Origin of the sequence: Paenibacillus athensensis, assembly GCF_004514475.2 — a bacterium.
Classification (GTDB): Bacteria; Bacillota; Bacilli; order Paenibacillales; family NBRC-103111; genus Paenibacillus_AL; species Paenibacillus_AL athensensis.
The window spans coordinates 1-115,343 of sequence record NZ_MYFO02000010.1; the positions used below are offsets into that span (position 1 = coordinate 1).

At 57.4% G+C, this 115,343-nt stretch carries 86 protein-coding genes, 2 tRNA genes and 1 pseudogene (1 of these 89 running past the window's edge); 61 read left to right on the forward strand and 28 right to left on the reverse strand.

The genetic code is table 11. The annotated features are described in order from the left end of the window. The 11 genes from B5M42_RS17330 to B5M42_RS17380 form a co-directional block, all read left to right on the forward strand. Positions 1-2,494 (forward strand): chitobiase/beta-hexosaminidase C-terminal domain-containing protein (locus tag B5M42_RS17330; RefSeq protein WP_230632978.1); only part of this gene is annotated, 2,494 nt, incomplete at its 5' end. A gap of 187 nt (positions 2,495-2,681) precedes the next feature. Beyond that, positions 2,682-3,089, forward strand: a complete 408-nt coding sequence (locus B5M42_RS17335; protein WP_134755199.1) for a GntR family transcriptional regulator — start codon at positions 2,682-2,684, stop codon at positions 3,087-3,089. Next, positions 3,086-3,799, forward strand: a complete 714-nt coding sequence (locus B5M42_RS17340) for an ABC transporter ATP-binding protein (protein ID WP_134755197.1) — start codon at positions 3,086-3,088, stop codon at positions 3,797-3,799. The genes B5M42_RS17335 and B5M42_RS17340 overlap by 4 nt, the downstream gene beginning before the upstream one ends. After that, the gene (locus tag B5M42_RS17345; RefSeq protein WP_134755195.1) at positions 3,796-4,566 is read left to right on the forward strand and encodes an ABC transporter permease subunit; all 771 of its coding nucleotides are present in this window, start codon (positions 3,796-3,798) and stop codon (positions 4,564-4,566) included. The genes B5M42_RS17340 and B5M42_RS17345 overlap by 4 nt, the downstream gene beginning before the upstream one ends. Before the next feature lie 37 nt (positions 4,567-4,603). Next, positions 4,604-5,569: an ABC transporter ATP-binding protein gene (locus B5M42_RS17350; RefSeq protein WP_230632980.1), complete on the forward strand. Its 966-nt coding sequence runs from the start codon at positions 4,604-4,606 to the stop codon at positions 5,567-5,569. A 29-nt stretch (positions 5,570-5,598) separates the two neighbouring features. Next, entirely contained in the window at positions 5,599-6,741 is a 1,143-nt protein-coding gene (locus tag B5M42_RS17355; RefSeq protein WP_134755193.1) for an ABC transporter permease, read from the forward strand. Positions 6,742-7,061: 320 nt separating this feature from the next. Beyond that, complete coding sequence (locus B5M42_RS17360) at positions 7,062-7,385, forward strand: PadR family transcriptional regulator (protein WP_134755191.1); 324 nt, start codon at positions 7,062-7,064, stop codon at positions 7,383-7,385. Positions 7,386-7,387: 2 nt separating this feature from the next. Further along, positions 7,388-7,759, forward strand: a complete 372-nt coding sequence (locus B5M42_RS17365; protein WP_134755190.1) for a DUF1048 domain-containing protein — start codon at positions 7,388-7,390, stop codon at positions 7,757-7,759. A gap of 2 nt (positions 7,760-7,761) precedes the next feature. Further along, the gene (locus B5M42_RS17370; RefSeq protein WP_134755188.1) at positions 7,762-8,115 is read left to right on the forward strand and encodes a DUF1048 domain-containing protein; all 354 of its coding nucleotides are present in this window, start codon (positions 7,762-7,764) and stop codon (positions 8,113-8,115) included. Next, the gene (locus B5M42_RS17375; RefSeq protein WP_134755186.1) at positions 8,112-8,879 is read left to right on the forward strand and encodes an ABC transporter ATP-binding protein; all 768 of its coding nucleotides are present in this window, start codon (positions 8,112-8,114) and stop codon (positions 8,877-8,879) included. Before B5M42_RS17370 ends, B5M42_RS17375 begins: the two co-directional genes overlap by 4 nt. Then, on the forward strand, positions 8,876-9,637 hold the full coding sequence (locus tag B5M42_RS17380) for an ABC transporter permease (RefSeq protein WP_134755184.1): 762 nt from the start codon (positions 8,876-8,878) through the stop codon (positions 9,635-9,637). The genes B5M42_RS17375 and B5M42_RS17380 overlap by 4 nt, the downstream gene beginning before the upstream one ends. 166 nt (positions 9,638-9,803) lie before the next feature. Here the strand turns inward: B5M42_RS17380 and B5M42_RS17385 are convergent, their stop codons facing one another. Next, the gene (locus B5M42_RS17385) at positions 9,804-11,381 is read right to left on the reverse strand and encodes a BtrH N-terminal domain-containing protein (RefSeq protein WP_134755182.1); all 1,578 of its coding nucleotides are present in this window, start codon (positions 11,379-11,381) and stop codon (positions 9,804-9,806) included. Positions 11,382-12,430: 1,049 nt separating this feature from the next. Here B5M42_RS17385 and B5M42_RS17390 point away from each other — a divergent pair. The 13 genes from B5M42_RS17390 (at position 12,431) to B5M42_RS17455 (ending at position 41,298) form a co-directional block, all read left to right on the forward strand. Continuing rightward, the gene (locus B5M42_RS17390; RefSeq protein ID WP_167690122.1) at positions 12,431-16,978 is read left to right on the forward strand and encodes a non-ribosomal peptide synthetase; all 4,548 of its coding nucleotides are present in this window, start codon (positions 12,431-12,433) and stop codon (positions 16,976-16,978) included. A 244-nt stretch (positions 16,979-17,222) separates the two neighbouring features. Continuing rightward, entirely contained in the window at positions 17,223-18,836 is a 1,614-nt protein-coding gene (locus B5M42_RS17395) for a SagB family peptide dehydrogenase (protein ID WP_134755179.1), read from the forward strand. 25 nt (positions 18,837-18,861) lie between these two features. Beyond that, positions 18,862-20,136, forward strand: a complete 1,275-nt coding sequence (locus B5M42_RS17400) for a macrolide family glycosyltransferase (protein WP_167690120.1) — start codon at positions 18,862-18,864, stop codon at positions 20,134-20,136. Between the two features lie 3 nt (positions 20,137-20,139). Further along, entirely contained in the window at positions 20,140-23,229 is a 3,090-nt protein-coding gene (locus B5M42_RS17405; protein WP_134755175.1) for a cyclic peptide export ABC transporter, read from the forward strand. A 51-nt stretch (positions 23,230-23,280) separates the two neighbouring features. Beyond that, positions 23,281-27,039, forward strand: a complete 3,759-nt coding sequence (locus B5M42_RS17410; protein ID WP_167690117.1) for a non-ribosomal peptide synthetase — start codon at positions 23,281-23,283, stop codon at positions 27,037-27,039. A gap of 169 nt (positions 27,040-27,208) precedes the next feature. Beyond that, positions 27,209-28,258 carry a MupA/Atu3671 family FMN-dependent luciferase-like monooxygenase gene (locus tag B5M42_RS17415; RefSeq protein WP_167690115.1) on the forward strand — a complete coding sequence of 350 codons (1,050 nt, stop codon included), beginning with the start codon at positions 27,209-27,211 and terminating at the stop codon, positions 28,256-28,258. A gap of 92 nt (positions 28,259-28,350) precedes the next feature. After that, complete coding sequence (fabD, locus tag B5M42_RS17420; RefSeq protein WP_134755169.1) at positions 28,351-29,787, forward strand: ACP S-malonyltransferase; 1,437 nt, start codon at positions 28,351-28,353, stop codon at positions 29,785-29,787. Beyond that, positions 29,768-34,045, forward strand: coding sequence for a type I polyketide synthase (locus B5M42_RS17425; RefSeq protein ID WP_167690113.1), 4,278 nt, complete (start codon positions 29,768-29,770; stop codon positions 34,043-34,045). The genes fabD and B5M42_RS17425 overlap by 20 nt, the downstream gene beginning before the upstream one ends. After that, positions 34,038-37,859 carry a beta-ketoacyl synthase N-terminal-like domain-containing protein gene (locus tag B5M42_RS17430; protein ID WP_134755165.1) on the forward strand — a complete coding sequence of 1,274 codons (3,822 nt, stop codon included), beginning with the start codon at positions 34,038-34,040 and terminating at the stop codon, positions 37,857-37,859. The genes B5M42_RS17425 and B5M42_RS17430 overlap by 8 nt, the downstream gene beginning before the upstream one ends. Before the next feature lie 26 nt (positions 37,860-37,885). Continuing rightward, positions 37,886-38,146, forward strand: a complete 261-nt coding sequence (locus tag B5M42_RS17435; protein WP_134755163.1) for an acyl carrier protein — start codon at positions 37,886-37,888, stop codon at positions 38,144-38,146. A gap of 45 nt (positions 38,147-38,191) precedes the next feature. After that, entirely contained in the window at positions 38,192-39,334 is a 1,143-nt protein-coding gene (locus B5M42_RS17440) for a radical SAM/SPASM domain-containing protein (RefSeq protein WP_134755161.1), read from the forward strand. Positions 39,335-39,497: 163 nt separating this feature from the next. Next, entirely contained in the window at positions 39,498-40,712 is a 1,215-nt protein-coding gene (locus B5M42_RS25605) for a hypothetical protein (protein WP_134755159.1), read from the forward strand. 40 nt (positions 40,713-40,752) lie between these two features. Next, complete coding sequence (locus tag B5M42_RS17455) at positions 40,753-41,298, forward strand: CBO0543 family protein (protein WP_134755157.1); 546 nt, start codon at positions 40,753-40,755, stop codon at positions 41,296-41,298. A 246-nt stretch (positions 41,299-41,544) separates the two neighbouring features. Here the strand turns inward: B5M42_RS17455 and B5M42_RS17460 are convergent, their stop codons facing one another. Then, a complete protein-coding gene (locus B5M42_RS17460) occupies positions 41,545-42,792 on the reverse strand; it encodes a sialidase family protein (RefSeq protein ID WP_134755155.1) in 1,248 nt (415 codons plus the stop codon). 124 nt (positions 42,793-42,916) lie between these two features. Here B5M42_RS17460 and B5M42_RS17465 point away from each other — a divergent pair, with 124 nt between their 5' ends. Then, entirely contained in the window at positions 42,917-43,294 is a 378-nt protein-coding gene (locus B5M42_RS17465) for a hypothetical protein (RefSeq protein WP_134755153.1), read from the forward strand. Positions 43,295-43,375: 81 nt separating this feature from the next. On the opposite strand, the gene B5M42_RS17470 is transcribed toward B5M42_RS17465, so the two are convergent. Next, complete coding sequence (locus tag B5M42_RS17470; RefSeq protein ID WP_134755151.1) at positions 43,376-44,446, reverse strand: glycosyltransferase; 1,071 nt, start codon at positions 44,444-44,446, stop codon at positions 43,376-43,378. Next, positions 44,443-45,660, reverse strand: a complete 1,218-nt coding sequence (locus B5M42_RS17475; protein ID WP_134755149.1) for a glycosyltransferase family 2 protein — start codon at positions 45,658-45,660, stop codon at positions 44,443-44,445. The genes B5M42_RS17470 and B5M42_RS17475 overlap by 4 nt, the downstream gene beginning before the upstream one ends. A gap of 295 nt (positions 45,661-45,955) precedes the next feature. Between B5M42_RS17475 and B5M42_RS17480 the strand changes: the two genes are divergently transcribed. From B5M42_RS17480 to B5M42_RS17490, 3 genes are all read left to right on the forward strand, one after another. Then, complete coding sequence (locus B5M42_RS17480) at positions 45,956-46,789, forward strand: helix-turn-helix transcriptional regulator (RefSeq protein ID WP_134755148.1); 834 nt, start codon at positions 45,956-45,958, stop codon at positions 46,787-46,789. A 188-nt stretch (positions 46,790-46,977) separates the two neighbouring features. Continuing rightward, entirely contained in the window at positions 46,978-48,786 is a 1,809-nt protein-coding gene (locus tag B5M42_RS17485; protein WP_134755146.1) for a permease, read from the forward strand. A gap of 410 nt (positions 48,787-49,196) precedes the next feature. After that, positions 49,197-50,165, forward strand: coding sequence for a 2-hydroxyacid dehydrogenase (locus B5M42_RS17490; RefSeq protein ID WP_134755144.1), 969 nt, complete (start codon positions 49,197-49,199; stop codon positions 50,163-50,165). Positions 50,166-50,565: 400 nt separating this feature from the next. Here the strand turns inward: B5M42_RS17490 and B5M42_RS17495 are convergent, their stop codons facing one another. The 3 genes from B5M42_RS17495 to panD form a co-directional block, all read right to left on the reverse strand. Continuing rightward, positions 50,566-51,798 carry a threonine synthase gene (locus B5M42_RS17495; RefSeq protein WP_134755142.1) on the reverse strand — a complete coding sequence of 411 codons (1,233 nt, stop codon included), beginning with the start codon at positions 51,796-51,798 and terminating at the stop codon, positions 50,566-50,568. 103 nt (positions 51,799-51,901) lie between these two features. Further along, the gene (locus tag B5M42_RS17500; RefSeq protein WP_134755140.1) at positions 51,902-52,627 is read right to left on the reverse strand and encodes a YheC/YheD family protein; all 726 of its coding nucleotides are present in this window, start codon (positions 52,625-52,627) and stop codon (positions 51,902-51,904) included. After that, positions 52,614-53,021: an aspartate 1-decarboxylase gene (panD, locus tag B5M42_RS17505; RefSeq protein ID WP_134755138.1), complete on the reverse strand. Its 408-nt coding sequence runs from the start codon at positions 53,019-53,021 to the stop codon at positions 52,614-52,616. Before panD ends, B5M42_RS17500 begins: the two co-directional genes overlap by 14 nt. A gap of 348 nt (positions 53,022-53,369) precedes the next feature. On the opposite strand from panD, the gene B5M42_RS17510 reads away from it, so the two are divergent. From B5M42_RS17510 to B5M42_RS17530, 5 genes are all read left to right on the forward strand, one after another. After that, complete coding sequence (locus B5M42_RS17510) at positions 53,370-54,347, forward strand: helix-turn-helix transcriptional regulator (protein WP_134755136.1); 978 nt, start codon at positions 53,370-53,372, stop codon at positions 54,345-54,347. A gap of 162 nt (positions 54,348-54,509) precedes the next feature. Continuing rightward, entirely contained in the window at positions 54,510-55,127 is a 618-nt protein-coding gene (locus B5M42_RS17515; RefSeq protein ID WP_134755134.1) for a hypothetical protein, read from the forward strand. Positions 55,128-55,443: 316 nt separating this feature from the next. Further along, positions 55,444-55,908: a MarR family winged helix-turn-helix transcriptional regulator gene (locus tag B5M42_RS17520; protein ID WP_134755132.1), complete on the forward strand. Its 465-nt coding sequence runs from the start codon at positions 55,444-55,446 to the stop codon at positions 55,906-55,908. Further along, the gene (locus B5M42_RS17525) at positions 55,908-59,087 is read left to right on the forward strand and encodes an MMPL family transporter (RefSeq protein WP_134755130.1); all 3,180 of its coding nucleotides are present in this window, start codon (positions 55,908-55,910) and stop codon (positions 59,085-59,087) included. Before B5M42_RS17520 ends, B5M42_RS17525 begins: the two co-directional genes overlap by 1 nt. A 258-nt stretch (positions 59,088-59,345) precedes the next feature. Beyond that, a complete protein-coding gene (locus B5M42_RS17530; protein ID WP_167690110.1) occupies positions 59,346-60,599 on the forward strand; it encodes a M48 family metallopeptidase in 1,254 nt (417 codons plus the stop codon). A gap of 129 nt (positions 60,600-60,728) precedes the next feature. Here the strand turns inward: B5M42_RS17530 and B5M42_RS17535 are convergent, their stop codons facing one another. Next, positions 60,729-61,493, reverse strand: a complete 765-nt coding sequence (locus B5M42_RS17535) for a sulfite exporter TauE/SafE family protein (RefSeq protein ID WP_134755126.1) — start codon at positions 61,491-61,493, stop codon at positions 60,729-60,731. A gap of 1,273 nt (positions 61,494-62,766) precedes the next feature. On the opposite strand from B5M42_RS17535, the gene B5M42_RS17540 reads away from it, so the two are divergent. From B5M42_RS17540 to B5M42_RS17575, 8 genes are all read left to right on the forward strand, one after another. Next, positions 62,767-62,838, forward strand: a tRNA-Glu gene (locus tag B5M42_RS17540). A 93-nt stretch (positions 62,839-62,931) separates the two neighbouring features. After that, positions 62,932-63,005: transfer RNA gene (locus tag B5M42_RS17545), tRNA-Gln, on the forward strand. Between the two features lie 67 nt (positions 63,006-63,072). Beyond that, positions 63,073-63,654: a ribonuclease H-like YkuK family protein gene (locus B5M42_RS17550; RefSeq protein WP_134755124.1), complete on the forward strand. Its 582-nt coding sequence runs from the start codon at positions 63,073-63,075 to the stop codon at positions 63,652-63,654. Between the two features lie 374 nt (positions 63,655-64,028). Continuing rightward, complete coding sequence (locus B5M42_RS17555; RefSeq protein WP_134755122.1) at positions 64,029-65,993, forward strand: non-ribosomal peptide synthetase; 1,965 nt, start codon at positions 64,029-64,031, stop codon at positions 65,991-65,993. A gap of 12 nt (positions 65,994-66,005) precedes the next feature. Further along, complete coding sequence (locus B5M42_RS17560; RefSeq protein WP_134755120.1) at positions 66,006-67,385, forward strand: glycosyltransferase; 1,380 nt, start codon at positions 66,006-66,008, stop codon at positions 67,383-67,385. Beyond that, positions 67,382-73,219: a non-ribosomal peptide synthetase/MFS transporter gene (locus tag B5M42_RS17565; protein WP_230632982.1), complete on the forward strand. Its 5,838-nt coding sequence runs from the start codon at positions 67,382-67,384 to the stop codon at positions 73,217-73,219. The genes B5M42_RS17560 and B5M42_RS17565 overlap by 4 nt, the downstream gene beginning before the upstream one ends. Positions 73,220-73,266: 47 nt before the next feature. Next, positions 73,267-74,553 (forward strand): diaminobutyrate--2-oxoglutarate transaminase, encoded by a 1,287-nt coding sequence (gene ectB / locus B5M42_RS17570; RefSeq protein WP_134752945.1) that lies wholly within the window; start codon positions 73,267-73,269, stop codon positions 74,551-74,553. Positions 74,554-74,661: 108 nt separating this feature from the next. Next, positions 74,662-75,114, forward strand: coding sequence for a hypothetical protein (locus B5M42_RS17575; protein WP_134752947.1), 453 nt, complete (start codon positions 74,662-74,664; stop codon positions 75,112-75,114). Positions 75,115-75,120: 6 nt separating this feature from the next. Here the strand turns inward: B5M42_RS17575 and B5M42_RS17580 are convergent, their stop codons facing one another. The 4 genes from B5M42_RS17580 to B5M42_RS17595 all read right to left on the reverse strand — a co-directional run bounded on the left by B5M42_RS17580 (position 75,121) and on the right by B5M42_RS17595 (position 77,930). Then, positions 75,121-75,870: a spermidine synthase gene (locus B5M42_RS17580; RefSeq protein WP_134752949.1), complete on the reverse strand. Its 750-nt coding sequence runs from the start codon at positions 75,868-75,870 to the stop codon at positions 75,121-75,123. Between the two features lie 79 nt (positions 75,871-75,949). Further along, a complete protein-coding gene (locus B5M42_RS17585; RefSeq protein WP_134752951.1) occupies positions 75,950-76,804 on the reverse strand; it encodes a hypothetical protein in 855 nt (284 codons plus the stop codon). A 32-nt stretch (positions 76,805-76,836) separates the two neighbouring features. Then, on the reverse strand, positions 76,837-77,262 hold the full coding sequence (locus B5M42_RS17590) for a BlaI/MecI/CopY family transcriptional regulator (protein WP_134752953.1): 426 nt from the start codon (positions 77,260-77,262) through the stop codon (positions 76,837-76,839). Positions 77,263-77,522: 260 nt separating this feature from the next. After that, positions 77,523-77,930 carry a VOC family protein gene (locus B5M42_RS17595; RefSeq protein ID WP_134752955.1) on the reverse strand — a complete coding sequence of 136 codons (408 nt, stop codon included), beginning with the start codon at positions 77,928-77,930 and terminating at the stop codon, positions 77,523-77,525. Positions 77,931-78,294: 364 nt separating this feature from the next. On the opposite strand from B5M42_RS17595, the gene B5M42_RS17600 reads away from it, so the two are divergent. From B5M42_RS17600 to B5M42_RS17615, 4 genes are all read left to right on the forward strand, one after another. Continuing rightward, positions 78,295-79,131 carry an electron transfer flavoprotein subunit beta/FixA family protein gene (locus B5M42_RS17600; protein WP_134752957.1) on the forward strand — a complete coding sequence of 279 codons (837 nt, stop codon included), beginning with the start codon at positions 78,295-78,297 and terminating at the stop codon, positions 79,129-79,131. A 152-nt stretch (positions 79,132-79,283) separates the two neighbouring features. Beyond that, a complete protein-coding gene (locus tag B5M42_RS17605; protein WP_134752959.1) occupies positions 79,284-80,492 on the forward strand; it encodes an electron transfer flavoprotein subunit alpha/FixB family protein in 1,209 nt (402 codons plus the stop codon). After that, positions 80,485-81,795, forward strand: coding sequence for an FAD-dependent oxidoreductase (locus B5M42_RS17610; RefSeq protein WP_134752961.1), 1,311 nt, complete (start codon positions 80,485-80,487; stop codon positions 81,793-81,795). The genes B5M42_RS17605 and B5M42_RS17610 overlap by 8 nt, the downstream gene beginning before the upstream one ends. Next, positions 81,792-82,079, forward strand: coding sequence for a ferredoxin family protein (locus tag B5M42_RS17615; RefSeq protein WP_167689919.1), 288 nt, complete (start codon positions 81,792-81,794; stop codon positions 82,077-82,079). The genes B5M42_RS17610 and B5M42_RS17615 overlap by 4 nt, the downstream gene beginning before the upstream one ends. 214 nt (positions 82,080-82,293) lie before the next feature. Here the strand turns inward: B5M42_RS17615 and B5M42_RS17620 are convergent, their stop codons facing one another. From B5M42_RS17620 to B5M42_RS17630, 3 genes are read right to left on the reverse strand one after another with little or no spacing between them, the layout of a single operon-like run. Continuing rightward, positions 82,294-82,488: a hypothetical protein gene (locus B5M42_RS17620; protein ID WP_134752965.1), complete on the reverse strand. Its 195-nt coding sequence runs from the start codon at positions 82,486-82,488 to the stop codon at positions 82,294-82,296. 13 nt (positions 82,489-82,501) lie between these two features. Next, complete coding sequence (locus B5M42_RS17625) at positions 82,502-82,876, reverse strand: hypothetical protein (protein ID WP_230632984.1); 375 nt, start codon at positions 82,874-82,876, stop codon at positions 82,502-82,504. Continuing rightward, positions 82,873-83,169 (reverse strand): antibiotic biosynthesis monooxygenase family protein, encoded by a 297-nt coding sequence (locus tag B5M42_RS17630; RefSeq protein WP_134752967.1) that lies wholly within the window; start codon positions 83,167-83,169, stop codon positions 82,873-82,875. Before B5M42_RS17630 ends, B5M42_RS17625 begins: the two co-directional genes overlap by 4 nt. Before the next feature lie 163 nt (positions 83,170-83,332). Between B5M42_RS17630 and B5M42_RS17635 the strand changes: the two genes are divergently transcribed. Beyond that, positions 83,333-85,339, forward strand: coding sequence for an Ig-like domain-containing protein (locus B5M42_RS17635; RefSeq protein ID WP_167689920.1), 2,007 nt, complete (start codon positions 83,333-83,335; stop codon positions 85,337-85,339). Positions 85,340-85,508: 169 nt separating this feature from the next. Here B5M42_RS17635 and B5M42_RS17640 read toward each other — a convergent pair whose 3' ends face one another. Continuing rightward, entirely contained in the window at positions 85,509-86,747 is a 1,239-nt protein-coding gene (locus B5M42_RS17640) for a glycerate kinase (protein ID WP_134752971.1), read from the reverse strand. Between the two features lie 110 nt (positions 86,748-86,857). Between B5M42_RS17640 and B5M42_RS17645 the strand changes: the two genes are divergently transcribed. Then, a complete protein-coding gene (locus tag B5M42_RS17645; RefSeq protein ID WP_134752973.1) occupies positions 86,858-87,379 on the forward strand; it encodes a DinB family protein in 522 nt (173 codons plus the stop codon). 298 nt (positions 87,380-87,677) lie between these two features. Beyond that, positions 87,678-89,129, forward strand: coding sequence for a SulP family inorganic anion transporter (locus tag B5M42_RS17650; RefSeq protein WP_407946131.1), 1,452 nt, complete (start codon positions 87,678-87,680; stop codon positions 89,127-89,129). 127 nt (positions 89,130-89,256) lie between these two features. On the opposite strand, the gene B5M42_RS17655 is transcribed toward B5M42_RS17650, so the two are convergent. Then, positions 89,257-89,484, reverse strand: coding sequence for a 3-dehydroquinate dehydratase (locus B5M42_RS17655; protein WP_134752975.1), 228 nt, complete (start codon positions 89,482-89,484; stop codon positions 89,257-89,259). A 158-nt stretch (positions 89,485-89,642) separates the two neighbouring features. After that, entirely contained in the window at positions 89,643-89,870 is a 228-nt protein-coding gene (locus B5M42_RS17660) for a Ger(x)C family spore germination protein (RefSeq protein WP_134752977.1), read from the reverse strand. Between the two features lie 468 nt (positions 89,871-90,338). Here B5M42_RS17660 and B5M42_RS17665 point away from each other — a divergent pair, with 468 nt between their 5' ends. Then, on the forward strand, positions 90,339-91,139 hold the full coding sequence (locus tag B5M42_RS17665) for a lipid II flippase Amj family protein (protein ID WP_329959327.1): 801 nt from the start codon (positions 90,339-90,341) through the stop codon (positions 91,137-91,139). 65 nt (positions 91,140-91,204) lie between these two features. Further along, positions 91,205-91,399: pseudogene (locus B5M42_RS17670) on the forward strand (YwbE family protein); the annotation flags it as partial. A 126-nt stretch (positions 91,400-91,525) separates the two neighbouring features. Here B5M42_RS17670 and B5M42_RS17675 read toward each other — a convergent pair. Continuing rightward, positions 91,526-92,326 (reverse strand): AraC family transcriptional regulator, encoded by an 801-nt coding sequence (locus tag B5M42_RS17675; protein ID WP_134752979.1) that lies wholly within the window; start codon positions 92,324-92,326, stop codon positions 91,526-91,528. A gap of 140 nt (positions 92,327-92,466) precedes the next feature. On the opposite strand from B5M42_RS17675, the gene B5M42_RS17680 reads away from it, so the two are divergent. Together B5M42_RS17680 and B5M42_RS17685 are read left to right on the forward strand one after the other, a co-directional pair. Continuing rightward, positions 92,467-93,243, forward strand: coding sequence for a sugar phosphate isomerase/epimerase family protein (locus B5M42_RS17680; protein ID WP_134752981.1), 777 nt, complete (start codon positions 92,467-92,469; stop codon positions 93,241-93,243). A gap of 19 nt (positions 93,244-93,262) precedes the next feature. Next, positions 93,263-94,279 (forward strand): Gfo/Idh/MocA family protein, encoded by a 1,017-nt coding sequence (locus tag B5M42_RS17685; RefSeq protein ID WP_134752984.1) that lies wholly within the window; start codon positions 93,263-93,265, stop codon positions 94,277-94,279. Positions 94,280-94,455: 176 nt separating this feature from the next. Here the strand turns inward: B5M42_RS17685 and B5M42_RS17690 are convergent, their stop codons facing one another. The 4 genes from B5M42_RS17690 to B5M42_RS17705 form a co-directional block, all read right to left on the reverse strand. Further along, entirely contained in the window at positions 94,456-96,576 is a 2,121-nt protein-coding gene (locus tag B5M42_RS17690) for an LTA synthase family protein (RefSeq protein WP_134752986.1), read from the reverse strand. 66 nt (positions 96,577-96,642) lie between these two features. Then, positions 96,643-97,749, reverse strand: coding sequence for a Ger(x)C family spore germination protein (locus tag B5M42_RS17695; protein WP_167689922.1), 1,107 nt, complete (start codon positions 97,747-97,749; stop codon positions 96,643-96,645). Next, a complete protein-coding gene (locus B5M42_RS17700; protein ID WP_167689925.1) occupies positions 97,746-98,822 on the reverse strand; it encodes a GerAB/ArcD/ProY family transporter in 1,077 nt (358 codons plus the stop codon). The genes B5M42_RS17695 and B5M42_RS17700 overlap by 4 nt, the downstream gene beginning before the upstream one ends. Then, a complete protein-coding gene (locus B5M42_RS17705; RefSeq protein WP_134752990.1) occupies positions 98,822-100,309 on the reverse strand; it encodes a spore germination protein in 1,488 nt (495 codons plus the stop codon). Before B5M42_RS17705 ends, B5M42_RS17700 begins: the two co-directional genes overlap by 1 nt. Positions 100,310-100,484: 175 nt before the next feature. On the opposite strand from B5M42_RS17705, the gene B5M42_RS17710 reads away from it, so the two are divergent. Then, positions 100,485-101,363: a YitT family protein gene (locus B5M42_RS17710; protein WP_134753193.1), complete on the forward strand. Its 879-nt coding sequence runs from the start codon at positions 100,485-100,487 to the stop codon at positions 101,361-101,363. On the opposite strand, the gene B5M42_RS17715 is transcribed toward B5M42_RS17710, so the two are convergent. Both B5M42_RS17715 and B5M42_RS17720 read right to left on the reverse strand, forming a co-directional pair. Then, positions 101,360-102,046, reverse strand: a complete 687-nt coding sequence (locus tag B5M42_RS17715; RefSeq protein ID WP_134752992.1) for a response regulator transcription factor — start codon at positions 102,044-102,046, stop codon at positions 101,360-101,362. The two genes, B5M42_RS17710 and B5M42_RS17715, sit on opposite strands and share 4 nt — an antisense overlap. 3 nt (positions 102,047-102,049) lie before the next feature. Beyond that, the gene (locus B5M42_RS17720) at positions 102,050-103,429 is read right to left on the reverse strand and encodes a sensor histidine kinase (RefSeq protein ID WP_134752994.1); all 1,380 of its coding nucleotides are present in this window, start codon (positions 103,427-103,429) and stop codon (positions 102,050-102,052) included. Positions 103,430-103,575: 146 nt separating this feature from the next. On the opposite strand from B5M42_RS17720, the gene B5M42_RS17725 reads away from it, so the two are divergent. After that, the gene (locus tag B5M42_RS17725) at positions 103,576-104,505 is read left to right on the forward strand and encodes a CPBP family intramembrane glutamic endopeptidase (protein WP_167689927.1); all 930 of its coding nucleotides are present in this window, start codon (positions 103,576-103,578) and stop codon (positions 104,503-104,505) included. Positions 104,506-104,531: 26 nt separating this feature from the next. Beyond that, positions 104,532-105,515: an aldose 1-epimerase gene (locus B5M42_RS17730; protein WP_134752998.1), complete on the forward strand. Its 984-nt coding sequence runs from the start codon at positions 104,532-104,534 to the stop codon at positions 105,513-105,515. 251 nt (positions 105,516-105,766) lie between these two features. Here B5M42_RS17730 and B5M42_RS17735 read toward each other — a convergent pair whose 3' ends face one another. After that, positions 105,767-106,168: a YmaF family protein gene (locus B5M42_RS17735; RefSeq protein ID WP_134753000.1), complete on the reverse strand. Its 402-nt coding sequence runs from the start codon at positions 106,166-106,168 to the stop codon at positions 105,767-105,769. An 82-nt stretch (positions 106,169-106,250) separates the two neighbouring features. Further along, positions 106,251-108,326 carry an LTA synthase family protein gene (locus tag B5M42_RS17740; protein ID WP_134753002.1) on the reverse strand — a complete coding sequence of 692 codons (2,076 nt, stop codon included), beginning with the start codon at positions 108,324-108,326 and terminating at the stop codon, positions 106,251-106,253. 127 nt (positions 108,327-108,453) lie between these two features. Between B5M42_RS17740 and B5M42_RS17745 the strand changes: the two genes are divergently transcribed. Continuing rightward, positions 108,454-109,845: an MFS transporter gene (locus B5M42_RS17745; protein WP_134753004.1), complete on the forward strand. Its 1,392-nt coding sequence runs from the start codon at positions 108,454-108,456 to the stop codon at positions 109,843-109,845. 162 nt (positions 109,846-110,007) lie between these two features. Here B5M42_RS17745 and B5M42_RS17750 read toward each other — a convergent pair whose 3' ends face one another. Further along, positions 110,008-110,640, reverse strand: coding sequence for a DsbA family oxidoreductase (locus tag B5M42_RS17750; RefSeq protein WP_134753006.1), 633 nt, complete (start codon positions 110,638-110,640; stop codon positions 110,008-110,010). A gap of 162 nt (positions 110,641-110,802) precedes the next feature. On the opposite strand from B5M42_RS17750, the gene B5M42_RS17755 reads away from it, so the two are divergent. The 5 genes from B5M42_RS17755 to B5M42_RS17775 form a co-directional block, all read left to right on the forward strand. Further along, entirely contained in the window at positions 110,803-111,615 is an 813-nt protein-coding gene (locus B5M42_RS17755) for a pyruvate, water dikinase regulatory protein (protein ID WP_134753008.1), read from the forward strand. 84 nt (positions 111,616-111,699) lie between these two features. Next, on the forward strand, positions 111,700-111,984 hold the full coding sequence (gene yidD, locus B5M42_RS17760; RefSeq protein ID WP_134753010.1) for a membrane protein insertion efficiency factor YidD: 285 nt from the start codon (positions 111,700-111,702) through the stop codon (positions 111,982-111,984). A gap of 425 nt (positions 111,985-112,409) precedes the next feature. Then, complete coding sequence (metG, locus tag B5M42_RS17765; RefSeq protein ID WP_134753012.1) at positions 112,410-114,401, forward strand: methionine--tRNA ligase; 1,992 nt, start codon at positions 112,410-112,412, stop codon at positions 114,399-114,401. A gap of 102 nt (positions 114,402-114,503) precedes the next feature. After that, positions 114,504-114,935 carry a hypothetical protein gene (locus B5M42_RS17770; RefSeq protein ID WP_134753014.1) on the forward strand — a complete coding sequence of 144 codons (432 nt, stop codon included), beginning with the start codon at positions 114,504-114,506 and terminating at the stop codon, positions 114,933-114,935. 182 nt (positions 114,936-115,117) lie between these two features. Next, positions 115,118-115,343, forward strand: partial view of a metal ABC transporter substrate-binding protein gene (locus B5M42_RS17775; protein ID WP_209280714.1) — the start only. The gene runs 806 nt beyond the window's last position; 226 of the gene's 1,032 nt are visible here — the first part of the coding sequence; the start codon lies at positions 115,118-115,120; its stop codon lies off the right edge, out of view.

Here is a 115,343-nt window from a genome sequence, read left to right on the forward strand (position 1 = left end):
GGGCAATGTGATTAACTACAGCTTTACGTATTTCAACGGAGCGGCAGCCGACACGGCCTGGTACAGCTACACAGTAGGCAGTCAAGCCAGCGTAGCGACGCCAACGTTCTCGCCGGACCCTAGCGCGACGTATACGAGCGCCGTCACAGTGACGATTTCCACAGCGACAAGCGGCGCGGACATTTACTACACGACCGACGGCAGCGCGCCGACAACATCCTCGACGAAGTACACAAGCGGTTTCGCGCTTTCGCAGTCCGCTACGGTCAAAGCGATTGCCGTCAAAGCCGGCATGAACCCGTCGGCGGTAGCCAGCGCTGCCTATACGATCCAAGCGACGGTCAATAAAGTCGCGACTCCAGTCTTCTCGCCGGGTGCAAGCGGGGCTTACAGCAGTCCGTTGGCTGTGACGATTTCCACGTCCACGAGCGGCGCGGATATTTATTACACCACGGACGGCAGTGCGCCAACGGTGGCTTCGACGAAGTATACGGGGCCGGTTTCTCTCACCTGTGCCGCATCGACGATCAAAGCGATTGCCGTCAAAGCGGGTATGACCAATTCCGACAGTGCCAGCGCCGCCTATACGCTGAATAACTGCGGCGACTACGCTCAAGGCGTTGATGAGAACGGGACGACAGCCACGATTTGGTTCCAGTCCAATGTGAGCTCGACATGGGTGGACAGCCACTATAAGCTCAATAACGGCCCGATGCTGAACGGCAGCATGACCTACAACAGCGGCAAAGGACGTTTCGAGCAAGAGGTTGCTTCCTTGGCGACCGGGGATGTGCTTGCCTATTCCTTTACTTACAATAAAGCGGTTGGCGGTCTGGACACAGCCGTTTTCAACTATACGGTGAAAGGCAATGCCAAAAACCCGATGATCAATCCACCGGGCGGCTCGTTTTCTGCTCCTCAGCAGGTGACCCTCACTTCAGCAACGAGCGGTGCTGTGATTTACTATACGGAGGACGGCAGCACCCCGACGGAAAACTCGAAAAAATATACCGGACCGTTTGTCCTGACATCGTCAAAAACGATTAAAGCGATTGCGACCAAGTCGGGAATGTACAATTCGGGCGTCAGCAGCGAAAGCTACAATTTTATTGACAATCAAGTAGAGATGCCGGTTTTCAGCTCGCCGGGCGGTACGTTTGCCGCGGCGCAGACGGTTACGATTTCGACAGCTACGAGCGGCGCGACGATTTATTACACCACGAACGGCAGCACGCCGACGACGCAGTCGCAAGTATATGCAGGCCCGCTTACGATTTCGGCGACGACGAATATTAAGGCGATAGCTGTAAAAGCGGGAATGACCGCTTCCAATGTAGCGAACGCATCGTTCATCATCGGCTCGAATTGGGATGGCATGATCTTCCAATTGCAGAACGGCTCCAATGGCGCGTATTCCGACGCTCAGGTGTACTGGCTGATCATCGGCTATAATCCGGACACGCACAAGCTTTGCTATGTCGATACCAACGGCGCCTGCCAGAATGCTTCCCTGGGCGATAACACGATTGATATCAAAGGGCGCAAAGCCGCGAACATTTTCCATACCCTAGCGGAAAAAAGCTGGGTGAAGATGCCGAACATTGAATCCGGACGCATGTACATCAGCTACGGCTCCCCTGTGTATATCACCATTAATATGAACGATCTGGGAGATATGGGCTTTGCCGGACCGGACTTGAACAATTCCACCGATCCGAATCGCGATGTATACTTTGAATTCTCTGAATTTACGATTTTGAACGGCGAATATTGGGGCAACACAACAAGGGTAGACGGCTTTGGCTTCCCGATCACCATGAGATTAACGGGCCAAGGCGGATTTGACAAAGCTCCGGGCGACTTTGACGTTTATGACAAAACCGTAGGCGATGTGGGAACTCGCGCCGAGATTTTTGCCGCTTTCGAGCAAGAGGTGCCGGCCGAATTCAAAACGCTGATCCAGGCTCCATACCGCATTGTTGCACCGGGCAAGGGAGGCTTTGACACCATGTACGGCCTCAATGGTCCTTACGAGGGTCCGTACATCCATTACTTCGATCAATACATTGATGAAGTTTGGGATTATTACAGAACCCATGATCTGAACTTCTTCCATCCGTGGTTTGGCCAAATCACCGGCCGCGTTCAGGGCGATACGTTCGTCTTCAATAACGGTACGGCCAAGGTGTTCAAACCGACTACGCCGGAAGTGCTCGAAGGCAAGGGGAATTTTGACAAAGGCACGATTCTTGAAAAAGCGATTGAAGCCCAGCTCTGCGCAGCGATCAACCGTCATGTGGCGCTGGATACAAATCAATGGGGTAATGTGCAGGCGTATTATCAAACAGGTCCTGCCAACTACTATGCGAAGTTCTGGCACGATCATGGCATTGGCGGCTACGCATACGGCTTCTGTTATGATGACGTATTTGAATGGAGTAGCCTGCTGCACTATACGAAGCCGCAAACCTTAACGATCACGGTGGGCTGGTAAGCTTAGAATGGCCTGAAGATCCCGTCATAAGCGCGTCAAAATGTGGGGGCCGTCTTCCGAAGCAAATTCGGCAAGGCGGCCTTTTCTCATGTTGGAACCCTTAGGGGTTCTTTTTTTATTGACTTATGTGTATTAAGTGATATAATACACTTAATACGAAAATAACAGATGATCAGGAGGAACGCCAATGGACGATCAACGGGTTGGCGCCTTGCGATTCCAGATCGATTTCAGTCAACCTTTATATGAACAAATACTCGATCAGGTACGAAGCGCGATAGCGAAAGGAGAGATTGGCTTGGGAGACAAGATGCCTTCCGTCAGAGAATTGGCCCAGGAGCTCAGAATGAATCCGAATACGGTGATGCGCGCCTATCAGGAGCTCGAACGCGATGGATTGACGGAGAAGCGCCGCGGACAAGGCACTTACGTTACCTCGTCGCCGGAACGCGTGCAGGCGTTCCGTACCGATCTGGCTGCCCAATATATTGAAGCTTTTCTGGCGCAAATGGACAGTCTTGGCGTGAGCTGGAACGATATCCAAGCGTATATAGACGGCCGGTCGGCCGACATGAAAGGGGGACGAGAGGCATGACGACACCGTTGCTAAGCTGCAAGCAAGTGACGAAGCGTTACGGTAAAAAAAGCGCGCTGGACGATTTCACGGTAGACATCCCGGCTGGACGTATCGTCGGCATCCTCGGCCCCAACGGCTGCGGCAAATCGACCTTGTTCCGGGCCATGACCGGCCTGGTCCAGCCCGATTCCGGTGAACTGCTCATATCCGGTCAAGCGCCCGGCTGGCGCACCAACGCCAACATCGCCTATTTGCCGGACCGGGCCCGCTGGTACCCGAGCCGCACGGTGCAGCAGGCGTTCGAATGGGGCGCGTCGTTGCTACCCGGCTTCGATGTAAGCGCCGCGGAACGGCTGGCCGACTTCATGGACATCGATCCCGAGATGAAGGTCGGCGGCATGAGCCGCGGACAGGAAGCGCGCGTGCTGCTCATTATGTGTCTGGCGCGAACGGTGCCGCTGATTGTGCTTGACGAACCGTTTGCCGGCATTGATGTGATCTCGCGCGAAGCGATCGTATCGGGCATGATTGATTTTTTGGAGGAACGCGAGCAATCGATACTGATCAGCACTCATGATATCCAGGAGGTGGAGGGATTGTTCGACTTCGCCGTGATGATGAATAAGGGACGCGTTCTCTGGTCCGGTGAAATGGATGACCTGCGGGCGCAACACGGCTCGCTGCACGATGTATTTCGCAAGCTGTACCGGAAGGAGTGGTCGCGATGAAGCCGTCTTCGGTGTTTTGGTCGCTGGTGCGCCACGAAATGGCGATGAAGGGCAATCGGCGCAAGGGCTCTCAGGTTGCGCGCAAATGGTGGATGGTGTATTTTGTCGTGCTGGCAACGGCCGGACTGGTTGCAGCTTTATACTTTGCTTTGCATAACGAGCTGAATTTGCCCTATATATGGTATGCCACGCTGGGAATACCCTATATAGCGATGATGTTTGGAGTCAACAGCATCAAACGCGAGTGGGATAACGAAACGCAGGGCTGGTGGCTGACGCTGCCGTATCGGCGCAGCTTGCTGGTCGCGGCCAAGTGGGTGTCGTCGACGCTGCTGACGCTGGCTGCGCTGGCTGCTGTGTATATCGTCGGGACCGTGCTGGCAACGGGGATCGCGCTGGGCATCAGCGGCTATTCGCTGGCGAATGTCGGCGGCTTTATGATCATCGGCTTGAATTGGCTCCTGCCGCTTGCCGGGTTCTGCCCGCTGCTGCTGGCGCTGGGCATGCTGATTGCTGCGTCGCAATATACGAAGGCGCGACCGATTTCACCGCTGCTCTGGTTTCTATTTATGGGCGGCTGCAGCTTGTTTTATCAAAATTTCAACGGCTTTGGCATCAAGGGCATCGTTGATCAGGTTAGCAGCGGCTCGATGGAGCTATTGCCCTATCCGTGGGAAATGGGTGCGCTCATTGTGGCAGGCTGGCTCGTGACCGGGCTGGTGCTGGGATTAATCGCTTATTTATTCGATAAAAAGCTTTCCTTCTAAATTTCTTAAAAAAAATGAATCCAAGGGGGACCACTCCATGAACGGAACCAAAGAGATGAAGCAACCGGCCGCTGCAGGAGCAGCCGCACCATTGCTGGAGGTGAGCGCGCTGCGCAAGGCTTACGGCAAAAAGCAGGCGCTCGACAACGTGACCTTTTCACTTCGCGAGGGAAGCTGCTTCGGCTTCCTCGGCCCCAACGGCGCGGGCAAATCGACCACGATGAAAATTTTGACCGGCATCGTCAAAGCCGACGGCGGCACCGTCAAGCTGCTGGGCCGCGAGATTACGAACGATGCCGACGCCGTTTCCCGCCATATCGGCTACGTGCCGCAAGAAATTACGCTGTACGAAAAGCTGAGCGCGTATGACAACCTGGAGTTTTTCGGTCAAGCTTACGGCGTGAGCGGCAGCGAGCTCAAGCAGCGCATTCGCGAGGTGCTTACGCGGACCGGGCTGCTCGACCGGGCCAAAGACGAGGTGCAAACGTTCTCCGGCGGGATGAAGCGGCGCATCAACATTGCCGCGGCGCTGCTGCACCGTCCCAAGCTGCTGATCCTTGACGAGCCGACGGTTGGCATCGACCCGCAATCGCGCAATCACATCTTTGAGCTGATTCGCGAGCTGAACCGTCAAGGGGTGACCATCATCTACTCCACGCACTATATGGAGGAAGTAGAGGCCCTTTGCGATATAGTAGCGATTATGGACCAAGGCAGCGTGAAGGCCATCGGGCCGCTTGGCGATTTGCTGGAGCAGTACGGTCGCAAGGAAGTGTATGTCGAAGCGTCCGGCTTGACGGAAGCGCCGGTATGCGCCGGTGTGAGCGCAGCGCGCAAATCGGGAGCGGGCTGGGTGCTGGAAACCGAGCGCCCGGAAGCGGTTATGCAGGAGCTGCTCCGCACAGCGGCAACGCAGCAATGGGGCGTCAAGCAATTGGAGCTGGTTCGTCCGTCGCTTGAGAGCGTGTTCCTGAGCGTGACGGGCACGGCGCTGCGCGATTAATAAAACGAGGTTCAAGAGGGGAGAATGACATGAAAGCAATTATCAGCAAAGAGCTGAAGTTGATACGCAAGGACAAACGCAGCTTTTTTTTCCTGCTGCTGATGCCGATTTTGTTTATCGTCATGTTTGGCTCGGTGTTTGGCGGCGGCGAGGATACGCCGGATATTACGCTGCACGTAATTGATCAGGACCGGACGCAGGCTTCGCAGGACTTCCTCAAGCAGCTTGGCGGCGTGATGGATGTCAAAGCGGAAGCAGCGGACAGCTTGAACGACCAGTTGGACAAAATCAAACAGGGCCAATACGCTGTTGCGCTCGTCGTGGCCAGCGGCTTCGAATCGGCCATCAAGCAAGGCAAGCCTGCCGATATCAAGCTGTATCAGGACCCGGCTTCCCAGACGGCTACAGCGCCGATCAAAGCGATTTTGGCCGGTGTATCCGGTCAATACCGCGAGCAGAAGCTGGCCGGTGCGCTTGCAGCCAAGGGCGAGTCTCAAGAGGAGACGGCTGCCTTGCTGGCCTCGCCGATTCATATTGAAGACGTGCCGACGTCGTCCGACCATTTTGATTATATCGATCAGGTTGTACCCGGCATGACGGTTATGTTCGTCTTTTTCATTATGATTACGATGACCCGGCGCTTTTTTGACGAAAAGAAAACCGGCTTGCTGTCGCGCATTCGCAGCACAACGATCAAGCCGCTGACGTATTTGCTCGGCATGTGGCTGCCGTTCATTCTGACTGTCATTGCGCAATGCGTGATTTTGTTTGGCTTCGGCCATCTGGTCTATGGCTTGCAGCTTGGCGACATTGCCGCACTGGGGCTGATCGTGCTGGGCTTGAGCATCGCCGGAACGGGCATCGGCCTGGGCCTGTCGTTCATCGTACCGGGCGAAAGCGCAAGCATGGTTGTGACGCAGCTCATTTCGATGGGTGGGGCGATGGTTGGCGGTTTGTGGGTGCCATCGTATTTGCTGCCCAAGGTCGTGCAAACGATCGGTCACTTTACCCCGCAATACTGGGCGCAGCATTCGCTGCAGAACGTCATCGCCCACGGCGCGCATATTGGCGATGTCCTCGGCGGAGTTGGCGTATTGCTGGCCTTCGGCTTGATCGGTTTGACCGTCGCGCTGGTGCGGCTGCCGGCCTTTCTCCGCTCGGCGGCGAACTAGCCGTCTGAGCATAGATACGATTTCAGGGTCAGGCCCTGTGAAGAATGGCATGAACGTGAGGAGCGGCTTGCGGTTGCAAGCGATCACGGCCACCTCGCAGGGGTCTGACAGCCGCCGTACGGCCGGCACCGCGCTCCGAGAGTCGCGCGCGGTGCCGAAACGGGGCCTTCGTATGATCAGGTTATCCGGAATTTACCGGGTAGCCTTTTTTCTTTTGCGTTTGCTGTGTGGCTGTTGACGGCTCTGCTACTTTGTGTTACTTTATAGTGGTAGTAAGTAATACATGATACCAGTTATACAGAATAGCGGGAGGTGATGGGATGGAAAACCTGACAGAGATGCTCAAAGGCGTGCTGGAGGGCTGCGTCCTTGAAATTATAAGCAGGAATGAGACCTACGGCTATGAAATTACGCGCCGGCTGAACGCGCTTGGCTTCAGCGATGTTGTTGAGGGAACGGTGTATACGATCCTGATTCGGCTTGAGAAAAGCAAGCTGGTCGACATTACGAAAAAGCCGTCTGATATGGGCCCGCCGCGCAAGTTTTTTGCGCTCAACGATGCCGGTCGCGAGGAGCTGCGGAAATTTTGGGAAAGATGGGGGTTTATCGCCTCCAAGATGAATCAGCTAAAGGAGGAGCGGTAACCATGCTGAATGCCTTGATCAAACTGCTCATTGGCGATCTGGAGCAAAAACGCGGCTACAACAGGTTGCGCAAACGGGTTAAGGGGCTGCCGGACGATTATCGGTTCGCCTTTCAAAAAATGCAGCGCTATATGTACAGCGTTGGCGCGCCAGGCGGCGATATGACGATTTTTACCGATTTGACCGTATTTACGGATCTGGTCGATTTGTTGGAAATCAGCGCGGCTGAGGGCAAGCAGGTATTGGAGGTTACAGGCAGCGACGTCGCGCTGTTTTGCGATGAATTTATGCGCGCGTCGGCTGCTCGCATGGAAGGCAGGCGGGAGAAGCTGAATCAGGACATTGCCGACAAGTTGAAGAAGGAGGGACGCTAACGATGCTGGAGCTGATCAAAAAGATGATGGCGGACAAAAAGGCATACAAGCAGCAAATGGCCAGAGTGAAGGCGTTGCCCGACGATTACCGCTTCGTATTCGAGAAGCTTCAGAGCTACCTGTGGAGCTTTGCAGGCGGAGACGGCTCCGCAATGCTGCAAACGCAAGAGGAGCTGATCGAGTTGTTTGAAGCCGGCGCAGCGGACGGAAAGCGCGTTCTTGAGGTGACGGGCGAAGATGTGGCCGGGTTCTGCGATGAGTTTATACGCGATACGGCCAAATGGACGGATGCGTTCCGCAACCGATTAAACCGTGATCTGCAACATCGATTCGGTAAGGGGGATGAAACGAAATGAACGACATCGCCATTCAAGTGAAGGGTTTGAGAAAAGCGTACCGGACGACCGAAGTGCTCAAGGGCGTGGATTTCGAAGCGCGACGCGGCGATATCATGGCTCTGCTTGGCACCAACGGTGCGGGCAAGACGACGATCGTGAAGATTCTCGCCACGCTGCTGAATGCGGACGGAGGCACGGCTGTCGTCAACGGCTTTGACGTTGCGACGAAGCCGGATCGCGTGCGGCAAACGATCAGTTTGACCGGGCAGTTTGCCGCCGTAGACGAGATGTTGACCGGGCGGGAAAATCTGATCATGATCGCCAAGCTGCGGCGGCTCAAACATCCGCGTCAGGAAGCAGACGATTTATTGAAGCGCTTCGGCTTGACCGATGCTGCCAACCGCCGGGTATCCGCTTATTCAGGCGGCATGCGCCGCAGGCTGGACATCGCCATGAGCCTGATGGGCAGCCCCCAGCTCCTCTTCCTCGACGAGCCGACAACAGGGCTTGATCCCGAAGCCCGGATCGAGGTGTGGAACACGGTCCGACAGCTTGCCCAAGTCGGCACGACGGTGCTGCTGACCACGCAGTATTTGGAAGAGGCGGAGCAGTTGGCCGATCATATCGCTATTTTGCATAAGGGTACAATCATTGCCAAGGGGACACTGGAGGAGCTGAAAAAGCAGTTTCCACCCGCCAAGATGGAATACGTGCCCAAGCAGCTTTCCTTGGAAGACATTTTCCTTGCCCTTACCGGCAACAAGGAGGAGGAGCAAGCATGAATGCTTATTTCTTTAACGAAATCAGCGTGATGCTGGGACGCTCCATGCGTCATACCATGCGGAGCATCGATACGATTTTCACCGTCTGCATCACCCCGATTGCTCTGCTGCTGCTGTTCGTCTACGTGCTGGGCGGCGCGATCCAGGCCGGAACGGATTCGTATGTTAACTACCTGATGCCCGGAATTTTGCTGATTGCGATCGCCAGCGGCGTCTCCTATACGGCATATCGTTTGTTTCAGGATAAACAGCGGGGTCTCATCGAGCGCTTTCACACGATGCCGATTGCGCGCTCCGCTTTGCTGTGGGGGCACGTGCTGACCTCGGTCGTTTCGAATCTCCTTTCTGTTGGGGTAATCCTGCTGGTTGGCCTGTTAATGGGCTTTCGCTCGTCGGCGGGGCCGCTTTCCTGGCTGGCCGTAGCCGGCCTGCTCGGGCTGTTTACACTGGTCCTGACTTGGGTTGCGGTCATTGCCGGACTGTCGGCCAAATCGGTGGAGGGTGCCAGCGTATTTTCCTACCCGCTCATTTTTCTCCCGTTTATCAGCTCGGCCTTCGTGCCCACCGCATCGATGCCGGCCGCCGTGCGCTACTTTGCGGAACATCAGCCCGTAACGGCGCTTGTTGAAACGATTCGCGCCTTATGGTCCGGCCAGCCTGCGGGAAGTGAAATCTGGACGGCGATCGCGTGGTGTCTGGGCGCAATGGTGATCGCCTATGGCTTTGCCGTTCGCGCATACAAGCGAAAAGCTGCGTAAAACGTAGCGAACTGTTCCTTGCTTGCAGCGATGCAGCGTGAAGCAAACAACGGCAGCTTATGACGGGGTTCGTGTCATAAGCTGCCGTTGTTTATAGATCAGCGTCCGTTTGTCGCGCATCTGCGGCGTATCAGGCCGCAGACGCGCGACCGGAGCCGCCGGGCGGTTAGCGCCACATCGACAAGCCGAACAAATGAATGCTCGGCATCATCGGCATAACGATGCGCACGGCTGTCCGGCCGGTGGCGCTCAGCGGAATTTTGCGCGCAAACATGTGAACGCGTTGCTCCAGCTTGCGGGTCGCTTGGCGGCCCAGATAAGCTTTCCATGCGATGCTTTGTCCTTTAACCGTTTTGCCGTCCCACCAGTCGGAGAAGCCGATCGTCACCTGTTCGCTGGTGCCGTCCGCATATTCAATCGTCGCCTGGTCTTCATAGCCGCCGCGGTCGCAGCAGCCGAGAATCATCAGGCCGCGATACGAATCCTGCGGCAGCTCCACGCTTTGGCTCAAGCAAAGGAAATGGTCGGGACGGTCGTCCAGCACCGCGGGGAATGCGAAGCTCATATCCCCCACGTGCAAGACGGGCTCGTCCGGGGCTCCTTCCCGACAGAAGAAATACCCGTCGCTGTCGAGATCGGCGCTGTCCGTGCTGTTCTCGACGCCCCGCAAATCGCATAGCTGGCGCAAATCGATTGGCGTGATATGCCGTACCTGCAAGTCGGCTTCGACTTCCTGAACGCGGTTTCCGCCCAAAGCCGCCGCTGCCGCTGCCGCTTGCTCATCTTCGCCGAGCAGCGGAATGAGCCGGCTGACGATATCGCTTTCCAGCTCGACAATGGTCTGCAGCCGGGTCGTCAGGTTATTCATTAGCTTGGGCTCGGACGCGGCGTTCGGAATATAGCTCATTTTCATAATCAAGCCGCGCAGCGTACTCCATTTGGCCGCCAGCGCCTTGAATTCCTCGGCAATGTCGGCGAGCGGCGGCATGTCGTAGTTGAGCGCCAGGTACTCCAGCGTCTTGGGATAGTTGTAGCGACCGTGCATCAACATGCTGAATTTGGCAAAAAGCGGACACTCGGCAAAAATGGTGTAACCGGCCATTTCGTCTTCGAAGCGGATCGAGCGGAACGCCTCGGTCATGGCCCGAATGCCGGACATGGTCGCTTCATGCTGCTCCACAAGCTGCTGACGCAAATGCGCCAGCAGCTTATTTTTGCTGTTGTACGTCATTTCGCCGGCTTCGATCGTCATGCAGGCGACAAGGCCCGCTTCATAATGATCATAGGGCAGCCGGATGTTTTTCAATTCGAAGAAAGGGTCCACAATCAGCAAATCATTCGTTTCGTTGTCAATGCCGACAACAACCATAATATGCGTATAATAATGCGAGTTTTGGTATTTGATGTCCCACGGGTTGTAGAACGAATCGTTAATTAAACCGACGGGGCAGTTTTTGGCCAATTGCTCGCGAATGATGCTCAGTCCGCGCTCGGCGCTAATTTCCGAATGAACCTCGATCCGATAGCCGTGGTAGTTTTGCAGCAAATCCAAGTGGGTGTGGAATCGGGTGACCATTCGGGCGCCGATGGTTTGCGACGCATCCCCCTCTTGGAACTCAAAGCGCAGCGAATCGGCATACATCAGCTCATACCCGCGGCCAAACCAGTTGTCCAGCGTTACCACGACATCGTCGAAACAGTCGCCGCCTTCGCTTTTCAAGGGTTCGAGCTCAAGCACGTTCATTAATCTTCCACCTTTCTATATGTGAGCATTCATAAGCCAGCTTGTAACTTCGACACGTTCAAGGGCTTATCCTGTCGCTTGCCGCATTTTTTTACGTGATTTTCCGGCGAAAATTTTTCGGTCGTCAGCGGGGCGCAACCCAAGTGGGACAAGGGTTTGCAGCTTTGTCAGAACCTGCTGCGACCCGGATTTCAAACGGCGCTGCGTCCCAGCCTCGTACAGAACCACCGGCTATCGGCGGAACGGTTTGCATAGGGGGCTCCGGTACTGAAGCCGGCGATGTGAATAGCACACAAGGCTCTGAAGCGGCCGAGCGGGCGACAGCGGAAGATCAACCTGACAGTCTTTATCTTCATATCGCGTTTCGCGTTTATTGAAGAAGTCGGCGGATAATTTTGTACAGTCAGTGAAAGGGAAGGCAGGCCCGGCTGCGGTCCTGGAGTCTCAGACAGCAATTCGTCTGGACCCTGAACAACAGATCTGCCGGTGCCGCAGCGATGACGAAGTCATTTTGCACATCGACGGTTATTCGGACAGAGCGGCCCCGGCTTGAGCCATTAGCAAATCTGGAAGTTCAATAAGTAACAAATTTCCATATGAAGCTAATTGACACCATTGATTTTACGAAAACTTTCGGAGGCCAAATTAGCAGCATTGACGCGAGCGGGCGGCTTGGGATGGCCGCTGAATATATTGACTCGCCGCACAAATCTTGGTATCTTAAAATCATAGTAGAGTCAGTTTGGTAGATGAGTCCAAATCTTCAAAAATAGCGTCCGAAAATGTTTCGGATTGAACACGTGTTTATCACAGCTTACGAGCTAATTTTACACGCAACGGTGAAAAGCTTTCGGAGCTTTCCCCGTAATTTCACTTTCCATTAATGATAGCTGCTTCCAAACAAACGTACAGCCTGTGCACTTGCGCAAAAGCTTCAATTTTGCCCGTTTGCCGGAAATTCGGACCATTCTAGTTAGGACAGAGGGGGTTGCAGCCGCTCGGGGAGCCGGGCAGTCGACAACGGGATGAGAGGCAGGGGATCTATCTTTATGATCAAGCAGTCACCAGGGGGAAGCGGGCAGCAGCGCCCGTTAACCTATCCTCAGAAGCGCATCTGGCATATCGAGCAGCAATACCCGGGGATTACGCTTGCCGGCAGGACAAGCTCGGTTATCGTCAAATCTGCTCTCGATTTCAGCCTGCTGGAGCAAGCGATCCGCTTGACAGCGCGCCGTCACGAGATGCTGCGGCTTCGATTGGCCTTCGAGGGAGGCGAGCCTGTGCAGTTCGTCAGCGAGGAGGACGACGCGGAGCTGCAGGTTACGGATTTTTCGGATTGCGGGGAGCCGCGGGCCGAATTTGATCGCTGGATGCAGCAGCAAGCGGAGCGGGCGCTCCGGTTAAATGGCGGGCCGCTGTGCGAGTTCAGGAGGTTCCGCATCTCAAGGACGGAAGCGGGCTTTCTGATCAAGCTGCATCCGATGGTTGCCGATGCCAGGTCGATGGACCAGATTGCAGCGGAAATTTGCTCGGTCTACGCTGCGCTCGTTCGCGGGGAAACGCCCGATGCGGCACCGGCGCCTTCGTATTTGCACGATGCCGATGACGAGCATGAATATATGGAGTCGGAACGTTACGCAAGGAGCCGCCGTTATTGGAACGACAAATATCGCGGTGTGCCCGAGGAGCTGCTGAGCTGCCAAGCACGAGAGAAGATTGGCATGCGGCGTATGTACCGGATAGACTCCCGACTTTCGCAGGCTCTCCAGGCGTGGGCGTCGGAGCGTCAAAGCTCCCTGCATGCTGTGGTTATGTTGCTTTACGCGCTTTATGCCGGCAAGACCTCCGGACAGACGGAGGTTGCCATCGGCACGCCGGTGGGGAACCGCTCCGGGGCCGGGACCAAGGGCAGTGTAGGCTTGTTCACGAACTTGTTGCCTTTGCGCTGCGCGCTCGATCCCCGGGAATCGGTGTCTGCAGCGCTGGACCGGCTGCAGGAGGAGCTGGCGGAATGCTATTTTCACCAGCGGTATCCGCTGGAGCTGCTGATGCAGGACTTGGAGCTGGAGCGTAAAGGCTTTGATCATTTGTTTGACGTTTGCGTCAGCTTTGGCCCGGCGATCGAGCTGGACGAGGTGAACGGAGCTGCCGTGGAATACATGGACGGATATAGCGGCAGTCAAATGTATGGCTTGCAGCTTGCGTTCAGGGAAGAGCCGGGCAATGGCGGCCTATCGCTTTACATCGATTATCAGACAAGCCTCTACAACCAAGCACAAATCGACGATCTGTTTGAGCGCTTGCTGCACGTGGGCCTGCAGATGGTTGAACGCCCGAACGCCAGCCTTGCAGAGCTGAGCCTGCTCACAGCAGAGGAGCGACGTTGGCAGCTGGAGCAATTTAACGCCACGCGTTCGGACTATCCGCGTCACAGCTCGATCGATCGACTGTTCGAGGAGCAGGCGGAGCGGACGCCGGAACGGACGGCGCTAAGCTTCCAGGGAACGGAGCTGACCTATCGCGAGCTGAACGAACGGGCGAATCAGCTGGCCCGCTTGCTGCAGCGCCAAGGCGTGGGCCGTGAGTCGTTCGTCGGTGTGCTGACGCGCCATTCGCTGGAGACCGTAGTCGCCATCATGGCGGTGATCAAGTCGGGCGGCACGTATTTGCCGCTGGAGCCGACGTATCCGGAGGAACGAATCCGCTACATGCTCGACGATTCCGGCTGCAGCTTGCTGCTGACGAACCTTGCGCCGTCGGAGCTGCCCGTATTTGCCGGTCAGGTCGTCCAGTTGACGGACCCGGCGATTTACAGCGGACCAGCCGATAATCTGGGCGTGCTCCACAGCCCTGGCGATCTCGTGTACATCATCTACACGTCCGGTTCCACAGGCAAGCCCAAAGGAGCGATGATTGAACATCGCGGGCTCGTTAACTACATCTGGTGGGCCAAGCTGATGTATGTCAAAGAGGAGCGTGAAGTGTTTCCGCTTTACTCCTCGCTTGCTTTTGACCTCACGGTCACCTCGATCTTCACACCGCTGATCAGCGGCGGCACGATTCGCGTCTATCGCGATGATGAAGACGAATACGTTTTATACCGGATTATGCGCGACAACGAAGCTACGGTCGTCAAGCTGACGCCGGCGCATTTGGCATTGCTCAAGGATACGGATTACCGGCATTCGTCGGTACGGCGTTTTATTGTAGGGGGGGAAGATTTACGAGTAAGCCTGGCGGCAAGCATCCATGAATGCTTTGGCGGGCGCATTGAGATTTGCAACGAGTACGGACCGACGGAAACCGTTGTCGGCTGTATGATTCACATCTACGATCCGCAGCGGGACACGAAGGCGTCCGTGCCGATCGGCATTCCTGCGCACAACGTGCAGATCTATCTTCTCGACAGCAGTCTCCAGCCTGTTCCGGTGCAAACAATCGGTGAAATGTACATTTCCGGCGACGGCATTGCCAGAGGATATTGGAACCGCAGCGATTTGACGACCGAGCGTTTTATGGACAACCCGTTTGTTCCCGGACAGCGGATGTACCGCACGGGCGATTTGGCGAGGCTGCTGGACAGTGGAGTGATCGAATATGCCGGACGGGTCGACCATCAGGTCAAAATTCGCGGCTACCGCATCGAGCTTGGCGAGATTGAAAAGCAGATTTCACAGCTTGCGGCGATCAAGGACGTGGTGGTGATCGATCGCGAGCATGCAGACGGCAGCGGGAAATATTTATGCGCCTATATAGTCAGGCATGCGGAAATTTCCGCTGCGGAGCTGCGCAGCTATTTGTCAGAGCGGCTGCCGGAGTATATGGTGCCGGCCTATGTGGTTGAGCTGGCGGACATCCCGCTGAATGCGAACGGCAAGGTTAACCGGGCGCAGCTGCCCGAACCGGCCGCCGGAGGCGCGCAGAGCGATGCGGCGTTTATAGCTGCAGCTACCCAGCAGGAACGGCTGCTTACCAGCGTGCTTGGCGAGGTGCTGCATACAGCTCAGGTCGGCTTGGCCGACAACTTTTATCACTTGGGCGGCGATTCGATCAAAGCGATTCAAGCGGCATCGAAGCTCAAGCGCGCGGGCTACACGCTCAAGGTGAAGCATATGCTGTCCAACCCGGTGATCGAACAGATGCTGGCGTATCTGGAGCCCGATCAAGCGGCTGCTGCCGATCAGGGTTTATGTAAGGGGTCGGTAGGCGTAACGCCAATCAGCGCATGGTTCTGGTCGCTTGATCTGCCCAAGCCTGAGCACTACAACCAATCGGTGCTGCTGCACGTTGCGGACAAGCAGGAGCCGCAGATGCTTGCCGTTATACTGGACGCGTTAATAATGCAGCACGACTCGCTGCGATTACGGGTGGATCGGGAAAGCCGAACGCTGCGGTACAACGAGCATCCGGCAGCCAGCACGGTCATGCTTTACGATCTGTCGGCGCTGCCGGAGGCGGAGCGACTGGCGGAGCTGAACCGGCGGGGCGAACAGCTTAAAGCCTCGTTGAATTTGCAGCAGGGTCCGCTGCTCAAGGCTTGCTTGTTCGATTTGGGGGCAGACGGCCAGCGCTTGCTGCTCACGGCCCACCATCTTGTGACCGACGGCCTTTCATGGCGGATTATGTTGGAGGATTTGGAAGAGCTGATGACGGCACAGGCCGAAGGGAAACCGTTTTCTCTGCCAGCAAAAACAAACTCCTATCAGCTCTGGGCCGATTACGTGCAGCAGCATAGTGAAGCGGCTCTCAAGGAGTACCCGTACTGGAGCGCTGTGCTGAACGGCGAGCTGCCGCTGCCGATTGGCGGCGAAATCGATTCGGCCGTAAAGAGCGTAGGGAACAACAGCGAAGCCGGAGGAGCGGATCGCCGAGCGGTCGTGTTGTCCGGGCAGCTGTCCGCGAGCACGACGACGCAGCTGCTGACGGCGGCCGGAGTCGCCTATGGCACAGAGCCGCATGAGCTGCTGACAGCGGCGCTGGCGGCAGCTGTCGGCGAGACGTTCGGCGTGAGCAGCGCCGTCATCGAGCTGGAGGGACATGGACGTGAGGAATTGGGCGAACCGTTCGACATTTCCCGGACCGTGGGCTGGTTCACCAGCATCTATCCGGCGCTGCTTACCGCTTTGCCGAGCCGTGAGCCCGGCGAGCAGCTCAAGACGACGAAGGAGCAGCTGCGCGCGATCCCGCGCAAGGGGATCGGCTACGGCCATTTGGTTTATTTGACGGAATCCTTGCAAGCCGATCCGCAGCGACGGCGCATCCGTTTCAACTATCTGGGCGACTTCGACGCCTCGTTCGGCAGCAACCATTTTACGCTGTCGGCAGAGCGCTCAGGCGCTGAAAGCAGCGCGGACAACCCGTTGACGGCTCTGCTCGATATCAACGCGATGATCGTGGGCGGGCAGCTGCGTTGGGAGCTGGCCTATGAAACACTGCTCGTCCCGGATGAGGCGGCGCAGCGGTTGAACGAGGCGCTGCATGAGCGCATACAGGCGTTTATCCGGCATTGCTGCGAACGCGATCAGGTGGAGTTTACGCCGTCTGATTTTGAAACACTGGCGATTTCCCAGGACGAGCTTGACGGGCTTTTGCTCTAGCGGACAGGCCATCTTGCCTCGTAAAGCGCTCAGGAGCGCCAGGCGCTGTAAGACTTTTACACATGACGAAGGGCGAGGTGGAATGCTCTTGCATTTCCGAACCTTGCCCTATCCTATTCAGACAGCAAAGGGGACGACATGACGAACAGGCGAGCGACGCCGGTCGCTTCGACTATCAAGGTGCCTTCGACAAGACTCAGGGTAGCCAACACTCAATTAACGAAAAAGTGTGGGGATAAGGCTTATGATGAACCCGATTATGAATGTGGAAAACGATCTGTTGTCCCTGTTCCAGTACTTTCGCGGCAGGGAATATGTCGGCAACCGCTTTGACAGCAGTCCAAGGCCGGAACGGTTCAAAAATTACAGCGGTCCTTATGTGCGCTTGAAGACGTCTACGTTCAAGGGCGATCTCGCCCCGCCGCCGCCGCTGACGGGAACGGGGGTTTTGGAGCGAATTTTGCTGCCGTCGTTTGGCGTCACCTCGGTCAAATTTTACGGGCACCAATCGGAAATGCTGTGGTCGTTTCCATCGGCGGGGGGCTGTTACCCGGTGGAGACGTATGTGATTGTACGCTCGTTATCCGGCGTAGCGCCGGGCATCTATTATTATTCGTCGCTGCACACCTCGCTGTATAAAATCGGCCATGAGGACCAACTCGATCAATTGAACGACACGCTGCTGCCGCAGGACCGCGAGGCCGATTTCTATTTCGTGCTGACAGCGATCCCGTGGCGCAGCTGCTGGAAATATTCGTACAAGGGCTACCGGTTCAGCCTCATCGACACCGGGCATGTCATGACCAATTTTCAACTGGTGATCCGGTCGCTTGGCATGACGCACACGGCCTATACAACCTTGCAATCCAGAAAATTAAAAAGCCTGCTCCGGCTTGACGCCAATGAAGAAGCAGTTGCGCTGATTGCTGTCAAGGAATCGATTTCATCGCAAATCGACAGCGCGTCGGAGCACGCCGGAAGCACCATAGGCGCAGCACACGGCGAACCGCCGGAAGGTGCGGCACAATCGGCGGGGATTGCTGTACAACCCGGTGCAGCAGCGACCGGGGCTTCCTTCCCGCAAATCGGCTTGCCCGCAGGCGTTGCGGATCATGCGTTATCGCTGCGCAGCGCGACCTCAGAGCAGCCGGACGCCAATCCGTTTGACTGGTCGCCGGTCGCCGCCTTCCAGAAGAAGGTCAGCGCGACAGTCAGCGAGCCGTCGGCCGCATGGCTGGCCAAGCACGAGCTTCCTGCCGAATGGAACGATTACGCCAAAGTGCTGCAGCTGATTATCGACCGCCGTTCCAGCTCGTGTTATTTGCCGGAGGAGCTGGCATACGCCGACTTTATGCAGATGGTCGAGTTTATCCGCAGCCTGCAATTCCCGCTGTCCTCCGTCTACTTCAGCGTTCATGCCGTTGAGGACCTGGTGCCGGGCGTGTACGTCTACGACAGCGAGCTGCGGTTGATCAAATCCGGAGATTTTCGCGCCGCCTCGACCCGGCTATGTCTCGATCAAGAGTTCGTATTTGAATCGTCCGTGGTGTTTTTCTTTGCAGTGGACGCCTCGCAGGTGTCCGAGGACAACTACTACGTGTACCAGCAGCGGCTCGTCGACGCCGGTATTTTGGGGCAAATGGTCTATCTGAAAGCTCAGGAGCTCGGGCTCGGCTATTCGGCGATTGGCGGTTATTACGATTTTGAAGTGAACGAGACGCTTCAACTTCCGCCTCATTTGCATATTGTGTACGCCGGCACGCTGGGCAAGGATGATCCGGCTTCTGTATCCAAGGTCAAGAAAGATCGTTATATCATCAACAGACCGAAAGAGAATGGCGCGGAGGCAAGCTGTTAAGGTCTCGCCAATCAAGGAGGTTTTTATGGCAAAGGTCATTTATTTCAGTGTAGACCTGCACGGTCACGTGAATCCCACGCTGGGCTTGATGAAGAAATTGGTGGAGCACGGCGAAGAGGTCATTTATTACTCCAGCGACGAGTTCAAGGACAAAATCGAAGAGACCGGCGCGTCTTATCGCAGCTATGAAGGGCTGGTCGGCTTCGGAACCTACGACGGAGGCGGCATTGAAACCTTCCTGGTCACCGCGGATTTCATTCTCAACCGCAGCAAGACGATCGTCGATCACTTCATGGACGATATCCGCGCATTCCAGCCGGATTACATCATCCATGATGCGTTTTGCTACTGGGGACGCGAATTTGCAGCAGCGCTGGGCATTCCCGGCATTACGCTGTTCGACAACTTCGCTTATATCGACGAGATGGCCGACATCGACCCGGCGTATTTCATGGAAAACGTGCTGCGCGCCGCCGACGACCCCATGTATAAAAAGCATAAGGACGGCGGCAAGGTGTACCGCAAGCTGCTGGACCGGCTGTCCAAGGTCGTTTCGATGAAGTACGGCATGAACAATGTCAATGTCATCAACGATATATTTTGCGCCAAGGAAGGGCTGAACATTCTGCTCACCTCCAAAGCGTTCCAGCTTTATCCCGAAGCCTTTAACGACGAATATCATTTCTCCGGCTATTCGATTTATCCGCGCAAGGAAACGGTTGATTTTCCGTTTGAGCTGCTGGACGGACGTCCGCTGCTGTACATTGCCTTTGGCACGATCTTTAACGAATTGGAGGCGCTGTATGCCAAGTGCATGCAGGCGTTCGGCGGCAAGGACATGCAGGTTGTGCTTTCGGTCGGGGGCAAGGTCAAGCTGGATGAACTAGGGCCGATCCCGGACAATTTCATCGTTCGGCCGTACGTACCGCAGCTGGAAATTCTGAAACGCGCCCAAGCGTTTATTACCCACGGCGGAGCCAACAGCATTCACGAAAGCTTGTGTCTCGGCGTCCCCTTGGTGGTCGCACCGCAAAGCTTTGACCAGTTTATGGGGGCAATGGCGGTCCGGCGATCAGGTGCTGGCATTTTTCTGCAAAATCACGAAATTACCGCCGACGATTTGGCCCAGTCGGTGCAGCGCGTGCTTACCGAATCCAGCTTTGTCGAGAATGTGCGTCGGATTCGCGATTCCTTTGCCGAAACCGGGGGATTGGAAGCCACTGTACAGCGGATTTTCGCCTATGTTAAGGAACGAAGCAAGTCCGCAGCCACACCCGAACATATGGAAGCAAGAGGATAGGTTATGATCAGACATCGTATTGTCAAGCTGCTGTTTGCAGTTGTCCTGCTGGCAGCGCTGGGACTTCCCGCTGTCGTTTCGGCGGCTGGGCTGACGCCTGTCGAGCAAGACGACATCGAGGCGTACATTCATAAGTATTTGAAAAAATCCGATATTCCCGGTTTGTCTGTTGTTATGATTAAAGACGGTCAAACGGTATACAAGCAAGGCTTCGGCTACGCCGACAAAGCGTCTGGCCGCAGCGTGACGCCCGATACGCTGTTTGAGCTGGGCTCGACCAGCAAGGCGTTTACAGCGCTTGGCGTGCTGCAGTTGGAGCAAGCGGGCAAGCTTAGCCTGAGCGACCCGGTCAGCAAATATTTGCCGTGGTTTACCGTCACCTACAAGGGACAGCCGACTGCAATCACACTGGAGCAGCTGCTGCATCATACGAGCGGCATTCCGTTCAAATCGATTGGCGAAATCCCTATTGCCGAAGGGGACGGCGCGCTGGAACAAACCGTGCGCACCTTGGTCGGCCAGAAACTCGACTTCTTGCCTGGCGACAAATATTTGTACGCCACGATTAACTACGACGTGCTCGGTCTGATTATTCAGACCGTTACCGGCCAGCCGTATGAAGCGTACATGCAGGCCAATGTGCTCAAGCCCCTGCATATGGACCATACGGTGCTGTTTCGCCAACAGACGGCCGGGCGAGATATGGCTGTCGGCTACAAATTTAATTTCTTGCACGCCGCAGCCTACGATGCGCCGATGTATCGGGGCAATACCCCGGCCGGCTATTACATCACAAACGGCCAGGATATCGAGAAATGGCTGAAGGCGCAGCTGGGACTGGATACCGGCGACCTGGACCGGACGCTGATCGAGAAGTCGCATCTCCCGGACACAACGGTTGCTCCAAGTCCGGATGGCGGCTCGTATGCAGCCGGCTGGGGCGTATTTCAAAGCGGCAGCGGCGAAATTTCCCACGGCGGTAACAATCCGAACTTTTCGTCCTTTCTGGCTTTCCGCCAAGCGGACGGCATGGCTGTCGGCGTGCTGGCCAACCTTAACTCGTCCTATACACAAACGATCGGGCAGGGCATTTTGAACATCATGAAAGGAAAGAAGCTGCCCGATCCCGTCAGCGATATGTATAAAGGCATGGATAACGTCTCATCGGCGATTTTAATTATTACAGCTCCGGTGATCCTGCTGATTGTATGGTTTCTGTTGATTTCCATTCGACAGGCGGCACGGGGGCAGCGAAAATATGCAGGCAGTCCCGGCAAGCTGGCCGGTGGTTTGATGCTTCTTGTTTTGTTCGCAGCGGGCCTTGCCTATTGCTTGTACAGCATTCCCGATGTGCTTTACTACGAGCTGAATTGGGACTTCGTAAGCGTCTGGGCGCCGGCCACGCTGCGTCTGGGCGTCGGCTCGTTGTTTATAGCGAGCATGCTGTTTTCACTTTATTTTCTGTTTACCTGGCTGTATCCGCAAAAAGGCGACAAATCGCTGTTCGCCGTCACCCTGCTGAGCATCGCCAGCGGATTGGGCAACGCGATGATCATTTTTATCGTCAACGAAACGCTGGCCCGCAACCCCGACGACGGCTTCCAGGGCGGTCTGCTGCTTTATTTTATGGTCGGCATCGGCATCTACGTCTTTGGGCAAAAGCTCGTGCGTACGCGCCTGATCCATATCGCCAACGATATGGTCTATAACAAACGGACTGAGCTGATCGACAAAATTTTGAACACCTCGTATCAAAACCTCGAAGAACTGGAATATGGCAAAATTCAGGCGTCGCTCAACAACGATACCGAGACGATCAGTGATTTCTCCAATATCGTGATCACGGGAGCCACCAGTCTGGTTACGCTGATTTGTTGCTTTGTGTACATGGGAATTATCAGCTTCCCGGGGCTTCTTGTCTCCTTGTTCGTCATCGTGCTGGCTGCCGGTCTGCATTTTATAATCGGCCGTCAAGCCAACCGGCTTTGGGAGCAAACACGCGATATTCAAAATATATTTTTCAGATTCATCAATGATCTGATCGGCGGCTTTAAAGAGCTCAGTATGCATCGCGGCAAACGCGGCGATTTTCAACGCGATATGGTGGCAAGCAGCGGGCAATATCGCGAAAAGCGCATTCAAGGGGATTTGAAATTTGCCAATGTCAATGTCATCGGCGAGCTGCTGTTTACGTTCGTCATCGGCGCGGTCGCTTTCCTGTTTCCGGTGTTGTTTGCGGATTTGAAAACGAATGATTTGCGCAGCTATGTGTTTATTCTTCTCTACATGACCGGGCCGGTTCACGGCATTCTAGGCACCATTCCGAACGTCTTCCGCGTGAAAATCAGCTGGGGCAGGCTGACGGAGATGTCGCGTTATCTCGACGCCATTCAGGCGGAGCAGGCAGTCAGTCTGGCAGCGCTGGAAAGCGGCAAGCCGCTGGAGCTGACACTCAAGGACATCGTCTACCAGTATAAAAACAAAGAAGGCGAAAGCTTCTCGGTCGGGCCGATCAGCCATACGTTCCGCTCGGGTGAAATTACGTTTATTACCGGCGGCAACGGCAGCGGCAAATCGACGCTTGCCCGGCTAGCGACCGGCCTGTATACGCCGGACAGCGGCGAGGTGCTGCTGAATGGCGAGCCTGTGCCGCCCGGGCAGATCGGTCAGGCGTACTCGGCGATCTTTGCCGACTTCCACCTGTTCGAGAAGCTCTACGGACTTGAATACGCAGACAAGCAGCAGGAGATGGACGCCTACATGAAGCTGCTGCATCTCACGGACAAGGTACAGATTCGGGACGGCCAGCTCAGCACGATCAAGCTGTCCACAGGTCAGCGCAAGCGACTGGCGCTGATGATCAGCTACCTGGAGGATCGTCCGGTTTATTTGTTCGACGAATGGGCGGCGGATCAGGACCCGGAATTCCGGATGTTTTTCTATAACACGCTGCTGCCGGAGCTGAAGCAGCGCGGCAAATGCGTCATTGCCATCACGCACGACGACCGGTATTTCGGCTTGGCCGATCAGGTGATCAAAATGGAACTGGGCCGCATCGTCAGCAGCGAGCGTCAGCTTGTCCCGGCGCCGTAGGGTAATCCCCATTGCACACTTTCATAAAAATACATGTAGAGGATGGGAACTATGGGAACAGGTCAGAGTAAAAAACTCGATAAAGCGAACGTGGAAGATATCGTCGCCTTGACGCCGACCCAGGAAGGCATGCTGTTTCATTATTTGAGCGGCATGGAGCAAAGCCATTACACGCAGGCGCTGACGCTGACGCTGAGCGGCAAACTGGACGCCGCCGCTTTCCGTCAGGCTTGGCAGTTTGTCGCTGAGTCCAATGAGATGCTGCGCACGGTATTCCGTTGGGAGAAGCTGGAGCATCCGGTGCAGGTTGTTTTGAAAAGCCGGGAGATTCCCATCGACGCATACGATTTCAGCGGCGAAACGCTTGAAGAAGCGCGCCGTCAAAGCGCCGAGCAACGCGAGCGGTTGGCGCAGAGCGGACTCGATTTGCAGGAAGCGCCGCTGCGCGTAACGCTGTGCAGGCTGGACGAGACGCGCAGCGAGATGATCGTGGTCTGGCATCATATTTTATTTGACGGCTGGAGCAACGGTCTGTTGATTCAGGAGGTGCTGCAAGCTTATGGCGCCTTTGCAGCGGGCCAAGCTCCGGTCATGCCGGCAAAAACGAAGTTCCGCGAATTTGTCAAATGGCATAAAAAACAGGACAAGGAGCGCCAAAAGGCGTTCTGGACCGATTACCTGAGCGGGCTGGAGGAATGGACGGCGCTGCCGTACGATGTGGAAGCGGCCAACGATCGCGTAAGGCAGGCGGCTGCGCTGTACAAGGCAGATTTCAGCGCTGAAGAAACAGCGGCAATTACCGCGTTTACCCGGCGCGAGCAGGTGACGCTGGCGTCCTTTCTGTATAGTGTCTGGGGGATGCTGCTGCAAAAATACAGCCAGACCGGCGACGTGCTGTTCGGCACGACCGTATCCGGACGCGTTCCGGAAATTCCCGGTATCGGCGAAATGATCGGACTGTTCATCAATACGATTCCGCTGCGCGTCACGGCGATGGAAGGCGAGTCGGCCCGGGACCTGCTGCGACGGGTGGACATGGGACTAAAGCAGCGTGAGGACTTCGAGAATACGCCGCTGGTCGATATCGGCGCGTGCAGTGGACTCAGCAGTCAGGACCAGATGTTTAATTCGCTGCTGGTGCTGGAAAACTACCCGCTCGATCTCGGCGCTTTGAGCGCAGGGCCGTTGCGAATTGAGCAATTCGTCATGGACGAGTCGACGCATTACAGTCTCACATTGGGCATCAGCACGTTTGCCGAGCATATGGAGCTGGAGTTCTCTTACGATACGGGCCGTTTTACTCCTCAAGCGATTGCGCGCTTCGCCGGTCACTTCCGGCAGCTCGTGCTGCAGGTCGTAGAGCGGCCGGAGCGGCAGGTCAGCGCTCTGGCCATGATTACCGCCGAGGAGACGCGGCAGATTTTGCAGCAGTTCAACGCAGCGGTCAGCCCGGAAGCCGATACCGAGCTGGTGCATCGCGTGTTCGAGCGGCAAGCGGAGCTGAGACCGGAGCACCCGGTCGTGATCAGCGAAGGAATAGCTTCAACATATCGCGAGGTCAATGAACGGGCGAACCGGCTGGCCCGGACGCTGCGCGGCATCGGCATCGGCCCCGATAAGCAGGTAGCGCTGATCCTCGAGCGCTCGGCTGACTTCTTCATCGCCGCGCTTGCTGTGCTCAAGGCCGGCGGCGTGTATATTCCGATTGACCATGAATATGCGGACGGGCGAATCGCGCAAATTTTGCAGGATAGCTCGGCCGGCGTACTGATTACGCGCAAAGGATTTGCACCAAGCGTTGCTTTCAGCGGTTCTGTGCTTTATATGGATGAGCAGCCGTTGACGGAAGGCGATGGCAGTAATCTGCCGCCGATCAATCAGCCCGGCGATCTTGTCTACATCATTTATACGTCGGGCTCTACAGGCAAGCCCAAGGGCGTGATGGTTGAGCACCGGAACCTGCTTGCTTATGTCAAGGGCTTCCAGGGCGTGATCGGGCTGACGCAGGACGATGTCGTGCTGCAGCAGGCATCCTGCGCCTTCGATCATTTTGTCGAAGAAGCGTACCCGATTATGCTGGCAGGCGGAACGATGGTCATTGCCAAGCGGCTGGACGTGCTGGATGTCGCCAAGCTGATGGAGCTGATTGAGCAGACCGGCGTAACGGTCGTTACGGTGCAGCCGCTGCTGCTGAACGAGCTGAACAAGCGTCAGATGGGCCGAATGCCCAAGGTGCATACGTATATCAGCGGCGGCGACGAGCTGAAATACGATTTTATGGCTGAGCTGGCCGTACGCAAAAAGGTATACAACTCCTACGGGCCCACGGAGGGTACCGTATGCGCGACGTACTATCGGGCCGGTGCGGAGCCGATGACGAACATTCCGATTGGCCGGGCGATCGAGGATTACCGGATGTATGTGCTGGATGCCGAGAACAATCTGATGCCGATTGGCATTCCGGGCGAGCTGTGCATTGCGGGCAAAGGGGTGGCTCGCGGTTATTTTGGCAGTGACGAGCTGACGGATGCCAAATTTGTCGCCGACCCGTTTCATCCGGGCTCGCGAATGTACCGGACAGGCGATGTCGGACGCTGGATGCCCAGCGGCGATTTGCAATTTGTCGGCCGGAATGACGAGCAGGTGAAAATTCGCGGCTACCGCGTCGAGCCTGGCGACATTGAACATAAGCTGCGCGCACTTCCGGCTGTGGAAGAAGCGGTTGTACTTGCCGTGGACGATGCCGGCGGCGCGAAATGTCTGGCTGCCTACATCAAGCCGCGCGCCGAGATCAAGGCGCATGAGCTGAAGGCCGAACTGGCCGCCGTGCTGCCGCATTACATGGTGCCGTCGTATTTCTACCGCATCGACGCCGTACCGATGACCAGCAACGCCAAGGTCGACAAGCGCGCGCTGCTCTCTTGCACCGAGCTGCTGGGCGGAGCGCCGGAAAGCGACGGCCTGGCAAGCGACACCGAGGAACGTATCCGCAAGGTTTGGAAGGAAGTGCTCAAGCTGGACAGCATTGGCCTTCACGACAATTTCTTCGACATTGGCGGCAATTCGATCCTGCTGATGCAAATGCACGCCAAGCTGGAAAAGGAATACGCCTGGGGGACGCAGATCGTCGATCTGTTCGCGCATTCCTCCATCGCGCGACTGGCCCGGCTGATCGATCAGCGCGGACACGTATTGGACGATACGGCTATGGGCGGCTATGTGACACTGCCTGCGGACTTTTTTGAGCGCCAGCCGCAGGCCAGCGGGGCCGGTATGTTCCGGTTTCAGCTGCCGGGCACGATGCAGGAGCAGCTGCAGCAGATCGCAACCGAAAGCGGATTGGTGTTGTACGACGTCCTGCTGGCAATGTACCATTACTTGTTTACAGAAATTAGCGGCAGCAAGCTGGCCGTTGTTCAGGCGCTTGGCGCCGACGGAGAAACGGTGATTCCGGTAGCTGTCGATTTGGCGGCGCTGCGTGATTTTCAGGAGCTGTTTACTGCGGTAGCCAGCCGCCGGACGGCAACAGGAGAAGCCGGCTATAAGCTGACGGAAGCTGCGGATGCGCGGTTGACGAAGGAGGCGCGGGAGGTAGCGCCGTTCATGTGCATGGACGCCGGCGTTTCGCTGGACGCCCGCTTGCTTGAGGCGTTTGATATCGCACTGATCATCGAGGAAGCGTGCGGAGAGCCGCTGGCCTTTACCTGCAAGTTTAACGACAAACGGTTGAAACGGGACAAGCTCAGCCAATTGTTCAAAGCTTATATTGACTTGCTTCGCCAGTTGGCCAAGAGCCGTGTGTATTCCTGATAGCGGGAGGCATTGCGACTGCAGCTGACAAGCCGGCCATGTATGCAAGGAGCGTTATGAGAAATGAGCTGTGGCTTCGCCGGCCAGACCGGGCCGCAGGACGCTGGCAGACAAATGGTCATCTATGGAGCGGATTCTGATAAGCAGATCCGCGGAGGGAGGTCTGGCTTTGCCGGAGGTAGCATTCAGTCTATTCTTTTTTTCCTCGGACAGTGAACACAATATGAACGATAAATACAGCGCCTTGCTGGATATTGCTGAATTTGCCGATGCGCGCGGGTTTGCGGCGATTTGGACGCCCGAGCGCCATTTTCATCGCTTTGGCGGACTGTTTCCGAATCCGGCCGTGCTGAGCGCTGCCATTGCCGCGCGGACGAAGCGGATACGCATCCGGGCCGGCAGTGTGCAGGTGCCGCTGCATCATCCGATCCGCATTGCCGAGGATTGGGCGATCGTGGACAACGTGTCCGGCGGCAGAGTCGACATCGCGTTCACGTCCGGCTGGCATCCGCGGGATTATGTGTTTGCGCCCGAGCTATTCCCGCGCCGCCGCGAGCTGTTGTTCGAGCGGGTCGATATGCTGCGTCGGCTCTGGCGCGGGGAGCAGCTCCCGTTCACGTCGGGCTTCGGGGAAACGGTCGCCGGCGCGCTGTATCCGGCCCCGATTCAGCCGGAGCTGCCGGTCTGGATCACGACGTCGCGCACGCTGGATACGTGGAAGCGAGCCGGTGCGATCGGAGCTAATATTTTAACTGCCTTGTATGCCATTGACCGGGATACGCTGGCAGCCAATATCGTTGCCTATCGCGAGGCGCGCCGGGAGCATGGTCATAGGGGGCCGGGCACGGTCAGCGTCATGCTGCACACCTTTGTCGGTGAAGATGCCGATCAGGTTCGGGAGACGGTACGTCAGCCGTTGATCGATTATATTTTGCAGCATACCGAGCTCTATGACCTGAATGAAATTGCCGTGCGGATGAAGCTGGACCCCGGTCAACTGACGGAGAAACACCGGCGCATGCTGGCCAAGCTGGCAGCAGACCGCTATTTTCAGACCAGCTCGTTGATTGGAACTCCGGATTCGTGCAGAGAGATGATCGATTCGCTGGCGGACATCGGAGTAAATGAAATCGCGTGTTTGATTGATTTTGGCATCCGGCATGAGGATGTGCTCACCAGTTTGACACTGCTGGATCAGCTGCAATTGCAGTACGTGTAGCAAGCCGGTGGACAAGCGGCAGCCCGCTCTTATCAGTTGCCGGCGGCGGACGGGCATCGGCTGGATACGGCCAGCGAAAGGAGAGAGGAGCATTGGAAAATCTGGTAGTTGTGTTTCCGGGACAAGGTTCGCAATACGTGGGGATGGGGAAGGAGCTGAATGACGGATTTTCAACAGCGCGCCGGGTGTTCGAGGAAGCCGAGGAGGCGCTGGGCTACGATTTGCGGGAGCTGATGTTTGCCGGGGATCTGGAGCAGCTGACGCGTACGGAGTATGCGCAGCCTGCGCTGCTTGCAGTCAGCGTCGCTGCGTTTCGCGTATATATGGAGCAGGTTGGCGTGACGCCGGCCTATGGCGCGGGCCACAGCCTGGGCGAGTTTTCTGCGCTTTGCTGCGCCGGGGCCATTGCATTTGCCGATGCGGTGCGCATCGTCAGCCTGCGCGGCAGGTTCATGCAGGAAGCGGCGGCAGAAGGCACGGGAGCGATGTGCGCCGTACTGGGAGCAAGCGGAGAGTCTGTGGCCGCAGCTTGCCAAGCCGCATCGGGCGGCGGGCAGATCGTCGTTATTTCCAACTATAATTCGCCAGGGCAAATTGTGATTTCCGGCCATCGCGAGGTCGTGGACGCTGCTGCCCGGACGCTTGCTGCGCAAGGGGCAAGGACGGTTGCGCTGACAGTTAGCGCTCCGTTTCACAGCCCGCTGATGGCTCCTGCTGCCGGAAAGCTGGAACAGGAGCTGCGCCGTTTGACGTACGGCAAGCTCCAGTGGCCGGTTGTCTCCAATGTGACGGCTCGGCCGTATGCGGATTCGGCCGAGGTAGTTGGGCTGCTGACGCAACAGCTGACGTCGCCGGTGCGCTGGGACGCCTCGATGCATTTTGTGCAGCAGGCCGGCGCGCGCGTAGCAGTCGAGCTTGGGCCGCAGCAGGTGCTGACGAATTTGATGCGGGCCAATGCCAGAGACATCGTCTGCTACCCGTTGGAGAAGCCGGGGCAGCTGGCCGCGATAATCAAGGCGCTTGGCGGGACGGCTGCTGCCGCTGGAGACTTGCCTGTGTTTGCGGAAACTCTGGTTACTGGGAGCGACCGGCAGGTGGCGAAGGAGGAACTCGCCGTCCGCGAAGTCAAAGCCGTCGCGGGAGCTGCGGGGCAGGGAGAGCCAACTGATGCCGAAGCCCGCTTGAATCATGTTGTGACGCGCTGTTTGGCTGCTGCGGTATGTACGCGTAATCGCAATGAAGACGAAGCGGAATACCGCGCGGGCGTCATTGAGCCCTACCGGCGCATTCAAGCGATACAGGAGCAGCTTGATGAAAGCGGCCATGCGCCGGATGAAGCGCAAATGCGCGAGGCGCTGGAGCTGCTGAAACGCATTATGGATACCAAGCGCGTAGCGCTCAAGGAGCAGCGGGAGCGTTTCAAAGAAATTTTGGAGAAAACGGGCACTTATTCGATGTTCTCTTCGTTTTATGCGGACGGTTTATTCGCAACATCCGGAGGTGAGCGGGTTGGACTTTCAATCCATTAAGCTGGGCGGGTTTTCGTTTGGCGACAACAGCGATGACGACGAAGAAATTACGCTCGACGAGGTTGCGGAAAGCGACATTGCCGTTATCGGTATTGCGCTTGACCTGCCTGGCGCCGATACGCCCGAGAGATTCTGGCGGCTGCTCCGCGACGGCTATGACGGCGTAGGCCCGTTGCCGGAAGCTCGAAAGCGCGATACGGATCGTTATTTCGCGGCCGATGGTAGGGACCTGGCGGCAATTTCCTATGGCGATGCAGCGTATTTGGAACGCATCGATACGTTTGATCATGCTTTTTTCAAAATATCTCCGAAGGAAGCGAGCTTGTTCGACCCGAATCAGCGTTTGTTTCTGCAAACGGCTTGGCGGGCAATCGAAGATGCAGGCTACGGCGGCAGCCGGCTGGGGGGGAGCCGGACCGGCGTTTATGTCGGCTATGGCTCGGATTCCGATTATAAAAAAATGATTGCCCGGCTGGAGCCGGAGGCGGTGCCGATGTCGATGCCGGGCAATGTGCGGCCGATTATCGCCAGCCGCTTGTCCTATCTGATGGATTTGAAGGGGCCGAGCCTGCTGGTCGATACGACGTGCTCGTCATCGCTGGTTGCTGTCCATCTGGCCTGCCAGGCGATTCGCGCCGGAGAATGCGAGCAGGCGCTTGCGGGCGGCATTCAAGTGCATATTCTGCCGGTTCGTGAGCTGGAAGTCGGGATCGAATCGTCAACAGCGCGCACGCGCACCTTCGATGACGCCTCCGACGGTACGGGCACCGGCGAAGGCTCGATTGCGATTCTGCTCAAGCCGCTGCATAAGGCCCAGGAGGACCGCGATCCGGTGTATGCGGTGATTAAAGGCAGCGCGGTCAACCAGGACGGCAGCTCGGTGGGCATCACGGCGCCTAACGCTGACGCGCAGGAAGCCGTTATTGTCGAAGCGTGGAAACGCGCGGGAGTCGATCCGCGGACCATCGGCTATATGGAAGCGCATGGAACGGGGACCAGACTGGGGGACCCGATTGAGATCGAAGGGATGCAAAAAGCGTTTCGCCGTTACACGCATGTGCGGCAGTTTTGCGCCGTTGGTTCGGTCAAAAGCAATATCGGCCATCTCGACAATGCTGCGGGCATTGCCGGGCTGGTGAAGGCGATTCTTTCCTTAAAATACAAGGAGCTGTTTCCCACGCTGCATCTAAGCCGGCCCAACCGGAAAATCGGCTTTGAAGATTCGCCGGTGTATATCAACGACCGGCTGCGCGAATGGGAAAGCGCAGAAAGCCACCCGCGACGCTGCGGCGTCAGCTCGTTTGGCATTAGCGGCACGAACTGCCATGTCGTGCTGGAGGAAGCGCCTCCCGCGAAGGCGGCGGACCATGCCGCAGGCGGGACAGGCGGCTTTAGCGTCGCATGGGGCGGGCGGGAAACGCCGGGTATGCTCGGCACCGCTTCCAGGCCGGTTTTGTTCACCCTCTCGGCCAAGACGGAAGCCGCATTAATCCGGCTTGTCGCCGATTATGCGCACATGCTGGAGGAACAAGACGAGCTTGATGCTGCCGATGTCAGCTACACCGTCAATACCGGACGAGGGCATTACGCCCATCGGCTGGCCATAGTGGCGGGGCGGACATGGGAGCTGGCCGAGTCGCTGGGCGCGATTCGCAAAAACGGCTTGAACCGGCAGTTGGATGCGGAAACTTATTATTATGAAGCGATGGAAGCGCAAGGCGAAGAGGAGCTGCGCAGGTTGGGACAGCTGGCGAGCGAAAAGCTGCAGGCGTATTTGAGCGGCGGGCGCGAGGAGACTTCACTGCTGCATGAGCTGTCGCAGTTCTACGTGAAGGGAGCCGAGATCGACTGGGACAAGCTGTATCGGCATGAAAAAAGGCGCAGATTGAATCTGCCGGCGTATCCGTTTGAGGCCCAGCGCTGCTGGCTGCGACTGCCGGAGCTGGCTGCAGCGCAAGTGCCGGAGGACAGCGGGCGCGAGCCGCTGTTCTGGAAGCCGCGTTGGCTGGAGCAGCCGCTGAACGCCACCGCCGGAGACGGGGACGCGAATGCGGCTGCAGGTGCCGCTGCCGGACGCTGCCTGATCGTTGGCGCGGCTGAGGGCCGTGCCGCGGCGCTCGCTGCCGGGCTGCGCGATCTCGGCTGGAGCGTGACGCTGGCGGTGAAGGGCAGCCGCTTTGAGCGGCTGGACGAGCATCGCTACAGCGTCAGCAGCGAAGCGAGCAGGCGCAGGAGTGCGATTGAAGGCGGTCTCAGCAGCGGAGGCGCTGACGAAGGAGCGAGCAGAGAGGCTGACGAAGGCAAAAGCAGAGACTTTGGCGAGAGCAGAGGCTTTGTCGGCAGCGCCAGCGGGAGCAGAAGCGCTGACGAACGCAGCGCTTCTGTCGATACCGAGAGCGAGGACGATTGCGCAGCGCTGCTCGCGGCGCTGGCCGCAGACGGCGGTCCCGCTCTGACGCGGCTCGTGATCGTGGATGAGCCGGAAGCGCAGGCTGGCGAGCTGGCCGGGACGTTGCCGCAGGAGGATGCCGCGGATTTGCCGGAGCAGCTGGAGCGCGAGCTGGAACGCACCGTTTATGGCGCGTTCCGCTGGTTGCGCGCATTGGCCGCCAGCGGCTGGACGCATCGCATCGAGGTCAGCTTGCTCACCGCTTATGCCGACGAAGTAACGGCGGAGCAGCCAGCGGTGCGTCCGGCGGCGGCGGCGCTGGCCGGACTCGGCAAAGCGCTCGGCTGGGAATGCCGCAACGTTCGTGTGCGCTGCATGGACGCAGATGACGCGACCGGAACGGAGGCGCTGCTGGCGGAGCTGCTGTCCGGCAGCACCGAATACAAAAGCGCCTATCGCAGCGGCACGCGCTACGTCGAGCGCATCGATTTGGCCGAGCAGCCGGAAGCGAAAGCGGCGGTGGGCGATGACGACGCGCTGCGCTTGCAGGCTGACGGCGTATACGTCATCACCGGCGGTTTGGGCGGCATTGCGCTCGTGCTGGCGAAGCAGCTGGCCGAGCTGGCGGGCGAACGCGGCTTGCATCTCGCGCTCGTTGGCCGCACGCCGTTCCCGCCGCGCGAGCAATGGGAAGCGCTGGCCGCCGGGAACGGCGCGGATAAACGCAGCCGTCAGGCCGGCGCGCTGCTGGCGCTGGAGCGGCTGGGCGCGCGCATCGGCACCTATGCTGCCGATGTCGCCGACGACGCGCAGATGCGCGAGCTGCTGGGGCAGCTCAAGGCGCGATACGGCGCGGTGCGCGGCATTGTCCATGCAGCCGGCATTGCCGAGGGCAATCTGCTGGCCAGGCTGAGCGAAGCGGAGTTTCGCCGGGTGATGGACGTCAAAGCGCGCGGCGCGTGGCTGCTGGACCGCTTGACGCGCGACGAGCCGGTTGACTTTTTCGTCATGTGTTCGTCGGCAATAACGCTGGTCGGTGGTCTTGGCTCAGGTCCGTACACGGCGGCAAATGCATATCTGGACGGCTTTGCTGCCCAACGCGGCCTCCGCAAGCCGCGAACGCTGGCGATTGACTGGCCGGCGTGGGACAATACCGGGCTGTCCGAGGGCGAGGCGATCGAGGAGCAGAAGGAGCTGCTGCGCGTGCTTCCGGCGGCAGCGGGAGCGCGGGCATTTGCCGCAGCGCTGCAAAGCCGCGACAGCCAGCTGATTGCTGGCCGCTGGAATCCGGAGAGCGCCGCGCTGCAGCTGGGCGAGCTGCTGCCGTTCCGCTTGAGCGAACGGGCGCAGCGGCTGCTGGAAGCGGACAAGCAGGCTGGCAGCGGGCAGCGCGCGGTCCCGGCGCTGTTAGCCGATCGTTCAGCCGCTACCGCGACCACCGCGGCTTTGCCGCAGGTCAAGCTCAAGGGCAAGCAGGATTCGGCGGGCTACACGGTGATCGAGCAGTTTGTTGCCGCTGCGTGGCGCCAGGTGCTCGGTTACGAGGAGCTTGACGTGCATGATAGCTTTTTTGAAATTGGCGGGGATTCCATACTGATTACGAAGGTGCATGCGCTGATTGAAGCGCGTTATCCCGGCAGGATGACGATTGCCGATCTGTTTACGCAACATACGATTGCGAAAATTTCCGCATTTATCCGCGAGCTGGAAAGTCCGCCGGATCACAAGGAGCAGGTGGCATCGACGGCGGCGGATGCCGACCGTTACCGCAGCCGTTTGCTGGAGCTTTTGGGCAAATTGGAGCAGGGCGAATTAAGCGTAGACGAAACGTTAAGCCGATATCAGCAGCTGGAGGTGGCGCATGGATAAGCTGGAAAAGCTCATTTTTGAAAAGGTCGCAGCCGGCAAAATCGATCGCGACACCGCTGCCGACATGCTGATTGCGCTCAAGCAGCCGGGTCGGCGGCGGGCAAAGGATATCGCGGTGATCGGGGTATCGCTGCGCATGCCCCAAGCCGACAGGCTGGAGTCATTTTGGGAGGGCATCCGCAGCCGGCGCGAGCAGATTCGTCCGTATCCTGAGACGCGGCAAAAGGATGTCAAAGGCTTTATTTTGAACTATACGGATTTGCAGGAAGAGCAGGTGCAGTTCAGTCACGGCGGTTTTTTGGACGAGGTGGACGGATTCGACTACGGGTTTTTCAATTTGTCGCCCAAGGAAGCCTCGGTGATGGATCCGAACCAGCGGCTGTTCCTCGAAGCGGCCTGGAGCGCCATCGAAGACGCCGGCTACGGCGGCGGCAAGCTGAGCGGCACGCGGACCGGGGTGTATGTGGGCTATGCGGATTGGCCTGTCTACGGCCAGTATATTTCCAAAATGCTGCCTGAGCTGATCCAGACGGCGGGCGTTGGCAACACGCCTTCGATTATTGCCAGCCGGATTTCGTATCTGCTCGATTTGAAGGGACCGGCGTTTCTTGTCGATACGGCTTGCTCCTCGTCGCTTGTAGCTGTGCATCTGGCTTGCGCAGCGATCAAAAACGGCGAGTGCGACCTTGCGCTGGCCGGAGGCGTCAAGGTATGTCTGATGCCGGTCGACGGGGTGTTCGAAATCGGCATCGAATCGTCGAATCATAAAACGAGCGCCTTTGACGATAGCTCGGACGGCACGGTGTGGGGCGAAGGCACGGTCGCGCTGCTGCTCAAGCCCCTTGAGCGGGCTCTGGCCGATAACGACCAGATTTACGCGGTGCTCAAGGGCAGCGCAATCAATCAGGACGGGGCTTCGGTCGGTATTACCGCGCCCAACGCCGAAGCGCAGGAGCAGGTGCTTGCTCAGGCGTGGGAGGAGGCCGGCATCGCGCCGGAGACGATCACGTATTTCGAAGCGCACGGCACCGGGACCAAGCTTGGCGATCCGATTGAAATCGACGGCATCCAGCGGGCATTTCGCAGATACACGGGCAAAAAGCAGTTCTGCGCCATCGGTTCGGTCAAAACAAACATCGGCCATTTGGATGGCGCGTCCGGCATCGCCGGGCTGGCCAAGGCGATTGCGGCTCTGCGTTACAAGGAGCTGCCGCCGACGATCAACTTTACCCGCCCGAACCGGAAAATCGCCTTTGAAAGCTCGCCGGTTTACGTGAACGACCGGCTGCGCGATTGGGAGCCGGCCACGCTTGTCAGCGGGGAAGCCGCGCCGCGGCGGTGCGGCGTCAGCTCGTTTGGCTTCAGCGGCACAAACGCGCATGTGGTGCTGGAGGAAGCGCCGCTCCGGCCGGATGCAGCCGAGGCAGCGGGTGCGGCAGGTACAGCAGGAGCAGCAGGAGTCGCGGGCCGCGGACCGCACGTGCTGGCGCTATCGGCCAAAACAAAGCCGGCGCTGGAAGCGCTCGTGGATGCGTATCGCGCGTTTTTGCGCGCGGACGCTGCGCCGCGGGCCGTTCAGGACGCGTTTGCGGCGGGCGCTGCCGGGCCGTCGCAAGACGCCGCAGCTTCCGGCGACGATACGAGGCTGCGCGACATTTGCTACACGGCCAATACCGGCCGCGGGCACTATAGCTGGCGCGCAGCGATAGTCGCTGCCGACCGCGCTTCGCTGCTGGCGCGGCTCGACGAGCTCGCTGCCGACGGGCTGGCCGCATCAGCGGCTGCGGTCGCTGCGGCCAGCGCAGAACCGGGCGCAGTCGGCAGCGTCAGCTGCGGCGAGCACCGCGTCGTGACGCTGCGCCGCGAGCAGCGCCAGCCCGGCGAGCTGACGACCGGCGAGATGCGCGAGCTCAGCGAGCAGGCGGCTGAGCTGCTGACCGCCGCGGGCGCCCGCGATGCCGCGCAGCTGGAGCGGCTGTGCCGCTTGTACGTACAGGGCGCCCAGATTGATTGGGAGCTCCTGTACGCCGGCGAGGCGCGCCGTAAAAGGAGCGTCCCGCTGTACCCGTTCCAGCGCACCCGCTGCTGGATCGATGTGGATGCGATTGACGCGGCGCGCGAGCGTGAGCAGGCGGCGTTGGCGCAGGCCGCTGCCGGTCAGGCAGCCGGCGAGACGCCAAGCGCCGCCGGCCCGCAGGCTTTGGCGAGCGCGCCTGCGGTCGCGCTCAAGGGCCGGGCGGATGGGGCATACACGCCGCTGGAGCTTCAGTTGGCCGCCGTCTGGGGCCAACTGCTCGGCCATACGGAAATCGACGTGGACGACGATTTCTTTGAGCTCGGCGGCAACTCGATTCTGGCCATCCGCCTGGAGGTCGATCTGGAGCGGCTTGGCCTCCGGATTTTGTCGGAGGACCTGTACCGCGTCAGATCGCTGCGGGAGCTCGCCAGCCACCTGGCAGGCGAGCCGGATTCCGGCGTTGCGTCGTCATCAGCGTTTGCCGCTGCCGCCGAGCCGCCAGCCGCGGTCGCCCCTGGCGTTGCTCATCCAGCCGCACCTGCGCCCGACATAGCGTCGCCAACTGCGCCAAGCGCTGGGCCGCCAGCCGCGGTCGCCCCTGGCGTTGCCCGGCCAGCCGCACCTGCGCCCGACATAGCGTCGCCAACTGCGCCAAGCGCCGGGCCGCCGGCCGCAGTCGGCCCCGACGTTACCCGACCAGCCGCACCTGCGCCCGACATAGCGTCGCCAACTGCGCCAAGCGCCGGGCCGCCAGCCGCAGTCGGCATAACGCCTGCCGGCACTCGCCTCCGGGTCGTGCTCGACGGGATCGAGCCGTTCAACGACGTTTTTTACCGCAACTGCTTTTATAATTCCATGTTCCCGATTGCGCTGTCTTACGGGGAAAGCATTTTGCCGTTTCTCGTCAACGACCGGATTGTCTATACGCATGCAGAGGGGCGATACAGGATCGACTACGAGTCGCTGCAGCCCATCGAGCGCATCTTTGCCCAAGCGGGGCTCGGCGTGGACACCTTCGCCGATCATGACGGCGTTGTCGAAGCGCTGATTGCCGGTCTGGATGCCGGCCAGCCGGCGATTGTCTGGGTCGATTCCTTTTACGAGTCGATTCGACGGGACGCGTACGGCAAGGAGCATTTTGATCATACGCTGCTCGTGTACGGCTATGACCGGACCGAAAAGCTCTTTTATCTCATCGAACACGATCGCCGGGAAAATTTGTCCTACAAGCCGCTGACGCTGCCGTTTGAGGATATGGCGCTTGCTTGCGCGGGCTTTATGGAGCGGTTCTATAGCGAAGACCAACCGATCGCGCGCTATGCGTTCGAGCACCTGCGTCTGGCGCCCGATCCGGCGCAGCAAAGAGCCGCAGCTTTGCGGAGCTTTGCGCACAACCTGAGCGAAGGACGCGGCCGCCTGACGGCCAGTCTGCATACGCTAAGCGCGTTCATTGAAGATTATCGCCAGGCTACGGCATCCGGCGACTCGCTGCAGCCGTTCACGCAGCCGTTCGTCGATTTTCTGAACGATGTGCTGAACGCCAAGCAAGTAGAACGCTACCGGCTGACGCTGCTGCTTGGCGAAGACAGCGAGCCCGTGCGGGCCCTTCAGGCGCTGACGCAAAAATGGGATTACGTGCGCAAGGGCATGGTCCGCTTTCTATATATGCCGGTGTACAAGCCGGAAACGTTCGCGGCCGGCTACGCCCGACTGAGCGAGCTGCCCGGCGATGAGGAGCGGTTCCATCAGCTCGTGGCAGCCGAGCTCGACAAGCACATCAAGCAACTCACTTACTAACTTACTACTCCTAAGGAGGCACTATTATGTCTGAAGATATCAAAGAAAGAGTCATCACGATGCTGCGGGAGAACCTGGACGATGTCGGCGGGCTTGAGTCGATTCATCCTGACGCCGACTTGTCGGCGCTGGGTGTCAACTCCATGACGTTTATCAAGCTGGTTGTGGCGATGGAAATGGAATTTGGCGTCAGCTGGGACGACGAGGACCTGGAGCTGAGCAACTTTTTGACCGTAAACAACATTATTGATTACATCCAATCTTCTTCCGCCGAGGAAACGGCTTAACCGACAAGCGCGGCTTACCAAAAAAAGAAAGCGGGGAACACGAACATGTGGACGAATGCAGGGGTATTGAACAATGAAAAGCTGGTCGACCATGTCCGAAACTTGGCTCCTGAAATCAAGCAGTTGACGATTTTTCCTTCGGAAATTTGCAACTACCGCTGCTCGTTTTGCCACATCTGGGGCGATACCGGCTGGGCGCTCAAGGAGCCGCAGCGGGTCATTCGCGAGCAGCTCGACATCGAGGTGCTCAAGCGTTTTATCGACGAAGTGGCTGTAGTGAACAAAAAAGTCGGCGTCATTTTGACCGGCGGCGAGATTATGCTGTACAAGCATTTCGAGGAATTAGTCCTGCATCTGCGCAGCAAAAAGATGAACATCTACCTGCTGACTAACGGCTCCTTGATCAAAAACCGCATCCAGTTCCTGATGGAAAACGTCGTGGGCTGCAACATCTCCATTGACGGACCGGAGGAATTCCACGATGCTATTCGCGGCAAGGGCAGCTTCAATACGATTTGCGAAAATATCGCGCTGCTGATCGATGCGAAGAAGAAAGCGAAAAAAATGTTTCCGTTCATCAACATCAACATGGTCTTGTCGCCGTCGAACTACCGAAGCGCCCGCGGCTTCCTGAAATCGCTGCGTGAGCGATTCCCCGACGCCAACGTCGTGCTGCATGATACGAATATGCCGTGGATGAAAAAACGCGACCTGTCGGTCAATTTCTCCCCGCTGCTGTACACGACGCAGGAACGCGGCGAAGCATATGCCGAGCAGATGAAGCGCGATTTGAACTGCGAGGTGTCGCCGGCTTGGCAGGGCTTTGTCGAAAGCAAAATCGACATTGACACGCATGAGCTGCAAAAGGATCTGGAGGAGCTGTGGGCCGAAGAAGGCATGGACTACTCCGGTTATGTCAACATCCACGACTATTACACAGACATCAACAATGTCTTTGGCCGTTCGAAATGCGTAGCGCCGTACCACGAGCTGGTCATCCGCCGCACAGGCGACGTCTATCCGTGCGTGGACCTGCCGGATTACAAGCTCGGCAACATTTACAACGAGTCGTTCAGCGAAATTTGGGAGGGCGAACGCTCGAACACGTTCCGCGACTATTACCGCGACAACAATTTGATGATGTGTAACCGCTGCACGCGGCTGTTCGCCGATCCGGAAACGTTCTGAGCCGACAATGACGGTTTCCTCAGCGCAAGATGACCTTTGGCCGATTCTTCGAGTTCTTTGAAGAATCGGCTTTTTGTTTCGCACTTTTAAGCAGCCGATGTTTAATCGTAGGTAGAGAAGTGAAGACTGTCATAAAAATGGCAAATAAGGTGATTTTGGAAATATGGGCAGAAACATCGTATATAAACGATCCAGACGAAAAGCCGCTTACCTCAGTCTGCTTGGGACCACACAGCTTCACCTTCGCAACCCCTGGATCGTTGCCTGGTGGTCATGCGCCTTCCCCGGATTTGGCCATTTACTCCTATCGAAATACTTACGCGGGTTTGTATTAATTGGCTGGGAACTGCTGATCAACAGCCAAGCCGGCATCAATGAGGCGATGGTGTACTCCTTTACAGGACAGTTTGATCTGGTCAAGCAGGTTCTTGACGTCAGGTGGATGTCTTTATATGCCCCGGTATACTTATTCGCGATTTACGACAGCTACCGGACCACCATCGACTTGAATCATGTGTATATGTTAGCTAATCGGGAGAAGAGCTATCTCAGCAACTTTAAAATCGGCGCGATGGAAATCAATTATCTGGACAAAAGGACGCCTTGGCTTTCTCTGGTCTGGTCGATGCTGATGCCAGGCATGGGACAGCTATATATTCATCGTATCGTTACGGCCTTTTACGTTCTTTCGGGATGGATTTGGATCAGTTATGTCTCAAGGCTATTGGAGGGTTTCCAGTTCACCTGGATGGGGGAATTTGATAAAGCCGCGCATATTGTGAATCCTGAATGGCTGCTCTTTTTGCCCTCCCTCTATGGCTTTGCGGTTTATGACGCCTACACCAACACTGTGGAAAATAACAAATTATTTGATAAAGAACAAAAACGATTTTTGATCACGAATTATCAAGAAAGAAAGGATGAGGGCATGCGGATCATTTCCTCGTTTGATCATTCCAATTATCTGGAGCTTGCTTTGAGCGCGCTGGAGGCATGCGGAATCGAGAAAAACCAGATCTTGGCCGTCCCCTTGAACAAACGGGCGGAGAAGCCTAAAATGTTCGATACGATGCATCGTTCTGACGGCGTCAGTTTATTGGATACCGCTATGGTATGCGCAACTGTGTTTACTGTCGTGTTTTCATCGGTCGGCTTTATTTGGAAGTGGGGACCGATTATTTGGGGGTTAATCGGGGCGATGGCCGGATTTATCGTCGGTCTGATCATCGATTTGATCTTCAAGCGCAAGCAACCCAGACCGATCAAGGGAAAAAGCACGGAAGTGTTTGTTATGGTGGAATGCAAAGAGCATCAGCTTGAAACTGTGGAACATATTTTGTGGAAGCATATGGCGTTTGGCGTAGCGATTATTAGATAAACAGGACGCGGACTGTAAAATATAGAGGAGAGCTGCTTCGATGAATAACGATATAAGCCCAACCTACGAAGAACTCATGCAGGCAAGGGAACGTTTGCACAAGCTTGACTGGAATCAATGGAAAACGGACGCTCTGTTTACATGGCAATGGTGGCTGCTGGTTGGACTGACAGTTGTCCCTTTGATCCTGTGGTGGAATTTTGTAGATAAAAAAAGAGCCTACGAGATCGCCTTTTATGGGTGCATGATCAATATTTCTGCGCTCCTGCTGGACGATTTTGGAACGAATTTGTCATGGTGGGGGTATCCCCTGAAATTGTTGCCTATTCTGCCGCCCTTGGTTACAGCTGATTCTGTCCTGGTGCCCATTGCACTTATGGTGGTCTATCAGTTATTTTCAACGGGATGGAAAAAGTTTCTGCTCGCCAACCTGATCATGGGCGTATTTCTGGCATACGTCGCTGAACCTGTATTTATCTGGATCGGCTACTATGATTTATATACGTGGAAAGCCGGTTACTCGTTGTTGTACTATGTATCAGCGTCTACCTTGGCCCGTTTTATTATTATAAAGCTTGTAAAATGATTCGCAAGCTGACCGATGCGCCAGGCGCAAGGCCCTCGTCCTGAAACGGCCCTTTCAGGATTTTTTGCGGGGCCATTATGTCCTTGGCGATGAGGACAAGCTGACCCAATGCTGACCAATCTGGTCAGCATTGCCATCAAATATTCGCCGCTAGGGGATATCGTGATTGCTGCTGTTCTTTGCGACGATTATTGTGAATTCCGAGGATGCGCAAGTGACGGTTATGCCGTTGCTTGCGCTTTTTTATTAAGGCGTGGCCGGATCCGTATTATAACCAACGAAGATGGTTTGCGTACCTGTTCGCGTATCTGTCCACGCTCCGATATATCCGTAAGGCGGTACACTGGCGACATCGATATAATCGCCAATTATGGTCACTGGCGTCGGACTGCCGGCATTAGGGTCGAACGATTGGGTGGTCACACGTTGATTGACAAAGCTTGCTCCGTAATCGATGGATCTGGCGGAGAAAACATCCAAATTGAACCCATCAAGCCGATTGGTGTAGTAAATAACATTAACCGTCCCTGTGAGCGGATCAACATCGACTGCGGGAAAAAAATTTTGCGAACCGACCGGGGCTTGCGTGATGCTTACAGGCGTAGACCAGGTGACGGCGAAATCGATTGATTTGGACATAAAGATATCGGCATAGCCTTGCCGATAGTCCTGCCAGACGGCGTAGACGACACCAGGCATACTCCCGTTTGATCTGTCAGCAGCCACGTTGGCGTAGGTAAGCACCCGAAAGTTATAGTTTGTAACCGGTAGCGGCGAAGGCACAAGCACAACATTTGACACAATGATGGAACTTCCAAAATGGGCTCCGCCATCTTGTGAAGTTTTGATCATAAATTGAGCGGGATTATTCGTTTTAACCCATGCGGCGTAAACGACGCCGGTTAACGCAACGCTTGCGTCTGGACGTTCGACCGTATCTGCTGTGCTTGATAGAAGACTGGGAGTCTCAAAGGTCGCGCCGTCGTCAGTTGAGCTTTGAATAAAAGCTGTCGAGCGTGCACTGTTTGCGATATTGAATTGATGGTTATAGCTGACATAAATATTACCCAAATAGGGACTGGATTGGGAATTGTCTACAGTGACATTAGTTTCATCATTATTAATGTAAGTGCCGTAGCCAGGGGCGACAATAAACGGGGCCGAAAAGGTAGCTCCATTGTCTGTAGAAAGATAAGCGATGACGGTGCCGTCCGACTCTCCTGGAAATGCGTGTGCGGTCACGATAAAGGTGGTTGGAAATTGATAAGCGACCGCGGGCGCCTCGGCTCCGGTAAATCCGGGAGGGAGCGGGAGCAGGGCGTTCGTCCAATCTGCCCCACCGTCAAGTGAGCGGTAGAGTCCGATCTGGGGGACACCGGAGGTGGTATCTACAGAAACGGCAATCATGATATTGGTGCTCAGTAGATTTACAGCAATGTAAGGTTCGAATTTAGGAGGGCCGCTCGGGGTTACTTGGAAATTAATGGGTGGCAAATCATTTTCCTCCTTATACTAGGGAAGTTCCGAATAAATTGAGCCAATTGAACATGTCCGTTAACCCTCAATTTTAGCCTCTCTTCGAAATAGGATATAGAAACGGATCAGGGAGGTGATGAATATGCCTTTTACAACAGGTTTAATAACCAATACGAGGGATTTTGGTACAGCAGCTACCAACATTGTGATGAATACCAGAAACCTGGATCAATTTAACTCGGCGACGATCCTGGTTCAAGTGTTTGGCTCTGTCAATTCGGTTACGTTCAACCCGCTCTATCAAACCGCTTACGTGGTTGGTGCCAATTCCAACGACGTTCGTGAGTTTTATATTTCCGGTAATGTCGCATACGAAGTGCAGATTGGGGTTACGAGCCTACAGCCTGCCAACGTGGTGCTGTCGGTATTCGGAATTGATGCATTTGGAAATCTCGTTGCCAATCAACGCGTTCTACAGTCTGAGCTAACAACGATTACGGCTTTATCTCCAATACCGTAAAGGATGGTGGGAAGCCGCCTTCATGATGTGAGTCGGTTCGGAACGGCTTGTGCTCAGCCGACTCGCATTGTTTCATTCGATTCAGCCGGTTACGAGCTTGCGAAGCATGGCTGTAAACTGATTTACGTATTTGCGGCAGGCAAACCTGGTTTGAATATACCGTTCACCGCGCTTGCGTAATTTGTTGCGCAGCGCTCTGTTGTTCATGATCCGGTAAGCCAACTCTACGGCTTGATTAATATTCCCTCTGGAATAAAACATGCCGGTTTTATGAGGAATAATAAAATTTCGTACACCGTCGGAATCGGTTGAGAGCACAGGGCAATGGCATAGCATGGCTTCCGCCACGGCGTACCCGAAACCTTCCATCACGGAGGTCGAACATAAAAGACCGCCTGAATCTCCAATTATTGAAAAGTAATCGGACATTTGCTCATGCGGCAGATAGGAATATCGGATCAGTTTATGCTCGAGCTGGAGTTCTTGAATTTTTTGCTCAAATTTTAATTTCTCTTCAGGTTCGAACAGACTTTGATCACTAAACATCCATAACCTCAGATCGGGAATGCGATGTGAAAGCTGATGACCGATTTGAACAAAATCCAGCCAATTTTTGTTGGCTTCAATCCGCCCGACCCACGCCAGGATGGGATGGCTTTTAGGAGGATAACGACGATAGTGGAAGTGAGTGGAATCAACGGGGTTGTCAAAGCAAAAGAAGGGTTTGGCGGGAAATTCCTTTTTGGCTATATTTATCAGGTGAGAGGTTTTGGGTGACAATATGGCCGTCGCATGGGCGCAAACACTTGGCTTCGCACGGTTGATGATGGAGTTGGCGGTCTGGAGATCCCCGAGTCCTTGCATCTCGTAGACGATGGGGCCTTGATATCCCCCTTCACGCAAGGAGGCCAGAAGTTCATAGTCGGTGCAAACGATGATGGCGTCGAATTGCTCTTTTTTAACGAATTGGGCAATACGGGTGAAATCAGAGCATATCAAAGTGGGGATATGTTTACTATTAGGGAGCCCAAACCCGTTAAATTTATAGAGCAAATGGCAATCCACCCCATGCTCTATAAGAGCTTTACATCGAGTGCGGTTCAGGGTTTCCATCCCCCCGCTGGGATTATAGAATGTAAACAGGATTTTCATGGGCCAATCCCCAAATCATTGTTGCGGCTGATCCATGCAGCAAGCAAGTGTTCGGTTCGGAAAAGCTCATCAAAGCAGGGGCTCCTCGTATCGGTGCGACAACGGAAGCCTACCAGACGCTCTGGCGTATAGTAATTGGCAACGAGATCACGATCCGCATTCGTTAGCTCTTGAATCAGAATTTGCAAATCCGATGGTGCCTTGAAAAAACCTTGATGCAAGATATAGGTATAGGGAGTATGGATAAATTGCAGGGTAGCCAGAATCGCTTTTTGTGTGTCTATGCCCGGTAACCACTTAGGGGCCACCGTCGGGTGGGAGACCTGGGATATAGCATGAGTTACACTGCGATCAAGGGATTGATCGATTATATATACTTCATAGTTGCTGAAGGTTTGTTCGTACAGGTTGTCAAGCCGTTCGATCGTATCCGCCTGTATTTGGGATACGCTATACAGGATGGTGATTTGCGGGGGAATGCCGCGTCTTAAACGGGCTTGGTGTCTGGCTAAATGATAAGCGTAACGCCATTGACGATGCTTTTCTGCGGATTGCAGGGTAGCGGAAATACTATATTCCGAATTTACCCGGTAATCTACCAATTCAACCGGAATGTATTTGATTTCACATCGTTCAGTCAGTCGCAGCCAATAATCGTAATCCTCGACCGGCTGCAAGCGATAACCGTCGATTTCCTTGGCATACCTGGATTTATACATAAATGAAACGCCTGTAATACAAGCGTCAAGCAGATATTCTTTGGGCTTCGCCTGGTACTGCCGCTGAATGGCAAGCTCTTGTTCGTTCAATAATGAATTTCCTTGACCGTCAATCGAACGAAAGGAACTGTAGACCAGACCTAAATCTTCTCCTCCTGTCTTGAGTGCGTCCCGCAATAAGGCGACGAAATGAGAGGAATACGTATTGTCGCTAGAAACCCACGTCACATATAAAATAGAGGGATCTTGAAACAGTATTTCAAAACCGCGATTTAGCGCTTCGGCCACACCCTTGTTGGTCTCATGAACGACAAACTCCACTCGGGGGTCTCCGGCTACAATCGATTGGCTCAATGCTAACATATCCTTGGCCCCGTCAATAACAATGACAAGACGAAACGTTTTATAAGACTGGGTTAAAACAGATCGAAGCGCAGCGGACAGATACTCCGGTTTTTGAATATAAACTGGCATCACAATTCCTACATCCGGCACGATCATCACTCCTTAGATTCGGGATGCTGTGTTCTAACATTACAATGCATGGCATTATATGTATTTCTTGTGAAAATGGATTGGACGATGTTCATTGTCAGAGGAAGGGGAGCACACTTTTTAAACAGTCTGTGCGTACATGTACCCCTGTCGGTCGGTGGCAGCTTGAGCGGACTCGCAGTTGGGAAGGAATCGTGATCATTCAAAGAGAATGCTATAAGCGAGGAAATGGCAGGAGCACCGCCAGGATTTAGCGGGCGGATCGACTGTCCGAATGAAAAAGGAGAGACTGCTCATGCGCACAGAATTGGAACGGAGCAAGGAATTAGCTCATTTTCTGCAAACGCGTCGGGCGCGGTTAACACCGCAGCAGGTGGGACTTCCGCCGGGCTTGCGTCGGCGAACGCCAGGCTTACGTCGGGCCGAGGTTGCCCAACTGGCTGGCGTCAGCGTGGACTGGTACACCTGGCTGGAGCAGGGGCGGGACATTCAAGCGTCGCCGCAGGTGCTGGAAAGTCTGGTGCTGGCGTTGCGACTGGATGAGAACGAGCGCAAGCATCTGTTTTTGCTCGCTTATGGCCATCTGCCTCCGGAGAGCAAGCCTGTGAGCCGCGAGGTGAGCCCGCTTTTGCAGACGCTGCTCGACCGGCAGGGAGATTGCCCGGCGTATGTGGTGAATACCCGCTGGGATATCGTGGCGTGGAACGAAGCTGCCCGTCGGGTATTTGGGGATTATGCAGCTATGACCGAGCGAGAGCGAAACTCGCTGTGGCGCTTTTTCACCGACCCGACGGTGCGCGGGCTGCTTGGCGGGCATTGGGAGGAGAACGCCCGGCGCAGGTTGGCGCAGTTTCGCGCCAGCTACGGCGGTCATATCGGCGATCCCTGGTGGAACACCATCCTCGACGAGCTATGCGCCGCGAGCGCCGAGTTCCGGCAATGGTGGCCGGAGCATGACGTGCTGAATGTACCGGAGGGGCTGAAGGAGCTGCAGCATCCCGTAGCGGGTACGCTGGTGCTGGAGCATTTGACTTTTCAAGCGGTGGATGCGCCAGATTTGCAGATGACGATCAACCTGCCGCATGATGACGTGACCGCCGAGCGGCTCAAGCGCTTGAATCAGCGATAGGTGGACCAGAGACGGCGGGGTCAAACACCGCTTCTGACGATGTGGAAACTCCTGCCATCCTCGCTCGTCTTGTGCATTTTGTAAAACGTTTTCGTGATTTTCTCCAAACTCGTATCCCGCCCCTTTCGCGATGCATCGGCTGGTGATACGATGAGAACGAAGCGACTAACCAACAGGGAGGAACCACCGTGCCGCAATATCGGAATTTGGACATCGCCTTGTATTTTACAACCCGCTGCATCGCCAGCATCGCCTCTATGGAAGCGTTGGCAGCAAGTATGGATTTTTTCGCGAGACATATGCACATTGCCAAGGTATATCTGGAGACGCACCGCGATGATATGGACGTAGCGCCGGAGCGGATGGAGGAGCTCAAGCACTTTTTTGCATCGCGTGGCATTGCGACTGCCGGGGCGATTACGACGACGGTGATGCAGACAGTCAGGAACAAGCCGCTGATCGATGAAACCGGCGTGTTCGGCTGCGGCGGCACAATTCTGAACGAGCAAGCCAAGCCGCAAGCGGCGTATGGCACCAAGGTTACTTGGTCCACGCTGTGTTATACCAATCCGGCGCATCGCGGGCTGCTGCAGCAGGTGGCGGAATATTCGGCTTCGCTGTTTGACGAAGTGATCATCGACGATTTTTATTTTACAAGCTGCACGTGTCCGGCCTGCATCGAAGCCAAAGGGGAGCGAAGCTGGGAGCAATTCCGACTGGAGCTGATGGCCGAGGTATCGGAGAACGTCGTGATTGCTCCGGCCAAAGCAGTCAACCCCGATGTCAAGCTGGTCATCAAATATCCGAACTGGTATGAGGCGTATCAGGAAACAGGCTATAATCCACAGGTGCAGTCTCCGCTGTTCGACGGCATCTATACGGGGACGGAAACGCGCGATACGAACCGCTCGGCGCAGCATTTGCCGCGTTACGGCAGCTATTCGCTGATGCGCTGGATGGAGCATGTCAAGCCGGGCGAGAATGGCGGCGGCTGGATTGATCCGTGGCAGGGCATCCATAATTTAAGCCATTATTTGGAGCAGGCCCAGCTGACCTTTTTTGGAAAAGGCCGTGAGCTGACGTTGTTTTGCTACAGCTGGCTGCTGGAGCAAATTTTCATACCGGCGCTTGGCTTCGAGCTCGGACGGCTGGATCCGCTGCTCAGCGAGCTGGGGGAGCCGACGGGCATTCCCGTCTATGAGCCGTTCAACGCACAGGGCGAAGACCATCTGTACGATTACCTCGGCATGATCGGATTGGCGCTCGACCCGACGCCGCATTTCCCCGAGACGGACAAGCTGATCCTGCTGACGCAAAACAGCGCACAAGACGAGCAACTGGTTGCCAAGCTCAAGGCCCATTTGCTGGACGGCGGCGATGCGTGCATCACGACCGGACTGCTCAAAGCGCTGCAGGGCAAAGGCATCGAAGAATTTACGACGGCGCGTTATACGGACAAAAAGGTGCTTACCCGCGATTACGCCATCGGCGGCTACGGCTCGCCTTCGATCTATAACGGCTATTTCAGCGGAAAAGACGACGTGCTGCTGCCCGTGATCGATTACAAAAACAACGCTGGCGAACCGCTTGTGCTTGCCCGCAAAACCGACAACAATTTTCCGCTGCTGCTGCGGAATTTGTATGGCCGGGGTACGCTGTATGTGCTGACGGTTCCCGATGATTTCGCCGATGTATACAGCTATCCGGCCGAAGTGCTGTCGACGATCCGCCAATACTTGTTGAGCGGCTGCGGTATTTACATGGATGGACCGGCGAAAATCAGCATGTTCCTCTACGACAACGATACGTTCATTGTGTCGTCCTTTCTTGATTTCCCGAGCAATGTCCGACTGCGCGCGGACGGCGCCGATCGGACGCTAACCGATGTACGCACAGGCGAGACGATTCCGGCGCTGCTGCGCAAGCCTGGAGAAACGGTATTCGAGCTGGAGGTGCAGCCGGTGTTGTATCGGGTGCTGCGGCTGGGGCGGGAGTAAATTTGCGCAAGGCCTGGATCGCTATAAATGGAGCGTACATACAGGGGAAAGCTGAGGATAGGACCTCCAGCTTGCAAGGGTCTGGAGCGGAGATTGATTCGCTTGGCCTTCCGTGAATGGAAGCCGTTATCTTTATGACGTTACTGCATCATGACATCATTTGACAGATAACGCGCAGAGGACTATCATAGTAGTCATTGAAAACTTCAATTAGAAAAAGACCATGCACCGGACGGCCGGAGATGTATCCCTCAAGGATTCGTTTCCGGCTGTTTGCGTAGGCGCCATACAAACAAGCGGCTGGTTGGTCAGTCGCCGTATGGCCGGCATCGCGCTTGGGGAGCAGCGCGTCGGTGCGGAAAAGAAAAGCGCCGGTCCGCAGGCCGTGCAGCATGCAGGAGGGGAAGCGCATGAAACCGCGCATTTTTGTAACAAGGCCGGTACCGGCCGAAGTGGAGAGCTATTTGCAGGAGCATTGCGAATGCGATTTCTGGGGGCAGGAGGAGCCGGTCCCGCGTCAGATGCTGCTGGAGCGTACGGCTGACGTTCAGGGGCTGCTGACAGCCGGCGGCAAAATCGATGCCGAGCTGTTTGATCACGCCAAGCAATTGCGTGTCGTCAGCAGCCTCAGCGTCGGCTACAATCATTACGATCTACCGGCGATGAAGCAGCGCGGCATTATCGGCACGCATACGCCGTACGTGCTTGACGAATCGGTAGCCGATCTCGTGCTGGCGCTGATGCTTGGCACTGCCCGCCGTGTCGTGGAGCTTGACCGCTATGTGCGCGAGGGCCGCTGGCAGCGCGGCGATAACGAGGTGCTGTACGGGTTTGACGTCCATCACGCCACCGTAGGCATCATCGGGCTTGGCCGGATCGGCGAAGCGATTGCCCGCAGAGCGCGGTTCGGATTCGCGATGAACGTGCTTTATCACAATCGCAGCCGCAAGCCGCAGGCGGAGGAGGAGTTGGGCGCAGCGTACCGCACGCTCGACGAGCTGCTGGCCGAATCGGATTACGTTGTGCTGATGACGCCGCTGACGCCGGAAACGAAGCAGCTGATCGGACGGCGCGAGCTGGCGCTGATGAAGCCGTCGGCGATTTTTATCAACGTATCGCGCGGGCAAAACGTCGACGAAGCCGCCTTGCTCGAAGCGCTGCAAACCGGAGCCATTCGCGCGGCAGGACTCGACGTCTTCGACCGCGAGCCGATCGGCGCGGAGCATCCGCTGCTCCAGCTCCCGAACGTCATTGCGCTGCCGCATATCGGCTCGGCGACGGCGAAAACGCGCTTCGATATGGCGATGTTGGCTGCACAAAATCTGGTTGCCGGACTGGAAGGCCGCACGCCGCCGAATGTGGTGCAGGAGCTGCAATAGTCAGGCCTTTCTTTTCATAAAAAGTGCTGATCGGCGGTACGCCGGTTGCTCGTTTGCTTTGCACTAGTTGTAGATTCGTATGCGGCAGCGCATTTCGGTTCCCTGCATAAACGGCTGTTGCTGCTGTGTGCGTCCGCATCGCCAGGCTGATCTCGTACAATGAAGCTGCAGGCAGCACAGGGGCATGTCCCTGAGACTGAAAAAACGAACCTCCATCACGACCCGCAGGGCGAAGATGGAGGTTTATTCTGTTTGGCTGAAGCGCTGCGGAGCTTGATCTGCCTCTGCGGATTCGTCGAGTTGGAAGTGGGGGCGGGGGGATTCGGGATGAGCAGACTGTGGAAGGCAAACCGTGCTAAGCAGCTGGAGTAAACCGTGCAGATTGAGCACGGTCAGCGGCTTAGCTGCCGCGCAGCCGCACGTAGTCGGCGTAGCTGCGAATCAGCGGCGCTTCGCCGCTGGAAGCGGGCAGCGCGTATTTCAGCGCATGCGAGGTATTAAACAGGACGACCGTATCGTCCTGCCGAATCCAGCCGCTGTCGCACAGCTCCAGCAGGCCGGCCCACGTCGCCGCGCCCTCCGGCGACGCGGAAACCCCAAGAGCGCCCAAGCTGCGCTGCGCCCGGGCAATCGCGTCGCGAGACACCGCGACGGCGGTTCCCCCGCTGTGTCGCAAGCAGTCGGCGACCAGCGGCAAATCGGGCGGGCTAGGCACGCGCATGCCCGTCGGACTGGCGCCGCCCGGCTGCGTCGCTGAGCCCCCGCGAGCAGCCATGCCCTCGGCCCTCGCCCCGATCAGCGCCTCCACCAGCGGCGTGCAGCCGGCCTCCTGCACGCTCACCAGACGCGGCAGCGGGCCGCTGACCCAGCCCATCGCCTGCAGCTCGCGGAACGCCTTCCACATCCCGACAATGCCCGACCCGCCCCCTGTCGGGTAGACAATCACGCTGGGCAGCTGCCAGCCAAACTGCTCGGCAAGCTCCAGTCCCATCGTCTTTTTGCCCTCGACGCGCCCCGGCTCGCGCATCGTGCCGACATTCACCCAGCCTTCGGCCGCCTTGCCGGCTTCGATAATCGCTCCGGCGTCATGAATCAAGCCGTCGACGACATACGTGTCCGCTCCGTACATGACGCTTTCCCGCACGATCAGCGCCGGGCAATCCTGCGGAATAAACACGCTGGCGCGAATGCCGGCAAAAGCCGCGTAAGCAGCCAGCGCTCCGGCCGCGTTGCCGTTTGAAGGCACGGCGGCCCGCAACGCCCCGGCTTCCTTGAGCAGCGACACGGCCACCGAGAAGCCCCGGGCCTTGAAGCTGCCGGTCGGGTTCTGCTCCTCGCGTTTGACCCACAGCTGTCCGAGCGGCAGCGTCCGTTCGGCAGCCGCGAGCCGGACAAGCGGCGTCCAGCCTTCGCCCAGCGACACAATTGCCGAATCGTCCGTCACCGGCAGCCACTCCCGATAGCGCCACATCGATGTGACTCGTCTGCCGAGCGCTTCTTTGCTTACCTTTGCGGCCAATGCCTCGAGATCGTATTCAACGAGCAGCGTTCCGCCGCACGCGCATTTCATCGACGTATAACGGAAAGGGTATCGCTTGGAGCACCGCGCGCAAAGCAGCTCGAAATGTTTCATAGGTCAGCCTCCTGTCGTCAGATCAACTCACCCTTTAAGCTTATGTACAACAAAAAGGACGGGAGGCGGCTCCCGTCCAACCGTGCTATTTTTAATCGCGTCTCTAATACGACATGATCGTCCGGTACATCGAGCGATCCTTCAGCTTGCGGAAAAGCCCTAGCATCGGCGTAAAATTCGCTTCGATAATCCACACCCGTCCGTTCCGGTCAAACGCCATATCCAGCCCGATCGTTCGACGGCTCGGATACGCCTTGCGCAGCTGCTGTGCCGTCTGCAAGGCGACGTGGTCCATTTGCGACGACAGCGCTCCGGAGGACGCGCCTTCGATATTGGACATGCGGATCGCATGCGCAAGCGATACAATGCGTCCCTGGCTGCGCCGCACATTGGTAACGACATACCCCTTGCCGGCTACCTTGGCCAGCTTGCCGGTGACGCGCCACTCTCCTTTGGGCCGGCGCTGCACCATCACACGGCAGTCAAAGGGACGGCCGTTCACCGCGGCCAGCCGGATGCGCTGCTGAACCACGGCGCGCGATCCCGCATGCTTGCGCAGGTAGGAAATCAGCGCCGTTTCGCTGTGCAGCGTCCGCCGCGAGGCTCCGAAATGCACCTCATACGCCCCGGCCGAACGCAAGCGGACGCGCACGACGCCTTGCCCGCCCCAGCCGCCCGTCGGCTTGACAATGACATCTCTGTATTCATGAAGCATGGCACGCAGCGTCCCCGGCTTGTTCCAGGCCGTCTTAGGCAAATACGGGCGCAGCGCGGAAGCTTCCCGCATCACCTTGTACTTGCCCCACTTGCTTACACTACGCTTGCTCATTGCGCTTCGCCTCCTGACGTTCCACCACGAGATCGTGCGTCTCTACGCTGACAATCCGATTCCCTTCATCCACAAACACAACCGTGGGCTGCAAGCCCGCTACTTCTTGTTCATCCATCAGACCCAAGCTCAATATAATGACCAGATCGCCCGGTTGAAACAAATGGGCCGGCGGGCCGTTCAGTCCGATTTTACCGCAGCCCTCCGGTGCGGGCAGCGCATAGGTCTTCCAGCGGGTGGCATTACGCAAGCTCGTCACCTGCACCATTTCATAGGGGTGAATATTGGCTTGCTTCATAAGCGCGGCATCGATTGTAATGCTGCCCACATAATCCAGATCGGCCTCAGTGACGGTGGCGCGATGAATTTTGCCTTTGCACATCAAACGCTGCATATACGGTAATCTCCTTTTTCATGGCATAGGTTTCTAACTCACCATATGTACCTTGCGCCTGTGCTGTCGTAGGTGTACACCCAACTTGAGTCAAAATAGGCCGCTACGGCCGCGCCATCCCCGTACCTCCCGAACCCGCACGCGTGGCTCTGTAAATGCCCTATCGTGGCCGAACGCCCGCATACGCCGCCCTGCACCGTGCATACCGCACCGGAAGCCCGCATACGCCGCTCCCCCAACCCCGCCAATAGGTCTGCCATACAGGAAAACAGCCCCCGCGCCGCGAATACATCAACCAACGGCCTTCCCCCCCCCAAAGGCCGAACTCAAGGAAGGAGCTCTTGCGCGATGTCCAAAGCCGACAATATGCTCGCCATTCTGTGGCTGCTCAAAACCGGCAAGCGCTGCACGGCCAAGCAGCTGGCCGAGGAGCTGGAAATCCATGTGCGCACGGTGTATCGCTACATCGACGCCTTGTGCGCCAGCGGCGTGCCGATTATTGCCGACTCCGGCCATAACGGCGGCTACAGCCTGCCGGCCCATTTCGGGGCCGCGCCGTTAACGTTCGACCCCGATGAGCAAAAAGCGCTGGCTCACGCCGCCGTCTTTGCCCGCGAGGCGGGCTACCCGTTCGGCGACGCCCTGAACCGGGCCGTCCACAAGCTCAAGCTGTACGCCAGCGACGAGCAGCGCGAGCGCCTGAGCCGCCACGCGCGCGGCGTAGAGGTGATTCATGCTCCGGCGGCAGCGGCGCAGGCTGATCTGTTGCAGCAGCTGGAGGTGGCAACGGCCGAAGCCGAAACCCTATGCATGGACTATCAAAAAGGCTACGGTCTCGTCACAGAAATGCGCCGCATCGACCCCTACGGACTTGTTTTCTGGAAAAACCGCTGGTACGTCGTCGGCTACTGCCGCCTGCGCAGCGAGGTGCGCAGCTTCCGCGTCGATCGCATCCGCGCGTTAAGCGGCAGCGGCGAGCGTTTCGAGCGTCCGGCGAACTTTTCGGCACGCGAGTTTTTGCTGGCCGGCCTGCAGACAGACCCCGCAGGGGCGGAATACGCAACCGTGCGCGTTTCAGGCCGCGAGCAGGCGCTGAACGATCTGTGCAGCCATTGGTATTTCGCACAGGCACTTGCCGAGCGCAAGCCAACAGAGGCGTTGTTCCGGATAGAACGTCAATCGCTGTTTACGATGGGCGCGTCGTTTTTGCTGGCATACGGCATGGCGATTCGCGTCGAGGAGCCGGCCGAATTGCTGGAGCGGCTGGCCACGTGTGCCGGGGAGCTGCAGCGCCATTATGCCGGTGGTCTTGCGCCGCGGGCTTAAAATAGAACGGCGAAGCCGCCGCCGATTCGTCGGCGCTTATGCTTTTACCCGTAACAAAAACAGGAAATTCATGGAGAATCCGGACGATGTAACGGTTTTCAATTTAATTTTGCGCGCGGTCGTGGTAAGATAAAGGAAGAAGTGAAGGAGGAGAGCCGATTTATGACAACGAATGAAACGACCGAGCAGCCCAGCCAGGAGGAACAGCAGCAGAAGGAAGCGGAAATGATCATCGCTTTGTTCCAGCACGCCAAGCATTTGCTGCAGCAGCAGTACCCGGAATTCGTAGCGGGCGGCCAGATCGGCCAGCATCCGGCGCATGGCCCTCTGTTTGCTTTTACGCTGGAAAAGGACGGCAACACCTACGCATGCGGATTTTTGCTCAATGAAGTCGTTCGCGCCTTCCAGGGCGACGAGAATCCGGGCGTTTGGCTGTCGTCGTATTTTGTCGATATGATTCGCGCAGGTCAGCACAATCCGCTGCCGGTGCCGCCGCAAACGGAAGACGAGGCGAAGGCGGTTTATGATAACAATATCGTTCCGCATTGCGCACAAAGCGCCCGCGAGGAATTTGACGGAGAGACCGTCTACGTCGATCTGGAATTCCACGAAGAAGCGGGACCGATTCTCGAAGCCGGCTTCCCGGCGATCAAGGAAGGCAACAATACGTGCGCGATGCCGCTGGCGTTTTTGATGACACTGTATTTGCTGAACCGCGACCCGGCCGAGCCGCTTATTGCTGCTTTGTACAAGCTCAAGTCGGAGCATGCTGCTTCATAGGTAACTATCGAAAACGGGGCCGCGGGCTCCGTTTTTTTAATTCCCCATAACCAAGGCCCCGAGCGACAATGCCGGGGCTTGTTTAACGTTGCCCACCGCTGCTTCCGGGGCGTCCGGCTGTCCGCGACAAATGGCAAGCGCAGTCAAAAACCGAACAAAGAAGGTCCCCTGCGGCCTCGACCGGCGTTCATGCAAATGTCACGACTTTGCTGTTGACGTTGGGCAATCGGGCTGATATAGTTCAATAGTAGAACAATTCGTGCATAAAACCATTTTACAATCGAACCGATTGTTCGGACGGCAAGGAGGCAGCGGCATGGAGCACGATTTTTTGAAGCAGTTGATCAACAGGTACGAGATGGCAATGTTTACCGTGAATCGCCGGGCGAATGCGATGATTCGCGACATGATGCCGGATAATTTGACCAGTGATCAATTGGCGACGTTGCGCTACATCAGACAGCGCGGCAAGTGTACCTCAACGGAGCTGGCGGATATTTTTTGCGTTGGAAAAAGCTCGATCACCGCGATCATCACGCGGCTTCACGACAAGGAGCTGATTGTGCGGCAGCCGGACGACCGCGACCGGCGGGTCATCTACGTCATGCTGACAGCCGAAGGCGAACGGTATGCCGACGAGATGCAAACGCAAATCGAGACCTTGATGTCGCGATACCTGCATCAGTTCAGCGAAGAGGAAGCGCTGCGGTTTATGGAGACGTTCGAGAAGCTCGCCAAGCTGTTGGTCGAGAGCGAAGAAGAAAAGGGGAATGTGATCTGATGCAGGCAATTGTCAAATGGAGATGGCTGGTGCTGGTATTGTGGCTGGCCGCGGTGGTAGGTCTGGTGCTTGGCGCGCCGAACATGGAAGCGCTGGTGCGCGACAAAGGGCAAATTACCGTACCGGACGGATACCCGTCGACGGTGGCGGGCAAGCTGATGAAGGAAATGAACGGGGAAACGTCTGCCGGAGCGGATGAATCCTCGGTGCTGGTGTTTCATAACGACAAGGGGCTGACCGGCGCCGACAAGGATGAAATCAAGCGCGGTCTTGAGCTGCTCAAGCAAGCGAAGGATAGCGCGGGCGTCAATGCCGTGACATCGCCGTTTGATTCCAAGGAGCTGGAGGCTCAGATGGCCTCCAAGGACGGCACCACGATGATTGCGCTCGTGCGCAATACGCTGGACGGCCGCACGCCGGGCGAAGCGAGCAAGGCGCTGTACGACACGCTGTCCGACGTGAAGGTCGAGCATTATTTTACCGGCAACTGGCTGATTAACGAAGACGTCGTCGCCAGCTCCCAAGAGGGGCTCAAGAAGACGGAATGGATTACGGTTGTGTTTATTATGGCGATATTATTCGTCGTATTCCGCTCGGTGATCGCGCCGTTCATCCCGCTGCTGACTGTGGGCATCAGCTATGTGGCCGCGCAGTCGGTGGTGGCGTTTTTGGCCGAATATCTCAACTTTCCGGTATCCAACTTTACGCAAATTTTTATGGTCGCCGTCATGTTCGGCATCGGGACGGACTACTGCATTCTGCTGATCAGTCGGTTTAAAGAGGAGCTGGGCCACGGAGCCGACAACACCTCGGCGATTTTGACCGCCTACCGCACAGCGGGGCGCACGGTGTTTTTCTCGGCGCTGGCCGTGCTGGTCGGCTTTGTATCGATCGGGTTCTCGACGTTTTCCCTGTACCGTTCGGCCGTGGCCGTCGCCGTTGGCGTAGCGGTGCTCATGGTCGCGCTATCGACGCTCGTGCCGTTTTTCCTCGCGGTGCTCGGCAAGGCGATTTTCTGGCCCGCCAAAGGCTCGCTGGAGCATAAGCAAAGCGGGCTGTGGGGCGCGCTGGGCCGTTTCTCGCTCAAGCGTCCGCTAGTGGCGCTGCTCGTACTGGCAGCCGTCGTCGTACCGTTCCTGACGATGTACAAAGGCGCAATTTCATTTAACTCGCTTGATGAAATCGGCGATAAATACAAATCGGTCAAGGCGTTCCAATTGATTTCCGACAGCTTCGGTCCGGGCGAATCGCTTTCGACGGGCATCGTGATCAAAAGCGATAAGCCGCTCGACACGCAGGAAGCGCTCGGCCAGCTGGAGCAAATCTCCCGCGAGCTGTCCAAGGTCGACGGCGTCAAAACCGTACGCGGCGTTTCCCGTCCGACCGGCGAGCAACTGACCGACTTCCAGGTGGCGAAGCAAGTCGATACGCTCGGCGACGGGCTGAATAAAGGCGAGGACGGCCTCGGCCAAATCAGCAAGGGCCTCTCCGAAGCGAGCAGCCAGCTCAGTGGCAATGCGCCGAAGCTGAATGAAGCGGCCGGCGGCGCGGCGAAGCTCGTCGACGGTACGAACCAGCTCAAGGCCGGCGTCGTGCAGCTCGGCAACGGGCTGACGCAGCTGCAAAAAGGGCTGGAGGACGGCTCGGTCGGCGCCGCCGGGCTGCAGACGGGGCTCAAGCAGCTGCAGGAGAGCGCCGACAAGCTGGCTGCAGCGAATACCGAGCTGCTTGGCCACTACAAGGAGCTGGGCAGCGGCCTCGGCCAGCTCAGCCAAGCTTACGCGAGCACATCGGCGCAGTCGACCGAGCTGGCGAAGGGACTCGCCGATCTCGGTCAAGGCATGAGCGCGCTCGCGCTGTCGCATCCCGAATTGCAGCAGGACGCGCAATTCGTCAAAGCCCAGGGCGCCGTTGACGCCCTGTCCAAAGGCGCAGCCGCGCTCGACGCCGGCTTGCGTCAGCTGAACGGTCAGCTCGCCGGCATCAGCGCCGGGCTGACCCAAGCCAACGCCGGCTTCGAGCAAGCGTCCGGCGGCCAGCAAGCCCTCGGCGCAGGGCTGGCCTCGGTTGCAGACGGCCTGGCGAAGCTGCAGGCCGGCATTGCCCAGGCGGCGGCCGGGCAGGGTCAGATCGTCGGCAAGCTGCCGGATCTGACCAAGGGCTTCGATTCGCTCGCCGACGGGCAAAAATCGCTGCAGACCGGCTTCGAGCAGCTGGGCGGGCAGCTGAGCCAGCTCACCGGCGGTCTGGACCAAAGCGTCAGCGGCCTGAACGAGCTGAGCGGCGGCCTGCAATCGGCGCAAACGTACTTGCAGCAGCTGTCCGCTGCGCCGGATAAAGAGCTGACCGGCTGGTTCGTACCGGACGAAGCGCTGACCAACGCCGATTTCCAAAAAGCGCTCGACGCTTACATGTCCAAGGACCGCAAAATGGTCAAATTCGACGTCGTATTCAACGGCAATCCGTATGATCTTGACACCATCGGCAAAATCGACGACCTGAACGCCGCCGTCAAGCGGGCGCTCAAAGGCACGCAGCTGGAAGGCGCGACTTATGCGATCGACGGCGTTACCAGCGCCAACAACGATTTGCAGCATATTTCCCATGACGATTACAGCCGCACCACCATCCTGATGCTGATCGGGATTGCGCTGATTTTGATCATCATGTTCCGTTCGCTCGTCATTCCGCTTTACTTGATTTTGTCGCTCATTCTCACGTATTATACAGCGCTGGCTGTGACGGAATTTATTTACGTGCGAATCTTCGATATGTCCGGTATCAGCTGGTCCGTGCCGTTCTTCGGCTTCGTCCTGCTGATGGCGCTTGGCATCGACTATAGCATCTTCCTGATGGACCGCTTCAAAGAGTACCGGCATATGCCTCCGCAAGAGGGCATTTTGCTGGCGATGAAAAACATGGGCACCGTCATCATTTCCGCAGCCGTCATTCTCGGCGGCACCTTCGCCGCCATGTTGCCTTCCGGCGTCATGTCGCTGCTGCAAATCGCCACGATCGTGCTGGCTGGACTCGTGCTGTACGCCTTGTTCTTCCTGCCGTTGTTCATCCCCGTTATGGTCCGGATGTTCGACGTGGCCAACTGGTGGCCGTTTATGGGCCGCAAGGAAACGCCGCGCGGCAGCGACCGCTCCATTGGCGGGCACAACGAGCATTTGTAAGCTATAAGCAAAAGGGGGCGCTTATGCCGCACCTTTTGCGTCATCAACGGTTCGCTTTCGTCCGGCCTTCGCCGCGGCGGGAGCGGGCCGTTTTATTTTTTTGACGGGAGCCGCGGGAAACGGGTTTCCAGCCTCTTTATTTTTTCCAGCAGGAAACCGCATCAGTCCCGTCGAAACAGGAACAAAAGTCCGATACAACGGACAACATTCAGCCTTGCTAATTGCCTTGCCCATTTCTCAACAACGGAGAACATGCCCATGACGGAGCAGGAAACACCTTTACAACAATGTCCGCAATGCAGCGCAGCTTTGGAACACATCCCCGGCTATGTAACCTGGTGCGAGCCGTGCGGCTGGAATGCCAACCCTCAATCGGTCAATCGCAAACGAAGCCTGCTGGATCGGCTGAACAAGCGACTGGGTCCGAAAACGAGCGAACGGCTGCTCGACAGCCTTCACGACGATTCGGCCAAAAGCCAGCGAGCCTGGTTCCATTTTGGAGCAGGTGTGTTCGGCGCTTTGCTGCTGGCTGGCGATGCGTATTTATTTTACAAAGGGATCCGTACTCTGTGGGGCGTCCATTCGCCTGGCACCTTTTTCGTCGGCAGCCTGTGCCTCATTTTCGGGCTGCTGCTTTGTCCGCGACTGCACCGCTGGAAGCATCGGGGGCTTGTGCGCAGCGAATATCCCGGCTTGTACCGGCTTCTGGATGAGATGGCCGCGCGGATGCAAGCGAGACCCGTGGATACGATCCAGATGGGCACGGAATTCAACGCGTTTTTTACGGAATCAGACTTTACGCGCAAAAAGCTGATTTACATCGGCATTCCGCTTTTTTCTATACTCAGCTTGCAGGAAAAAATATTCGTGCTCGCCCACGAGATGGCACACAACGCCAATCGCGATATGTCGCGAAACTGGCTGAACCGTTACGGGCAATCGACCCTATCGTTCATTTACGATACGATCATGCCGCGTGAGTACATGCGGGAGATGCTGGGGCCGTTCTTTTATTTGCAAAAGTATGTACGCCAGCTCGTCGGCGCATTGGTATTTGGCGTCTGGTATGTGTACGGACTGCTGGGATTCAGAGAGAGTCAATATGCCGAGTATGCAGCGGATGATCTGGCCTACCGAATCAGCGGGACCAGCGCTGCGCTGGGCGCATTGGAGAAACCCCATTATCATGAGACCTTTTATTTGACCTTGGAGCGGATTGCCCGTTATGGCTATAACAACGATTTGTTCGGCGAACTGCGTAAGGTGATGCAGCAGATGCCGGACAAGGAGCAGCGCCGGATTCGTCGAATGCTGGACACGGAGATGGCCAGGCTGGATGCCACGCATCCGCCTACGTCGCTGCGTCAGCGTCATGTGGCGGCTTTACCGAACGTGGAGCTGGCGATGGCGCTTACCCCCGAACATATCGCCGAATTGGAGCGCGAATTTGCCGAGCTGGAGCGTAAGGCGCAGCGGGATTTGCTGGAGCGTTACCGCGCTTACTATCTCTAACTGCCCCAACAGCCGTCAGCCCTCGCACCTTGCACGAAAAAGGCCTGTTGCCGCAACTCCTCATGGGGAAATTGCTGGCCGCAGGCCTTGTTTATTTCTTTTCTCGTACGATAGGCTGCCGAGCCCGGATCAAATCAGCTTGAGTCCGCTAATCAGCACGAGGCTGGCAATGACGGTGCGCAGCGCGTTTGTTGGCGCTTTGGCCGACAGCATGCTGCCGATCAGCACGCCGGGGACGGAGCCGGCCAGCAGATTGAGCGCAAGCCCGTAGTTAACGTTGCCCATGCTGGCGTGGAGCAAACCGGCCGTAGTGGCGAGGAAAAAGGCGTGAGCAATATCGGTGCCCACCAGCCGTGGCGCGCTCATGCGGAACAAATAGAGCATCGCAATGGCGAACAGGGAACCGGAGCCGATCGACGTCAGCCCGACGATAAAGCCGAGCACGGCGCCCGTGGTAATCGTCAGTCCTTTTTTCTCCTCCAGTGGCTTCAACTGCCAGCGGTTTTCCTTGATTTTATTGCCGAAAAATACTTTGAACAACGTTGCAGCCGCCACAAGAATGAGTACATAGCCCAAGGCGTGTTTGATGATCGTTTCCTGGTTATGATAAAACGATTCGAACAGCTTGAGCAGCGTCACCGACACGATTACGCCCGGAATGCTGCCCATCGCCAAATATTTCACAAGGCGAAAATCAATCGTTTTTTGCCGCCAATGCTGAATCGTACCGAAAAACTTTGTCACGGAATTGTACAACAGGTCGGTTCCTACCGCAATAGACGGGTTAATGCCGATCATCACCAATATCGGAGTGAGCAGCGACGCTCCTCCTACCCCGGTCAAGCCGACCAAAAAACCAACAAGGACGCCCATCAGCAATATGCTTACACTCATGCAGTCAGTCTCCAATCCAAATTCCTACTAACCATATTGGATTTATTTTATTCCAAGGAAATGGTTTTTGTAAAGAAAAAATTTTGTTACTCCTTCTCATTCAATTATATGTTCGGCGTACATTCGGGTGCGTGCGTTTGGCCAGGCTGGCAAGGATTGGGCGCGTGTTCGCGTTGTCCCGGCCCATCCGTTACAAGGATCGAAAGGAGGCTCCTGAAAGGTCGTGTTGTTGAATGGAAGTGATAAAAGGCCAGAAATCCGATAAGAACTATAAACATGCAAGCTCTTACATTGGCCATTGACAAAAGCTTGCTGCACCCTTAATATGGGAAATTATATTCTTGGCAGAAGGGATGTGCAGGTTTATGACAGCGAACGGAGCGTACTTCAATATCGAGCAGCAAGGCAAGCGGAGTCTGACTGACGGTTTTCATCGCTTGGTCATATATCCGAACCGCATCTCAATTCAGCGACTGCGTATGTTCTCATCCGTCTGATCCACAGGCGTTTTTTGGGCAAAAAGCGACAAGGCTGCTGAACAAGCAGCCTTTTTCTTTTGTTTCATATGTTAGTCAGGACTTCTGACTTCCGCTATATTCAAGTAATTATCGAAAGATTTTGAATTTTTAAAAAATAATGGTTGACACTCATTAAGCAGCCGTGCTAAGCTGTGAACATCTTGAAGCGAGACGATCGCTGCGAAGGGAGGAACGGCAACATGAAGATTCATCGTAACTACAAGTTAAGCTGGATACAAGAGCAACCGATCTCAGCTGCCGATTTCCGAATTCAAAGCTTGAGCAGTTTATCTATACCGCATAACCGGCAACGCCGCTCCACCTGAGCGAGCCGACGTCCAGTTACATCCATCCGGTATACGTAAGGCTGCGAGCGCGCAGTCTTTTTCTTTTGCCAACAAGCCGCGGCAAGCGGTTGAGGCGGGGAGAAGGCAGCGAACCCGGAGTCTTTTTTCGTGCACATGTGAGCAAAAGCCAATGACGAAAGGAGTGAATACGATGAAAGCCTATTTCGACATTTATGAACAAAGTCCGGTCCATTCCATATTTCATAGCCATAAGCGCCGCGAACGTTCCGGCAGCAGCTTCCGCGTATCCCGTATTCCTCCTTTCGATGAGGAACGACGCCCCTGACCACAGGTGCGTTCGATACGGCAAGATACCCAGGCTGCTGGCTCCCGGCAGCCTTTCCTATGCCTTCTTTCAGGCGGGGAAAGGCGCGACGGCGATGCAAGCAGCCTTTTTTGTATCCATTTGACGCATTCGGCAAGGGGCTAAGCCACACGACTTTCACTCGTGGATCGGGGGTTCGAATCCCCCATGCGTCATTTTCCTGCTGAGCGGGTGTTGTCACAGACGCTGCCGAGGTGTTGCCTCGTCAGCCGGCAGACCAATGGGATCCCTCATTCTCGCTCGACCATAGGAGAGTAGCCAAGCGGCAAGGCAGCGGACTTTGAATCCGCCACCGATGGTTCGAATCCATCCTCTTCTGCCAAATACATAATCGCAATACCGATTTCACAAACGAAAGGAAGGAATTGTACGTTGTACAGGTGAACGCTATGAACCCTAGAATGGTAACCCAACAATTTGAACAACTGATTTTCCACAATGTCTCCGAAAATGGCTTGAGCGTCGATGACGTAAGCGGGAGGATGCTGAAGTTCGTCGCCGCCGATCCGCGGGCTGCTTACCAGTTCGTGATCGGCACGGACTGCCAGGTGCACAGAGGTTATACGAAATTCGTGACCGGCATTATTTTGCGGCGCATGGGCAAAGGGGCCTGGGCCTGCTACCGTCAGGTTGTGCTGGCGCGCGAGCTGACCTCCGTTCAGGAGAAGCTCTCGCTGGAAACGGCGCTGTCGCAGGAAGCAGCCTGCTATTTTTCGCAGGAAACGCTGAGTCGGATCGAAGATGTGCTGCTGCCGTACTTGTACCAAGGCGCGTCGCTGGAGACGTATATCGACATTGATGCCGGCACCCAGCCAATCGTCAACAAAACGAGCTTGTACGTGGAGGATATGGTCAATCGGGTCAAAGCGATGGGCACCTACGGGGTGCGCGTCAAGCCCGACGCTTATGCGGCGTCGGCTTACGCGAATCGGCACACGAAACGGCCGGTCCGCTTGGAAACATCTGTATAATCAAAGGAGCTGTACCGACATATGAACATGGAAGAGGTTTATCACGGTAGTCGCCAAATGCCGGCCGATGGCCGTAGTGAAAGGCTTATAATGCGTAAAACTGGAAGGCGGGTTCCCGAAAGGGACCCGTCTTTTTGCTGTTGTTATTTTTGTTAGGAAAAAGTGTCGTTTTCTGAAACGCATCGCAGGGGTCGACGTATAAGTAGTGGGAAATGGGAACTACTTGTACGGGATAGTTCGCCGGTTACTGTTCATCTGCTGCAAATTTCTTGTAGAATAAGGGTGAAAAAAGTAATTTTTCCTATTTTTGAAAACGTTTTCCTGAGTGGTGGGAAAAGCTTGTACTTGAGATTGAATAAGGGAGAAGGTGTCTGATGTTGAGGAATCAGGGCGGGACAGCAGTCAACGAAGAGGTGCAACAAATTCTCAGTGTGTTTAATCACACGGAAAAGGCGTGGTCGCTTTCGACGACGGTGCATGAGCTGTTCGAGGAACAGGCCGGCAAGAGGCCGACGCGCACGGCCATCCGGTTTGGTGGCAAGGAGTTGACGTATGGGGAGCTGAATCGGCGGGCCAATCGGCTGGCGCACTTTTTAATGAAGAAAGGGGTTGGCCGTGATTCGATTGTGATGGTGATGCTGGAGCGGTCGGAGCTGCTGATTGAAACGATTTTGGCGATTTGGAAGGCCGGGGGAGCGTATATCCCGCTTGATGTGAACTATCCGGACGAACGGGTAAAAACGATACACACCGAATCGCAAAGCCGTTGGCTGCTGTCGTTATCCGCCGATATCGGCGACGAGTTGGAAGCAAGCCTGGGTGCGGGGACGGTGTTCAAGCTGGATGCGTGTGCCGCAGCGATTGCCGGGATGCCGGATGAGAATCCACGGGTTCAGGTGGAAGCGAGCGATTTGGCCTATGTGATTTTCACGTCAGGGTCCACGGGGACGCCTAAGGGGGCGATGGTCGAGCATGCGGGGATGCTGAATCATATTTATGCGCTTGCCGAGCAATTCCGGCTGCATGAAGACAGTGTGGTGCTGAATAATGCTTCGCCTTGCTTTGATATTTCGGTGTGGCAAATGTTCACCAGCTTGACGCTTGGCGCCGTTACGGCGGTTTATGATCAGGATGAGGCGTCCGATCCGGCACTGTTTGTGAAGCGGGCGGTCGAGGAGCGGCTTGCGGTGGTTGAGGTGGTGCCGTCGCTGCTTTACGCCGTGCTCGATTATTTGCAAACGCAGCCGGCAGTGCTGCCGGACCTGGAGTTTCTGCTGGTGACCGGCGAGCCGTTCAAGCCCGATTTGGCCAAAAGATGGCTTGGCGTCTACCCGCACACGAAGATGGTCAACGCGTACGGACCGGCCGAAGCAGCGGACGACATTACGTTGTATGTGGTCGATGCGTGGTCGGACGCGATGGACCGTATTCCGATCGGCAAGCCGATTGCCAATTTGCGGATTTATATTGTAGATGAACACATGCAGCTTTGCCCAGTCGGAGTCAAAGGGGAAATTTGCGTGGCCGGCATTGGCGTCGGGCGCGGCTATTTGAACAATCCCCGCAAAACGGCCGAGGTGTTCGTGGAGGATCATTTTGCTGAGAAAGGAGGAAGATTGTATAAGACGGGCGATATCGGCTGCTGGCTGCCCGACGGCAATATTGAATTTTTTGGCCGCAAGGATTATCAGGTCAAGGTGCGGGGCTTCCGCATTGAGCTCGGCGAAATCGAGACGGCGCTGGAGCGCAAGCCGGGAGTCCGTCAAGCGGTGGCGGTTGTGCGCGAGGAGGCGTCCGGCGACGCGCAGCTTGTCGCGTATTATACATCGGCAGCCGGAGAGGCGCTGGCGGCGGACAGCTTGAAGGAAGCGCTGCAGGCCGAGCTGCCCTACTATATGGTGCCAGCGATGCTGGTGCATCTGGCGGAGATGCCGCTGAACGCCAACGGCAAAATCGACCGCAAGCAGCTGCCGGCCCCAGTGCTGACGCGTAGTGCAGTTGCAGACTACGCTGCGCCGAGCAATGCAATCGAAAGCGAAATCGCCGAGGTGTGGGAGCAGCTGTTTCAATACGGACCGATTGGCGTCAACGATGATTTCCTTGATCTGGGCGGCCATTCGCTGCTGGCGACGCAACTGGTCAACACGCTGCATGAGCAGTTCGGCGTCCGGGTTGCGCTGCGGGACATGCTGACGCGCGGTCGTACGATCAAGGGGCTGTCGGAGGTGCTGGAGGAGCTGCTGCTCGGCCAATTGGAGGGCGAGGAGCTGGAGTCGCTGCTGGACGATCTGGACGGACTGTCGGCGGAAGAGATCGACGCGATGCTAAAAGGGGAATAAGGGGGAGAAGCTTTGGCAAAGGTTTTGGTGACAACGCACTGGACAAGGGGCGATGTGCTGCCTTTTTTCAGACTGAGCGTGGCGCTGCGGGAGCGTGGGCATGAGGTGGTGTTTTTCTCGCACGGCGTCTTTGAACCGCTGGCGGCTGAAGCCGGGCTGCCGTTCGTGGCGTGGGACAGGCCGGACGAATATTTGCAGCTGCTCAAGGATATGAGCATGGAGGCCGATCCGCTGCTGAAGCCGGATGATTTTTTGGCGTATACGCGCAAGTACCAAGGGACGGACAAGGTGATGCTGGAAATCGAAGCGATTTCCCGGCATTGTACGCCCGGCGAGACGGTGCTGGTTGCGCGCCACCGCTCCAGCATCTCGACCTATCTGGCTGCGGAGCGGCTGGGCGTGCCGATTGTGCCGGCGTTTCTTGCGCCAAGCTACATCGCGCATCTGCCTGCGCAGGAGGAGCTGTTCGGCGAGATGATGGCGCAGGAGGTCAATGCGGTGCGTCGCGAGCTGGGCATGCGGCCGATTCGCAGCTGGCTGGATTGGATGTCGAGCGTGAAGCGCTGCATCGGCTTCTGGCCGGACTGGTTTGCGGAGCAGGAGCCGCAGTGGCCGCTGACGGCTGATCCCGTCGGCTTTCCGCTGCCTCATGCTGCCGAGCTGCAGCCGCTGCCGGACGAGGTGCTGGCTTTTCTTGCGCAAGGCGAGCCGCCGGTGCTGATTACCGGGGGGACGAGCAAGCTGCTCCAGCCCGAGTTTTACAAGGTGAGCCTGGCGGCATGCGAGCTGCTGCAGCGCCGGGCGATTGTCGTGACCGAGCATACCGAGCTGCTGCCGGATACGCTGCCCGACGGCGTGCTGTGGCAGCCGTTCGTGCCGCTGGCCAGCTTGTACGACAAGGTCGGCGCGGTCATTCATCACGGCGGCATCGGCACGCTGAGCAACGCGCTCGCCCAAGGCGCACCGCAGCTGGCGCTGGCAGCCGATACGGACCGGCCGGACAACGGCATGCGGCTAAAGGCGACGGGAGCAGGCGACTATTTGCCGCGCAAGCTGTGGGAGCCTTCGCTGATCGCCGAGGCGCTGCGCAAGCTGACCGGGCCGGAGGTGCGGGCGCGCTGCGCGCAGCTGGCGCAGACGATGCAGGCGACGGATGCAATGGATGAAGCGGCACGGGTGATTGCCGGAGCGATCGGCAATCCGGCTTATGCGATCCAACCGGAGGCGTTCACGTTATCGCCGGAGGAAGCGCTGGCCGGGGCGCAGTCTGCCGCTGCCAGGAGCGGAGCTGGGGCCGATGTGCAGCAGCTGCTCAAGGGATTGCCGCAGGACAAGAAGGCTGCCTTATTAATGAAGCTCAAGCAAAAAGCGCTGCAAGGAGGAAAATCATGACCAGCAACCTGATGTCCAAGCGGCTGGAGGGACTCACCCCCGAGCAGCGCGCCCTGCTGGCCCTGAAGGCTAAGCAAAAGAAGCAGGAGTCGGCTGAGCCGATGCTGCGCCCGCTTGTGCGGGAGGAGGGCGGCACTTCGTTCCCGCTGTCGTTCACACAGCGCAGGCTATGGTTTATCGAGCAGTTGGAGAAGGGCAGCGCGCGTTATAATTTTTGCAACGCCTACCGGATCAAGGGCAAGCTTGACGCCGCTGCTTTGGAGCGGGCCGTGCAAGCCATTGCCGAGCGGCACGAAATTTGGCGGACCACGTTCGCTGAAGTGGACGGCGAGCCCGTGCAGGTTACGGTCCCGGCGCTGGAAATTCGACTGGAGCGGGTCGATTGCCGGGGACAAAGTGCGGAGGAGCTCCATCGGGCTATTCTCGATAGAGCCGAAGCCCCCTTCGATTTGGCGAACGGGCCGCTGGTGAAGCCTGCGCTGCTGCAGACCGCCGCGGACGCATTCGTTTTTGTGCTGACGACGCACCACATGGTCAATGACGGCTGGTCGGTCGGCGTCATGGTAAGCGAGCTGCAGGCGCTGTACGGGCATTTTGCGCTGGGCGAGCCGCTACAGTTGCCTGCGCTGCCGGTGCAATTCGCGGATTATGCCGTCTGGCAGCGGGAGTGGATGCAAGGTGAAGCGCCCAAGCGCCAACTGGCCTATTGGAAGGACAAGCTGGCGGGCGAACTGCCCGTGCTGGAGCTTCCAACCGACCGGGTGCGTCAGCCGATCAAGACGCAGCATGCGGATAGCGTATATAGCGATATTCCGGCCGCCAAGCTGGAGCCGTTGAAGGAGCTGAGCCGCAAGCTGGGCGGCACGCCGTTTATGGCGGTGTTGGCGGCGCTGAAGCTGCAGCTGCACCGTTATACCGGGCTTGATGACATTCTGATCGGCTCGCCGATTGCCGGCAGACGGCGCAAGGAGCTGGAAGGGCTGATCGGTTTTTTTGCCAATACGCTCGTATTCCGCACCAAGCTAAGCGGCGAGATGGATTTTGCCGGACTGCTGGAGCAGGTGAAGGAGACGACCCTTGCGGCTTACGATCATCCGGACATTCAATTCGAGACGTTGGTTGAGGAGCTGAAGGTTAAGCGCGATTTGAGCAATACGCCGATTTTTCAATTGATGTTCAGCTATGAAAGCGGCGAGGAGCCTGTGCCGGCTCTGGGCGATTTGACGGTTGGGGTGTATGAGATCGAGGGGAGGACCGGCAGCTACGATTTGGCGATTTATATGACGGAAGGGCCAAGCGGGTTGCGCGTTAAGGCGCTGTACAACACCGATCTTTTTGATGCGGCGAGCGTAAAACGTTTTTTAGACCGTTTCGAGCTGCTGCTGGAACGGCTTCCCGGCTGTGCCGACCTGCCGATTGCGCGGGTGCCGCTGCTGCTGCCCGAGGAGGAGCGGAAGCTGCTGGCGGAGTGGGCGCCGCCGTTTGAGGCGCCGGCCGGACGGATCTGCGCGCACGAGCGCTTCGAGCGGCAGGCGGCGCTGACGCCGGACGCCATCGCGGTTACGTTTGAAGGGCAAAGCTGCACGTACCGCGAGTTGAATGAGCAAGCTAACCGGCTTGCCCATCATTTGCTGTCGCTGGGTATCGGGCGCGAGCGCAAGGTGGCGGTATTCGTCGACCGCTCCGTGGAGCTGCTGACGGCGATTCTCGGCGTGCTGAAGGCGGGCGGGGCGTATATTCCGATTGATCCGTTGTATCCGCACAGCCGGATTCGCCATATGCTGGAGTCCGCCGACGCGCAGCTGATGCTGACGCAGGAGAAGCTCAAGGGCAAGCTGCCGGATCTGGGCGCGATTCAAGTGATCAGCATGGACGGGCAGCCGTCGCCGTTTGCCGGGGCGAGCAACGCCAATCCCGATGCGGACGTGGCTGCCGGAGATTTGATGTATGTGCTGTTTACGTCGGGTTCGACGGGCAAGCCCAAGGGCGTGGCGGTAGAGCATGGCCATCTGACTTCGTTTCTCGACGCGGCGATGGACACGTACCGGATTCCCGACGGCAGCAGCTTTGCGGTCGTGACGACCTGGGCCGCCGATCTGGGTCTGACGATGGTCTGGTATCCGCTGTGTACGGGCGGGCGGCTGCACATCGTCTCCTATGAGCGGGCGACGGATCCCGATGCGTTTGCCGCCTACTTTCGCGAGCATCGCATCGATGTGCTCAAGCTGGTGCCGAGCCATTTTGAAGCGTTGCAGGCAGCGGCCAATCCGGCGGACGTTCTGCCGCAGCGGATGATTGTGTTCTCCGGCGAGCCATGCTACTGGGATACGGTAGCCAAGGTCCGGCGGCTACGGCCGGAGCTGCAAATCCGCATCGGCTACGGGCCGACCGAGACGACGGTGACGGCGACCGATTATCCGGTCGGCGCGCTTCCGGCGCGCGCTGCTCACGGCATGCTGCCGCTGGGCCGGCCGATGGGCGGCTATCGCGCCTATGTGCTCGATGCGCTGCGCCAGCCGACGCCGATCGGCGTGCCGGGCGAGCTGTACGTGGGCGGGCCGAGCGTCACGCGCGGGTATGCCGGGCGGCCGGATTTGACGGCCGAGCGCTTTGTCGCGCATCCGTTCGATCCGGCCGGAGGCCGCTTGTACCGCACGGGCGATCTGGTCAAATATCGCCCGGACGGCGTGCTGGAGTTTCTCGGCCGCATCGACCATCAGGTCAAAATCCGCGGCTATCGCGTCGAGCTGGGCGAAATCGAGGCGGTGCTGCAGCAGCATGAAGCGCTGCGCGACGCGGTTGTGGTCGCCTGGAGCGACCCGGCGGGAGACAAGCGCCTGATTGCCTATGTCGTGCCGCAGCCGGGCGGTGAGCCGTCGGCGGCGGCGCTGCGGGCGGCCCTCAAGGAGCAGCTGCCGGATTATATGATTCCGGCGGCATTTGTGGCGCTGGAGGCGATTCCGCTTAACGCCAACGGCAAGGTCGACCGGGCGCTGCTGCCCGAGCCGGACCTGTCCAAGCGGGAGAGCAGCGGCGAATATGCCGCGCCGCGCGACGAGCAGGAGACGGAGCTGGCGCGCATTTGGGCCGAGCTGCTTGGCCGGGCGCAGGAGGAAATCGGCATCCACGACAATTTCTTCGATCTGGGCGGCGATTCGTTCAAGGCGATCAAGGTTATTCGCGCGCTTGGCAACGCCGTCGGCGTGATGGATTTGTTCCAGCATCCGACTATCGGCGAGCTGGCCGCTTTGTTGTCCGGCGGACGCGGCGACAGCGACGATGTGCTGCATCGGTTCACGCTCCCGGCATCGGGGACGGACCCCGTGATTACGTTGGTTTGCGTCCCTTACGGGGGCGGCAGCGCGATCACGTACCAGCCGCTGGCCAGGGCGCTGCCTGCCGGCTACGCCCTGTATGCGCTGGAAATTCCGGGGCACGACATCAGCCGTCCCGAGCTGCCGCTGGAATCCGTGGAGACGGTGGCCCGGCGCTGCGTCGAGGAAATCAAGCGTAAAATCAAGGGGCCGATTGCCGTGTACGGCCAATGTCTCGGCGGCTCGCTGGCGCTGCGCATCGCGTATTTGCTGGAGGAGGAAGGACTGCCGCTCAAGGGCGTGTTCATGGGCGGGATTTTTCCGTCGCCCCGGCTGCCGGGCAAGTTCTTCGAGCTGTGGGCCAAATGGTTCCCCGCCGACCGCTGGGTGTCCGACCGGGCCTACCGCGAAACGCTGCAGGCGTTTGGCGGCGTTGCCGAGGACGTCGATCCGCAGGAGGTCAAATTCATGCTGCGGGCGATGCGGCACGACTCTCGTCAGGCCGAGGACTATTTTACCGAGGTGTGCAACGCCGAGCAGACGCCGAAGCTGAGCGTTCCAATCGCTTGCGTCGTAGGCGAGCGCGACCGGATGACCGAGTTTTATCAGGAGCGGTATCTGGAGTGGGAGCAGTTCAGCGACCGCGTCGAGCTGGCGGCGATTCCAGGCGCGGGTCACTATTTTCAAAAGCATCAGGTTGCGGAGCTGACGGACATTATCCGCCAGCAGGTGGAGAGCTGGCAAGCGGATGAGCAAGCGGAGGCGGCAGCTTTGCAGGCCGTGTATACGGCTCAGGCGGCGCAGCATGCTTATGGCGCGACCGGCGCAGCCATCGCACAAGGCGAGCAGGGCATGCCGGGAACGGCAGCTGCGCAAGTGACGGAAGCCGCGCAGGACGAGCAAGCTGCACAGAGCGCACAAAGCGCACAGAACGGACAGAGCGCACAAAGCGCACAGAACGGACAGAACGGACAGAACGGACAGAACGGACAGAACGGACAGAACGGACAGAACGGACAGAACGGACAGAACGGACAGAACGGACAGAACGGACAGAACGGACAGAACGGACAGCACACACAGAGCGGACAGAGCGCATCTGGCCAGGCTATTCGGCAAGCCGTCAGGGAAACGGCAGTTGGCAAGGTAGCGGCTCCGCAGCGCGAGCAGCGGATGAAGCCGAGCATGCGCACGTTTTTGGCGATTACGGCCGGCCAAATCATTTCGGTTGTCGGTAGCACGCTGTCGGCTTTCGCGCTCGGCGTCTGGGTGTATGAAAATACCGGCTCCGTTTCGGCCTTTGCGCTGATTTCGCTGTTTGCGATGCTGCCGAGCATTGTGCTGCTGCCGCTGGCAGGAGCGCTGGCCGACCGGATCAGCCGCCGGGCAATTATGGCGGTGACCGATATCGTGCCGATTGTCGCTAATCTGATCGTGCTGGCGCTGCTGGCCCGTGGAGATTTGCTGCTCTGGCAAATTTACGCCTTTGTGACGATCGGCTCGGTGTGCAATGCGTTCCGGCGACCGGCCTATATGGCGGCCATTACGCAGATTGCGCCGAAAAAATATTTGATGCAGGCCAATTCGATCTCCCAGCTGTCGAACGGCTTCGGCGGCGTCATCGCTCCGCTGCTCGGCGGCGTGTTCTACGTCGCGCTTGGGCTGACCGGCGTGCTGATTATCGATACGATCACGTTCGCAGCCGCTACGCTGATCTTGCTGACCATTCCGTTCCCGCGGGCGCTGTACCGCAGGCTGGAGGAGCCGATTCTGAAAGAAATCGTCGGCGGCTGGAAATACATCATGAAGCGAAAAAGCCTTGTCGCGATGGTCGTGTTTTTTATCGTTGTCAACTATTTGGAGAGTACGTTCGAGGTGCTGCAAACCCCGCTGCTGTTGGCATTTACGACGCCGGAGGTGCTGGGTGTGGCCACTTCCTTCACCGGCTTCGGCATTCTGGTCGGCTCGCTGATGATGAGCGTGACCGGCGGCTTGCGGCGCAGAACCGACGGCATGGTCGGTCTGGTGTTCCTGTCGGGTCTGGCGATTACGCTGTGCGGCTTGCAGCCGTCGGTGGCGCTGATTGCCGGCTCGCTGTTCTTATTCGGGCTGTCGCTCGCCTTTGTCGATACGCATTGGCAGGCGTTGATCCAGACCAAGGTGGGGCTGGAGCTGCAGGGACGGGTTTTTGCCACGAATCAGATGATGGCCTGGTCGATGCGGCCGCTGAGCTTTTTGCTGGCGGGGCCGCTGGTCGAGCGCGTGTTTGAGCCGATGATGGCTGAAGGTCAAGGTGTGTCGGCGATGCTCGGACGGGCAATCGGCGTCGGGGAAGGCCGGGGCACGGGGCTGCTGATCATGCTGCTTGGTCTGGCGTTGATGCTGGTCACTGTCTGGGGGATGAAGTACAAGCCGCTTCGCGATATGGACGTGCTGCTGCCGGACGCCGTGCCCGATCCGACGCTGCTCAAGGATAAGGACAAGCTGCAGGAGCTGGCGGACCGCAGAATTACCGCGTAAGATGGGCGCGAGAGCATCGCTTTTTGACAGAAAGGGAGGAATCGGAAATGTTGCCTTTTGAGCAGCTGGAATCGAATGTGCGGTCGTATTGCAGAACGTTTCCCCGGGTATTCGAACGGGCGAAGGGAGCGCATCTGTTCAGCGAGGATGGGAGCGCGTATGTGGATTTTTTTGCCGGAGCCGGCGCATTGAATTACGGGCATAATCCTGATTTTATCCAAAGCAGGCTTGTCGATTTCATCCAGTCGGATCGCATCATGCACGGGCTGGATATGTATACGACTGCGAAGCGGGAGTTTTTGCTGGCGTTCACGGAACGGATTTTGCGGCCGCGCGGGCTTGTGTACAAAATGCAGTTTTGCGGGCCGACGGGTACAAATGCGGTGGAAGCGGCGATCAAGCTGGCGCGCAAGGTGAAGGGGCGAACGAATATGTTCAGCTTCATGGGCGGTTATCACGGCATGTCGCTCGGCAGTCTGGCCGCGACCAGCAATCTGGACAGCCGTGCTGGCGCGGGCCGGCCGCTGGACGGAGTGACGTTCATTCCTTACGAATCCGGCGGCTTCGCGATTGATTCGATTGCGTATATGGAGCATTTGCTCAGCGATACGCACGCCGGGGTGGACAAGCCGGCAGCGGTGATCGTTGAAACCGTGCAAGCCGAGGGCGGCGTCAACGTCGCTTCGGCAGATTGGCTGCAAAGCCTCAAGCGGCTGTGCGAGCAGCACGATTTGCTGCTGATCTGCGATGATGTGCAGGTGGGCTGCGGCCGGACTGGCACGTTCTTCTCGTTCGAGCGGGCAGGCATTGAGCCGGACATGGTTGTGCTGTCCAAATCGATTGGCGGCTGCGGCCTGCCGATGTCGCTGCTGCTGCTGCGCCCTGAGCTGGACATCTGGAAGCCGGGCGAGCACAACGGTACGTTCCGCGGGAATCAGCTGGCCTTTGTGGCCGCTACGGCTGCGCTGGAGCTGTGGGAGGGAAGCGATTTTGCCAATGAGATCGTGCGCAAGGGCGCTTGGTTGCAAAGCTTTTTGCAGCATGAACTGAGCTTCCTTGGCGACGGCGCGGACATTCGCGGCATCGGGCTGCTGTGGGGCATCGACGTCGCCCGGGTCGGCGGTCCGGCGTTGGCCAAGATGGTGGTGGAGCTATGCTTTGAGAAGCGGCTGATTCTCGAACGGGCTGGTAGAAACGATACGGTGCTCAAGCTGATGCCACCGCTGACGATAGATATGGAGACGCTGCGGGTCGGCTGTGAAGTAGTCCGCGATGCGCTGCGGGCGTGCTGTGAAGTGAACGGCGTCGGCGGGGCAACGGTGCGGATCGGGTAGGTTTGTTGGGTACACCTTCAGGTGCTCGCGTCATGTCTAAGGAATGCGCGGGGCTTGGGGGTGTTTTTTTATGATATACTGGGACGAAGTGTCAGGGGGGAGAAACCGATGAACAGAATGCTTTATGTCATTCCTTTTGTGCTGATTGCCATCAACGTGATGGCGATTGCTTTGATGTATGACCGGATTCCCGAATCTTTTGCCGTGCATGAATCAGGAGCGAAGGCGGATCGTTTTGCGGAGAAGTCGATTCCGCTAGTGTTTGCGCCCAATGCGATACAGCTTGTTTTTGCAGCGGTAATGGCCGGGGTGACGAGAGCCATCCGGCGCAGTACCAATCCCGTTTATGAACAGGCGAGCGACGAGGCGGTCAAGCCCCGGCTTCGTCAAAGACATATGCTGGTCGTGCAGCTGATTACGCTGATCGGCATTGCGCTTTTTTCTGTCGTGCAGCCGGTTATGCTCGAGTTGGCGTCTTTTCCTGTAGGATGGACGGTTATTGCTGCAGGGGCCTTGATGGTGATTGTGGCGCTGATTTTTGGCAGGGGCGGGACGGCGTAGGGGAGATTACCAAGACAGGCCCCCGTCCTGAATCAAATGGCCTTGACCGGCAGTAATTTCGGCAAAACCGGCCAACTGGCGGGCCTGATAACGCAGCGGCCTGGCGCTGGCGGCAAGCAGGATGTTGCGCACGCGTCCGGCGGAGGCAGGCAAAGCAAAAGCCTGGACGGAGGCGTAGGATTCGCGCAGCGTCGAGGCCACGGCACCGAGCAGCCGGTCGTTCTCGCCGCTGCCGGCCAGATTAAGCAGAATAGCGCCGTCAGGAAGCAGCTTGTTGCGCGTCATGCGGAAAAACGGCTCCGAGAGCAGGTGAAGAGGCGTGCCTTTTGCGGTAAAAGCGTCCAATACGATGTAATCAAAGCTGCGGTCCGGCTCGGCCTCCAGTAGCCGTCGTCCGTCGCCAATCAGGACCTGCTTGCCTGTGTAGCCGAAAAACCGACGGCTCAGCTCATCGACTTCGGCGCTTAGCTCAGCAACCTTGATCCGGCGCTCGGCCCAATAAGCGGGCAGGGTGCCGATCCCGTGACCGATCAGGAAGGCGGAGACAAAGTCCGGCCGATTAAACGCCATCAGATGAATCAGCGCGCGCGGATATTCGAAAACGATTCTCGCGGGATCGCGCAAATCGATGGCTCCCTGCACGGCGCCGTCAGCAAATTGCAGCAGCCGGAAACGGCCGGCTTCCCCGTATAGTTCGGAAGCTTCGCATACGGTGATTTGCGAAGCTTCATTGTAATGCCGAATGTGTTGCTCCATACAGCGCAGCTCCTTATACGCAAGGCGATGAGCCTTGTTGATAGCAAGCGGGCAGAACGGCCAGACGGGTTCGGGCCGGTCAAGGGACGTTGACGACGAACGGTACGGTGAATACGCGGTTATCATATTGGAATTGGCCCCAAATTTTGTACGTGCCGCTTGCCGGGAAGGTTGTCATAAACACAGCGTCCGGTCCGGTCGCGCCTTCGTCCAACGGATGAACGTGCAGGTAATGCTTCGCATCGGCGCTGATGACGACCACATGACCAACTGCCCCCAGATACGGCTGCAAGCCGGTAATCGGTTGTCCGGTCGCTGCATCCTTGATTGTAAACGTCAGCTTCGCTTCCTGACCGGCTGCTGGTGTTGGCAGGTTCAGCGTAACGAGCTTGCCGTCGACGGTTTGCGGTTTGTCGGTGTTCGGCTGCAAAACGATGGGAGGCGGAGCGTCGCCTGCTACCTGCACCGTGGTCGATTGGACGGTTGGTTCAGCTCCGCTTGGGGTAAAATCGGCAAACAGCTTGTATTCACCGGCGGTCTGCCATTCGGTCTGTACCGTGAACAGCCCGTTGTTGAGGTAGGCCGGATGCAGATGGGCAAAATAGGAAAGATCGCGGCTGACGACGATCAAATGCATCTGTTTCTCGTGCATGATGTCAAAATCATTGACCGGCTGTTCCGTATTCGCGTTTTCGATACGGATGGACAGCTCGGCGGGTTGCTTGGGCTTCAGCGGCGTCTGCGTCCAGTTCCAGACGGCACGCACGTCAGCGGCTTCGGGCGAAGCGAGGGCTTCATGCTTATGGCCGGAGGCTTGGTGCGCTGCGCCTGTGCTGGCATGCTGCATGGTACTATGGTCCATGCCCTTGGCGCAGCCGCCGAGCGCAATGATGAATGCGGCTGCAGCCGCTAAGGAAAATATTCGGCGTTTCATGTATCGCAGCTCCTTTCAGTGAGCCAAACCAATCAGGATTCGATCTTGTTTTTCAGCTTCAGCAGCTTGGTTTCCAGCTCTTGCAGCAGCTCGGGCTGGAGCTGCTCGATGGCGTCAAGAAAGTGGGCAATCGCCAGTCCGCCGAACTGCTCGACCAGTCCGTAGGCGGCTTGCTTCGTTTGTTCGGAAACGAACTGATCCTGGGTTAGCGTCGTGCGGAACATCGAGGTGCGTCCGCGGGCGGCTTTTTGCAAATGGCCTTTTTCGACCAAACGATTCATCACGGTCATGACAGCATTAAACGAAATCGGCCCGTCCGCATCCAATTGCTCCTGCACGTCCCGGATGGTTGCTTCGCAGGAAGGCCGGGACCACAGAGCATCCATAATACGCGCTTCCAATGAGCCGAAAAAGCGGTTGGTACCGGCTTCCTGCAAATTGATTTTATCGATTCTCACGGCTGGTTCGCACCTCCACACTACGAATTGTAGTGCAAGTGAGAGCGTCAAGTCAAATGGTGCCAAAAGCCCGTGACTGGGCGGAGTGAACGATCCGTCCCCGAATAACAGCCGTCACCGCAGCGGCAGCAGCCGGAAAGCGTAAAAAAGCCGCCGGATGGCCGGCAGCTTGGTCAAGGAAAGGTTCGCGCAGCATCTGGACGCCGTGTTGCGGCATGTGCCGCATGACAGCCATCGCAGAACAGCAAAGCGGCTTGTGCCTATCGAGCGGATGCGACCTCGGTCGTAATCATCCACAGCACGCCGAATTTGTCCTGCAATTGTCCGTGCAGCGTTCCCCAGAAGGCTGGCTCCAGCGGAAATTGAACCGTACCGCCCTCGGCCAGCCGGTCAAACGCTTCGTGGGCTTCTGCGTCCGTGGAGAATTCGAGGTTTTGCAGCAGCGAGCTGCCGTAATGGACCGGACTAAATACGGAGTCGGACATGTAGAAATTCACTCCTGCGCCGATCATATGCAGATGAATGACCTTGTCCCGCCATTCCTCGGCTGCTTCCGGCATAGCGCCGTGAGTCATCACGGAGACGATTTCGCCCCCTAGCGCCTGTGTGTAAAATTCAGCTTGCGCGCGCGCGTCGTCGGATAAGATATATGCCGTGTGCTTCGCCATAGTTTGCAGCTCCTTTGTCGATGGAAGGGTGTAGATTGATCGGCCTTCAGTATACCATTCCGGGGGGAGAACCGTTTCTTGCGGATTGCTATGTTGGTGATCAAAAAAAATGTGAAATTTTTCTCAAACTTTGAAAGGGTTTTCATAGAGAATGAAGAATACATACGATAGCATTGAAATATCCTGAATTTTCAGAAGATGATTGGGCCAACCAACCTGTCATGGAATGCGGCAAGCAGCATACAATGATGGAAGAACGCTTGTGTTTCCTGAAAGCGGTTTAACGGCGGCAGAGTAAGTGACAAATTTCACAAGTTCAATTTGCGGCGCATCTGGAGCGCGAAGAGCAAGGGGGAGGAGCAAGTTGCTGCATATTGTCGTTTGCATCAAGCAGGTGCCGGACAGCCGGGAGATTCGCATCGATCCCAAGACGAATACGCTGATTCGGCAGGGCGTTCCGAGTATCGTTAATTTTTACGATCTTCACGGACTGGAAGAGGCGCTGCGGATTAAAGATCAGCATGGCGCGCGGGTGACGGTGGTGACGATGGGACCGCCTCCGGCAGAGAAGGGGCTAAAGGAATGTATTTCGCTGGGCGCTGATGAAGCGGTGCTGGTGACGGATCGCGGCTTTGCCGGTGCAGATACATTGGCAACATCCTACGTGGTGGCGCGGACGATTCGCAAAATTGCCGACATCTGGGGGCCAGTCGATATCGTGTTCTGCGGCAAGCAAACGCTGGATGGCGATACCGGACAGGTCGGGCCGGGTGTGGCCTGCCGGCTCGATGTAGAGCAGCTGACCTACGTCAGCAAGGTCGAGCGTGTGGATGCCGAGCGTCGCAGGGTGCGCGTGCAGCGGCTGCTGGAGGACGGCGTCGAAGTCGTGGAGACAAGCATGCCGGTGCTGATCACTGCGCTCAAGGAGCTGAACAAGGTGCGCCGGGCGTCGATGCCGGGCATGCTGCGGGCAGCCCGGTACAAGCCGGTCGTCTGGACAACGGCGGATTTCCCCGATCTCGACCGCGCGCAGATTGGGCTGAAAGGCTCGCCGACGATTGTAGCCAAGACGTGGGTGCCTCAAATCAAGGCGGTCAAGACGCAGATGGTGGCGGGAGACACGCCGGAGGCTGTAGCGGAGCGGCTGGCTGAAGGACTGTGGGCCGACGGCTTGCCGCAGCGTCTCGGCTGGGCGACCTAGCGGGAGTACTGTCGGGTGCCGGGCAGGCAGGGCCACCGGGAATTCGCAAACGCCGGTAAGCGGTGACGCTTGCTGCTGCAAATCTGCCTCCCCGTTGGCTCCGAGCTCAAAACGACGTGGATCTGGCAGGGTGAATAAGGGAGGGACGATACATGGAAAGCGGGCAGCAGGAATTGCAAAAAGATAACTCGATGCCGGACTGGTCGGCATATCGCGGCGTGCTGATCATCGTCGAGCAGCGCGACGGGGCGGCCAAGCCGGTTTCCTGGCAGCTGTTGGGCGAAGGGCGCAAGCTGGCGGCGAAGCTGGACGCGCCGTTGATGGCGTTGGTGATGGGCGAGGATGTAGCCCATCTGGCCGAGGAAGCGGTCCATTATGGAGCGGACCGCGTTTATCTATGCGAAGCGCCGGAGCTTCGCGCGTACCGCACCCGGCCGTACAGCCGGGTATGCCTCAAGCTGATCGCGGAAGCGAAGCCCGAGATCGTGCTGTTCGGCGCGACGGCGACGGGGCGCGATCTCGCGGGAGCAATCGCCACCCATCTGCCGACGGGGCTGACGGCGGATACGACCGAGCTGGACGTCGAGCCGCCGCCGTCGCGGCTGCTGCTGGCCAGCCGCCCGGCGTTCTCGGAAAAGATGATGGCGACCATCTTGTGCAAGCAGTATCGGCCGCAGATGGCGACGGCGCGGGCCGGCGTGTTCCAGGCGTTGCCCAAGGATACGACGCGCCGGGCGGACATCGTGCGGATTGAAAGTACGATGCGCGAGGAGGAGATCGCGGCCGAGGTCGTGGATTTTTTGCGCGACAGCGGGGGCGTGCAATTGGAGGAGGCCGACGTGATTGTGGCTGGTGGGCGCGGGCTGGGCGGCAAAGAAGCGTTCGCACTGCTGCAGGAGCTGGCTGATGCGCTGGGCGGCGTCGTTGGCGCGTCGCGGGCAGCGGTGGACGCCGGATGGATCAAGCATGAGCACCAGATCGGCCAGACGGGCGCAACGGTGCGGCCCAAGCTGTATGTGGCCGTCGGGATTTCCGGGGCGGTCCAGCACACGGTCGGCATGAGCGGCGCCGACACGGTTGTAGCGATCAACAAGGACGAGAAGGCACCGATCTTCCAGTTTGCCCATTACGGGATTGTCGGCGATTTGTTCAAAATCGTACCGGCCATCACGCAAGAGGTGCGGCAGCGCCGCAGCGTGTTCGGCGTGCCGCTGGGGGTGCGGGAAACGGCGGCGGCTCAAGCCCAAGCCGAAGCGGAAGAGGCTGCCGGAGCCGTGACGGAAGCAGAAGCACCAGCGGAGGTCGAGACGGCGGCGAGCGGGCCGGTATCGGCTGCAGAGAGGGGGAGACGCGATGAATGAAAAATTCGATGCCATCGTGGTCGGAGCCGGACCGGCGGGAGCCGCTGCGGCACTGACAATGGCGCGAGCCGGCTTGTCGGTTGTGCTGCTGGAGCGCGGCGAGTTTCCGGGAGCCAAAAATATTTTCGGCGGCGTGCTGTACCGCAAGCAGATCGAGGAGCTTGTGCCGGAATTTTGGAAAGAGCGCAATTTTCCGATGGAGCGTTATATCGTTGAGCAGCGGATCTGGATGATGGGCAAGGAATCGATGGTCACGTTCGGCCACCGCAACGAGGCGTACAAGGAGCCGTACAATTGTTTTACCGGCCTGCGCGTCAAGTTCGATCAATGGTTTGCCGAAAAAGCCGTCGCTGCCGGAGCGCTGCCCGTCTATGAAACCGTGGCGCTGGATGTCATTCGCGAGGGCGACAAGGTCGTCGGTGTGCGTACCGACCGCGAGGACGGCGATTTGTATGCCGATGTGGTCGTGATTGCCGATGGCGTCAATTCGCTGCTGGGCAAGGCGATGGGCATTCACAAGGAGTGGGCGCCGGACGAGGTCAGCCTGGCGGTCAAAGAGGTGATTCAACTGCCGCGCGAAAAAATCGAGGACCGCTTCGGGCTCGAAGGCGATGAAGGTGTGACCATTGAATTTATGGGCGAAACGACCTTGGGTATGGCTGGAATGGGCTTTTTGTACACGAATAAGGAAACGATTTCGCTTGGCGTCGGCGTCATGGTCGATCATTTGCGCGATAAAAAAGTGAAGCCGTATGCCGTGCTTGACGCCGTCAAGCAGCATCCGATGATCCGCAAGCTGATTCAGGGCGGCGAGACCAAGGAATATTCGGGCCATCTGATTCCCGAAGGCGGCTTTCATTCGATCCCGCCGTTGTCTGGGGCCGGCTGGGTCGTCTGCGGCGATGCGGCGCAGCTGGTGAATTTTGTGCATCGGGAAGGGACGAATCTGGCGATGACATCGGGCCGGCTGGCCGGCGAGGCGATAGTCGAAGCCAAAATGCGCGGCGATTATTCTGCGGCTTCGCTGCAGGCGTATAACCGCAAAATCGGCGAATCGTTCATTCACAAGGATTTGAAGAAATACAAGGGAATGCACCAGTTCCTGAAAGAGCAGGATCCGGAGCTGCTGTTCGACAAGCTGCCGCGGGCGCTGAACGAAGCGGCGTACAATATGTTTCTCGTCGACGGCACTTCCAAAGCCGACAAGCAGCGCAAGGCGGTTGGCCTGATCCGCAATGCCGCGGGCGGCACGTTGAATTTGATGAAGCTGGGGTATAAAGGATGGAGGGCGATGAACGGATGAGCAGCAGCGATGTGTCCGACAAGCTGTTTACGATTCGCTACAAATGCGACAGCCAGTCCCACCTGGTCATTAAAGACGGGCAGACGTGCCTGAGCTGCGTGACGAAGGACTGCAACTATTTTTGCCCGTCCGATGTGTATGAATGGGAGAAAAAGCTGAAGATCACGACAGTCGCCTACGAAAACTGCATTGAATGCGGCACCTGCCGGATCGCCTGCCCCTCGCACAATATCGATTGGGTGTACCCGAAGGGTGGTCATGGGATCACGTACAAATTCGGGTAAATGGCGAAGCCGGACAGCAGTAGCGCTGCATAAAGCGCAAGCGGTTAAATAGGCCAAAAGCCTGCCGGCGGCAGGCTTTTTTACGTTGCGACAGGCCGCCGCATGACGGCGCGCTCCAAAACGCGCTAAACCAGCCTGCTGCCAAAATAACGGCAGGTGCAGGTTCACTGGCTTGCGGTTGCGTTCAAGCTGCCCATTCCCGGCGAGCGGGTATTCAGGCGTGATAGCTGCCGAGCGGCGCATTCAGCACCCAGTCGAGCAGCTCGATCATAACGTCGAGCTGTCCGGCTTGCTCCTGCAAGCGGCGGGCGTTCGCTTCGTCGCCGGCTTCCGAGGCCCGGGTGAGCAGCAGCTCGCGCTGGGCGGCAAGCTCGTTGCGCTTGCGTTTGATTTGGCTTTCCGTTCTCATGCGTGATCTCCTTTCAGGGAAGCTGCGAGTCGGCTCCGCTGCGCAGAATGTCGCTGCCGCTAGCCAGATAGCTGCGATAGCGCGCGGCTTTGTCCGGCTCGAAGGCGCTGTCGGCCATCCGGGCAATGCGCTCGAAATTATCGATCAACAGCGCGGTGGTCATGCCGTGCTTGCGCAAAATGCCGTCCGGCCAGACGGCATAGTCGGTGAACACCTTGACGCAGCGCAGCGCGTCGGCGGTTTCCAGATGGCGGAAGGGGTGCATGTTGTCGTCAATGCATTTTTGCCGTCCGCGTTCGCCGTACCGCTCCAGCAGCTCGGGAAAGTCGGCATAGATGTCGGCGGTAACGCGCTCGCTGAGTGCGCTGAACAGCGCTTCGTCCATCATGTTGCCACCACCTTGAACTTGCCGATTTGCGGAATAATGGCAGCGGGCTCCTGATCGGGGTGTTTTTTCTCCAGCTCGTGAATTTGTTTAAATTCTTCGCTTGTAACCCAGCGCAGGTAATGCTCCTTGCTTTCCCGCTCCATATGCACGCTCAGCTCGCCGGGCCTGATCTCGTTTTGCAGCAGCAGGAACCGGCCAAAGCCCTGCGCTTTGTCGACCTTTCGCGAGCGTTGTTCGTAGATGCGGATGACCTCGGCGGTTTTCTCCTCCGGTACGATACAAGACCTCCCGATCCGTAAAGCGTTTTGCCCTGATTGTAATACAGATCGGGTGTTGACTCAAATTGCAGCAGCCAGTAGCGTGAAAAAAATATGCAAATGAGCCTGGCGCCGTCTCTATTTTTTTATGAAAATCAGGTATAATGCTAGTAACGATAACAAGAAGAGAGGCCACCGGATGAAAAAGATTGGCTCGAACCGCTTGCTGCCGGCCAGCAAAACGATTGCGCTTGTAGCGGGCTCCCTGCTGCTATTGTCGTCGCAGTCTGCGGCAATGGTATTTAATTATGACAGAAATCTTGACGGAAGCATACACATTGACGATGCCGTGATGTACATGAATCAGGCAGAGCCTGCGGATCTGACGGGTGACAGCGTATTTAATCAGCAGGATGTGCTGCATTACCTGAACCAGATTCAGCCGTTATATGTCGCTCCCGAAGGCGCCACGGCGCAGGTGTCGAATGAAGCCGAGCTGCGCGCCGCCTTGGCCGACAGCAGCTATACGACGATTCGCTTGCTGAACAACATACAGGTGAGCGGGGATTTGATGATTGGTCGGTCCGTTGATTTGACTGCAATCAATGAAGTTGTTTTGCAGGCCGATACGTTTATGGCGTCCGTTAGTTTTTCTTTGCAACGCGTTACCTTGCAGGTTGACGTCGGCAGCAGCGGTCTGGCGCTGAAAAAGGCAATGATGTCGCCGGCCCAATCGATTCTCGTTAACGGCGTCGACGGGTTTAGCGGACGGCTGCACACCGTATATAACGCCTCGGGCGTTTACTATTCCGATGACAGCGGTATTCATGCTTTTGCGCTTTCCGGGGAGGGGCTGCAGCTCGCACTGGACAATGCTGACATCCAGCACATTCATTTAGTAGACTATGTGTACGCCAGCACCGCGCTTGTGTTCCCGAGCCGGCAGCTGACGGTTTCCAGCCAGACGCCAGTCATCATTTATGCACCAAGCGCCACGGGTATCGGCAACAAGCTTACGCTGACGAATGTCAGCATCAACAATGCGCTGGGCAATGCGACAGTGTATATTAACAACCCGGGTAACGGCGGAGAGACCGGCACGCACCCGCTGATCACCGGCACCGCTGTGGACCCGGATTCCGCATCCGGCGTTCAATCGGTTACGCTGCGGATTCGCGACAGCGCCGGCAACTACGTGAATGCCGAGGGCGAATCGGTAGACGCTACGCCGATTGATCTGACGGCTGTGGGGACGACGAACTGGTCGCTGCAGATCGGTACGCACGGACTAGCCCCTGGCGCTTATACTTTGCAGGCGTTCGCCAACGACGGCTTGCCGGGGACGGCCAGCACCTCCAGCTTTACGGCCGTAGCGCTGAATATGGTGTTTGTAAGCACCAATTCGCTGGATTACGTGATGACTGGCGATACGTTGAAATTTTATGGCGGCTACAGTCCGTACAATGCCAATGCCAACTTCGAGTGGTCGGTGAGCGATGACACGTATGCGCAAATCGATAGCTCGGGTCTTTTGACCGGCTTGCAGGCAGGTTCTGTGATCGTTCGCGCCACCGATACCTATACGGGTATTCAAGGAGCGAAGCTGACCCATGTGTATGATTCCGCGATCTGGTCGCAAATTACGGCAGCGGCGCAAGCGGCGACGGAAGATAATTGGGAGCCGTGGGAAGCGCTTGATCTGGATATGTTTATTCAGGCCGGTTTTGTTGATCTGGACGAAGACATCATGCCGCCGTGGCTGCTGTCCGAGGCCGAGGATACGCTGACGATGCTGTACAGCCGGTTCCAGCCGCTGAACAAATGGACGCCGCGCGTTGTACAGGGGCTGTTCGAATCGTACGCACGCGACCTGTATCTGGATCCGTCTCCGACAGATTCATTTACGCTGCAGTATGATTCTCCGATTTTTAGCGGCAATGCGAGCAAGGAAGCGTTCCATGTGTATAAAATCAGCGATGGCATCCTGAGCGAGGTACCGCTGGCTTCCGTACAATGGATTGAAGAGAACTCCCATTACAAGCTGGAGTTCAGGGTAGAGGACGGCGCGAGCATTTCGGCTTTTGATACCGTCATTGTGCAATACGATGCCGATAGCGCGCAATATCCGCTGTTACAGCAGGGCGATCCGGGGCTGATTCGGATGCCTTCGTTTATTATGACGAGCAGCTTTATGCCGCCGATGTAACGGGGGAAACAGGAAAAAGGCTGGATGGAGGACATGGTGTTCTCCGTTCAGCCTTTTGTGCATTCTGTCGGTCAGGCGATGCCGGTTGAAGGGTTGGTAACGGGATACGCTGACAAAATGTGCTTGGGCTAACGTCGGACCCGTCGGGCGAGTCAGCCAGTCGCACAGGTTAAGACTGACGTTGGCTCCAGCCTGCGAGAAAAGCGCGCAGCGCCTGCTCGGCTGCTTGCTCCAGCAGCAGGGCGGCGTCCCTCATTGCCGCTTCAAGGCTCATAGGCGTCTGGACGATGCTGTGCACGCTGGCGATGCCGGTCTCGTGCAGCCCGGCGATGCCGCTGCCGATCGAGCCGGCGAGTGCGATCACCGGCACGCCGTGGCGCTTGGCGGCTTGGGCCACGCCCAGCGGGGCTTTGCCTGCGGCGGTCTGGGCGTCGATCCGGCCTTCGCCGGTGATCACCAGAGTGGCGTCCGCCAAGCGGCGTTCCAGCCCGGTCAGCTCGATGACCACATCGATGCCGCGCCGCTGCCGGGCCGGGAAAAACGCCTGAAAGGCGCCGCCTAGGCCGCCGGCCGCCCCTGCGCCCGGCCGCTCGTGCAGCCGGACGCCGTTATGGGCGGCGATGCGGTCGGCCCAGTGCCGCAGCGCCGCCTCCAGCGCCTCAACCGCCTGCGGCGAGGCGCCTTTTTGCGGCCCGAAGACGCGGGCCGCGCCTTGATCACCGATGAGCGGATGGCTCACATCGGTGGCAATGAGCCACTCGCATTCGGCGATGCGAGTGTCCCAGCCCGTATCGTCCAGCGTGACGATACGGGCCAGCTCGGCGCCGCCGTAGCCGATAGGCCGGCCGGCGTTGTCGAGCAGGCGCATGCCGAGCGCCTGCAGCATGCCGGCGCCGCCGTCGCATGTGGCGCTGCCCCCCAGCGCCAGGACGAAGCGGCGGCAGCCGCGGTCGAGCGCGGCGCGGATCAGCTGACCCGTACCGAAGGTCGTGGTCAGCAGCGGGTTGCGCCGCGCCAGCGGCACGAGGCCAAGCCCCGAGGCCTCGGCCATCTCGATGACACAGACACTGTCGTCGTCTGTGTCCGGCCGCGCTGCGTCGGCTCCGCCCCGCGCGCCGCTCCCGGCGGCGCGGTCCCCCGCCGCCAGCGATCGCGCCGCAGCGCCGCCGAGCACGGCGTAGGCCGCTTCGACAGGCTCGCCGAGCGGCCCGCTTACAGTGGCGCGCGCGAGCCGCCCGCCGGTGGCTGCGGCGAGGCAAGCCGCTGTGCCTTCGCCGCCGTCGCCAACGGGGACGAGCCAGCATGTTGCGTCCGGCCGCGCGCGACGAACGCCGCGTTCAATCGCCAGCGCCGCTTCGGGAGCGGTCAGGCTGCCTTTAAAGGAATCGGGTGCAATGATAATGTTCATGTGAATTCACCTGCTTTCTTGGGAATAACATCATCTGCTGTGATAGTTACAAGCTGGCAGAAATGCGTTATGATAGACGGGAGATGACTGCATGGAAGGTGAGGAAACCGATGCTGCAACGACCGGAGCAAGACGAATATGTGGATTATTTTGCCCAATATGTAGGGAAGGTGCCGGAGGGAGCACTGACGGACATCATGAATCGCCAGATGGACGAGCTGTCCGCGATGCTGGCCGGACTAAGCGAGGAGCAGGCGAATCAGGGCTATGCGTCCGGCAAATGGACCGTCAAGGAAGTGCTGGGCCATATGAGCGATACTGAGCGGGTTATGGGTTATCGGCTGCTGCGCGCGGCACGAGGCGACCGGACGGCGCTGCCTGGCTTCGACCAGGACGTATTTGTTCAAAACGGCGCGTTCGCTGCACAGACGGCTGCGGAGCTGCTGGCCGATTTTCGCGCGGTACGCCGGGCTACCCTGTCGCTGTTTGCGACGGTGAGCGACGAAGCGTGGCTGCGCAAGGGCGTGGTTAAGGATCACGATATGTCCGCGCGCGCGTTGGCTTATGTCATTGCCGGCCATGCGCTGCATCACCAGCTTGTGCTGCAAACCAAATATTTGTCCGGGGAATAACGCCCCGCGACTGCTCAGCCGTTCATTGGCTGCGGCAGCCGGCCATACCTTTAGGGCATCGGAACAACAGGTTCCGGTGCCTTTTGTATGGAAATTGATCTGCCGCCCGATTGTTTTTGACCGACAGGGTAGAGATCTGCAGGCAAAGCATGTATAATATAACACATTGATTAACGGCCCCGGCTTTTCTGCAAGAGGAAAGCTTTGAAGTAAAATGGCAAGTATGGATGATCGAGCGGACCCGACTTTTCTGAGACTGAAAGTCAACCATGAACCACGAAGGAGTGAAGTTTTTTTGTTGTTTCAACAATTTAAAATGGCGTGGTTGTTCAACGCCCGCCGGGATTTGCTGTCGGGACTGACCGTGGCTTTTGCACTGATTCCCGAAGCGATCGCATTCTCCATTTTGGCCGGTGTCGACCCGATGGTCGGCTTGTACGCCTCCTTTTGCATTGCCGTGACAATTTCCATCGTTGGTGGGCGAATGGGCATGATTTCAGCGGCAACCGGAGCAATGGCTTCGCTCATGGGGCCGTTTGTCGCCAAATACGGCATTGAATATTTGTTCGCGGCGACGATTCTTACCGGCCTTATTCAATATGTGATGGGGATTTTGAAATTCGGCAAATTCATTACGTTTATCCCGCATTCCGTTATTACAGGCTTCGTCAACGCGTTGGCGATCCTTATTTTCATGGCCCAGCTGCCGAACTTTCATGGCGCGAACTGGCAGATGTATGCGATGGTAGCCGGAACGCTGGCGATTATCTATCTGTTTCCGCTGCTGACAAAAGCCGTTCCGTCGGCTCTCGTTGCCATTATTGTCATGACGGTGCTGGCGATGAGCCTGCATCTGGATTTGCGGACCGTAGGAGATATGGGCCGGCTTACGCAAGCTTTGCCGTTCTTCCATCTCCCGCATATCGATCTCACGTGGCAGGCGCTGTGGCGCATGCTGCCGATTTCGCTGGCGCTGGCTGTTGTAGGGCTGACCGAATCGCTGATGACGGCAACGATTGTCGATGAAATGACGGAAAGCAAAAGCGACAAAAACAAAGAGGTGCGTGGGCAGGGCTTGGCCAATATCGTCTCTGGGCTGTTCGGAGGGATGGCCGGCTGCGCGATGATCGGTCAAACGGTCATCAACGTCAAATCCGGCGGCCGGTCGCGACTGTCAACGTTCGTTGCCGGGGTGTTCCTGCTGTTCCTGATTATCGTCATGGGCAATGTCGTCCGGCACATTCCGATGGCGGCTCTCGTGGGCGTGATGTTCATGGTGTCCATCGGCACCTTTGATTGGGGCTCGCTTCGAAAGCTTGGCAAAATCCCGCGCAGCGACGCGCTGGTCATGGTCGTGACGGTAGCCCTTGTCGTGGCCACTTCGGATCTGGCGATTGGCGTTGTATCCGGCGTCATTCTCAGCGCCTTAAACTTCGGCTGGAAATCGGCCAGAATCAAGGCGCAGATGTCGCTGGGAGCGAGTGGCGCCCGCATGTACCGGATATCCGGACAGCTGTTCTTCGGAACAATGGCGCATTTCGTCGAGCTGTTCGACTACCGCAATGATCCGCCAACCGTCGTGATCGATTTTAGCGGCTCTCATGTCTGGGATCACTCGGCCGTTACCGCGATTGCCAAGGTGCTGCTCAAATATGAGCAAATCGGCATCCAGGCAACGCTGGCCGGATTGAATGAGGAAAGCCGCAAACTCGTCGAGCAGGTCGGACTTGCCGTTCCTTCAGGTCATTAAACCAAAAAGCACACCGGCGCGCAAAGCCGATGTGCTTTCTTTGTCTTTCTCCTCCGGCGCATAGCAAAAAAAAGGAATGATCCCCGTGCGGATCACGTTGTTTCATTCCTTCTCCAAGCCGATGGTGTTAATACAACGAAAGCGCCAGCGTATCCCGTTCGTTAAGCGAATGCAAAATCGCTTCGCAGCCGACGATTTCAATGCTGATCAAGGTATCAAGACATTTTTTGATCGCTTTGCGACCTTTGACGACTTTGGATTCCAAAGCGTTTTTTAACAGATTAAATTTCTTTTTATTGGTTTCATCCGAATATACAGGCACTTTTTTGTTATGAATCGTGATGAACATTTTCATATCAATTCACCATCCTAGATTTTGGATATATATAATAGAATAAACGACAATTATTAATTTAACCTTAAAAAATCAAGGCAATCTCGCAAAAAGATCGGTCTATTTCTATTATATACGTTCGAAGATTACCAATTGTTTCAGTCGGCCGCGAAAAAATTTTAGTCCTTTAACGCTTGACCGTCCAGAATCCGCACCCGGGCATCCAGGTCAACCGGCAAATGCCGGAGCTGCTGCGGCCAATCGGATGTATTCCAGCCGCGCTGGAGGAAGGCTTCGCCGATGCCGATGATGTCGATGCCTTCCGCGCTGCATCGCTCCAGCAGCCGGGTAAGCTTCTGTTGGATGAACGCCGCGCCGGACTGCTGCAGCTCGCTGCGCGTGGACATCGGGTGCAGTCCTTGACTGGAAGCAGCACGCCGACGATCAGCGCCATAAGCTCTTTGTGAGTAGAGACGCGATTGATGTTGATTTTGTTCAAATTCGTTTGAATTTCTCCGATCCAATCCGATTACGGCGTCCGACGTAGCTTTCAGAGGCTCGAAGACGCAGGCGGATTGCCCGCTCAGGTCTCCGTCTGGGCCGATTTCAAAAGTTGCTTGAACCAAGCCACACGTATTCCCCCTTGATCCGGCACACTTGTGCCTTCGCAGTATGCGGCGATTGGCTGGAAATTATGTACAAGGGCTGTCCCAAGATGAAAACACAGGCGCACTAATGGTATAATGTGCTGGATTGCCGGGCCATCGACCACAGCCAAACAAGCTGTCATGAGAAAGCAGCCCTTCTCCATATAATGCTAGCAGGCTAGGTAACGCGTCAGGGGGGGCAGCGGGGCCAAAACTGGGCAGGAGGGGATGAAGCTGGCTGAAAAGCTGATTATTGTCTGCTTGTTAACGATGCTGATTCATGCTTCGGAGACATCATCCTACGCGATTCGTTATGCGGGGGTGCGGATGGGGAAGCTGGCGGTTTCGCTATCTTTGGCCGGCATGGTGCTGCTTGTGTCGCGGACATCGAATTTGCTTCAAGCGCCGCTGATGGGCAAGATTATCGATTATGCGCGGCTGCACGAGAGCTACGATCTGGAGCGCGCGCTGCGGTACATTCTGGGCGCTTCTGCGCTGGGCACGTTTGCGGCCATGATCGTATTTCCGTCGATGGTGCTGCTTTGCTCGCGCGTCATTGCCCATCTGGAGACGAGCGGATCGATTGGCGGCATGCTGACAAGCGTGACGCTGGAGCGGCTCCGAAATGCCAAAAATCATTTGCGCAAGCCGAATCTGGCCATGCTCAAGGCGCTGCGCCTGTTCGGGGTGCCTAAACGGCTATTGCTGCTGAACTGCCTTGTCACGGCGGTCTATACGGTTGGCGTGCTCGGCTCGCTTTATGCTGCCTATCTCCAGCCGGAGCTGAGCACGACCGCCTCGCAGTCGTCGGGGCTGATCAACGGGATTGCTACGATCATCCTGACGTTATTCATCGACCCGCAGCTTGCGATGCTGACGGACCAGGCGATGGCCAGCAAATCGAAGGGCGCGCGGCTGGGCAAAGTTTTCGCGCTGCTGATGGTGTCGCGCTTTATCGGCACCTTGCTGGCTCAGCTGCTGCTGATTCCGGCGGCGCATTGGATTATTTTCATCATCCGGCTGCTCTAGTGATCCGTTAGGCAGCCGGAGGCTTGACCCTGCTAGGCAGACAACAAGAGTGAAGGTGAGAAGGAATGATGTCGCAAGGACATTTGCGCAAGGCGATCACTCCGGGAGCGGAGGTCGCGATTGTGCTCAAGCAGGACCAGCGCACGGGCAAGCTGACCCGTGGCATTGTCAAGGATATTCTGACCAAATCGCCGCAGCATCCGCACGGGATCAAGGTCAGATTGCAGGACGGACAGGTGGGCCGCGTCAAGTCGATCCTTGCATCGCCTGCGACAGTGCCGGCGCCGGCACGTCCGGCAAGCAGCCCGGTAGCGACGCCGGCGTCGCAGGAACCTGCGAATCCGGGGCAGGCCGAATAAGGGGCGCGTCTGCGCCGGCCGCCTCGTTCAGAGCGGCCCCTGCTGTCTGTAAATTTTGGGCGTTACGCCGTATTTTTCTTTGAATACCCGGTGAAAATACGGATAGCTGCCGAAGCCGCAGCTTTCGGCAATGTGCTCCAGCGACATGGAGCTGTAGTGCATGCGCTCGATGGCGCTGGACAAGCGTACTTCCAGTGCGTATTGCACCATCGTTTTGCCGAAAATCTCTTTGAACAGATGAACGGCGCGCGAGACGCTGAGGCCGACATGGCGGGCAACGTCTTCGACTTTGAAGGTAACGGTGGCGTGGGCTTCTATGAAGCGCTTCATCCGTGTTCCGGTGAAGGGGCGTCCCTGGGCCGCAAACGTTTCGGTTGCCGCTCGCTCCAGATACAGGCACAAGGAGCGAAGCAAATAGCCGCTCAGCTCGGGATTTTCGTCCTCCATGCGCCGTTTCTCCAGGATCAGCTGCCGCCATAAGGAAATCAGCCGCGGATCGAGGTCGATCCGGCAGCAGTTCGGTTTGACCGAACGGGCCCACCACGTCTGGACCCAGGTGCCGCGGCAAAACAAATAATAGTCGCCGCTGGCGATTTTGCCGTCGGGCTGGCTTTCGCGATGATTCTCGATATTCAATTCGTACGGGCTTCCGGGAGGAAACATCAACAGGTCGCCGGGAGCGACGGGGCGCATGCGCCCTTCGATGAGCGCTTCGGCTTCGCCTTCGGTTTGCAAGCGGAACAGGAAGAAATTCAACCCGCCCTTGCTGCTGACATGAAATTGCTCCATATGGTAGGAGTACCCGCAGGCAAGCAGTTCCGTCTCCATGTTCAAGCTCCTTTTGTAGCAAAATAAGAGATGTTTTGATTATATCGTGAATGGTCTATGAAGCCAATAGCCGTTACAATGTAATCAAATAAGGTAATGTGTTTCATCACACAACAGACCCCAAGAAAAGAGGAACTTCCATGAAGCGTTTGGGAATTGGATTGCAGATGTACACGCTGCGCGAGGAATTGGAGAAGGACTTTAAAGGCGTGCTGCGGGAAGTGGCGGCTTTGGGATATGAAGGCGTTGAATTCGCCGGGTACTATGATACACCTGCGACGGAATTGAAGCAGCTGCTCGATGAGCTGGGCTTGAAAGCGATCGGCAGCCACGTTAGCGTGGAGAAGCTGAGAGACCATCTTCAAGGCGAAATCGATTATCTGAAAACGATCGGCGGCAAATACCTGATCTGTCCATATGTAGCGCCGGAAGACCGTCAGACGCCGGATGACTGGAAAACGAAGTTTGCCTTTTTTGCTCAAGTAGCGGCTGAGGCGAAGAAGCAAGGTCTGCAATTTTTGTATCATAACCATGAATTCGAGTTTGAGATGGATGTGGACGGCCGCACGGCGTTTGACGCGCTGTACGCTTCGACCAATCCCGATGAAGTTCAGGTAGAGCTGGACGTATGCTGGGTGCAGTTCTCCGGCAACGATCCGATCGCTTACATCGGCAAATATGCCGGCCGTTTGCCTCTCATTCACTTCAAGGATTTCACGAAGGATGAAGCAGGCAAAATCGTCACGCTGGAGCTGGGCCTTGGCGACGTAAATCTGGATCAAGTGATTCAGGCTGCCGAGCGCGCGGGCGCCGAGTGGCTGATTGTCGAGCAGGACCGCTGCCAGAAAGCTCCGCTGACGAGCATTGCGAACAGCATGAACTGGGTCAAAGAACACTACACGCAAGTGCATCAATAATCAAAGGAGCTTACGACAAATGAGTAAAATTAAAGTAGCCGTGATTGGTTGCGGCGCGATTTCCAAACACAGACATATTCCTGAATACGCGACGAATCCGAATGTGGAGCTGGTCGCCTTCGTTGACCCGAACCTTGAAAGAGCGCAAGAGTATGCCAACACCCACGGCGGCAAAGCATATAGCAGCTATCAAGAGCTGTTCAACAACGAAAAAGTGGACGCAGTCAGCGTATGTACGCCGAACTTCCTCCATGCCGAAGTTTCGATTGCCGCGGCCAATGCCGGCGCGCATGTGCTCGTGGAAAAGCCGATGGCAACCACTACTGAAGAAGGCGAAGCGATGATCGAAGCGGCCCGCAAGAACAACGTGTTCCTGATGGTCGGTCACAATCAACGCCTGATGCCGCCACACGTAAAAGCCAAGGAATTGCTTGAAACCGGCCGCATGGGCAAGGTTCTTACGTTCCGCACGGCTTTTGGCCACGGCGGTCCGGAGAATTGGTCCGTTGACGGTCAAGGCAGCTGGTTTTTCCGCAAGGAAGAAGCAATTATGGGCGCAATGGGCGATCTGGGTGTTCACAAATCCGACCTGATCCGTTATTTGCTCGACGATGAAGTCTCCGAGGTGGCTTCGTTTATCAGCACGCTGCACAAGCAAGGCGACGTTGACGACAACGCCACTTGCATTCTGCGGATGAAATCCGGCACAATCGGCACGCTGGTTGCCAGCTGGACGTCCTACAAGGGCGAAGACAACAGCACCGTGCTCTGGTGCGAGAACGGCGTGATGAAAATCAACAGCGATCCGGACGATCAAGTCATCCTGGATTTCAAGGACGGCTCCACGGAGCGATACAAAGTTGGTGAAATTGCTACGAATACGAAGCAAACGAAAAGCGGCGTCATCGACGAATTCGTCGATTGCATCGTGAACCATCGCGCGCCAAGCATTTCCGGCGAAGAAGGCTTGCGTTCCCTGCAAGTCATCCTGGGCGCTTTTGAGTCCCAGCAAACCGGCCGAATCGTTCAGCTGTAATCCTTTAACGGCCCAAGGCTATTTCTTTTAAGTATTTCGTCCCCCCACATATATAGTTGGACCGCACTTTGCGCATAAGCGTGGAGCTGCGGTCTCTTTTTTTGTCATGCGATCCACAAACAAACAGCCCCGCGCTGATCTTTGCAGACAGCTGCGGGGCTGTAGGGCCGTGACGATTAACGGCCGCCAATATCGATCGGCCAACTGTTCGATTTGCCGATAATCGTTTCTTTGGAATCCTTGACGTTGAGCTGAATATCCCACGTTCCGGGCTTGAGCAGGTCGCCTTCGACCTTGGCCGTCACGCGTTTGTCCGATTCCCACGTAGTCGGCAGCGCTTTACCGTTCAGGGACACGTAGCCGAGCGGCGGGATGTTCTGGCCGGAAACGGTCAGCGTAATGCTGTCGCGGCCGGATAAGTCCTGCGTATCGGCTTTGACTGCGTCAATCGTAATGGGGCCGAAGCCAAGCATATAAGACGGGTTGATAATCGGTGTCGTATAGCTTTTGTAAGCGTGCCGATCACCAAACAAAATATCGTATTGCAGCGTTTCGTAGTCCTTCAGATCGTCCGGATTGATATTCATGGCCGCGTAATGGTCCTGCGGCGGAATGACCGGAATTTTTTGCGACAGTCGGGATAAGAAATCGGTATAATAGCTGCCTTGCTGTCCTGACAATTGAATCAGATACGGTCCGAGGAACGAAGGGCTGATATTCAGTTTGTCCTTCGATTTCTCCGGTGGAAGGTAGTTGTTCCAGACGACGAGCGGAACGTGGTGAATTTTGCTCAGGAAATCCGGGTCGTCTTTGCCGCTGATATATTTGGTATCGATGTACGTGGCGTAATCGTCGCCGAGATAGGGCAGATGATCGCCCCAGAAGGCAATAATCGTCGGCTCCTTGATGGCCGTGTAATAGTCGACAAGATCCTTCAGCATGTTGTCAGCGTCGCTGATGCCTTGCGAGAGCGTCTCCAGCATCCCCTTGGAGGTCGGCGACATGTCGCCTTCGACGTCGATTGTGTTCTGGCTGAACTTGCCAGGCATGAAGTGGAAATGGTTTTCCATTGTGTTGGCGAAAATAAAATCCGGTCCCGGGCTAAGCGAAGTCGCTTTGATGATATTCGACGTGACCTCGCTGTCGGCAATGTATGGACCGACGTAATGCGGTTTGAAATATTCAATCGGAACGTAACGCGAGAAGCCGAAGTCCTGATATACCTTGTTGCTGTTGAAATACCAGTTGTAGAACGGACTGATCGCTGTTGACGTATAGCCTTGGCGGGCATAAATGCTGGCCAGCGAATCGACCTCGTGGTCGATAAATTGATTGTAAGGGATCGAGCCTTCCGGTAAAAAGCGCATCGAGTTGCCCGTCAGCACCTCGAACTCGACGTTGGCGGTGCCGCCGCCATATTGCGGAGAAAGCATCCAGCCGCCCGAGCCGGTCTGCTGCAGCTTGTGGAACGTCGGGATCGGGTCGCGGCTGAACTTGAGGCCCGGAATCACCGTTGGATCCCAGAAAGCTTCACTGAGCACGACAATGACGTTGGGCTTGACGTCTCCGGTGGCGAGTCCGCCCGCTTTGGCCGGATCGTTCGTTTGATTGACGATAGCGGCAACCGCCGCGTCGTCGTAGCCCTCTTGCGTTTCATCCAGCATGATGCGCGTATTCAGCACCGTAGCCAACGCGAAGCCGTTGTCGGAGACGTTGCCGGCCTGGTTCCATTTCTGCGCTTCAATGCCTGACAGCTTTTCAACGGGCACCGGCTTGTCTGTATAGACAAACGCCAGCATCAGCACAGCCACCACGGCGATGACACCGCGTTCGGTCCAGGAAATTTTTTTGACGAACAGCGGCGTGCGATACAGCAGCAAATAGCTGAGTCCGACGAAAAGCAGGATGCCGATCAGTGTGCGCACGGTGAAAATATTGTTAATATACTGCACCATGTCCTTCGTTTCTCCACTGAGCACGAAATCCCACGGCAGCAGTGGCACGCCCAGCATCTTCAGCTTGATGCCGCTGATCAGTGCGAGAATCAGCAGAATCGTCGACAGCGCCCAATAGGCGATTCGGGTGCGTCCGATCAGGGCCATAAACAATAGCATCAGTCCAGCTACCACCCAGACGTTAAAAAGCAGCGCAATCGCGTGGTGAAAGCTCCACGACACGAGCTGGCTGTAATGTCCGCGGCTGAGCACTTCCATCAGCAGTACGGGAAGCAGAGCCGCCAGCAAGAGGGGTAAACGTTTGCCGATCAGCAGCCCAGTCCATTTTAATTTTGCATTCATTCCGGTCAGATCTCCCATGTTCAGATAATGGTCAACAACCTTTTTATTATAACATGGGATTCGCAATTATTCGACATTGCCGCGTCTAACAATTTTTGCGTCGATTTCCGTTTTGACCGACATTTCCGGGAAAATCACATCGGTCCATTCGTCCATATCCAGCTGTTTGTCGGCTGCTTGCTGACGGTACATGCCGCCAAAGCCAACCGGGTCACTGTGCAGCTTCTGCAGCTTGGCGATCAGCGCCGATATATCGGTCGCCAGCTTTGCATTCAGCTCATCCTGGAGCTTGTATACATCTTCGGGATTGTGCAGCAGGCTGCCGTCGTTCTCATCGACGCTGGCGTCAAGCTTCAGACGGATCGTGATTTGCTGTTTGCTGACGTCGATATGGGTTTTGAAACGATCGACAGCCAGCGCCGCGTTACGGGTCGTTAGCAGCGTGGGCTGCAATTTGTTATTTTGCAGCAACTGCAAATACATCGTCTCCAGCGGCTTCAGGCTGCCGACGAGCTTATCGCCGCGGAAGACGCCGAGATCGGCAAGGTCGATGCGATTGCCGCCCTTAATGTTCTCCACAAACATGGCGTAGGGGCTTTTATCCGGCTCTTGCGATAACGAGTAGAACTGATAAAGCAGCATCGGCAGCACCTCCATCGTATCGGACCCGGCTTGCGAGAAGACATCGACGAACAGGTCCGAGGGCGATTCCGGGATTTGCGGGCTCGTTTCAAGCACATTGCGGGTACTGCCGCGGGTGAGCGCCAGCCAGGCAATCGATTGGAATTCGCTGCGCCGCAGGAATAAATCCAGGTACTCGTTCAAGCCGGAGCGAGCCAACTCGTCGGAAAACAAGATGATTTTCATATGTCCGAATTGAATGTCGCGCGAGTTGCGGCGCTTCATCTTGAACAGCGCTTCGGATATATCATGGGCTTCTTCGGTCAAAATGTAATTGGGCGAACGGCTGCCGGTAGGCGCCCCCCCGGAGGAAAGCGCAGCGAACCGTCCGGCGACGGCAATGACGGCGTGAACCTTGACGCCGACCTCGCTTTTATCGATTCCGAGCGCTGTCACAAAGGTGATGCGGTTGATTTGCTTGACGTCCGAGCAGCCGCACAGGACGAGTCCGAGCAGCAGCAGCGGAAGCGCAAGGCGGACGCGTAGGCTCACAGCGGCTTCCTCCTTAGCTTGACGCCTGCGTACAGCAGCAGTGGCGTCAGCAGCGTGATGGCGCATGTGGCCAGGCCAAGCGGCAGGGCAAGCGCGCGAGCTAGAAAAGGCGAGGTGCCGAACCATTCGGCAGCAGCGATCATCACTGTCACCGCTGCAAGGACGTAGGCGTTGACTCTCAGGCCGAGAACGCCGGCGAACGAGCGTGCGGCGCAGCGCAGCAGGAAGGCTGTGCCGACGAATTGCAGAAATTTCCAGTATAGAACCCATAAAAATACGATTCGCTCCAGGACGAAATTTTCAATACGCACCGTATTCAGCAGGCTGTACGTCAAGTAAACGATTTGCTTGGCCCGGATAATGCCGAAGGTGGCAATGCCCGCAGCCATGAAATAAGTGGTGATCAGGGCTACCAGGCTGCAGCCGAGCGCAAGGGACAATCTGCTGAGATTCACTTTCTGTTTGTCTTGAATCAGCCCGAGCGCAGCCAGCGGCAGAAAGACAAGCATGGCACTGGAGAAGGAATGCAGCGGATCGCTCATTTCCGATGGCGCGATAAGCGGCATCATCCAGCCCCAATTCAGATTCATCAGCGGAAACAGTGAGATGATGAAAAAAAACGGAAACACGAAAATTATCATGATATGCGCATAACGAGCCATCGTTCGCAACGGAAAGCTGCCGACAATCGCCGCCATCGCGGTTTCAATCAGCACGAAATAACGCAAGCTGCCGTTCAACAACGTTTTGGAGATAAAATCACCGGATAAATAGATGTAGTAAACCGCGCCGCCGAGAAAGAGCAGGGCGTAAAGCAGATAAAAGGCTTTTTCAGTGAATACGCCGCCGATCCGCCGCGCCGTCAGCATAAAGGAGGTTCCCTCTGTTATCACTACCCGATGGTACAGCCAGACGCTGAGCAGGATCAGCGGCAGGCAAGGTGCAAAAATCCAGATGCTGTTGCGCCCGATGCCAAGCAGCACCATGGCCGGAGCCCGGGTGACGGAGAGGCCGATCATGACGATAAATAACAAAATAGGGTAGTGAATGCTTTCCTCTTTGGGCAAACGCACTACCACTCATCTCCTTCCGGCAGCGATTTGCGCTTCGTTCCTCCTGCCGCGAAGCTGTAGGTGGAGGGCCGCCGTCGCGTCCATAAGGACGGAGCGCGAATGATGGAATCACGAATCACATCTTTATAGTGAAAGGTATCGAACGGGGCGGCATAAGGAACGCCAAAGGAATCCAGATGGCAAATATACAGCCCGATCAGCGCGCTGCCGGCGACAACACCGTACAAGCCCCAGGGAATGGACAGGATCACGAGAAAAAAACTGCAAAGCCGCCACGCCAGCCCGACCATGTAATTCGGCGCCGTATAACTGCCAATGGCCGTCGTTGCCGTAATCACGATCATGATGTAGCTGATCAGGTGGGATTGCGCGGCTGCGGTGCCGATAATCAAGCCGCCGACGATCGTGGCGGTTCCGCCGATGGTTTTGGGCAGCCGCACCGTCGCTTCGTTAATCAATTCAATCAGCAGCAGCATGATCACCACTTCAATATAGGCCGGATAGGGAACGCCTTCGCGGCTGGACGCGACCGCCAGCATGAACTGAATGCGAAAAACGTCTTGGTTCACTGCGGTAATGGCGATGTACAGCGCGGGCAAAAATAACGTAATCGCCAGCCCGAGCATGCGGATCAGACGCAAAAATGTCCCGGACAAGCTCGGAAAGTAATAATCGTCGGAGGTTTCATACAAGCAGGTCATTGTAACCGGCAAAATCAGGCAGGTGGGCGTCGTATCGCAAAATACGAGAAAACGGCCCTCCATCAGCGCCGAGACGGCTTTGTCAGGCCGCTCCGTCGATTGGAACATCGGAAACGGCGAAAGACGCTGCCGCGTCACCAAATAGCCGATTTGCGTCGTGTCCAGTAGCAGATCGAGCTGGATGTCCTGCAGACGCTTACGGAATTCTCCTATAGCCGACCGATTGACGAGCTCGTCCATAAAGACCAGCTCGATTCTTGTTTGCGAGTCGGTGCCGATGGTGTATTCCTCGATGCGCAGTGTCTCACTGCGAACGCGGCGGCGGATCATCGAGAGATTGACCTCCAGATCCTCAATAAAGGAATCCTTGGGGCCGATCAGCGTGCTTTCCCGCTCGGGTTGCGTGACGGAGCGATTGTTCCAGTTGGCGCTTGGCACGGCGAGAGCCGCACGGTGCGCGCTGAACAAGACGAGGCAGCAGCCCGCCATAAGCTTGTGCGCCATTTCCTTGGCTTCGGCGATGACCACCGTGCCCAGCGAGCCCAAGGTCCGGTGCACGGGATGCTCCCAGAAGGAGCCGGGCTGCCCGTCGCAGGCCTTGACCGCATCCAGCAACGGATTGAGCAACTGGGCGTGAAAGAAGTTGCGATCCGAGGTCGATTGCAAATAAACGAGCAGCGCAAGCGGCTCCATTGAATCCGGCTGTACGATCGATTGCATGCATAAATCGGCTGGCCGACCCATAAATTGGGCAAGCTCTTCATATACTTCAAATAGTGACTTCATGCTGCAGGCTCACCCTCCTTTGGATCAAAGCTTATTTTTCCGCAAAATCAGGAGTTTATACCGCTTTTTCTCGGTTTTTCACCGTTTAAGAAGGATTGAGCGCGTGCGGTAGAGAAATAAATAAAAAGACAAATAAAAGGAGGGGTTTACTGTGAATTCTCAGGCAAACGGACAAATGAAGCCCGGTTCGCCGCTTCGTCACAAAAAACTTACGAAAATCGCCCTTTTGCGCAGAGCGGTGTTCCTGCTTCTCGGTTCTGCATTGGTATCGGTCGGTCTGGAAATTTTCCTTGTGCCAAATCACATTATTGACGGCGGTATAGTCGGCATTTCGATTATGTTATCGTATCTGGGCGATGTGCCCGTCGGTATTTTCCTGACGCTGTTGAATCTGCCATTTCTTTACTTGGGCTATAAGCTGATCGGGAAAACGTTCGCGTTATCGACGCTGTTTGCGATTCTGCTCATGTCGGTCGGTACGACGCTGCTTCATCCTGTGGAGCCGTTTACGATCGAACCCCTGCTGGCCGCTGTATTTGGAGGCATTATTCTTGGTATCGGCGTCGGGATGGTTATCCGCTTCGGCGGGTCGCTGGACGGCACGGAAATTATTGCGATTCTCGTCAGCAAGCGCCTGCCGTTTTCTGTCGGTGAAGTCGTGATGTTTTTCAACTTCTTTATTCTCGGCAGCGCAGGCTTCGTCTTCGGCTGGGACAACGCGATGTACTCGCTGATTGCCTATTACATTGCTTTTAAAATGATCGATATTACGATTGAAGGCTTCGATGAGTCGAAATCGGTGTGGATTATCAGCGACCGCTTCCGCGACATCGGCGATGCGCTGCTTGACCGGCTGGGCCGCGGCGTGACGTATCTGGAGGGAGAAGGCGGATTTAGCGGAGACAATAAAAAAGTGATTTTTTGCGTCATTACGCGTCTGGAGGAAGCGAAGCTCAAATCGATCGTGGATGAGCTCGACCCGAATGCCTTCTTGGCCGTAGGCAACATCCACGATGTCAAGGGCGGGCGCTTCAAGAAAAAAGACATTCACTAGCGCTCCGTATCGTTGTTCCTGCGTTCGAATAATCCCAGCTCGCGCAGCTTTTGCGCCGCTTCCTTGCTGCTGGCTGTGCCGAGCTTTTTGAGAATGTGACCGACGTGAATTTTGACCGTCCGTAAGGAAATAAAAAATTTGCCGGCGATTTCCGTTTGCGTATGTCCCTGATCAATCAGCTCCAGCACTTGCAGCTCGGTCGGCGTAATCAGCGCCTGCACCTCTTTGACCTTGAATTCGTGCTCCAGCCGCTTCAAGCGGCGGAATTCCTCACGCATTTGCTCGGCGACGGCGGCGTTGATCGCCGCTTTGCGGGCATATGCCGCGCGGATCACGTCGGGTAGCTCCTCGAAGCTTGATTTGATCTGATAGTCGATGGCCCCTGCCTGAAACGACCGGAAGATCAGCTCCTTCTCCTCCATCGAGGTCAGCATCACGACCTTGACGCCCCAAGCGGCGACGGCTTCTTCGGCTAGCCGAATGCCCGCAGGCTCCTCTCCAAGCATAATGTCCATCAGCGTAACATCAGCCAGCGGCTCCGATTCCCGAAACAGCCTTTGTGCCTCAACCGGGCTGGAAGCCGTAGCTACTACCTGAATATCGTCCTGCCGGTTCAAATACGCGGTCAAGCCGCGCTGCCAATCGGGATCGTCTTCGACGATCAGCAATCTAATCGGATCCATTCCTTATTCCTCCGCTGTCGGTAAACTGGTGAACGCTAACGTTCCCGGAAAAATCAAAAACACGGTCGTGCCTTGGCCCGGTTCGCTTTTCAGCTCCAGCGAGCCGCCGTGGCTTTTCATCACATTGTAGCAATAGGCTAGTCCCAGCCCGAAATTGTGGCGGCTGCCGCTTTTGGTGGTGTAAAAAGGCTCCAGCACGCGAGCCAGCACGGCTTTGTCCATGCCGATTCCGCTGTCCTTGACTTCCAGAACAATGCTGCGCTTCGCAGTAAAAGCCCGAACGGTAATGTCGCCGCCCGCAGGCATCGCTTCAGCAGCGTTGATCAGCACATTGCTCAGCGTCTCGGAAATTTGCGCCCGATCCAGCCGCAGCACCAGCTCCTGAGGGATGCCGAGCCGCAGCGTGATGCCGGCCAGGCCCGGCTTCAGCGAAGCCACGACACTTTGCACAAGCTCGCGCAAATCGGCCGGGGTCTGGCGCATCGGCACGTCTTGCGTCTGTTCATGGACGCGGGTGATCATATCGCGGATGTGCTCCGAGGCGTCGATCAGCACCTGCAGATCCTCGAGCAGCTCGGGCTGCGCGGTTTCTTCGGCGTACAGCTTCATTTTTTCGGAAAAAAGCCGAATTTTGCCGACATCGTTTTTGATCGCATGGTTGAGAATCGCCGTTCCCGACGTAATCGCGCGCAGCGTGGAATCGAGCTTGCGCCGTTCGATCAGCAGGCGAATGTCGAGAAAGCCGTATTTGAAAAAGATGAAGACGAAAAACGGCACGATGACCGCCAGCACCCACGTATTGTACACCCACATGCGATAGAAGCCGAACAACGGCATCATATAATTGAGAATGGAGAAGCCGACCACGGGCGGCAGCAGCGCCAGACAGGTGTACAGATGCGTGCGCTGCATAGAGCGCAGCCGTTCGCGGCGAGCGGCGATCAGTACGGCGCCGCCGAGAATGTAAGGGACGGCCCACGGAGCGACGGCAGCGAACGTAATCGGCATGTCGGCGGTGTACCAGGGCGTGAACGCCAGACAGGCGACCGGCGGCAGCAGCAGCACGTAGGGCAGCAGCTTGCGCGCCCGCGCGCCCGGCCAAGCGGGGTTATAGTGCAGCGCCAGACGCGCGAACGAATAGGGCAGTCCGTAATAGGAGCAAACCGACGAGACGGATTGTACATGGTAAAGCAGCTGCTCCAGCCGGGGATTCGAAGCTTGCCTATGCACATAAGGGATGATGCTGGCGTCAAGCAATGCGGCCAGCGCGCCGATTCCGCCGCAGAAGGCGACAGCGCTCATCCAGCGCATCGTGGCGGCGCGCGGATCGACCAGCAGCAGCAGGAGGGCGATCAACCACAAGGCGAACAAGACAAAGAGCATGAATGTTGCCCTCCTTTCATGGATAACGTTTCCTCTATTGTGGCATGAGGGCTAGTTTTGCACAAGAGTGAACGTGCGCTTGGGAGGCAGGAAATGGGAAGAAGGCAGCGAATAGATTGACGGGGAAGATGCGATTCAAGGAGGAGATGAACATTACCGTTATACCAAAAGGACAAAGCGGATGGGGCGTCGTCGGCAAGCTGGTGCTGCTGATCGTGGCGGCGGCGCTGCTCACCTTGTTGTTTTCGTTGGTTCCGTTTGTATGGGGCCTGGCGCGCCATCCCGAACTGCCGCTGATGAATCTCGCTCAGGTGGCGCAAGCGATAGAAGTCATTTCTAAAGATCCTTGGGTCGAAAAAGGGCTGATGTGGGCGCAAATGGTTGGCTTCGTGGCAGCGGTTGCGCTGCTGTTTGCTGTATTTGAGCGTCGCCGCGGCTGGAAGCTGGGCTTTCGGCTGGAGGGGTGTCTGCTGCGCTTGGCCGAGGGCCTGGGGCTTGGCTTCGCGCTGATCACGGTCAGCTTCCTGCTGATCTGGCTGTTCGGGGGCATCGGCGTTGCCGGTTACGGCTGGAAGCCCGGCCTGCTTGGCGAGCTGCTGGGCGGCTTGCTGCTGTTCACGGCTGTGGCTTTTAATGAAGAGCTGTTTTCCCGCGGCTATGTGCAAGGTTTGCTGTCGCATCGCTGGGGTCCGCTTTGGGGCATCGGCTTGTCGACCCTGCTGTTTGCGCTGCTCCATGCCTCTAATCCGGGCATTTGGGCTTCGCCGCTGCCGTTTATCAATTTATGTCTGGCCGGTTTGCTGCTGGCGCTCGCCCGCGAGGTATCGGGCAGTCTGTGGATGCCGATTGGCCTGCATCTGTTCTGGAATTATTTTCAAGGGTATGTGTACGGCTTCAAGGTATCGGGGCTGGAAATCAACACCTGGCTGCAGCTTGACATCAAGGGGCCGGCATTTCTGTCGGGCGGTACCTTCGGCGCCGAAGGCAGCTTGGTGACAGCGGTTGTGCTGCTGGCCGGAATTGCGCTGCTTGCAGCGCGCTACCCGTACCGCAGGGTTCGTGCGGGCGCCCGATGAACATGTGAGGTTAAGGAGATGATTGAATGAGTCGCTATGCGTGGAAAGAACGGACGTGGGACGGAGCGCCGACGCTGGTGTTGATCGACCGCGACGCGGAGATCGAGGTGGAGATTGTACCGTCGGTTGGATTTAACCTGTTTCGTTATGAGGTACAGGGCGAGCCCTATATTGCTGCTCCGTCGACGCTTGCCGAGCTGCGCGCGGCTACGTCGCGCTACGGTGTGCCGATCTTGTGCCCGCCGGGTCGGGTCCGAAACGGCAGCTATACCTTCGAGGGCCGCGAGTATCGGCTGCCGATCAACCGCGAGCCCGACCACGCGCACGGCCAGCTGCGCGATCAGGCCTGGCACCTGGTGGAGCGCGGTGCCAACGAGACGGACGGCGCATATGCGATGGCCGTCCTCAAGCCGGCGCAGGTGCCGGACGTGCGGCCGTATTGGCCGCACCACACCGAGCTGCGCCTGATTTACCGCGTGCGCAACGGGGAGCTGCTGCTGGAAGGCAGCATCCACAACCGCAGCGCGGAGACGATGCCGCTTGCGCTCGGCTTTCATCCCTACTTTGCCGTAGGGAAGGAGGAGGCCGCCCGCACGCGGGTGGTGTTGCCGGCGGCCCGGGAGTGGCCGCTCGGCCCGGACGGCTTCGCGGCGGGACCGCCGCAGCCGTCGGCGCTGAGCGACGCCCTGCGCAGCGGCGTCGCCGTGACCGAGCTGCCGGCGTATCCGGGCGGCTCGCAGATGTTCAGCCTCGCGCCGGAAGGCGGCGTGGGCGAAGTCCGCTATGGCGCGCGCGGGACGAGGCTGGTGTTTGCTTTCGGGGATCGATTCCCGATCCACGTGCTGTTTACGGCGCCGTGGACGGGCGCGGTGTCGCTGGAGCCGTACACGGCGATCATGAACGCGTTCAATGAGCCGTGGCCGGCCGAGATGACCGGCGCGCAAGGGCTGAAGGCGGGCGAGACGTTCCGCTTCGGCTGGTCGCTGCGCGTCGAGCCGTGGAGCGAATAGGTCGCATACGCCTTGAGGCCTGAGGCTTGCCGGTTGCGAAGCGGTTCGCGCTGCGTTCTGTGAGTAGCGGCGTTAATTGCACTGAATCTGCCGTCAATAGGCCCTGTAGCCGCCGTCAATAGACCCCGAAGCCGCTGGAGCCGGAGCCGCCCTCCACACGCCCTGTAGCAGCGAACCTGCCGATCCAGGCCGCCCTCCACGCGCCCGGATGCAGCAAACCTGCCGGGCGGCGGAGCACCCTGATCGGCCGGCTACGGCCAGGTATCCATGCCAAGCGGCAGGCTTGTCGCGCCGTTATAGGTATGATGATGCAGCTCGCGAATCAGCCCTTCCGTTTGCGCGGAGCGGACGAGCGCTTTGCCGCGCGAGGTGTTATAGGCATTCACCTGCACAAGTCCTTGCGCCAGATGGTAGTGACTGCCGTCGGGCAGCGGAATGGCCGGCCCGGTCGTTCCGGCATAGCTGTGATAATGTCCGTAGCGGATCGCTGTAATGCCCTGATATTCATGGACATGCCCGTCATAGGCCGTGCCGTTGACGCTGAACGTATACGCCCGCATCAAATGATGATGGCCCAGACAGTCGCCGGTAATGACTTTCAAAAAATGCGCGTGCGCCGGCGGCACGTCGCTATACGGCTGACAAAACGCCATAAAGAAGCCCCCTTGCGGCAGGATGATTCATCCTATGCGCCAGGGGGCTTTGTTTACGACAGCGAGCCAAGCAACGGAGCGGCTATGGAACGGTCACGACATTCGATTGTCCGATTTGCATCTGCTTGTCATCGAGAATGCGCACTTCGATCCGATGCCCCTGCCCGCCGCCGACAGGGAAGCCGCCCTCCGGCAGCTTGCCGTATAGCGTGTCCGTGCCGTTAAAGGACGTTTTGAGCGGCTGGCCGTCCAGATAGATGGTGCAGGAGTAGAACAAGCGGCTGCCCTTGACGCGCACCTCGTCTTCGCCCAGCTCCGCGCTCGCGATCACCGGATCGCCGTAGCCGAGCGTAAAGTTCGGCTGGACAATCGAATATTTGTAGCCCTTGGCCGAATAGCCGAATCGGCTGCCGAACAGGTTGTCGTATTCCAGCTTGGCGTAGTCGGCGACATCCTGCTTGGCGATTCCGTAGGCGGGCCAATCCTTTTGCGGCGGAAGAATTGGCGTTTTTTGCATTTGCGCATACAGGAAATCGGTGTAATAGCTGCCCGACTTGCCAGCCATGCTCAGCACGTAAGGTCCGAGAAACGACGGACTCAGATGCAGTCCCGGCTTCTCCGCCTCCTTGGGCAGAAAGTTGTTCCAAATAACAAACGGCGTATCATGCACCTTGGTCAGCAGCTGCGGATCGTCGCCGACGACATACCCCGCATCGCGGTACACCTTGTAATCGTCCTCCAGGAACGGCAGATGATCGCCAAAAAACAGCAGAATCGTCGGCTCGTTTTGCTTTTCGTAATACTCGACCAGCGTTTGCAGGCACTTGTCGGCGTCGGAAATGCCTTGGGCGTAGGTCGCCAGCAGTCCTTTCGATTCAGCGGTAATCGGTCCGCTGACCTCGATCGTATTTTTCGCAAATTTGCCCGGCCAGTAAGGCTGATGATTTTCCATCGTATTGGCAAAAACAAAATCCGGACCGGCGGTGCCTTCCGTCGTCTCGATAATTTTGCGCGCCACGGCGCGGTCGGCGTAGTTCGGCCCCTCAAAATCGTTCGGGAAAAACTCGCTGCTGATAAACCGCGAAAAGCCCATATGCTTATACACCTTGCGGCTGTCGAAAAACCAGCTGAAAAACGGATTGATCGCAGTCGCCGTGTAGCCCTGCCGGGTCATGATGCTGGCAAGCGAATCGACGCCATGATTCATATATTCAATGTAAGCGAGCGAGCCTGGAGGCAAAAAGCGCATCGAGTTGCCGGTCAGCACCTCGAATTCGACGTTGGCGGTACTGCCGCCGAACTCCGGCGAGAGCATTTTGCCGCTGGTATACGTCTGTTGCAGGCTGTGCAAAAACGGGATCGGGTCACGGCTGAAGCTGACGTTCTTCATCACGGTCGGGTCCCAGAACGATTCGCTGAGCATGACGATAATGTTCGGATTTTGCGCATTCGCGGCCGGACGCTCCTGGATTGTGTCCAAAATCCGGTTGATCGCCTGGCGATTGTAGCCGGACGGCTTGTCGACGTTCAGGTAATGCGTCAGCATCGTCGAAGAGAGCACGAAGCCGTCGGCGTCGTAAGTGAGCGTATGGTCCCACGGAACCGTGTAAATACCGTACATATCCTGAAAAGGAATCGGCTTGTTCGACTGCACGCTGACCAGCAGCACAAGCGCCGCGACGGCGTAGATCGCGCGTTCGATCCAGCGAAAGCGCGGGGTGCGGCGGCCGGCGAGCGCACCGTGGAGCAGCAGCGCCAGCAGCAGGACAAACAGCGCGATATAGGCGGCGATCCGCCACGACAGGAAGGCGCCGACGAAATTGCGATACTCCATGATTTCGTTGTGAAACACAAGGTCCCACGGGTAATACGGAGCGCCAAGCGCGGTCAGCTTGCTGCCGCTGAAGATCGCCAGCGGAATTGTCGCTGCGCTGAGCAGCCACAGCGACAAGCGGCTGCGGCCGGTGACGGCGATCAGCAGCAAATACAGCGCGCCGATCACGAAATAGCCCAGCAGAAAGGCCAGCGGATGGGCGGTCAGCCAAGCGGTGAATTCCTGCGCATTGCGGCGGCTGAGCAGCTCCAGCAGCACGGTCAGCGCCAGCGGCAGGATGTACAGCAGCAGGCGGGAAGGAATGCTTTTCAAAAAAGTTCGCATGGATCAAGGCTCCTGTTCCGAATCAATTGAGCCTATTATAGCACAGTTGGTTATATTTGTTTTTTCCTTTCATGCCCGGCAAGCGGCTGTGATACAATGCCAAGGAGACGAAAAGGAGGTGGAGTCGATGCAGGCAAGCGCAGCTTCAACTGCAGCAGCTCCCGAGCAGTCGCTCGATACGAGGAAAACGGTGCCGTGGATCATTTACCTGATCTTTTTCGGCGTCTTGAACGAAACGGTATTTAATGTATCAACCCCGGAAATCGCCAAACAATATGCGATCAGCTCCACAGGCGTCGGCTGGGTGCTGACGACGTTTATTATTTTTTTCGGCATCGGCTCGGTGATTTATGGCAAGTTATCCGATCTGTTCAGTTTGAAAAAGCTGATTGTGACCGGCATCGTGATTTATAACGCCGGTTCTTTGATCGGCTTTGCGCTGCAGATGTGGTACCCGACGGTGATTGTCGGCCGGGCGGTGCAGGGAGCGGGCGCTTCGGCGATTCCCGCTTTGATTATGGTCGTGGTGGCGCGGTATTTCTCGCCCGCGGACCGCGGCAAGGTGTTCGGGCTGTTGACCTCGACCATTGCGTTTGCAGTGGGCGTCGGTCCGGTGCTCGGCGGTTTTATTTCGCAGACATTTCATTGGACGTATTTGTTTTTGATTCCGTTGTTTACGCTGATTTCGATTCCGTTTTTCCGGCAAATATTGCCGGACGATCCGGGCAAGGCGGGCAAAATCGATTTGCCGGGCGCGGTGATGCTGGCGCTGGGCGTCGCCGGAGTCGTGCTGTTCCTGTCGTTTCCGACGTGGTATTATGCGACGGTTGGTCTTGGCATGCTGGCGCTGTTTGTCTGGCGTATTCGCCGGGTTAGCGATCCGTTCATCGAGCCGCGGCTGTTCGCGAATAGGCTGCTGCGCAGCGGCCTGGTCATCGGCTTTATTTTGTTTTGCGCCGTGATGGGCATTATGTTTGCGGTACCGCTGATGTTGTCCGGCGTGAACGGGCTGGCGACCGGACAAATCGGCCTTGTGCTGTTCCCCGGCGCGATCAGCGCGGTGGTGTTTGGCACCATTGGCGGCAATCTCGCCGACCGCAAGGGCAACAACTTCGTCGTCTACGTCGGTCTGGCGCTGCTGACCGTCAGCCTCGTGACGATGGCGATGCTGCTCGGACGCTCGCAGTGGTGGATTGCCGCGGCGATGCTGCCGACCTACGTTGGCTTCTCGTTTATCCAGACGGCGCTGGCCAATCGCGTCTCGCTTACGCTAGAGATACATGAAACCGGGGTTGGCATGGGGCTGTTCAACCTGATCAGCTTCATCTCCGGTGCAGTTGGCACGGCGCTGGTCGCCAAGCTGCTCGACAGCGGCGCGCTGGTATTTGCGTTTAATCCGCTGGTTCCGGCAGGAGCGGCCATCCCTTACAGCAATATGCTGCTCGTTTTTGCGCTCGGCGTTGTCGTGAGCGGCGGACTGTATTACCGCAGCTTCGGTGGCGTGAAGCGGGCGAGGTAGGTCGAGCGGGGCAAGGGGCGTACTTCGGTTACGCTCTGCAAGCGGTATAGAGGGATCAAGCTCAAAAGGTATGCATACAAAAGCCCTGCGACTCGCCATTATGTGGCCTTCGCAGGGCTTTGAAGCTAAAGGGGCATAATGGGGTAGTCCCGTTCAAGAAAGCTAAGCTTCCTGCTGCACGATATAATCAAGTGCCCGCAGCCACGCTTCCTTAGGCTGTGCGCCGTGCAGGCTGAATTTGCCGTTAATGATGAAGAACGGCACGCCGCTGATGCGCGCTTCCCGCGCCAGCTGCAAATCGGCCTCTACCTGCGCCATGCCTTCACCCGCCGCCATTCGCGTTGCTAGCGGCTCGCGCTCCATGCCGCAAGCTTCGGCAATGTCCAGCAGCGTCGCCAGCGCGCCGATATCGCGGCCCTCCTCGAAGTGAGCGGTATACACGGCGGTCGTCACAGCCGATTGCAGCTCGGGCGGCGTCAGCGCCAGCAGCTGGTGCGAGCGTTGTGTATTCGGCGAGCGCGTCACGCGCCCGAAGTCGAACGTGAGACCGGCTGCAGCTCCCGCTTCGGCGACTTGCGCGAACATCGCTTCAAGCTGGATGGCGTTATGGCCGAATTTGTCCATCAGTGATTCGCGAAACGGCCGGCCCTCCTCCGGCGTACCCGGATCGAGCAAAAAAGCGCGGCTGCGCAGTGTGACGGGTTCACCGCTCCACGACGCGAGCGCATCCTCCAGCTGTTTTTTGCCAATGCGGCACCAAGGACAGATCGTATCCTGAAAAACTTCAATTATCATGCCAAGTTGCTCCTCTCTTTTCAAGCCGGGGTATAGACGGCTTTCTTGCTTTCATTATAACCGATTGCCTCCGGCGTTTCGCGGGGACACTTTACTTTCAATGAAACTATCACGTATAGTTAATAGATAACGGTTCAGCAATGGTTGCAACAGGAGGCAGTTATGAAAGAGCAGTATTTGTACATTTGCTCCGATTCGATCGGAGACACGGCGGAAGCGGTGGCGCGAGCCACGATTCGCCAGTTCAACGCGGATCAGGTCAAAATTCAGCGTTACGGATATTTGCGCAAGGAAGAGGAGATCCGCAGCATCGTGGAAAAAGCCGCGATTGTTGGCGGTTTTATTGCTTATACGCTCGTGCAGCGGGATTTGCGTGAGGCGATGAAGGCCGAGGCGCTGCGCTGCGGCGTGCGGGCCGTCGATATTATGGGACCCATGCTGGAGGCGTTCATGGACACCTACGGCGATGCGCCCAAAAGCCAGCCCGGTCTGCTTCACGAGATGGACGCCGACTATTACCGCCGCGTCGCGGCGATTGAATTTGCCGTCAAATACGACGACGGGCGCGATCCGCGGGGCTTGCTGCAGGCCGAGGTCGTGCTGATCGGCGTGTCGCGCACCTCGAAGACGCCGCTGAGCATCTTTTTGGCGCACAAAGGCATCAAGGTGGCGAATTTGCCGTTGATGCCTGAGGTCAAGCTGCCGGCCGAGCTGTTCAAAATCCCCGGTCAACGCATCGTTGGCCTGGTGATGGAGGCGCAGCATATTTTGCGCATCCGTCTGGAGCGGCTGAAAGCCGTCGGCTTGCCGGAGGGCTCGAAATACGCCACGCTGCCGCGCGTCGAAGAGGAGCTGGCCTATGCCGAGGCGCTGATGAAACGGCTGAATTGTACCGTGATCGATGTAACGAACAAAGCGATTGAAGAAACGGCCGGTCTGATTGCCGCCCGGCAGCAGGAGATGAGCCGCCGTTAGGCGGTCCAAGCGCCGGTCGACGATACGCGCGTCGCAATCGTGGCAGGGAGCGGCGCAGAACGCTCCATTCAAGGAGGACTCGCGATGAGAAAAGCGCTGCAGCAGCCGATCCGCTTTTACCAGAAGTTCATTTCGCCGCTCAAGCCGCCGACGTGCCGCTTTTATCCGACTTGCTCGCATTATGCGCTTGAAGCGATGGAGACGCACGGCGCGCTGCGCGGCAGCTGGCTGACGGCCAAACGGCTGGTCAAATGCCATCCGTTTCATCCCGGAGGGCTGGACCCGGTGCCGCCGGCGCAAACCGCGGCCAAAGCTGATGAGAAGGCCGGCGAAGGGACAAGCGGAGAGGGCGGGGGGGCACCGGCTTGACAGCGTGGCCCTCTTTTCGCTATATTTTCCTTACAAGGTAGATATGTTTGATGTTCGATGAACGGATAAGTACAAGCGGGCGACTATGGACAGAGAGCCGGGGCAGGTGAAAGCCGGTATAGGAAGAGGCTTGGAAGATGGTCCGGGAGAACAGACCCGCGAGCTGCCCGTCCTTTGGCTTGTGCCCTGCACAGCCGCGGCTGGAGTAAGCCGGTCTCGCTTCCCAGCGTTAACGGGTCGTCCATGACGAATGAAGCCCCGCTGCTTGAGAGAGCCGGGGGAACCTGGGTGGTACCGCGTGAGTGCAAGCTCTCGTCCCAAGACGGATGAGGGTTTTTTGTGTTTGTTGGCTGCAGGCTGCCGGGACCGGCGCAAGCCGGCGGGCAAGCGATGAGAACGATACGATGCAGGGGGTTTAGAGCCAGATGTCCAACCAAACGTTTTTTATTACAACGCCGATTTATTATCCAAGCGACAAGCTGCATATCGGCCATGCCTATTCGACGGTCGCGGGCGACGTGATGGCGCGCTATAAGCGGCTGCGCGGCTACGATGTGATGTATTTGACGGGCACCGACGAGCATGGGCAAAAAATCGAGCGCAAGGCGCAAGAGAAAGGCCAGTCGCCGCAGCAGTTCGTGGACGGCATTGTCGACGGCATCAAGGAGCTGTGGAAAAAGCTCGACATTTCGTACGACGATTTCATCCGTACGACCGAGGAGCGGCACAAGAACGCCGTTGCGAAAATTTTTCAGCAGCTGCTCGATCAAGGCGATATTTATTTAGGCGTATACGAGGGCTGGTATTGCGTGCCGTGCGAAACGTTTTTCCCGGAAAGCAAGCTCGTGGACGGCAAGTGTCCGGATTGCGGGCGTCCCGTCGAGATGATGAAGGAAGAGACGTATTTTTTCCGGATGAGCAAATACGTCGACCGGCTCGTGCAGTATTACGAGGAGCACCCGGATTTCATCCAGCCGGAATCGCGTAAAAATGAAATGCTGAACAATTTCATCCGTCCCGGTCTGGAGGATTTGGCCGTGTCGCGGACGACCTTCGATTGGGGCATTCGCGTGCCAGGCGATCCCAAGCATGTGATTTATGTCTGGATCGACGCGTTGTCCAACTATATTACGGCGCTGGGCTACGGCTCGGAGGATCAGGCGAGATTCGAGCGTTACTGGCCGGCCGACGTGCATTTGATGAGCAAGGAAATCGTCCGCTTCCATACGATTTATTGGCCGATCATGCTGATGGCGCTGGGCTTGCCGCTGCCCAAGAAGGTGTTCGCGCACGGCTGGCTGCTGATGAAGGACGGCAAGATGTCGAAGTCCAAGGGCAATGTCGTCGATCCGGTGACGCTGATTGACCGTTACGGCCTCGACTCGCTGCGCTATTACCTGATGCGCGAGGTGCCGTTCGGCGCTGACGGCACGTTTACGCCGGAAAGCTTTGTCGAGCGGGTCAACCACGATTTGGCGAACGACCTCGGAAATCTGCTGAACCGGACGATCGTGATGATCGACAAATATTTCGGCGGCGCGCTGCCGGCGTATGTGCCGGGGGCGACTGAATTTGAATCGGGCCTACTGGAGACCGTGAAAACCACAGTCGCCAAATACGAGGAAGCGATCGAAAACATGGAATTTTCGATCGCTCTCGCCGCCGTGTGGCAGCTGATCGGCCGCACGAACAAATACATCGACGAGACGCAGCCGTGGTCGATGGTCAAGGACGAGGCGTTGCGTCCGAAGCTGGGCGCGGTGCTGTACACCCTCGCCGAATGCCAGCGCATCGCCTCAGTGCTGCTGCGGCCGTTCCTGACGCAAACGCCGCAGCGCGTATGGCAGCAGCTGGGCATTGCTGCCGAAGACCTGCCGCGCCTCACTTCGTGGGAGAGCGCGCTGACGTTTGGCCTGCTGCCTGCGGGCCAGCAGGTCAACAAAGCCGAGCCGATGTTCCCGCGGCTCGACGTTGCGGCTGAGGTCGCCTACATCGTCGAAGCGATGGGCGGCGGAGCAGCCGCAGAAGCGCCGGCGCCGGAAGCCGCGGCGCAGCAGGCAGACGGCGCCGCAGTGGAGGCGCCGGAGGGCAAGCCCGAAATCGGCATCGACGATTTCGGCAAGGTCGAGCTGCGCGTAGCCCAGGTGCTCGCGGCCGAGCCGGTGAAGGGCGCCGACAAGCTGCTCAAGCTGCAGCTTGATCTCGGTTATGAGCGCCGGCAGGTCGTCTCGGGCATCGCCAAATATTACGCGCCGGCGGAGCTGATCGGACGCAAGGTGATTTGCGTCGTCAACCTCAAGCCCGCCAAGCTGCGCGGCGAGCTGTCGCAAGGCATGATTCTCGCCGCTTCGCACGGCGAGCAGCTGACGCTGGCGACGGTGCCGGACAGCATGCCGAACGGCGCCATCGTGAAATAGTTGATTTCTCCAATACCCCGGCGGCCGCGTGAAGCGCGGACACGGGGTATTTTTGCGGGCTGCAGGGCAAGCTAAACCCATCACCGAACAGGAGGGATGGGCATGAAGGCGTGGAAGCAAGCAGCCGCAGCCGGAATCGCAATCAGTTTGCTGACCGGCTGCAGCATGCTCAAAAGCGAAAGCGAGCAAACCGACAGCGACGGCAACCAGTCCGCAGGGAAACATAAGGACGTCAAGGCGCAAAGCGCAAACGGCGGCAGCGGCGGCCAGAAGGCGAGCGTCATCGATCAGGAGTTGAACAAGCAATTTCAAATATATAAGGAAATTATCGACTACCAGCTTCAGCAAGAGCGGAAGGTGCAGGAGCAGTCCGAGGAGCGTTATAAGCAATTGAAGGAGCTTAGCGACAAGCCGGCCAAATCCGGCAAAAGCGGCCAAAAGCAGCAGAAAAAAGCATCAACCAATACCGGGTCAGGGGACAACAAGGAGAAGTCGGGCAATCAGAGCGACCGCAACATGGGCAGCAACAAATAGCCGTTAGACAGCAGCGCCGCTGCCTGCCGTACGGTTTTTTATTTTTCCCGGTCCATCCGTTGCGGATATTGACAATCTCGGCGAACTGCTCGTATAATCAATTGGTTATTAAAAATAATTACGATTTAATAAGCGATAGCCAAGCGGTGTGCGGGTGGTTGCGGAAGAGAGGAGCGCATCGGATGAAGATAGCAACAAACCAACAACAAGCAGGAGGAGCGGTTCCAAGAGCCGGCTTCGCGCGGGTGCGGGGAGGGGTGGCTGCGCTGCTGGGTGTATGGCTTGTGCTGGCGGTCATGCTCAGCGGCTGCGGAAGCGCGGAGAGAGCCCAACTGGTTGAGGGCAAAATCAACATCGTCGCCAGTTTCTACCCGTTGTACGACTTTGCCCGCAACATCGGCGGCGAGC

Bases quoted from the DNA above. Each gene is read 5' to 3' on its own strand.
- B5M42_RS17645 (WP_134752973.1), top strand. From the start codon at position 86,858: ATGCTGCAACGACCGGAGCAAGACGAATATGTGGATTATTTTGCCCAA.
- B5M42_RS17640 (WP_134752971.1), bottom strand. From the start codon at position 86,747: ATGAACATTATCATTGCACCCGATTCCTTTAAAGGCAGCCTGACCGCT.
- B5M42_RS17440 (WP_134755161.1), top strand. From the start codon at position 38,192: ATGTGGACGAATGCAGGGGTATTGAACAATGAAAAGCTGGTCGACCAT.
- B5M42_RS17410 (WP_167690117.1), top strand. From the start codon at position 23,281: ATGGGAACAGGTCAGAGTAAAAAACTCGATAAAGCGAACGTGGAAGAT.
- B5M42_RS17340 (WP_134755197.1), top strand. From the start codon at position 3,086: ATGACGACACCGTTGCTAAGCTGCAAGCAAGTGACGAAGCGTTACGGT.
- B5M42_RS17750 (WP_134753006.1), bottom strand. From the start codon at position 110,640: ATGATAATTGAAGTTTTTCAGGATACGATCTGTCCTTGGTGCCGCATT.
- B5M42_RS17345 (WP_134755195.1), top strand. From the start codon at position 3,796: ATGAAGCCGTCTTCGGTGTTTTGGTCGCTGGTGCGCCACGAAATGGCG.
- B5M42_RS17625 (WP_230632984.1), bottom strand. From the start codon at position 82,876: ATGATGGACGAAGCGCTGTTCAGCGCACTCAGCGAGCGCGTTACCGCC.
- B5M42_RS17405 (WP_134755175.1), top strand. From the start codon at position 20,140: ATGATCAGACATCGTATTGTCAAGCTGCTGTTTGCAGTTGTCCTGCTG.
- B5M42_RS17635 (WP_167689920.1), top strand. From the start codon at position 83,333: ATGAAAAAGATTGGCTCGAACCGCTTGCTGCCGGCCAGCAAAACGATT.
- B5M42_RS17730 (WP_134752998.1), top strand. From the start codon at position 104,532: ATGAGTCGCTATGCGTGGAAAGAACGGACGTGGGACGGAGCGCCGACG.
- B5M42_RS17335 (WP_134755199.1), top strand. From the start codon at position 2,682: ATGGACGATCAACGGGTTGGCGCCTTGCGATTCCAGATCGATTTCAGT.
- B5M42_RS17620 (WP_134752965.1), bottom strand. From the start codon at position 82,488: ATGAGAACGGAAAGCCAAATCAAACGCAAGCGCAACGAGCTTGCCGCC.
- B5M42_RS25605 (WP_134755159.1), top strand. From the start codon at position 39,498: ATGGGCAGAAACATCGTATATAAACGATCCAGACGAAAAGCCGCTTAC.
- B5M42_RS17400 (WP_167690120.1), top strand. From the start codon at position 18,862: ATGGCAAAGGTCATTTATTTCAGTGTAGACCTGCACGGTCACGTGAAT.
- B5M42_RS17660 (WP_134752977.1), bottom strand. From the start codon at position 89,870: ATGTCCACGCGCAGCGAGCTGCAGCAGTCCGGCGCGGCGTTCATCCAA.
- B5M42_RS17745 (WP_134753004.1), top strand. From the start codon at position 108,454: ATGCAGGCAAGCGCAGCTTCAACTGCAGCAGCTCCCGAGCAGTCGCTC.
- B5M42_RS17395 (WP_134755179.1), top strand. From the start codon at position 17,223: ATGATGAACCCGATTATGAATGTGGAAAACGATCTGTTGTCCCTGTTC.
- B5M42_RS17580 (WP_134752949.1), bottom strand. From the start codon at position 75,870: ATGGAGCAACACATTCGGCATTACAATGAAGCTTCGCAAATCACCGTA.
- panD (WP_134755138.1), bottom strand. From the start codon at position 53,021: ATGCAGCGTTTGATGTGCAAAGGCAAAATTCATCGCGCCACCGTCACT.
- B5M42_RS17690 (WP_134752986.1), bottom strand. From the start codon at position 96,576: ATGAATGCAAAATTAAAATGGACTGGGCTGCTGATCGGCAAACGTTTA.
- B5M42_RS17675 (WP_134752979.1), bottom strand. From the start codon at position 92,326: ATGGAGACGGAACTGCTTGCCTGCGGGTACTCCTACCATATGGAGCAA.
- metG (WP_134753012.1), top strand. From the start codon at position 112,410: ATGTCCAACCAAACGTTTTTTATTACAACGCCGATTTATTATCCAAGC.
- B5M42_RS17755 (WP_134753008.1), top strand. From the start codon at position 110,803: ATGAAAGAGCAGTATTTGTACATTTGCTCCGATTCGATCGGAGACACG.
- B5M42_RS17385 (WP_134755182.1), bottom strand. From the start codon at position 11,381: ATGAACGTGCTTGAGCTCGAACCCTTGAAAAGCGAAGGCGGCGACTGT.
- B5M42_RS17490 (WP_134755144.1), top strand. From the start codon at position 49,197: ATGAAACCGCGCATTTTTGTAACAAGGCCGGTACCGGCCGAAGTGGAG.
- B5M42_RS17525 (WP_134755130.1), top strand. From the start codon at position 55,908: ATGCAGGCAATTGTCAAATGGAGATGGCTGGTGCTGGTATTGTGGCTG.
- B5M42_RS17740 (WP_134753002.1), bottom strand. From the start codon at position 108,326: ATGCGAACTTTTTTGAAAAGCATTCCTTCCCGCCTGCTGCTGTACATC.
- B5M42_RS17465 (WP_134755153.1), top strand. From the start codon at position 42,917: ATGCCTTTTACAACAGGTTTAATAACCAATACGAGGGATTTTGGTACA.
- B5M42_RS17480 (WP_134755148.1), top strand. From the start codon at position 45,956: ATGCGCACAGAATTGGAACGGAGCAAGGAATTAGCTCATTTTCTGCAA.
- B5M42_RS17685 (WP_134752984.1), top strand. From the start codon at position 93,263: ATGAGTAAAATTAAAGTAGCCGTGATTGGTTGCGGCGCGATTTCCAAA.
- B5M42_RS17610 (WP_134752961.1), top strand. From the start codon at position 80,485: ATGAATGAAAAATTCGATGCCATCGTGGTCGGAGCCGGACCGGCGGGA.
- B5M42_RS17550 (WP_134755124.1), top strand. From the start codon at position 63,073: ATGAACCCTAGAATGGTAACCCAACAATTTGAACAACTGATTTTCCAC.
- B5M42_RS17360 (WP_134755191.1), top strand. From the start codon at position 7,062: ATGGAAAACCTGACAGAGATGCTCAAAGGCGTGCTGGAGGGCTGCGTC.
- B5M42_RS17375 (WP_134755186.1), top strand. From the start codon at position 8,112: ATGAACGACATCGCCATTCAAGTGAAGGGTTTGAGAAAAGCGTACCGG.
- B5M42_RS17350 (WP_230632980.1), top strand. From the start codon at position 4,604: ATGAACGGAACCAAAGAGATGAAGCAACCGGCCGCTGCAGGAGCAGCC.
- B5M42_RS17585 (WP_134752951.1), bottom strand. From the start codon at position 76,804: ATGAAACGCCGAATATTTTCCTTAGCGGCTGCAGCCGCATTCATCATT.
- B5M42_RS17430 (WP_134755165.1), top strand. From the start codon at position 34,038: ATGGATAAGCTGGAAAAGCTCATTTTTGAAAAGGTCGCAGCCGGCAAA.
- B5M42_RS17555 (WP_134755122.1), top strand. From the start codon at position 64,029: ATGTTGAGGAATCAGGGCGGGACAGCAGTCAACGAAGAGGTGCAACAA.
- B5M42_RS17365 (WP_134755190.1), top strand. From the start codon at position 7,388: ATGCTGAATGCCTTGATCAAACTGCTCATTGGCGATCTGGAGCAAAAA.
- B5M42_RS17615 (WP_167689919.1), top strand. From the start codon at position 81,792: ATGAGCAGCAGCGATGTGTCCGACAAGCTGTTTACGATTCGCTACAAA.
- B5M42_RS17655 (WP_134752975.1), bottom strand. From the start codon at position 89,484: ATGAAAATGTTCATCACGATTCATAACAAAAAAGTGCCTGTATATTCG.
- ectB (WP_134752945.1), top strand. From the start codon at position 73,267: ATGTTGCCTTTTGAGCAGCTGGAATCGAATGTGCGGTCGTATTGCAGA.
- B5M42_RS17735 (WP_134753000.1), bottom strand. From the start codon at position 106,168: ATGGCGTTTTGTCAGCCGTATAGCGACGTGCCGCCGGCGCACGCGCAT.
- B5M42_RS17500 (WP_134755140.1), bottom strand. From the start codon at position 52,627: ATGAGCAAGCGTAGTGTAAGCAAGTGGGGCAAGTACAAGGTGATGCGG.
- B5M42_RS17510 (WP_134755136.1), top strand. From the start codon at position 53,370: ATGTCCAAAGCCGACAATATGCTCGCCATTCTGTGGCTGCTCAAAACC.
- B5M42_RS17515 (WP_134755134.1), top strand. From the start codon at position 54,510: ATGACAACGAATGAAACGACCGAGCAGCCCAGCCAGGAGGAACAGCAG.
- B5M42_RS17705 (WP_134752990.1), bottom strand. From the start codon at position 100,309: ATGAAGTCACTATTTGAAGTATATGAAGAGCTTGCCCAATTTATGGGT.
- B5M42_RS17680 (WP_134752981.1), top strand. From the start codon at position 92,467: ATGAAGCGTTTGGGAATTGGATTGCAGATGTACACGCTGCGCGAGGAA.
- B5M42_RS17595 (WP_134752955.1), bottom strand. From the start codon at position 77,930: ATGGCGAAGCACACGGCATATATCTTATCCGACGACGCGCGCGCGCAA.
- B5M42_RS17435 (WP_134755163.1), top strand. From the start codon at position 37,886: ATGTCTGAAGATATCAAAGAAAGAGTCATCACGATGCTGCGGGAGAAC.
- B5M42_RS17770 (WP_134753014.1), top strand. From the start codon at position 114,504: ATGAAGGCGTGGAAGCAAGCAGCCGCAGCCGGAATCGCAATCAGTTTG.
- B5M42_RS17720 (WP_134752994.1), bottom strand. From the start codon at position 103,429: ATGCTCTTTGTCTTGTTCGCCTTGTGGTTGATCGCCCTCCTGCTGCTG.
- B5M42_RS17565 (WP_230632982.1), top strand. From the start codon at position 67,382: ATGACCAGCAACCTGATGTCCAAGCGGCTGGAGGGACTCACCCCCGAG.
- B5M42_RS17665 (WP_329959327.1), top strand. From the start codon at position 90,339: ATGAAGCTGGCTGAAAAGCTGATTATTGTCTGCTTGTTAACGATGCTG.
- B5M42_RS17535 (WP_134755126.1), bottom strand. From the start codon at position 61,493: ATGAGTGTAAGCATATTGCTGATGGGCGTCCTTGTTGGTTTTTTGGTC.
- B5M42_RS17370 (WP_134755188.1), top strand. From the start codon at position 7,762: ATGCTGGAGCTGATCAAAAAGATGATGGCGGACAAAAAGGCATACAAG.
- yidD (WP_134753010.1), top strand. From the start codon at position 111,700: ATGAGAAAAGCGCTGCAGCAGCCGATCCGCTTTTACCAGAAGTTCATT.
- B5M42_RS17710 (WP_134753193.1), top strand. From the start codon at position 100,485: ATGAAGCCCGGTTCGCCGCTTCGTCACAAAAAACTTACGAAAATCGCC.
- B5M42_RS17530 (WP_167690110.1), top strand. From the start codon at position 59,346: ATGACGGAGCAGGAAACACCTTTACAACAATGTCCGCAATGCAGCGCA.
- B5M42_RS17470 (WP_134755151.1), bottom strand. From the start codon at position 44,446: ATGAAAATCCTGTTTACATTCTATAATCCCAGCGGGGGGATGGAAACC.
- B5M42_RS17725 (WP_167689927.1), top strand. From the start codon at position 103,576: ATGAACATTACCGTTATACCAAAAGGACAAAGCGGATGGGGCGTCGTC.
- B5M42_RS17455 (WP_134755157.1), top strand. From the start codon at position 40,753: ATGAATAACGATATAAGCCCAACCTACGAAGAACTCATGCAGGCAAGG.
- B5M42_RS17520 (WP_134755132.1), top strand. From the start codon at position 55,444: ATGGAGCACGATTTTTTGAAGCAGTTGATCAACAGGTACGAGATGGCA.
- B5M42_RS17495 (WP_134755142.1), bottom strand. From the start codon at position 51,798: ATGAAACATTTCGAGCTGCTTTGCGCGCGGTGCTCCAAGCGATACCCT.
- B5M42_RS17380 (WP_134755184.1), top strand. From the start codon at position 8,876: ATGAATGCTTATTTCTTTAACGAAATCAGCGTGATGCTGGGACGCTCC.
- B5M42_RS17575 (WP_134752947.1), top strand. From the start codon at position 74,662: ATGAACAGAATGCTTTATGTCATTCCTTTTGTGCTGATTGCCATCAAC.
- B5M42_RS17715 (WP_134752992.1), bottom strand. From the start codon at position 102,046: ATGGATCCGATTAGATTGCTGATCGTCGAAGACGATCCCGATTGGCAG.
- B5M42_RS17390 (WP_167690122.1), top strand. From the start codon at position 12,431: ATGATCAAGCAGTCACCAGGGGGAAGCGGGCAGCAGCGCCCGTTAACC.
- B5M42_RS17355 (WP_134755193.1), top strand. From the start codon at position 5,599: ATGAAAGCAATTATCAGCAAAGAGCTGAAGTTGATACGCAAGGACAAA.
- B5M42_RS17605 (WP_134752959.1), top strand. From the start codon at position 79,284: ATGGAAAGCGGGCAGCAGGAATTGCAAAAAGATAACTCGATGCCGGAC.